The sequence below is a fragment of the Roseibium sp. genome, from assembly GCF_965233565.1.
Lineage (GTDB): Bacteria > Pseudomonadota > Alphaproteobacteria > Rhizobiales > Stappiaceae > Roseibium.
Window position 1 is genome coordinate 5,866,259 of sequence record NZ_OZ247494.1, and the last position, 112,136, is coordinate 5,978,394.

Annotated in this window: 105 protein-coding genes, 1 pseudogene and 1 riboswitch (1 of these 107 cut by a window edge); of the genes and pseudogenes, 49 read left to right on the plus strand and 57 right to left on the minus strand. The window is 59.4% G+C overall.

The window, feature by feature from the left end; all coding sequences use genetic code 11:
* From ACO6TG_RS26745 to ACO6TG_RS26760, 4 genes are all read right to left on the minus strand, one after another.
* On the minus strand, positions 1-227 hold the start of the coding sequence (locus ACO6TG_RS26745) for an AEC family transporter (protein ID WP_422375989.1). It extends 700 nt beyond the left edge of the window; 227 of the gene's 927 nt are visible here — the first part of the coding sequence; it begins with the start codon at positions 225-227; its stop codon lies off the left edge, out of view.
* A gap of 106 nt (positions 228-333) precedes the next feature.
* On the minus strand, positions 334-1,161 hold the full coding sequence (locus ACO6TG_RS26750; protein ID WP_422375990.1) for an NADAR family protein: 828 nt from the start codon (positions 1,159-1,161) through the stop codon (positions 334-336).
* 109 nt (positions 1,162-1,270) lie between these two features.
* Entirely contained in the window at positions 1,271-1,753 is a 483-nt protein-coding gene (gene ruvX, locus ACO6TG_RS26755; RefSeq protein ID WP_422375991.1) for a Holliday junction resolvase RuvX, read from the minus strand.
* Positions 1,754-1,820: 67 nt separating this feature from the next.
* A complete protein-coding gene (locus ACO6TG_RS26760) occupies positions 1,821-4,223 on the minus strand; it encodes a putative bifunctional diguanylate cyclase/phosphodiesterase (RefSeq protein ID WP_422375992.1) in 2,403 nt (800 codons plus the stop codon).
* Positions 4,224-4,458: 235 nt separating this feature from the next.
* Here ACO6TG_RS26760 and ACO6TG_RS26765 point away from each other — a divergent pair, with 235 nt between their 5' ends.
* The 3 genes from ACO6TG_RS26765 (at position 4,459) to ACO6TG_RS26775 (ending at position 6,798) form a co-directional block, all read left to right on the plus strand.
* A complete protein-coding gene (locus ACO6TG_RS26765) occupies positions 4,459-5,163 on the plus strand; it encodes a metal-dependent hydrolase (RefSeq protein ID WP_422375993.1) in 705 nt (234 codons plus the stop codon).
* Positions 5,164-5,206: 43 nt separating this feature from the next.
* Positions 5,207-5,755 carry a cupin domain-containing protein gene (locus ACO6TG_RS26770; RefSeq protein WP_422375994.1) on the plus strand — a complete coding sequence of 183 codons (549 nt, stop codon included), beginning with the start codon at positions 5,207-5,209 and terminating at the stop codon, positions 5,753-5,755.
* A 71-nt stretch (positions 5,756-5,826) separates the two neighbouring features.
* Positions 5,827-6,798, plus strand: coding sequence for a formylglycine-generating enzyme family protein (locus tag ACO6TG_RS26775; protein ID WP_422375995.1), 972 nt, complete (start codon positions 5,827-5,829; stop codon positions 6,796-6,798).
* 17 nt (positions 6,799-6,815) lie between these two features.
* Here the strand turns inward: ACO6TG_RS26775 and ACO6TG_RS26780 are convergent, their stop codons facing one another.
* From ACO6TG_RS26780 to ACO6TG_RS26795, 4 genes are all read right to left on the minus strand, one after another.
* Positions 6,816-7,508, minus strand: a complete 693-nt coding sequence (locus ACO6TG_RS26780; protein ID WP_422375996.1) for a CPBP family intramembrane glutamic endopeptidase — start codon at positions 7,506-7,508, stop codon at positions 6,816-6,818.
* 16 nt (positions 7,509-7,524) lie between these two features.
* The gene (locus tag ACO6TG_RS26785) at positions 7,525-8,661 is read right to left on the minus strand and encodes a lytic murein transglycosylase (RefSeq protein WP_422378958.1); all 1,137 of its coding nucleotides are present in this window, start codon (positions 8,659-8,661) and stop codon (positions 7,525-7,527) included.
* A gap of 230 nt (positions 8,662-8,891) precedes the next feature.
* Complete coding sequence (locus ACO6TG_RS26790; protein WP_422375997.1) at positions 8,892-9,371, minus strand: hypothetical protein; 480 nt, start codon at positions 9,369-9,371, stop codon at positions 8,892-8,894.
* A 138-nt stretch (positions 9,372-9,509) separates the two neighbouring features.
* On the minus strand, positions 9,510-10,670 hold the full coding sequence (locus ACO6TG_RS26795; RefSeq protein ID WP_422375998.1) for an SH3 domain-containing protein: 1,161 nt from the start codon (positions 10,668-10,670) through the stop codon (positions 9,510-9,512).
* 293 nt (positions 10,671-10,963) lie between these two features.
* On the opposite strand from ACO6TG_RS26795, the gene ACO6TG_RS26800 reads away from it, so the two are divergent.
* From ACO6TG_RS26800 to ACO6TG_RS26810, 3 genes are all read left to right on the plus strand, one after another.
* Positions 10,964-12,151 (plus strand): ABC transporter substrate-binding protein, encoded by a 1,188-nt coding sequence (locus ACO6TG_RS26800; protein WP_422375999.1) that lies wholly within the window; start codon positions 10,964-10,966, stop codon positions 12,149-12,151.
* A 103-nt stretch (positions 12,152-12,254) separates the two neighbouring features.
* A complete protein-coding gene (locus tag ACO6TG_RS26805) occupies positions 12,255-12,854 on the plus strand; it encodes a TetR/AcrR family transcriptional regulator (protein WP_422376000.1) in 600 nt (199 codons plus the stop codon).
* Positions 12,855-12,965: 111 nt separating this feature from the next.
* Entirely contained in the window at positions 12,966-14,072 is a 1,107-nt protein-coding gene (locus ACO6TG_RS26810; protein WP_422376001.1) for an alkene reductase, read from the plus strand.
* A gap of 91 nt (positions 14,073-14,163) precedes the next feature.
* Here the strand turns inward: ACO6TG_RS26810 and ACO6TG_RS26815 are convergent, their stop codons facing one another.
* Positions 14,164-14,568, minus strand: a complete 405-nt coding sequence (locus tag ACO6TG_RS26815) for a DUF4345 domain-containing protein (RefSeq protein ID WP_422376002.1) — start codon at positions 14,566-14,568, stop codon at positions 14,164-14,166.
* Between the two features lie 154 nt (positions 14,569-14,722).
* Between ACO6TG_RS26815 and ACO6TG_RS26820 the strand changes: the two genes are divergently transcribed.
* Positions 14,723-15,658 carry an AraC family transcriptional regulator gene (locus tag ACO6TG_RS26820; RefSeq protein WP_422376003.1) on the plus strand — a complete coding sequence of 312 codons (936 nt, stop codon included), beginning with the start codon at positions 14,723-14,725 and terminating at the stop codon, positions 15,656-15,658.
* Between the two features lie 9 nt (positions 15,659-15,667).
* Here the strand turns inward: ACO6TG_RS26820 and ACO6TG_RS26825 are convergent, their stop codons facing one another.
* The 3 genes from ACO6TG_RS26825 to ACO6TG_RS26835 form a co-directional block, all read right to left on the minus strand.
* Positions 15,668-17,017, minus strand: coding sequence for a sugar porter family MFS transporter (locus ACO6TG_RS26825; RefSeq protein WP_422376004.1), 1,350 nt, complete (start codon positions 17,015-17,017; stop codon positions 15,668-15,670).
* A 193-nt stretch (positions 17,018-17,210) separates the two neighbouring features.
* Positions 17,211-18,620: an HlyD family type I secretion periplasmic adaptor subunit gene (locus tag ACO6TG_RS26830; protein WP_422376005.1), complete on the minus strand. Its 1,410-nt coding sequence runs from the start codon at positions 18,618-18,620 to the stop codon at positions 17,211-17,213.
* Positions 18,620-20,314, minus strand: a complete 1,695-nt coding sequence (locus tag ACO6TG_RS26835) for a type I secretion system permease/ATPase (protein ID WP_422376006.1) — start codon at positions 20,312-20,314, stop codon at positions 18,620-18,622. Before ACO6TG_RS26835 ends, ACO6TG_RS26830 begins: the two co-directional genes overlap by 1 nt.
* Positions 20,315-20,523: 209 nt before the next feature.
* On the opposite strand from ACO6TG_RS26835, the gene ACO6TG_RS26840 reads away from it, so the two are divergent.
* From ACO6TG_RS26840 to ACO6TG_RS26850, 3 genes are all read left to right on the plus strand, one after another.
* A complete protein-coding gene (locus ACO6TG_RS26840) occupies positions 20,524-24,405 on the plus strand; it encodes a PA14 domain-containing protein (RefSeq protein WP_422376007.1) in 3,882 nt (1,293 codons plus the stop codon).
* Positions 24,406-24,841: 436 nt separating this feature from the next.
* Positions 24,842-26,686 carry a dihydroxy-acid dehydratase gene (gene ilvD, locus ACO6TG_RS26845; protein ID WP_422376008.1) on the plus strand — a complete coding sequence of 615 codons (1,845 nt, stop codon included), beginning with the start codon at positions 24,842-24,844 and terminating at the stop codon, positions 26,684-26,686.
* Between the two features lie 131 nt (positions 26,687-26,817).
* Complete coding sequence (locus ACO6TG_RS26850; protein WP_422376009.1) at positions 26,818-27,909, plus strand: metal-dependent hydrolase; 1,092 nt, start codon at positions 26,818-26,820, stop codon at positions 27,907-27,909.
* 32 nt (positions 27,910-27,941) lie between these two features.
* On the opposite strand, the gene ACO6TG_RS26855 is transcribed toward ACO6TG_RS26850, so the two are convergent.
* The 4 genes from ACO6TG_RS26855 to ACO6TG_RS26870 form a co-directional block, all read right to left on the minus strand.
* A complete protein-coding gene (locus ACO6TG_RS26855; protein ID WP_422376010.1) occupies positions 27,942-28,880 on the minus strand; it encodes a hypothetical protein in 939 nt (312 codons plus the stop codon).
* A 213-nt stretch (positions 28,881-29,093) separates the two neighbouring features.
* Entirely contained in the window at positions 29,094-29,618 is a 525-nt protein-coding gene (locus tag ACO6TG_RS26860; RefSeq protein ID WP_422376011.1) for a TerB family tellurite resistance protein, read from the minus strand.
* A 66-nt stretch (positions 29,619-29,684) separates the two neighbouring features.
* The gene (locus tag ACO6TG_RS26865) at positions 29,685-31,871 is read right to left on the minus strand and encodes an anthranilate synthase component I (protein WP_422376012.1); all 2,187 of its coding nucleotides are present in this window, start codon (positions 31,869-31,871) and stop codon (positions 29,685-29,687) included.
* 260 nt (positions 31,872-32,131) lie between these two features.
* On the minus strand, positions 32,132-32,923 hold the full coding sequence (locus ACO6TG_RS26870; RefSeq protein ID WP_422376013.1) for a substrate-binding periplasmic protein: 792 nt from the start codon (positions 32,921-32,923) through the stop codon (positions 32,132-32,134).
* 224 nt (positions 32,924-33,147) lie between these two features.
* On the opposite strand from ACO6TG_RS26870, the gene sthA reads away from it, so the two are divergent.
* On the plus strand, positions 33,148-34,548 hold the full coding sequence (sthA, locus tag ACO6TG_RS26875; protein ID WP_422376014.1) for a Si-specific NAD(P)(+) transhydrogenase: 1,401 nt from the start codon (positions 33,148-33,150) through the stop codon (positions 34,546-34,548).
* 18 nt (positions 34,549-34,566) lie between these two features.
* On the opposite strand, the gene ACO6TG_RS26880 is transcribed toward sthA, so the two are convergent.
* From ACO6TG_RS26880 to ACO6TG_RS26890, 3 genes and pseudogenes are all read right to left on the minus strand, one after another.
* Positions 34,567-35,757, minus strand: a complete 1,191-nt coding sequence (locus tag ACO6TG_RS26880; protein WP_422376015.1) for a cytochrome P450 — start codon at positions 35,755-35,757, stop codon at positions 34,567-34,569.
* 111 nt (positions 35,758-35,868) lie between these two features.
* Positions 35,869-36,186 (minus strand): rhodanese-like domain-containing protein, encoded by a 318-nt coding sequence (locus tag ACO6TG_RS26885; protein ID WP_422378959.1) that lies wholly within the window; start codon positions 36,184-36,186, stop codon positions 35,869-35,871.
* Between the two features lie 63 nt (positions 36,187-36,249).
* A pseudogene (locus ACO6TG_RS26890) lies at positions 36,250-36,597 on the minus strand (FKBP-type peptidyl-prolyl cis-trans isomerase); the annotation flags it as partial.
* A gap of 153 nt (positions 36,598-36,750) precedes the next feature.
* Here ACO6TG_RS26890 and ACO6TG_RS26895 point away from each other — a divergent pair.
* The gene (locus tag ACO6TG_RS26895) at positions 36,751-37,770 is read left to right on the plus strand and encodes a M23 family metallopeptidase (protein ID WP_422376016.1); all 1,020 of its coding nucleotides are present in this window, start codon (positions 36,751-36,753) and stop codon (positions 37,768-37,770) included.
* Positions 37,771-37,852: 82 nt separating this feature from the next.
* Here the strand turns inward: ACO6TG_RS26895 and tmpB are convergent, their stop codons facing one another.
* Both tmpB and tmpA read right to left on the minus strand, forming a co-directional pair.
* Positions 37,853-38,443 (minus strand): (R)-1-hydroxy-2-trimethylaminoethylphosphonate oxygenase, encoded by a 591-nt coding sequence (gene tmpB, locus ACO6TG_RS26900; protein ID WP_422376017.1) that lies wholly within the window; start codon positions 38,441-38,443, stop codon positions 37,853-37,855.
* Positions 38,440-39,582 carry a 2-trimethylaminoethylphosphonate dioxygenase gene (tmpA, locus tag ACO6TG_RS26905; protein WP_422376018.1) on the minus strand — a complete coding sequence of 381 codons (1,143 nt, stop codon included), beginning with the start codon at positions 39,580-39,582 and terminating at the stop codon, positions 38,440-38,442. The genes tmpB and tmpA overlap by 4 nt, the downstream gene beginning before the upstream one ends.
* Before the next feature lie 95 nt (positions 39,583-39,677).
* Here tmpA and ACO6TG_RS26910 point away from each other — a divergent pair, with 95 nt between their 5' ends.
* Entirely contained in the window at positions 39,678-40,544 is an 867-nt protein-coding gene (locus ACO6TG_RS26910; RefSeq protein ID WP_422376019.1) for a LysR family transcriptional regulator, read from the plus strand.
* A gap of 50 nt (positions 40,545-40,594) precedes the next feature.
* Here ACO6TG_RS26910 and ACO6TG_RS26915 read toward each other — a convergent pair whose 3' ends face one another.
* Positions 40,595-41,170, minus strand: coding sequence for a MarR family winged helix-turn-helix transcriptional regulator (locus ACO6TG_RS26915; RefSeq protein WP_422376020.1), 576 nt, complete (start codon positions 41,168-41,170; stop codon positions 40,595-40,597).
* Between the two features lie 229 nt (positions 41,171-41,399).
* On the opposite strand from ACO6TG_RS26915, the gene ACO6TG_RS26920 reads away from it, so the two are divergent.
* Complete coding sequence (locus ACO6TG_RS26920; protein WP_422376021.1) at positions 41,400-42,389, plus strand: DMT family transporter; 990 nt, start codon at positions 41,400-41,402, stop codon at positions 42,387-42,389.
* 139 nt (positions 42,390-42,528) lie between these two features.
* Positions 42,529-43,473: a class I SAM-dependent methyltransferase gene (locus ACO6TG_RS26925; protein WP_422376022.1), complete on the plus strand. Its 945-nt coding sequence runs from the start codon at positions 42,529-42,531 to the stop codon at positions 43,471-43,473.
* Here the strand turns inward: ACO6TG_RS26925 and ACO6TG_RS26930 are convergent.
* Complete coding sequence (locus ACO6TG_RS26930) at positions 43,425-44,318, minus strand: ROK family protein (protein ID WP_422376023.1); 894 nt, start codon at positions 44,316-44,318, stop codon at positions 43,425-43,427. The two genes, ACO6TG_RS26925 and ACO6TG_RS26930, sit on opposite strands and share 49 nt — an antisense overlap.
* 1 nt (position 44,319) lies before the next feature.
* Positions 44,320-45,027: a class II aldolase/adducin family protein gene (locus ACO6TG_RS26935; RefSeq protein WP_422376024.1), complete on the minus strand. Its 708-nt coding sequence runs from the start codon at positions 45,025-45,027 to the stop codon at positions 44,320-44,322.
* Positions 45,028-45,279: 252 nt separating this feature from the next.
* Here ACO6TG_RS26935 and ACO6TG_RS26940 point away from each other — a divergent pair, with 252 nt between their 5' ends.
* Complete coding sequence (locus tag ACO6TG_RS26940; protein ID WP_422376025.1) at positions 45,280-46,182, plus strand: DUF6030 family protein; 903 nt, start codon at positions 45,280-45,282, stop codon at positions 46,180-46,182.
* Here the strand turns inward: ACO6TG_RS26940 and ACO6TG_RS26945 are convergent.
* Positions 46,151-47,086 carry a pirin family protein gene (locus ACO6TG_RS26945; RefSeq protein ID WP_422376026.1) on the minus strand — a complete coding sequence of 312 codons (936 nt, stop codon included), beginning with the start codon at positions 47,084-47,086 and terminating at the stop codon, positions 46,151-46,153. The two genes, ACO6TG_RS26940 and ACO6TG_RS26945, sit on opposite strands and share 32 nt — an antisense overlap.
* A 161-nt stretch (positions 47,087-47,247) precedes the next feature.
* On the opposite strand from ACO6TG_RS26945, the gene ACO6TG_RS26950 reads away from it, so the two are divergent.
* The 5 genes from ACO6TG_RS26950 (at position 47,248) to ACO6TG_RS26970 (ending at position 50,628) form a co-directional block, all read left to right on the plus strand.
* Positions 47,248-47,775 (plus strand): AAA family ATPase, encoded by a 528-nt coding sequence (locus ACO6TG_RS26950; RefSeq protein ID WP_422376027.1) that lies wholly within the window; start codon positions 47,248-47,250, stop codon positions 47,773-47,775.
* A gap of 41 nt (positions 47,776-47,816) precedes the next feature.
* Positions 47,817-47,936: riboswitch (TPP riboswitch) on the plus strand.
* A gap of 152 nt (positions 47,937-48,088) precedes the next feature.
* Positions 48,089-49,066, plus strand: a complete 978-nt coding sequence (gene thiO / locus ACO6TG_RS26955) for a glycine oxidase ThiO (RefSeq protein ID WP_422376028.1) — start codon at positions 48,089-48,091, stop codon at positions 49,064-49,066.
* The gene (thiS, locus tag ACO6TG_RS26960; RefSeq protein ID WP_422376029.1) at positions 49,050-49,247 is read left to right on the plus strand and encodes a sulfur carrier protein ThiS; all 198 of its coding nucleotides are present in this window, start codon (positions 49,050-49,052) and stop codon (positions 49,245-49,247) included. The genes thiO and thiS overlap by 17 nt, the downstream gene beginning before the upstream one ends.
* Positions 49,248-49,252: 5 nt before the next feature.
* Positions 49,253-50,026 (plus strand): thiazole synthase, encoded by a 774-nt coding sequence (locus ACO6TG_RS26965; RefSeq protein WP_422376030.1) that lies wholly within the window; start codon positions 49,253-49,255, stop codon positions 50,024-50,026.
* Positions 50,023-50,628, plus strand: a complete 606-nt coding sequence (locus ACO6TG_RS26970) for a thiamine phosphate synthase (protein ID WP_422376031.1) — start codon at positions 50,023-50,025, stop codon at positions 50,626-50,628. The genes ACO6TG_RS26965 and ACO6TG_RS26970 overlap by 4 nt, the downstream gene beginning before the upstream one ends.
* A gap of 162 nt (positions 50,629-50,790) precedes the next feature.
* Here ACO6TG_RS26970 and ACO6TG_RS26975 read toward each other — a convergent pair whose 3' ends face one another.
* Positions 50,791-51,672, minus strand: a complete 882-nt coding sequence (locus ACO6TG_RS26975) for a LysR family transcriptional regulator (RefSeq protein ID WP_422376032.1) — start codon at positions 51,670-51,672, stop codon at positions 50,791-50,793.
* Between the two features lie 329 nt (positions 51,673-52,001).
* Between ACO6TG_RS26975 and ACO6TG_RS26980 the strand changes: the two genes are divergently transcribed.
* From ACO6TG_RS26980 to ACO6TG_RS26990, 3 genes are read left to right on the plus strand one after another with little or no spacing between them, the layout of a single operon-like run.
* Positions 52,002-53,501 (plus strand): CoA-acylating methylmalonate-semialdehyde dehydrogenase, encoded by a 1,500-nt coding sequence (locus ACO6TG_RS26980; RefSeq protein WP_094074501.1) that lies wholly within the window; start codon positions 52,002-52,004, stop codon positions 53,499-53,501.
* Between the two features lie 35 nt (positions 53,502-53,536).
* On the plus strand, positions 53,537-54,061 hold the full coding sequence (locus tag ACO6TG_RS26985; RefSeq protein ID WP_422376033.1) for a methyltransferase family protein: 525 nt from the start codon (positions 53,537-53,539) through the stop codon (positions 54,059-54,061).
* Between the two features lie 2 nt (positions 54,062-54,063).
* The gene (locus ACO6TG_RS26990; protein WP_422376034.1) at positions 54,064-54,654 is read left to right on the plus strand and encodes a TetR family transcriptional regulator; all 591 of its coding nucleotides are present in this window, start codon (positions 54,064-54,066) and stop codon (positions 54,652-54,654) included.
* Between the two features lie 17 nt (positions 54,655-54,671).
* On the opposite strand, the gene ACO6TG_RS26995 is transcribed toward ACO6TG_RS26990, so the two are convergent.
* Together ACO6TG_RS26995 and ACO6TG_RS27000 are read right to left on the minus strand one after the other, a co-directional pair.
* Positions 54,672-55,007: a hypothetical protein gene (locus ACO6TG_RS26995; RefSeq protein WP_422376035.1), complete on the minus strand. Its 336-nt coding sequence runs from the start codon at positions 55,005-55,007 to the stop codon at positions 54,672-54,674.
* 170 nt (positions 55,008-55,177) lie between these two features.
* The gene (locus tag ACO6TG_RS27000; RefSeq protein ID WP_422376036.1) at positions 55,178-55,495 is read right to left on the minus strand and encodes a hypothetical protein; all 318 of its coding nucleotides are present in this window, start codon (positions 55,493-55,495) and stop codon (positions 55,178-55,180) included.
* 129 nt (positions 55,496-55,624) lie between these two features.
* Between ACO6TG_RS27000 and cydD the strand changes: the two genes are divergently transcribed.
* From cydD to cydX, 5 genes are all read left to right on the plus strand, one after another.
* The gene (gene cydD, locus ACO6TG_RS27005; RefSeq protein ID WP_422376037.1) at positions 55,625-57,460 is read left to right on the plus strand and encodes a thiol reductant ABC exporter subunit CydD; all 1,836 of its coding nucleotides are present in this window, start codon (positions 55,625-55,627) and stop codon (positions 57,458-57,460) included.
* Positions 57,457-59,115 (plus strand): thiol reductant ABC exporter subunit CydC, encoded by a 1,659-nt coding sequence (gene cydC, locus ACO6TG_RS27010; protein WP_422376038.1) that lies wholly within the window; start codon positions 57,457-57,459, stop codon positions 59,113-59,115. The genes cydD and cydC overlap by 4 nt, the downstream gene beginning before the upstream one ends.
* Before the next feature lie 283 nt (positions 59,116-59,398).
* A complete protein-coding gene (locus ACO6TG_RS27015; RefSeq protein WP_422376039.1) occupies positions 59,399-61,006 on the plus strand; it encodes a cytochrome ubiquinol oxidase subunit I in 1,608 nt (535 codons plus the stop codon).
* Between the two features lie 6 nt (positions 61,007-61,012).
* Positions 61,013-62,170, plus strand: coding sequence for a cytochrome d ubiquinol oxidase subunit II (cydB, locus tag ACO6TG_RS27020; protein WP_422376040.1), 1,158 nt, complete (start codon positions 61,013-61,015; stop codon positions 62,168-62,170).
* 12 nt (positions 62,171-62,182) lie between these two features.
* Positions 62,183-62,299 carry a cytochrome bd-I oxidase subunit CydX gene (cydX, locus tag ACO6TG_RS27025; RefSeq protein WP_094070399.1) on the plus strand — a complete coding sequence of 39 codons (117 nt, stop codon included), beginning with the start codon at positions 62,183-62,185 and terminating at the stop codon, positions 62,297-62,299.
* Between the two features lie 119 nt (positions 62,300-62,418).
* Here the strand turns inward: cydX and ACO6TG_RS27030 are convergent, their stop codons facing one another.
* Both ACO6TG_RS27030 and guaD read right to left on the minus strand, forming a co-directional pair.
* Positions 62,419-63,363 carry an antibiotic biosynthesis monooxygenase gene (locus tag ACO6TG_RS27030; RefSeq protein WP_422376041.1) on the minus strand — a complete coding sequence of 315 codons (945 nt, stop codon included), beginning with the start codon at positions 63,361-63,363 and terminating at the stop codon, positions 62,419-62,421.
* A gap of 12 nt (positions 63,364-63,375) precedes the next feature.
* Positions 63,376-64,734 (minus strand): guanine deaminase, encoded by a 1,359-nt coding sequence (gene guaD / locus ACO6TG_RS27035; RefSeq protein ID WP_422376042.1) that lies wholly within the window; start codon positions 64,732-64,734, stop codon positions 63,376-63,378.
* A gap of 338 nt (positions 64,735-65,072) precedes the next feature.
* Here guaD and ACO6TG_RS27040 point away from each other — a divergent pair, with 338 nt between their 5' ends.
* A complete protein-coding gene (locus tag ACO6TG_RS27040; RefSeq protein WP_422376043.1) occupies positions 65,073-66,047 on the plus strand; it encodes a BMP family lipoprotein in 975 nt (324 codons plus the stop codon).
* A gap of 60 nt (positions 66,048-66,107) precedes the next feature.
* Here the strand turns inward: ACO6TG_RS27040 and ACO6TG_RS27045 are convergent, their stop codons facing one another.
* On the minus strand, positions 66,108-66,650 hold the full coding sequence (locus ACO6TG_RS27045) for a peroxiredoxin (protein ID WP_422376044.1): 543 nt from the start codon (positions 66,648-66,650) through the stop codon (positions 66,108-66,110).
* 381 nt (positions 66,651-67,031) lie between these two features.
* On the opposite strand from ACO6TG_RS27045, the gene ACO6TG_RS27050 reads away from it, so the two are divergent.
* The 3 genes from ACO6TG_RS27050 to ACO6TG_RS27060 are packed head-to-tail and all read left to right on the plus strand — an operon-like array spanning position 67,032 to position 70,142.
* Complete coding sequence (locus ACO6TG_RS27050; protein ID WP_422376045.1) at positions 67,032-67,505, plus strand: TRAP transporter small permease subunit; 474 nt, start codon at positions 67,032-67,034, stop codon at positions 67,503-67,505.
* Complete coding sequence (locus ACO6TG_RS27055) at positions 67,502-69,058, plus strand: TRAP transporter large permease (protein ID WP_422376046.1); 1,557 nt, start codon at positions 67,502-67,504, stop codon at positions 69,056-69,058. Before ACO6TG_RS27050 ends, ACO6TG_RS27055 begins: the two co-directional genes overlap by 4 nt.
* 19 nt (positions 69,059-69,077) lie before the next feature.
* On the plus strand, positions 69,078-70,142 hold the full coding sequence (locus ACO6TG_RS27060) for a TRAP transporter substrate-binding protein (protein WP_422376047.1): 1,065 nt from the start codon (positions 69,078-69,080) through the stop codon (positions 70,140-70,142).
* Between the two features lie 114 nt (positions 70,143-70,256).
* On the opposite strand, the gene ACO6TG_RS27065 is transcribed toward ACO6TG_RS27060, so the two are convergent.
* Complete coding sequence (locus ACO6TG_RS27065; RefSeq protein ID WP_422376048.1) at positions 70,257-70,910, minus strand: LuxR C-terminal-related transcriptional regulator; 654 nt, start codon at positions 70,908-70,910, stop codon at positions 70,257-70,259.
* 33 nt (positions 70,911-70,943) lie between these two features.
* On the opposite strand from ACO6TG_RS27065, the gene ACO6TG_RS27070 reads away from it, so the two are divergent.
* The 4 genes from ACO6TG_RS27070 (at position 70,944) to ACO6TG_RS27085 (ending at position 77,983) form a co-directional block, all read left to right on the plus strand.
* Entirely contained in the window at positions 70,944-72,950 is a 2,007-nt protein-coding gene (locus tag ACO6TG_RS27070) for an ATP-binding protein (RefSeq protein WP_422376049.1), read from the plus strand.
* A 147-nt stretch (positions 72,951-73,097) separates the two neighbouring features.
* Positions 73,098-73,568, plus strand: coding sequence for a toxin-activating lysine-acyltransferase (locus ACO6TG_RS27075; protein WP_422376050.1), 471 nt, complete (start codon positions 73,098-73,100; stop codon positions 73,566-73,568).
* 35 nt (positions 73,569-73,603) lie between these two features.
* Positions 73,604-76,903 carry a calcium-binding protein gene (locus ACO6TG_RS27080; RefSeq protein ID WP_422376051.1) on the plus strand — a complete coding sequence of 1,100 codons (3,300 nt, stop codon included), beginning with the start codon at positions 73,604-73,606 and terminating at the stop codon, positions 76,901-76,903.
* Positions 76,904-76,915: 12 nt separating this feature from the next.
* The gene (locus ACO6TG_RS27085) at positions 76,916-77,983 is read left to right on the plus strand and encodes a hypothetical protein (RefSeq protein ID WP_422376052.1); all 1,068 of its coding nucleotides are present in this window, start codon (positions 76,916-76,918) and stop codon (positions 77,981-77,983) included.
* 47 nt (positions 77,984-78,030) lie between these two features.
* Here ACO6TG_RS27085 and ACO6TG_RS27090 read toward each other — a convergent pair whose 3' ends face one another.
* Positions 78,031-78,912: a DMT family transporter gene (locus tag ACO6TG_RS27090; protein ID WP_422376053.1), complete on the minus strand. Its 882-nt coding sequence runs from the start codon at positions 78,910-78,912 to the stop codon at positions 78,031-78,033.
* Between the two features lie 138 nt (positions 78,913-79,050).
* On the opposite strand from ACO6TG_RS27090, the gene ACO6TG_RS27095 reads away from it, so the two are divergent.
* Positions 79,051-79,827 (plus strand): substrate-binding periplasmic protein, encoded by a 777-nt coding sequence (locus ACO6TG_RS27095; RefSeq protein ID WP_422376054.1) that lies wholly within the window; start codon positions 79,051-79,053, stop codon positions 79,825-79,827.
* Between the two features lie 75 nt (positions 79,828-79,902).
* A complete protein-coding gene (gene dusA / locus ACO6TG_RS27100; protein WP_422376055.1) occupies positions 79,903-80,922 on the plus strand; it encodes a tRNA dihydrouridine(20/20a) synthase DusA in 1,020 nt (339 codons plus the stop codon).
* 57 nt (positions 80,923-80,979) lie between these two features.
* Here the strand turns inward: dusA and ACO6TG_RS27105 are convergent, their stop codons facing one another.
* The 4 genes from ACO6TG_RS27105 to cobS form a co-directional block, all read right to left on the minus strand.
* Entirely contained in the window at positions 80,980-81,693 is a 714-nt protein-coding gene (locus ACO6TG_RS27105) for a retropepsin-like aspartic protease family protein (protein WP_422376056.1), read from the minus strand.
* The gene (locus ACO6TG_RS27110; RefSeq protein ID WP_422376057.1) at positions 81,690-81,872 is read right to left on the minus strand and encodes a DUF1289 domain-containing protein; all 183 of its coding nucleotides are present in this window, start codon (positions 81,870-81,872) and stop codon (positions 81,690-81,692) included. Before ACO6TG_RS27110 ends, ACO6TG_RS27105 begins: the two co-directional genes overlap by 4 nt.
* Positions 81,873-81,947: 75 nt before the next feature.
* Positions 81,948-83,087 carry an alpha/beta hydrolase gene (locus tag ACO6TG_RS27115; protein ID WP_422376058.1) on the minus strand — a complete coding sequence of 380 codons (1,140 nt, stop codon included), beginning with the start codon at positions 83,085-83,087 and terminating at the stop codon, positions 81,948-81,950.
* Positions 83,088-83,183: 96 nt separating this feature from the next.
* Positions 83,184-84,059, minus strand: coding sequence for an adenosylcobinamide-GDP ribazoletransferase (cobS, locus tag ACO6TG_RS27120; protein ID WP_422376059.1), 876 nt, complete (start codon positions 84,057-84,059; stop codon positions 83,184-83,186).
* Between the two features lie 104 nt (positions 84,060-84,163).
* Here cobS and cobT point away from each other — a divergent pair, with 104 nt between their 5' ends.
* Positions 84,164-85,189, plus strand: coding sequence for a nicotinate-nucleotide--dimethylbenzimidazole phosphoribosyltransferase (gene cobT / locus ACO6TG_RS27125; RefSeq protein ID WP_422376060.1), 1,026 nt, complete (start codon positions 84,164-84,166; stop codon positions 85,187-85,189).
* Between the two features lie 17 nt (positions 85,190-85,206).
* Here the strand turns inward: cobT and ACO6TG_RS27130 are convergent, their stop codons facing one another.
* Entirely contained in the window at positions 85,207-86,751 is a 1,545-nt protein-coding gene (locus ACO6TG_RS27130; protein WP_422376061.1) for a sensor histidine kinase, read from the minus strand.
* Between the two features lie 143 nt (positions 86,752-86,894).
* Here ACO6TG_RS27130 and ACO6TG_RS27135 point away from each other — a divergent pair, with 143 nt between their 5' ends.
* Together ACO6TG_RS27135 and ACO6TG_RS27140 are read left to right on the plus strand one after the other, a co-directional pair.
* Positions 86,895-87,569: a uracil-DNA glycosylase family protein gene (locus tag ACO6TG_RS27135; RefSeq protein WP_422376062.1), complete on the plus strand. Its 675-nt coding sequence runs from the start codon at positions 86,895-86,897 to the stop codon at positions 87,567-87,569.
* Between the two features lie 116 nt (positions 87,570-87,685).
* Positions 87,686-88,174, plus strand: coding sequence for an Lrp/AsnC family transcriptional regulator (locus ACO6TG_RS27140; protein ID WP_208988887.1), 489 nt, complete (start codon positions 87,686-87,688; stop codon positions 88,172-88,174).
* A 21-nt stretch (positions 88,175-88,195) separates the two neighbouring features.
* On the opposite strand, the gene ACO6TG_RS27145 is transcribed toward ACO6TG_RS27140, so the two are convergent.
* The 3 genes from ACO6TG_RS27145 to ACO6TG_RS27155 all read right to left on the minus strand — a co-directional run bounded on the left by ACO6TG_RS27145 (position 88,196) and on the right by ACO6TG_RS27155 (position 90,246).
* Positions 88,196-88,603, minus strand: a complete 408-nt coding sequence (locus ACO6TG_RS27145; RefSeq protein WP_422376063.1) for a VOC family protein — start codon at positions 88,601-88,603, stop codon at positions 88,196-88,198.
* Positions 88,604-88,671: 68 nt separating this feature from the next.
* The gene (locus ACO6TG_RS27150) at positions 88,672-89,535 is read right to left on the minus strand and encodes a helix-turn-helix domain-containing protein (protein ID WP_422376064.1); all 864 of its coding nucleotides are present in this window, start codon (positions 89,533-89,535) and stop codon (positions 88,672-88,674) included.
* Between the two features lie 63 nt (positions 89,536-89,598).
* Positions 89,599-90,246: a TetR/AcrR family transcriptional regulator gene (locus ACO6TG_RS27155; protein WP_422376065.1), complete on the minus strand. Its 648-nt coding sequence runs from the start codon at positions 90,244-90,246 to the stop codon at positions 89,599-89,601.
* A gap of 168 nt (positions 90,247-90,414) precedes the next feature.
* Between ACO6TG_RS27155 and ACO6TG_RS27160 the strand changes: the two genes are divergently transcribed.
* The 4 genes from ACO6TG_RS27160 to ACO6TG_RS27175 all read left to right on the plus strand — a co-directional run bounded on the left by ACO6TG_RS27160 (position 90,415) and on the right by ACO6TG_RS27175 (position 95,504).
* Complete coding sequence (locus tag ACO6TG_RS27160) at positions 90,415-92,451, plus strand: FAD-dependent oxidoreductase (protein ID WP_422376066.1); 2,037 nt, start codon at positions 90,415-90,417, stop codon at positions 92,449-92,451.
* Positions 92,452-92,599: 148 nt separating this feature from the next.
* Positions 92,600-93,835 (plus strand): aromatic ring-hydroxylating oxygenase subunit alpha, encoded by a 1,236-nt coding sequence (locus tag ACO6TG_RS27165; protein WP_094070419.1) that lies wholly within the window; start codon positions 92,600-92,602, stop codon positions 93,833-93,835.
* A 4-nt stretch (positions 93,836-93,839) separates the two neighbouring features.
* Positions 93,840-94,913: a hybrid-cluster NAD(P)-dependent oxidoreductase gene (locus ACO6TG_RS27170; protein ID WP_094070420.1), complete on the plus strand. Its 1,074-nt coding sequence runs from the start codon at positions 93,840-93,842 to the stop codon at positions 94,911-94,913.
* A gap of 99 nt (positions 94,914-95,012) precedes the next feature.
* Positions 95,013-95,504: a DUF302 domain-containing protein gene (locus ACO6TG_RS27175; protein ID WP_422376067.1), complete on the plus strand. Its 492-nt coding sequence runs from the start codon at positions 95,013-95,015 to the stop codon at positions 95,502-95,504.
* A 9-nt stretch (positions 95,505-95,513) separates the two neighbouring features.
* On the opposite strand, the gene ACO6TG_RS27180 is transcribed toward ACO6TG_RS27175, so the two are convergent.
* From ACO6TG_RS27180 to ACO6TG_RS27190, 3 genes are all read right to left on the minus strand, one after another.
* Positions 95,514-96,218, minus strand: a complete 705-nt coding sequence (locus tag ACO6TG_RS27180; protein ID WP_422376068.1) for a DNA alkylation repair protein — start codon at positions 96,216-96,218, stop codon at positions 95,514-95,516.
* Between the two features lie 15 nt (positions 96,219-96,233).
* Positions 96,234-97,112 (minus strand): NAD(P)-dependent oxidoreductase, encoded by an 879-nt coding sequence (locus tag ACO6TG_RS27185; RefSeq protein ID WP_422376069.1) that lies wholly within the window; start codon positions 97,110-97,112, stop codon positions 96,234-96,236.
* A 123-nt stretch (positions 97,113-97,235) separates the two neighbouring features.
* Positions 97,236-97,388, minus strand: a complete 153-nt coding sequence (locus ACO6TG_RS27190) for a hypothetical protein (RefSeq protein ID WP_422376070.1) — start codon at positions 97,386-97,388, stop codon at positions 97,236-97,238.
* Positions 97,389-97,488: 100 nt separating this feature from the next.
* Here ACO6TG_RS27190 and ACO6TG_RS27195 point away from each other — a divergent pair, with 100 nt between their 5' ends.
* On the plus strand, positions 97,489-98,376 hold the full coding sequence (locus tag ACO6TG_RS27195; RefSeq protein WP_422376071.1) for a LysR family transcriptional regulator: 888 nt from the start codon (positions 97,489-97,491) through the stop codon (positions 98,374-98,376).
* 35 nt (positions 98,377-98,411) lie between these two features.
* Here ACO6TG_RS27195 and ACO6TG_RS27200 read toward each other — a convergent pair whose 3' ends face one another.
* From ACO6TG_RS27200 to ACO6TG_RS27220, 5 genes are all read right to left on the minus strand, one after another.
* Positions 98,412-99,578 (minus strand): trans-sulfuration enzyme family protein, encoded by a 1,167-nt coding sequence (locus ACO6TG_RS27200; protein WP_422376072.1) that lies wholly within the window; start codon positions 99,576-99,578, stop codon positions 98,412-98,414.
* A 55-nt stretch (positions 99,579-99,633) separates the two neighbouring features.
* Positions 99,634-100,461, minus strand: coding sequence for an ABC transporter permease (locus ACO6TG_RS27205; protein WP_422376073.1), 828 nt, complete (start codon positions 100,459-100,461; stop codon positions 99,634-99,636).
* Complete coding sequence (locus ACO6TG_RS27210) at positions 100,458-101,171, minus strand: ABC transporter permease (RefSeq protein ID WP_422376074.1); 714 nt, start codon at positions 101,169-101,171, stop codon at positions 100,458-100,460. The genes ACO6TG_RS27205 and ACO6TG_RS27210 overlap by 4 nt, the downstream gene beginning before the upstream one ends.
* 128 nt (positions 101,172-101,299) lie before the next feature.
* Positions 101,300-102,076 carry an ABC transporter substrate-binding protein gene (locus tag ACO6TG_RS27215; protein ID WP_422376075.1) on the minus strand — a complete coding sequence of 259 codons (777 nt, stop codon included), beginning with the start codon at positions 102,074-102,076 and terminating at the stop codon, positions 101,300-101,302.
* Positions 102,077-102,304: 228 nt separating this feature from the next.
* Positions 102,305-102,712, minus strand: coding sequence for a hypothetical protein (locus ACO6TG_RS27220; protein ID WP_422376076.1), 408 nt, complete (start codon positions 102,710-102,712; stop codon positions 102,305-102,307).
* A 188-nt stretch (positions 102,713-102,900) separates the two neighbouring features.
* Here ACO6TG_RS27220 and ACO6TG_RS27225 point away from each other — a divergent pair, with 188 nt between their 5' ends.
* Positions 102,901-103,548 (plus strand): glutathione S-transferase family protein, encoded by a 648-nt coding sequence (locus ACO6TG_RS27225; protein WP_422376077.1) that lies wholly within the window; start codon positions 102,901-102,903, stop codon positions 103,546-103,548.
* A gap of 63 nt (positions 103,549-103,611) precedes the next feature.
* Here the strand turns inward: ACO6TG_RS27225 and ACO6TG_RS27230 are convergent, their stop codons facing one another.
* On the minus strand, positions 103,612-104,517 hold the full coding sequence (locus tag ACO6TG_RS27230) for a LysR family transcriptional regulator (protein WP_422376078.1): 906 nt from the start codon (positions 104,515-104,517) through the stop codon (positions 103,612-103,614).
* Between the two features lie 183 nt (positions 104,518-104,700).
* On the opposite strand from ACO6TG_RS27230, the gene ACO6TG_RS27235 reads away from it, so the two are divergent.
* Positions 104,701-105,696, plus strand: a complete 996-nt coding sequence (locus ACO6TG_RS27235; RefSeq protein WP_422376079.1) for an MBL fold metallo-hydrolase — start codon at positions 104,701-104,703, stop codon at positions 105,694-105,696.
* A gap of 37 nt (positions 105,697-105,733) precedes the next feature.
* On the opposite strand, the gene glp is transcribed toward ACO6TG_RS27235, so the two are convergent.
* The 7 genes from glp to ACO6TG_RS27270 all read right to left on the minus strand — a co-directional run bounded on the left by glp (position 105,734) and on the right by ACO6TG_RS27270 (position 111,845).
* Positions 105,734-107,011 (minus strand): gephyrin-like molybdotransferase Glp, encoded by a 1,278-nt coding sequence (glp, locus tag ACO6TG_RS27240; protein ID WP_422376080.1) that lies wholly within the window; start codon positions 107,009-107,011, stop codon positions 105,734-105,736.
* Positions 107,008-107,529, minus strand: a complete 522-nt coding sequence (gene mobB / locus ACO6TG_RS27245; RefSeq protein WP_422376081.1) for a molybdopterin-guanine dinucleotide biosynthesis protein B — start codon at positions 107,527-107,529, stop codon at positions 107,008-107,010. Before mobB ends, glp begins: the two co-directional genes overlap by 4 nt.
* Complete coding sequence (gene mobA, locus ACO6TG_RS27250; protein WP_422376082.1) at positions 107,526-108,179, minus strand: molybdenum cofactor guanylyltransferase MobA; 654 nt, start codon at positions 108,177-108,179, stop codon at positions 107,526-107,528. The genes mobB and mobA overlap by 4 nt, the downstream gene beginning before the upstream one ends.
* Positions 108,176-109,054: a formate dehydrogenase accessory sulfurtransferase FdhD gene (fdhD, locus tag ACO6TG_RS27255; protein WP_422376083.1), complete on the minus strand. Its 879-nt coding sequence runs from the start codon at positions 109,052-109,054 to the stop codon at positions 108,176-108,178. The genes mobA and fdhD overlap by 4 nt, the downstream gene beginning before the upstream one ends.
* Before the next feature lie 67 nt (positions 109,055-109,121).
* Positions 109,122-110,291: a benzoate/H(+) symporter BenE family transporter gene (locus ACO6TG_RS27260; RefSeq protein WP_422376084.1), complete on the minus strand. Its 1,170-nt coding sequence runs from the start codon at positions 110,289-110,291 to the stop codon at positions 109,122-109,124.
* A 130-nt stretch (positions 110,292-110,421) separates the two neighbouring features.
* Positions 110,422-110,880 carry a BLUF domain-containing protein gene (locus ACO6TG_RS27265; RefSeq protein ID WP_422376085.1) on the minus strand — a complete coding sequence of 153 codons (459 nt, stop codon included), beginning with the start codon at positions 110,878-110,880 and terminating at the stop codon, positions 110,422-110,424.
* 284 nt (positions 110,881-111,164) lie between these two features.
* A complete protein-coding gene (locus ACO6TG_RS27270) occupies positions 111,165-111,845 on the minus strand; it encodes an SDR family oxidoreductase (protein WP_422376086.1) in 681 nt (226 codons plus the stop codon).
* Between the last annotated feature and the right edge of the window lie 291 nt (positions 111,846-112,136).

The following is a 112,136-nucleotide window of genomic DNA, read 5'->3' on the forward strand; positions in this document are numbered from 1 at the left end:
ATCACCGAAATGGAAGCCAGCAGACCGCCGCCCATGTTGAGGGTCGGAAAACTGGAGAAATCCGCCAGTGCGATCGTGCGAAACAGAACGGCGGGGAACAATGCGTAAAAGGCCAGTTGCTCCACGCCCCGCCATTGTTCGCCGGTGATCAGGCCGGTGCGGGCAATCAGGTAACCGGAGGCGATGACAAGGATCACCGGTACGAGGGCGGACAGGGTCGTCAGCATGAACGGACTTTCGCGTTTGATGGAAACCAAACGTCTGGAAGCAGATCAGGCGTCCGGGAAGGGATGCTGCCTTTTACGACGGAAACCGGTGGACGGAAAGGGGGGATCACCCCCCAAAAGCACCGATATCCGGCGCTGACAGGTCCCCCCGCAATATGGCACGCGTGCGCATCAGCGCAAAGCCGAGGAGGTTCGCGCCTCGCCACTTGGTCGGGTCGTTCACATCAGGATTCGAGGCGCCCATGCCAATTCCCCAGACCCTGTCCCTCGGCGCGGCTTCAACAAGCACGGCATCCCCTGTTGCTTCGAGGATTGCGCGCAGCTCCTTGGACTGACCGAATTTTGCGACGTTGCCGCAGGTGACAAGGTCAAATCTAAGTTTGGCCCATTCTTCTTCTGAAAACGGACTGACCTTGCGCCCCAGGGCCTTGCAGTCCTTCGGCGTTTCGGCTTTCAGGATTTGCTCAAGAATGTCCGTGTCATCAAAGAGCCGCGCCTTTCCGGCCATCATGAACTGCTCGGCCCAGCGGTATGTCGTGCCGTTGACGGTGAACTCTGTTTCGTAGAACTGGCTGAACACCTGCTTGCCGGGTTTCTTTCCGGCGGTCACCGTGTGACCGAAAAAGGGTTGAAAGGAGAATGTTTCACCAGCGCGGCATCTTTCCTGCAGGGACGCCAGATCAAGCGGCAGATCCGCAGTGGCAGCTACATCTTGCTTGCTCTCAATGTTTGCTTCGCCGTCCGTCAGACCCATCTTTCGGGCAATCTCGCTGGCGCTCTCCAGAACCGAATAGCTGACGGTCTCGTCTTCCAGATCAAGCAGGATCTCGGCGCCCCGGGCTGTTCCCTTGATGACCGCGATGGTCTCGGTCTTCAGGAAAAGCGGAAAGGTCTGGTTCTTCTTGTCGTAATGCAGCTGGATGAAATCAGGCATGTCTCGTCTCTGTAGAATTGGGCCTCGCACTTCAATATCTCGTGCGATGGAAACCCTGACCTATAGCGTTTGCAATTGACGTTGTTAAGACGGCCTGGGGATTGCTGTCTCAGTCGCGGCCCATGAAGCCGAGCCTGTCCAGAAAACCTTGTAAAATGAAGGCGGCCGCCATCTTGTCGACAGCTTCGGCGCGCTTGGCGCGGCTGGAATCGGCTTCCAGCAGGGTGCGCGTCACAGCGGCGGTCGACAGACGTTCGTCCCAATAGGTGATTGGCAGGTCGGTTTTCTGGGAAAGATTGCGGGCAAAGGCGCGGGTTGCCTGCGCGCGTGGCCCCTCGCTGCCGTCCATGTTGAGTGGCAGACCGAGAACGAATCCGCCCACGCCCTGTTCGGCGCAGATTTGCAGAAGCCGCTCCGCATCCAGCGTGAATTTCTTGCGCCGGATGGTCTCCATGGGCGAAGCAATGCCGCGTCCGAGATCAGACAGGGCCAGACCGATGGTCTTTGTACCCAGGTCTAGACCGATCAGACGGGTGTTTTGCGGCACGGTGGCCATGAAATCTTCGATGGGGAGTCCGGGATCGTTTGCCATGCGCTGCCTTTATCAGGCTCGATACGGATGATCCAGCGCGAACCGTCTTCGGCTGTTCGCCGGTCGTCTAGACCGCTCGTGATTCCGGTCGCAAATAGAGATGCCCCGCCGGACCCTTTTGCACGTCCAGCCAGTCGATCAGCTCATTGACAGGCAGGCTTTTGGTGAAGAACTCGCCTTGAAGACAATCGGCCCCCAGATGAGTTGCAAAATCTGCCTGGTTCTGGGTTTCGATGCCTTCAGCAACCGTGAAACAGTCGAGTTTCCCGGCCATGTCGATCGTGGAGGCCAGGATCGTGCGGATCCTTGGATCCTTGCTGGCACCTGCGATCAGGGAATGGTCTATCTTGAGGAAATCCACCGGCAGGCGCGCGAGCCGGGTGATGTTGGAATAGCCGGACCCAAAGTCGTCAATGGAGACCTTGTAGCCAAGGTCCTTCAGGCTCGCGAAGGTCGAGAAGGCACGGTGCTCGGAGGTGAACAGCGCATCCTCGGTGACTTCGATTTCCAGATGGCGGCTGTGGAACCCCAAGTCAGCGCGGATGGCCTCGAGTGTTTCGACAAAACCGGAGGCGATGAAGTGGTTCGAACCGATATTGACCGCGACCCAGAGATCGTTTCCATGCGCGGACAGGGTGGCATGATCCGTCATCGCCTGTTGAATGACCCACTCTCCGAGCCGGGTCATCGCGTGCGAACCGTTCAAGAGCGGTAACCAGTGATCCGGTAACAGGCAGCCGAACTCGGGGTGGTTCCAGCGCACCAGTGCCTCTACGCTGATGACCACGCGCCGCCTGGTGCAGATCTTCGGCTGATACTCCAGATAGAGCTGATTTTTCTTGATGGCTTCGATGAGATCGCGACGGGTTTCGGCAGCCGATTGCGTGCCGATGTCTGGCGTATAGAGCTGTACCCGGTTCTTGCCCGCACGTTTGGCATGGTACATGGCAATGTCGGCGCGTTTTGTCAGGTCTTCCAGATCGGTACCGTCAAGCGGAAAGCGGGCGCAGCCGATGCTGGCGCTTGGCGTGACGCTGAGTTCGGGACTTGGTTCGGAGACAGCCAGCTGAACGTCGTTCAAGAAGGCCTGAATGTCCGGTTCAGAGGTGAGCCCTTGAACCAGCATGATGAATTCGTCACCGCCGATCCGCGCCACCAGAGGCGCGGCGTTCGCACCCAAATGACTGAGATCAGCGCTTTTATGCAGCTTGTCTGCGACTTCACTCAAAACGCGGGCGCAGGCCATCAAATGCAGGTCTCCGGCATGATGGCCATGCAGATCATTGATTTCCTTGAAATTGTCCAGATCGATCAACACGACGATGCCGCCATTTTCCTTTGACGTGGCATTTGTCAGGATCGGTTCGGCGACGGTTTGCAGATGATCACGGTTGGGCAGGCCCGTGACATGGTCGCTGTAGGCGAGTTTTTGGATCTGTTCACCGGCCTTGGTCATGCGCGTGACCATCCGGTTGTAACTGTTGCAGAAATCGACGATTTCCTTGAAGCGGATAGGGCCGTTTTCTGGATCTACCTTTGACAGTCTGCGGTTTCTGGCGCTGGCGCGCATGGACCGGGCCAGTTCCTCAAGCGGAAAGGACAGTGACCGCGCCAGGATCAGCCCAAGCAATACGGTAGCAAGCAGGGCCGATGTGACGATCAGAAACAGGGACGACTGGTTCTGCGCGACCTTGTCGTAAATTTCTGCGACCGGCTGTGGAACCATGACGCCCCAACCGGGGCCTGCGACCGTGGTAAAGCCGGCGATCATGTCCTCATCCGCAGCGGGCGAGTAAAAGGTCTCTATGCCGGTTTCCCCCTTCATCATGCGCGCAACCGGCGTGACTTTCGCAATGACCTTGCGCTCTGAGATCCAGTCGGCGCGGGGGTGGGCAATGACGGCTCCCGTCCGGTCGACGATGGCAGCGTGGCCTTTTTCCCCGAAGACGATGCTCCTGCCCAGGTCGATGAAAAACTCCGACGAGACAAGGCCGAACGCGTAGTGTCGATCCAGCTCACGCACGACGAGAAACCCGTTTTTTCCGTCGGGAAGCGCCGTGATGCCTGAAAACACCGCAGCGTCTGTTCGAGCGATCGACTGCAGCCGGGCAAGGGTTTCAGGAGGAATGCGTTTGCCAATGTCCGACGGGTCGAGACTGTGGTCAACGCGTCCTGCGATCTTGTCCGTCAGTTGCACGCAGCACATGTTGAGACGGTAAAGAAGCCCGGCAAGATCTTCGGGGTTTTCTCCCTGGGCCAGCTGCGTGTGCACTGTTTCAAAGGAGGTCACGAGGTCCTGGTGATATCGCTCAAGCGTGGCGGCAGCCTTGCGGGCCAGCAGCAGGTGCCTGTCTTCGACTTCCTCGATTTCCCGCGAGACGGCATCGCGATACGACCAGACGCTGAAAATCAACGTTGGCAGAAGGGCCGCCACGAGAAAACAGAAGACCAGATAACTGCGGATCTTCATATCGGTATCCTATGCCCAGCCAACTCGGATACAGAAGCCTCGACCTGCCCAACGATCGTTTCATCTTCTGTTCGTTGTCTCAAAAAAACTTGATCGATTATCTTTTTGGTTCAGTATTTTCTGAATGCAACCGTAGCAAAAACGGCTGTAACTTAACATCGGTAAAGCTGGCAATGGCGTGCGCCGAGAGTCGATTGGTAGGGTCTGCAAATACCGACAGGGGTGAGACAGTCACATGAAACTGACATGGTACGGCCACTCGGCCTTCAAGATCGAGATCGATGGTGCATTGATCCTGGTCGATCCGTTCCTGACGGGAAATCCGTCTTTTCCGGAAGAGCTGTCTGCAGAAGAAGTTGCCGAAGGAGTGACCCATGTGGTGTTGACCCATGGTCACGACGATCACATTGGCGATTCCGTTGAAATCTTGCAAAAGACCGGTGCACAGCTGATCTCGAATTTCGAGATCTGCATGTGGGCGACGCGGCAGGGCATCGAAAACATCAATCCCATGAACACCGGCGGCATGGTCGATACCGGTCCCTTCAAACTCGCGCTCACCAACGCAGTGCATTCGTCGTCCAAACAGGGTGAGGGAGAAGCGATCTATCTTGGCAATCCGCACGGTGTGATCATCGAGGTGCCGGGACAGAAAGTGCTTTATCACATGGGTGATACCGACATTTTTTCCGACATGGCCCTGATCAACGAGATCTATCGTCCGATGATCGGGATCGTGCCGATCGGAGATCGTTTCACGATGGGCGGCAAGGTTGCGGCGATGGCCTGCCGGAAATTCTTTAACTTCGACACAATCGTGCCGTGCCACTATGGCTCTTTCCCGATCATAGACCAGACGGCTGATTCCTTCATCAGCGCTCTGGGAGAAGACGCCGGCAAGGTCGAGCAGCTTGCCCCAGGTGGCAGCTTTCAGGTCTGAGCCGGGAAACCTATAAACCGAGTTGGAACGACGGAACCAAAGCATGTCTCTGACCAGATTGACCGCAGTTTTCTGCCTGGCCGCCCTGATCGCGGGCGCTCCGGCACTGGCGGCCGACAAGTACATCACGCCGGATGGCAAACCGGCGCCTTCGCAGCCCAATGCCAAGCCGGGATCAAAAGCGGCAGAGCAGGCGGAAGCCGCGGCGAAGACCGCTTACCAAAAGACCCGCGAGGTGTTTGCCGGCAATACAACGATTGCGGGCGAGAAAGTCGCCTTTCCGCAGGATAATCCTTCCGTCCGAGCCATCGAGATCACCATGGAACCAGGCGAGGTCACGGCGTGGCACCAGCACCATGCGCCGCTGTTTGCCTATGTTCTGGAAGGTGAAATCACCGTGACCTACGAGGAAATCGGCAAGAAGGTCTATCGCAAGGGCGACGGCATCCTGGAAGCCATGAATGTCACCCACCGTGGGGCAAACACCGGTGACGGGCCGGCAAAGATCCTGGCCGTGTTTCTCCTGGGGGACGGGGAAGAGGCCGTGGTAGAAGAAGAAGCTCCCGGCGCGGACAAAGCCAAGGTGGAGTGATCTGGTGGCGCCGTGGTTTCCAGGCGCGGCGGTTAATACCTCTATTGGAGCGGTCTAGGGAGTTTGGTGGCTTGAACTGGCTCAAGTGTGTTTTGGTAACAGCCGCAATTCTTCCGGGCGTCTCTGTTGCAAACGCCAACGGGGATTTTACCCGTGTGGAAGGCGGCACCTTCACCATGGGTTCGGAGAACCACTACAAGGAGGAACGGTACCGGCACAAGGTCACGGTCAGCTCGTTCCTGATCAAGACAACCGAGGTCACAAACGCCGAGTTCGCCGCTTTTGTCGAGGCAACCGGGTATGTCACCACTGCGGAGAAGGACCTGGACCCGAAGAAGTATCCAGGCTTCCCCGATGACCTTCTGAAAGCCGGCTCCATGGTCTTCGCGCAACCGAAGGAGCAGGTGGATCTGAACGACTTCCGGCATTGGTGGCGTTATGTTCCAGGGGCTGACTGGCGACATCCGGAAGGGCCCGGCAGTTCGATCAATGGTCTGGGAAATCATCCGGTAGTGCAGGTATCTCCGGAAGACGCCGCTGCCTATGCAAAATGGGCCGGTGGTCGCTTGCCGACCGAAGCCGAGTGGGAATATGCGGCCCTCGGCGGCCTGGAAAAGGCGAATTACACGTGGGGAGACATCGACCACGATCCTGCCGAAGGCTGGAAGGCCAATACCTGGCAAGGCGTGTTTCCTGCCGTCGACACCGCCGAGGACGGCCACCAGGGCACCGCGCCGGTCGGGTCCTTCGCCGCCAATGGGTATGGCCTTTATGACATGGCAGGCAATGTCTGGGAGCATGTATCCGACTGGTGGGTTCCGGGTCATCCCGGCAAGGCTCTGACAGATCCAAAAGGCCCGCCGGTCGAGCTCGCGGCGCAGTTTGCACATGACGCCGTTGGCCCGATGAATGTCGTCAAGGGCGGGTCCTGGCTTTGTGCGCCGTCCTATTGCCTGCGTTACCGGCCGTCCGCGCGGCAGCGGGCCGAACGCAGCATCGGTTCCAACCATATCGGCTTCCGGATCGTAAGGGATATCGACTAGGTCGAGGCCGCGTGTTGTCAGCCCGGTGCGCCGCAGATTGCCGCGATGGCGGGCGTTGTCGGGCCGAGATAAAACAGTTGGTCGAGCCCGAGGGCAAATATCGAAATGCCAAGCAGGCTGTGCTCCAGCCAGACCGCAGCAAGCGAGTCGTATTTTCTGTAGGTCCTGTAAAAGGACAGGCCGGCGACGGCGGTCAGGACCACCGACAACCAGGCGCCAAACAGAATGTGAACCCAGCCGAAGACCAGCGACGAAACCAGCAGGGCAGGCATGAAACCTGCGCCATAGGTGTCGAATCTCCAGGCTGCATAGCCACGAAAGGCAACTTCTTGAGGCAGCACGGAAACAAGTCCGTAAAAGGCGACGATTGTGGCCATGAGAAGCGGATCAGCGCGGGGAATGCAAAAAAGCCGCTCCGGGTTAAGCACCAGAACAATCGCGGCAATCACAGCTGATCCAACAAGCCAGCGCAGCATGATGCCGGGAAGGGCCGCCCGGCATCCCGGCCAGTTGAAACGGAGATACTGCGCGCGAACACCGTTGGTGCTGAGGCGCCAGAAACAATAGCCCGCGACCAGAAAGACGGTCGAAAAGCGCAGCAACTGGATCGACAGGCCCATCAAAAGGACGGGTCCGACGATCAGAACGGCAAGTTCGGCTGCAAGCAGCCAACGGTCGGCCGTGCTGCGCGGTGAAAACCGGAGCGCCACGCGTCCGGTTCCACCATCAGAGCCGGTTCAGCAAAGCCGGGGTCGGCCAGGCATCCGCCGGCATGCCAAGGCGCTGCTGCACGTCCTGAACGGCCGCACGCGTTCCAGCGCCCAGAATGCCGTCGATCTTGCCGACGTCATAGCCCATATCGCGCAGTTTGGTCTGAAGCTGCTTCATCTGGGCGTCGTTCAGGCCAGGATCCGGGTTGCCGGCATTGTAGCGCGGAGCCCCCGCCAGACGGGTCGCAAAATAGGCGGCCGTCGTCGTGTAGATGAAGGACTGGTTCCATTCCAGGTAGATGTTGTAGTTCGGATAGGCGAGAAAGGCCGGGCCCTTGCGGCCCTGCGGTAGCAGCAGCGACGCCGGCAGGTTGGAGGAGATCTGCCCCCAGCGCGGCTGCACGCCGAGCGCTGCCCACTGGCTGCCGCTCTTGGTCTTGCCTAGTCCCGTTTCGGCCCAGTTGAGGTTCTGCGGCACGGTGACTTCCTGCAGCCAGGGTTGGCCGCGCTGCCACCCGAGATGCTGGATGAAGGCGCCCGCCGTCATGATCGCATCTTCCGCGCTTTCCTTGAGCTTCACATGACCGTCGCCATTGCCATCCTTGCCGAACTTGATGATGTCCTCTGGCAGCATCTGGACCATGCCGATTTCACCTGCCCAGGCACCCGTGGTGTGCTGCGGATCGAGATCGCCGTGCTGTACCATCTCGATGGCGGCAATCAGCTGCGGCCGGAACAGTTCCGGACGGCGGCAGTCATGGGCAAGCGTGGCAAGGGCGTTGACCGTGTTGAAATCGCCCTGGACAGCACCAAAATCGGTCTCCAGGGCCCAGAAGGCGGTGATGACCGGAGCCGGAACGCCGTATTCAGCTTCCTCGCGCTGAAAGACGCTGGCGTATTTCTTCATGTTGGCCGCGCCGTTTTTCATGCGGTAGCCGGAGATCACCCGTTTGGAAAAATCCAGGAAGGTCATCTTGAAGACGCCTTGCGCCCGGTCACGCGAAAGCACCTTGCGGTCGATCTGCGCGCCGGCCAGCGTCCGGTCTGCCGCCTGCGCCGACAGGCCCTTGGAAATCGCTTCCTGCTTCACCCCCGCCAGAAACTGACGAAAATCCCCACCGCATTGCTGGGCCAGCACAGGAGCGGTGGTCATCAGGATGCCGGCAATGGCGGAGGCGATGGAGCGGGTGAAGCGAGCACGGCGGATCATGAAATAGTCCTGCGGTTAAGGAGCCACGGCCTGAGGACAAGCCTGAGCCTTCGAAAAATCGGCCATAGTTGACTGTGCTTCGCCAGCAAGGTCAACCGCTGACATGCATGAAAGACGGCTCGTCCACGGCGGTTAAGCAGGCTGCGAACACTGCCTGACAATGGCTTGAGAGGTTACTGGCAGCTGCCCATGCCGGAGCCGGCCATGATGCCGCCATCGGGTGAACGTTTGAACGGTGCATTGACGCTGGCCGAGGATCTGCAATTGGTGCCGGGAGCCGACAGGCCGGGGGAGCCATAATAAGGGGCTGCATTAACGCCGGAGGTCTGCTGCTGACACATCTGGTAGGCCATGTCATAGAGCGCCTGCCAGCCGCCGGGCATGGAGCCGAGATTGTCCAGCACGCCGAGCGCCCCTCCGGCCCGGGCGCCGCGAACCGCACCTGAAGGCCCGCGCCACGCACCGCCGGCAACGGCCCCCGCCATGCCGCCGGATACAGCATCCCCGACCGGGTCTCCACTGCCCATATGGGCGTTGGCATAGTCGGTGGCGTAAATGACGCAATCCGTTCCGTCCGCCCAGGCGGTCGAGCCTGCGGGCCACAGCGTTGCAAGGGCGACGGCGAGAATACGGGTGGTGCGACGGCCAATCATGAGTGCTCTCCTGCCGGAAGTCTGAACAGCAAGACTGAGGAACGGGCTGCGGCAACTACCGGCAGCCACGTTTTCTTTCAACAGGATAGCGGGGCGCGCTTAACAAGGCGCTACCCCGCTGCACCAAATTGTTCCGAGCTATTGTGCTCTTTGCAGAAACTTCTGCCCGACAAATCCCGTCTGGCCTTCATAGGACACACCGCACCACCAGGTGCCGCAACTGTCATATCTGACCTCCGTGCCGGCCGGGATCGTGGTCAGGATGACACCGTCCTTGTCGTCGCTCTGACGCAGATTGACGGAGGCCTGGATCGTGCCGGTGTTGGGATAACCCTCGATCTGGGTGTCAGTCTGCGGCGAAGTCACGGGCTCCGTCAGCGTCTCGGCAGCTGGAAGCGTGCCGGTTTCAAACTTGGGCGGTTCGGCGATTGCCGGGACATCGTTTTGTGCAGCCACAGCATATGCCGGAAGAGCGATGGTGCTTGCATCGGTACTGGCGAGACGGGGAAGGGAAGATGGCACGTGAGGCGAGACTGTGCCCTGCTGGTCGGGCCCGGACGTCCTGAGCCGCGACTGTTCCTTGCCAATGTCCGCGACCTGATTGCGCTGTTGCGAGCTGGCAAGTGTTGCCGTCGTATCGGAGACCGTGCCGCTTGCAGCAAAGGCATCCCGGATCCGGTTCTTGGCGCGCGTAATCTCGGCCTGGCTCGGCGCATCCGATTGGGTTGGCTTGTCAACAGCAATTGCGGAGCGGTCGGCATCAATGAGACTTTCAATGGTCGGTTCGGTGGCAATCACTTGCGTCTCGACGTTGCGGCTGTCCGCAACAGGGGCAGGCGAGGTGGGTATCAGAAGGAAAACCGCCGATCCAACGGCTGAAACCGCCAGAACAGTGCTGGCAAGCAAGGCCTTGAAGCTCGGTCCGGAACGGGCCGAAACGCTCACTTCAAAGGTATCGGGCTGCGGTACTGGGGACGGTGCAAGCTTGACGTTTTCCGAAGACGTGTCGTCTCGCTTGAGGACACCAGGGATGTCGAAGGCCGTCTCTTCACTGTCGCCAACAAGTTTCGGTGGTCGGCGGTTCCTTCTTTCAAACGTCTCGGACGTGGCGTGCAATTGCAGAATGCGGGCCGCCAGCGCGCTCGGGTCGGTTTCGGTGGTTGCTAAAGGACCGGCGGCGAACGGGGCTGGCGTTTCGACAAGTCGGAGATCGGTTTTGGACGTGTTTTTGGATGCATTGTCCGGGGGACTGCCTGGCTGGTCGTCGCAAGCGGCGGCTGGCACGGATACAAAATACATTTGGCCCTCCTGAGTTTTGCGGGGTCAGGCACGCGGGGTGCGTTTGCCTTTGGGGACAGCGTGGCATTAACCTTTGTTAATGCGTCGCCACACGGGCCGGATTGCGGCGTCTCTGAGGTATTTTTCGTCAATTGTGACAGGGGTGTGTTTTTGAGGGCAAAAGCGCGCTCTGTTTGCAAAAGCCTAACCAGTCTTGGCCACACTGGTGAAAAGCTGCACCTCCTTATTGAGGGGCGCGGGGCAGGGGGACTGGCCTTAGCGCGCCCAACTCAAAAGCAAACAGGCAACGGATCATGAAACGCTGGCTTTCGCATTTCGTCACTCAAGCGGCCGCACTGGCGATAGGGCTTTCAGTGACAGTTCAAGCTGCCGTGGGGCAGGAGGTGCAGGAGCTGAAGATCGGGCTGATGGGAACGTTCTCCGGTCCGGCGGCCATTTATGGCAAACACATGCGCGATGGTTTCATGCTGGCGGTGCAACAGTCCAACGGAGCGCTGGGAGGGTTGCCGACCAATGTTCTTGAAGTCGATGACAAGCTGGACCCCAACCTCGCATTGGAACAGGCGACAAAGCTGATCGAGCAAAATGGCGTCGATATCATCGTTGGCGTGAATTTCTCCAAAGTCATGCTTGCCGTCCATGATCCGATCGTGCGGTCCAGGACGCTCTTCATCGGCACCCACTCCGGACCGGCCCCGATCGCCGGCAGGAACTGCAGCCGGTATTTCTTTTCAACCGCGTTTCAGGACGACCAGGTGCATGAAACCATGGGCCGCTATGCCAGCCTGAAAGGCTATCAGCAGGTCGTGACGATCGCACCCGACTACGAGGCGGCACGTGATGCGGTCGCCGCGTTCCGTCGGCATTTCAAGGGGCAGATTGCGCGCGAATTGTTTCCGAAACTCGGCCAGACAGACTTTACCGAAGAATTCACCCAGGTCGATGAGATCGAGCCGGATGCGGTTTATGTCTTCATGCCGGGCGGCATGGGGGTCGAACTGGTCAAACAGTTCCACACGTCCGGCCTTAAGGGCATCGTTCCCTTCCTGTCGGCCAACACGGTCAATGCACTGACGCTGCCCCATACCTCGGAGATGGCCGAAGGGCTGTTCTCGGCAGCTCACTGGGCGCCCAATCTCGACAATCCGGCCAACAAGCGTTTCGTGCGCGAATTTGGCCGGACCTTCAAATATGCACCGTCTGTCTATGCCGCCCAGGGCTACGACGCTGCCAAGCTGATCCACTTTGCTCTTGAGCTGACCGGTGGCATCAAGGAACAGGAAGCAATGCTGTCGGCCATCAGTGCAGCGCCGTTTGAAAGTGTACGCGGTGATTTCCGCTTCAATTCGAACCAGTTTCCGATCCAGGACTTCTATCTCGTCGAAGGCGTGCGCCGCACCAGCCGCCTCTATGAAATGGAGGCAATTGCGCGCGTTTTCGATGATGTCGGCGATGCCTATTCCGGGTCCTGCCGGATGTAATACTGCTTGCGGGTACACCGGCTTTCCAGCTTTTTGAAACGGTCAGTCCAAAAACCGTGTCACGGCTCTTGTATTCTGGACCACAGAGTCCATATCAGGAAACATGAGCGAGACAGACAGCCAAATTGCCAGCGCCGAAAAGCGCCATGCCGGACCGGGTCGACCGCGCAACTTCGATGAAGCCGCCGCGCTGGACGCCGCGATGCAGGTCTTCTGGCAGAAGGGCTTTGAAGCGACCTCCCTTGATGACCTGACCAAGGCCATGGGGCTCAGCCGGTCCAGTTTCTACGCCGCCTTCGGCAGCAAGCAGACGCTGTTTCTGCGCGCCGTCGATCACTATTCCAGACGCGGGCTCCGGTCCCTGAAAGAGGTCGCAGAGACCGCTGAGGGCGATATCGTCGACGCCATGTTACAGGCCCTGGCTAACCCGGAAGGCGGGTCCAGGGGGTGTTTGCTGATCAACTGCATCACCGAACTTGCCCCCCATGATGATCAGGTCGCGGACATCGGTCGCCGTCACCTGGAAGCCATAGAAGACATGTTTGCAGCCGCCCTGAACCCAGAAAATCCGGAAGCTGCCAGGGACAGGGCAAGTGCCTTTTCCTCGCTGGCCATCGGAACACTTGCGCTTCGCAAGGCCGGCATTCCGGCAGAGCGGATTGAAAGAACCCTCCAGCAAGCCAGATCTGTTCTCCCGGACTAGGGAGAACAACAGCCATGACCTCTACCCCTCCATAGTCCGGCGCATGCCTAATTATGGACTGATCATTCCAAAAAGTGCTGCGTGCACACCCCAACAAGAAGGAAGACGACCATGTCGGATCTCAAACTCTTCTCCCCCGCCAAGGCCGGTGCTCTTGAGCTCAAGAACCGGATCGTCATGGCGCCCCTGACCCGGAACCGGGCGCGGGCCGAGGACGATGCTCCGGTGGATCTCACCGCGACCTATTACGAGCAGCGCGCGGATGCCGGGCTCATCATCACCGAGGCCTCCCAGGTTTCCCCGCAGGGCAAGGGCTATGCCTGGACGCCGGGGATCCATTCGGACGCTCAGGTCGAAGGCTGGAAGAAGGTCACCGATGCCGTTCACGCCAAGGGGGGCAAGATCGTCATCCAGCTGTGGCATGTCGGCCGCATTTCGCACCCGGTGCTGCAGCCCGGCAATGCCGATCCGGTCGCGCCGTCTGCAATCGCGGCCCAGTCGAAAACCTTTGACGGAGAGCAATTTGTCGACACGCCGGCACCGAGGGCACTCGACATCGACGAAATTCCCGGCATCGTCGAGGATTATCGAAAGGCAGCTGAAAATGCCAGGCGCGCAGGATTTGACGGTGTCGAAATCCACGCTGCAAACGGCTACCTGATCGACCAGTTTCTCAGGGACGGCTCCAACAAGCGGGATGACGCCTATGGCGGCCCGGTGGAAAATCGTGCGCGTTTCCTGAAAGAGGTTCTGGACGCTGTTGTCGGAGTGTGGGGCGGTGACCGGGTCGGTATTCGCCTCAGCCCGTTCTCCAACGCCAACGACATTGCCGACGGCAATCCGCAGGCAACTTTCTCGCACGCCATCAAACTGATCAACGGCTATGGCCTGGCCTATCTCCATCTGGTGGAAGGTCAGACGGGCGGACCGCGCGACATCCCACAAGGCGGTGACCTGGCGGCGCTGTATGCGCTCTTTGACGGCGCACGCATGGGCAACAATGGCTACGATCGGGCATCCGCCATCGAGGCGGTCGAGAGCGGTGCCATCGATCTGGTGGCGTTCGGACGTCCGTTCATTTCCAATCCGGACCTGGTCACACGCCTTGTTCAGGACGCACCGCTCAATGCGCTGGATCCCGAGACGCTCTATGGCGGCGGCGAGAAAGGCTACACGGACTATCCGACCTTGTCGGAAGCCTCGGTGGCAGCCGAGTGATTCTGTTTCAGGCTGCCTGACATCCACCCCCTCCTGGGCAGCTTGAAGGACAGCCGGTGCGTGGCGAAAGCCCGCACCGGCTTTCTTTTTGTCAGGTGGCGCGAAGAGAGGCCGGCCTTGCAGGGGCGGCCAGCAACGCGCACCAGCTGCCAAGGCCAAATTCCACCGCCATGGCAATGACCAGGGAAACCGGCGGCAAGCCATCAAGCGGCAGGCTGATCAGGCGGCCCACCCCGTAGGCGAGAAGCAGGCCGGCCGAGACAAGCAGGGCGGGACGTTCCATCGTTTCGCGAAGGAGACCGGCAATGGCAATCCCGGCTGCCAGCAGAATAAGCGCGCCTGGCGCGCGGATCTCGCTCATCAGGGCTGCGGACGGGTCGAGCTGAACCTGGTTCAGGCCGAAGAGGAAGGCCGGGGCAAAAACGATCAGCCCGCCGATCGAAACAAAGGTAAGCGCGGACAGGGCAAGGGCGACTTTCGGGGCAACGCGGGACATCTGGTTTCTCCGTGAAGTTTGGGATGTCCGGAATATTGCCCAGGGTGTCAGGATGATCCATGATGCGAAGTGCAGAAATACTTGCAGATCGTCCAAGAAACAACGGTGGGAACTATCTGTGTCACGCTCGAGCCAACACACAGCAATGCCCGACATGGAGCCGTCATTGGAGCCGGACCCGCTGGCAGACGTTCTGCATCTCCTTCGCCTGACAGGAACCTTTTATTGCGTGCCGGAGCTCACCGCGCCCTGGGGTATTGCAGTGCCGGATCTGGGTGACCAGCTTGTGCTCGTGGCTGTCACGGAAGGGTCCTGCCTCCTGCAGCTGAAAAGCGGAACACAATTCTGCCTGCGTCCCGGACAGATGGTGCTGCTGACACATGGACAACCGGTCGACCTGAAGAGCTCCGAAGAGAGTGCTCTGACGCCCTTGTTCGATATCCCTGCGACACGCCACACGCCGCAATTCGAGACCATGGTGTTCGGCGGAGGCGGTGACGTCACGCGCATGACCTGCGGTGTGCTGCGCGTGGATCATGCCGCGGCAAGTCATCTGACCGGGCTTCTGCCGGAAGCGATTTTCCTTGATGGGTTCGAAGCGGCCTCCGGATCCTGGGTCCAGAGCACGCTGAATTATCTTGCCGAGGAAGCGCGCCACCCGAAACCGGGCGGGGAGACCGTTCTGACCCGCTTGACCGACATTCTTGTCGTTCAGGCAATTCGCTCCTGGCTGGAAAATGGCGACGTTCCCGAAACAGGCTGGCTGGCCGCCTTGCGGGACAGGAAGATCGGACGGGCCTTGCAGGCCTTTCATCGAGCGCCGCAAGAAGCCTGGACGATCGAGACGCTGGCGCAGCAGGCCGGCATGTCGCGCTCCGCCTTTGCGGCGCGTTTCAGGCAGATGACCGGAGAAGCCGTTCTTCAATACGCAACACGCTGGCGCATGCAACTTGCGCATCGGGCGCTGAAGGAGAGTGATCGCAGTCTGGCCGAAATCGCGGCGGACATGGGGTATGACTCGGACGCCGCCTTCTCAAGAGCCTTCAAGAGAGTTCTGGGCCGCACACCGGGCGCTGCAAGAAAAGCCTGACGGAGAACGTCAGGCCGGTGTCCGGGCCGGAGCTTCATCGGCAATGGTCTGATCGATTTCTTCAAGCGCAATGCCGCGTGTCTCGGGCGCGAACGACCAGGAAAACCAGAGGCCAAAGGCGCAGCAAAGGGCAAAGAGGCCAAAGGTCATGCCTTCTCCCAGTCCGGCGGCAAGCGCCGGAAACAGAAAAACGACCAGAAAATTGCAGACCCAGTTGGACAGGGACGCAACCGCCATGCCCTTGCCGCGCAGGGCGAGCGGAAAGAGTTCGGCCATATAGAGCCAGGGCAGCGGGCCAAGGCTGATGGCAAAGAAAAAGACAAAGGCGAAAAGTCCGGCCAGGGTGACGAAGGCAAGGCTCGGATCGTTCACCTCGAACAGGATGGCGATGAGCGCCAGGCTGACAAAGGCGCCCGCGAAGCCGAAGATGAACAGGGGGCGGCGGCCGAGCCGGTCGACAACGATCATGGACAGAACGGTGACGGCCACGTTCAGCGCGCCAATACCGGCTGTCGCGATCAGTTCGTTGGCCAGGCCGCTGAGCCCCGCACGTTCCAGGATCTGCGGGGCATAGGACAGGATCACGTTGATGCCGCTGAACTGCTGCAGGAAAAAGGCAGCGACCGAGAAGATCAGAAGACCGCGCAGACGCGGGTCCTTGAAGTTGCTCCAGCTTTCGCTTTTCGGATCCGAGGGCCGGCTGTCCTCGATCTCCTGAACGATCTTGCCGATGTCCTCCTGCGCCAGCTCCGGCTGGACGGATGTCAGCACCTTGCCTGCTTCGTCTTTTCGACCGGCCAGAACCAGCCAGCGTGGGCTTTCCGGCGCTTTCAGGATGCCCGCAAGACACAGGCAGGCGGGCACGAGGCTGAAGCCCAGCATCATGCGCCAGGCACCGGAAAACGAAAACGCCCAGTCGATAAGAAAGGCCGCGAGAATACCGACCGTGATCATCAGCTGAAACGCCGAGACAACGGCGCCACGTACCCGCGCCGGAGCGATTTCAGCCAGATACATCGGCGCCACCAGCGACGAGACGCCAATGGCCATGCCGATGATCAGCCTGGCGGCAGTCAATGACCAGACGCTGAAGGCAAGGGCCGCGGCCAGAGAACCGGCCGCGAACAAGAGCGAACTGAAGATCAGCATCGGGCGCCGGCCGAAACGGTCGACATAGAGCAGCGCGGCGATGGCGCCGAAGATTGCCCCGAACGGCACCGCCCCGGTCATGAAGCCTTCGCTTTGAACGGAAAATACGAAATCCTTCTTCAGGAAGGGCAGGGCGCCGGAAATGACCCCTTGATCCGTACCAAACAGAAATCCGAACATTGCCGCCAAAACGGCCAAAAGAATAAGCAAGGCAATCCTCCCAGATACGCCTGAACCCTGTCTTGCATACCGGTCCTGTTGAAGCGGGCGGTTGCAAGACCATCGCGCCTGCAGCACCCCAATGCAAGGGCTGATTGACCAGAGACACAGGTGCAGGCGGCGTTCGGCAACAATCGCCGGTGACCGGAATGGCAGCTGCCAAGATAGCGACAGAAAAGAGGGCCTATCTTTCCCGGAAGGCCGATGAAAAGCTTTCGGTCAGTGGCTGCACGAGATAGGCAAACAGACTGCGGCTGCCGGTGTTGACATAGACTTCCGACAACATGCCCGGCCGAATTGGAATGGGTGTGTCCTCGACGGTATCGAGTTCGACATGTACTTCAACATAAGGTTGACCGGTCAGCTCGTCCGTCCGTGAATCCGCCGCGACATAGGTCACCACTCCCGCGAGAGGATCGGGGTGAACATGTTGCAGCGCAGAGATGACGATTTTCGTCGTCTGCCCCGGTTTGACATCGCCGATATTCGTCGGGTTTACCCGGGCCTCGACGATGATCCCGCCTTCGGAAGGAACGACTTCGCCGATCGGCTCGCCGGGTTCGATGACGCCTCCGACGGTGTTTGTCGCAAGATCCACCAGGGTGCCGTCGACGGGAGAACGAATGGTTGTCTGGTTCAGCGCCGCCTCCGCGACATTGATCTGTTCGTTGACAGCCGCAAGTTCGGCCAGGACAGAGGACAGTTCTTCGGCGTTTTCGGCACGCCGTTCGGATATGAGCGTGCTCAGTCGATCCCTGGTTTCTGCGATTTGGGCTTTCAGCGTGGACACGCGCGCTTCCACTTCCAGAACTCGGCTTTTTTCCTCAAAGAGGGAAGCTTTCCTGTCGTTGTGCCGCGTGCGTGAAATGTATCCCTGCTTGACAAGAGGGGCAGTCCGCTCGATTTCCTCCTCGAGCAGGCTGACTTTCTGCGACTTGACCGATTTCTGGTTCTCCAGACTGAGAACTTCGTCCCTCAACCCAGCTTCGCGGTTTTTCAGCGCCGAGATCTCACTTTCGAGCTGGCGGAACTCAGCATCGAACGCCGCCATCTGTTCTGTCAGAATCTCCGGGCCATTGTCGACAAGAACCTGGGGCCCGTCTTCTTGCAATGGCGTGCTGACGCCGCGCAGCGCAAAACTCCCAATGTTGTTCGCACTGGTCTCGACGTCGCGCATCTTGGTGTAGCGCAGCTTTTGAGCGACCAGCAGGGCCCGCCGGGATTCATGTTTTGCGAGTTCGGACTTTGCTGGCGTGGTGTCGATGCGCAAGATGACATCGCCCTTCTTGAGGAACGAGCCGTTGGATGCGGTGATTTCCTCAACAACCCCGCCGGCAGGGTGCTGTAGGACCTGGTTGCGGCCATTGGAAATAAGTGTCCCGGGGGCAACAACCGCCGAGCTGATCGGGAAAACGACACTCCAGACAAGAAAAACGCAGAGCGTACCGCCGACCAGGCGATATCCATACCTTACGATATCTGTCTCGTCGGTCCTGACGCGCTTTTGCCAGGTGCCGCCGTCTGCCGTGTCGCGATGGCCGGGGTTTCTGTCTTTGAAAAGCGGGGTCTCAAGCAACGGAAATGTGAGCTGCATTACGTACCTGCGGCCTTGGCAAGCGATTGTGCCGGCAGGGTGGCAGCTTTTGCGTCCCGCCTAAGTCCTCGTGATGCCTGCGACTGAAGGTCAGTCGGGCGATTGAGGTGCATGGCGGTGCAACGTCCCTCCTTCAGGGAGATGACCTTGTCGGCGAGCTGGTTCAGATGTCCCCGCTGGCTGATCGAGACAATCGTGACACCCTGGGTCTTGAGGGTCTGTAGAATTGAAACCAGGCGCTCCTCTCCGGCCAGGTCGAGATGGGCGTTGGCTTCATCCAGGATAAGCAGGGCAGGTTTCGTGTAGATTGCACGTGCGAGGGCGATCCGCTGAACCTGTCCGCCGGACAGCCGAATGCCGGAGCCGGAAATCTGGCTCATGTAGCCGTCCGGAAAACTGTTGATGAGCTCATGAACACCGGTCGCCTGAGCGGCTTCGACGACGCGGGTTTCATCGGGTTCGATTGCCATCCTGGCGATATTTTCAGCTATGGTGACCGGAAACAGCTGCAGATCCTGACCCACATACCCCACATATTGCCCCCACTGGTTCTCCGGCCAGTTGCGCCTGTCGCATCCATCCAGCATGACACGGCCTGCGGTCGGATGGATGGCCCCGGCCAGAACACGCGCAAGGGTCGATTTGCCGGCGCCGGATGGGCCCACCACACCAAGAAACTCACCAGGTTGCAGGGTGAAGGACAGGTCATCGAGAAGCTTGGCTTCCCCAACACTTACCGAGACGTTTTCAACGCTCAGCCGCCCGGTTGGCTCCGGTTGCTGAATGGGCAGAACGGGCTGGCCGTGGTGTTCGAGAAAGTCTTCCACTTCCAGTGAGGCCTTGCCGGCGCGAACAATGCTTTCCCATCCGCCAATCACCTGTTCGATGGGCTGCAAGGCGCGGCCGGAAATCATCGAGGCGGCAAAGATCAGGCCACCGGACAAGTCGCCTCCCAGCACGAGGAAAGCGCCCCAGGCCATGATGAGGATCTGCAGGATCTGGCGGGTCGCTCGGCTGACGCCGTGAATGCGCGCGGTCGTCCGTGTCGCGTTCTCCTGCGCGTTCAGTGCCTTTTGGGTCATGCCGCCCCAGCGCTCGACAAGCGTGGGCATCAGCCCCATGGCCTTGATGTCTTCGCCTCTGGACAAGATCGTTGAGGCAAAGCTGATCGCGTTCGAGTTTGCTTCGGAGGACCTGCTCTGCTCCTCCTCGCTGAGCGACTTGTTGGTGAGGGCCAGTGCCACGAGAATTCCGGCGCCGACCAGGGTGAGCAACCCGATCTGATAATGAACGGCGAACAGCAGCAGCAGAAACAAAGGCGCAAACGGCAGGTCGTAAAGTCCGATATGGGACTTGCTCGCCAAAAACTGTTTGGTCGTATTGAAGTGCCTGAGTATTTCGTTGGTTCTGGTCTTGTCTGGCGTGTCGGAACACGCAGAAAAAAGCGCCTCGGCCCGTTCCACGACATATCTGGCGGACTGGCGTTGCGCAATTCGGGAGCGGATCGTTTCACACGCCCCGAACAACGCAAATGCAGCGATTGCAATCAGGGTGATGTAAAACAGCGTGCTTTGGCTGCCGGAGACCAGGACACGGTTGTAGACCTGCATCATGTGCAGCGGAGCTGCAAGCATCAGGAAATTGGACAGTACGGAAAAAATGATCAGCGACCTGTTGAGGTGGGTGAGCTGCATGAAATCATCCCTCATTCATTGGGGATTATCCGGATGATTTCATAAAAAACCGTATAGCACCGAGCTTCCCTAAGGTTGTCGGAAGGCAGAACTGGCACGCCAGTTGCTAACGCTGCTCAGCAAAAGCAACTCGAAATACATGCATCCCAAAACGACACAGAACCTTGAGAGAGGTGTTTCGATTTGGGACCGTCGTGGGAGAACGTTTTATGGATGCCAATATCAATGGTGCTTGGACCGACCTGCAGCAATGGCCGCTCATCGGTTTGCATGCGATCGTGATGGACGACGGTCGTGTGCTCACCTTCGGGACAGACGATCGAGGCATGCAGGGCGGGCAATTCATCTACGATATTTACGATCCCAGGACCGGGCAGCATCAGACACTTGAAAACACCACTCCGACGGACATCTTCTGCTCAGCGGCGATGATCATTCCCGGCACGAACAAGATCCTGATTGCCGGCGGTGACGCCAGACCCTTGGGTTCGGTCAATACGGGTGTCGCCGACGTGAACATCCTGGACATGGACACCGGAGAACTCTACCCGGCTCCTGACGGGGACATGGCCTTTCAACGCTGGTATCCGACCATGGTCAGCCTTCCGGACGGCAGAATGGTCATGTTGGGGGGCTCGGACATAAACGGCAGAGGCGTTTCCACTCCGGAAATCTATACCTATGGAGAAGGATGGACGACGCTGACGGGCGCCGTTGACGGCGAGATCGGAAGAAGCTCCTCGTATCCGCGAGCGTTCGTCAATGACGAAGGCGACATCGTTTACATGGCCACGGGGCGCGGGACCGATTCCGAAGTTGAGGTCATGAAGCTCAACGTGGACGGAAACGGGTCCCTGACCCAAATCGGTTCCGTGCCGTTCAGCATTGCCTGGGATGCACCAGCGGTGATGTACGAAGCTGGCAAGGTACTTGTCCAGGATGCCCAGACCGGCCTCTGGTCGATGGACATCAACGGGGATCAGCCGAATTTCACCCGCGTCGGGACACTGTCCCAGGAACGAAACTGGTCCAACATGACCACCCTTGCGGACGGGACCGTGCTGATCAATGGCGGGACCAGCAATGGCAACAGGGAAGCGGGCGCAGATCATACGGCTGTGATCTGGAACCCGGACGACAACTCACTGACCTATACGGTTGATGAGGACAATCCTCGCCTCTACCATTCCGCATCGGTCCTTCTGAATGACGGCACCCTTTTGTCGCTCGGCGGGGGCTCGGCTGGAATGGCTGAGAACAATTATCTCGACGGCCAAGTGTACCGTCCTCCCTACCTTTATGACGACAACGGTAATCTGGCTGACAGGCCGCTGGTCACCGATGCCCCGGAAGACGTGGACCCGGGGGAAACATTCACCATCACGGTCGATACCGCTTCGGATATTCAGCGTCTTACCCTGGTGCAGAACGGTGCGGCCACTCATGCGCTCAACATGGGGACCCGTATGGTCGAACTCGAGTTCACCATGGGGGAAGGCAATACGCTTCAGGTCACCATGCCTGAGCTGGCCGATGGTGTGTTAGCTGGTGCCTGGATGTTGTTTGCCTGGAACAGCGAAGGCGTTCCTTCGGTCGCGCCGATGATCAATGTCAATCCGGTGTTCGATACCGGTGGCAATCTCAATCCGGACAATCTGCTCGACAATGGCAGCTTCGAGGTCGCCGGAGTTGTCGAGACCTGGGAAACGCGAACCTATGTCCATGGCTGGGAATTCACCAAGCAAGGGATCGAACTCTGGCGCGATGGATACAATGGCGTCGCCGCTACGGACGGAAACACCTTCATCGAAGTCGATGACGCGCTCGGCGTGATCTCACAGTCCGTGACCCTCGAAGCTGGCAAATCCTACCAGCTGTCGTTCGACTACAGCGGTCGCCCCGGACATGTTGCATCTTCCGAACTGGAAGTGTTGTGGAACGGCGAAGTGATCGCGACCATCACGCCGCAGGATGATGTTTCAAGGCAGTACGATTTTACCGTCGTGGGTCTTGCAGGGGAAAACACCGTTGGCTTCCGGGCGAGACAAGCCGACACCGACACCGTTGGAGGGCTGCTCGACAACGTTGCGCTTGTCGTTGACCCGGACGGCGGTGAGATCAAGGAACAGATTACGGCGGAATACTTCAATGTTGACGCCAACAGGCTGTCAGACATCGATTTTGCAGGGGCGTCGCCGGTTCATACCGAAACAATGACAAGCATCGAGGAAACGACCGATGGAGCCTTCTACGAGGGCGGCAGAAGCGACTATTTTGCTGCTCGGTATACCGGCAGCTTCAAGGTTGTCGAGGCAGGGGTCTACACCTTTTATCTCAACTCCGACGACGGCTCCAACCTCTCGATCGACGGTCTGACCGTTATCGACAATGACGGCCTGCATGCGGCCAGGGAGGTCTCCGTGGACCTCTATCTGGACGCCGGCACACACGATTTCCAGGCGCTCTATTTCGAAAAGGCAGGCCTTGCGACGATGGAGCTCGACTGGTCCGGACCCGGGTTTTCCCGTCAAATCTTCGATGTCACGGGACCGACTTCGGTCACGCCGAACCCGAATCCACCGGCTACTGGACAGATCACGGCCGAATACTTCAATGCGGACGCCAACAGGCTTTTCGACATCGATTTCTCGGCGTCGGCTGCCGTCCATACGGAAACGATGACAAGCATCGATGAATCCACCGACGGCGCCTTCTATGAAGGCGGCAGGTCCGACTATTTTGCCGCACGGTATTCCGGTGGTTTCGAGGTTGCCGAGGCGGGCGTTTATACCTTCTATCTGAACTCCGACGACGGCTCCAATCTGTCGATCGATGGCATGGTCGTCATAAAGAACGACGGTTTGCATGCGGCGAGAGAAGTCTCTGTTGACCTCTATCTGGAGGCCGGGACACATGAGCTTCAGGCGCTCTATTTCGAGAAGGCCGGCCATGCAACCATGGAGCTGGATTGGTCCGGGCCGGGCTTTTCCCGTCAAACCTTCGATGCCACGGGGCCGGCAATGGTGACGCCGCTGCCGCCCGTCCTGGGGCAGATCACGGCAGAATACTTCGACGCTGATGCCAACCGGCTCTCCGACATCGATTTCTCAGGGACCTCACCGGTTCACACGGAAACGATGAAAAGCATCGAGGAATCCACGGACGGCGCTTTTTATGAAGGCGGCAGGTCCGACTATTTCGCTGCACGCTACACCGGCGACTTCGTGGTTGCCGAGGCAGGTGTCTATACCTTCTATCTCAACTCCGATGACGGCTCGAACCTGTCGATCGACGGTCTGACCGTTATCGACAATGACGGGCTGCATGCGGCCAGAGAGATCTCCGTGGACCTTTACCTGGACGCCGGGACGCATGATTTCCAGGCGCTTTACTTCGAGAAAGGTGGCCTAGCGACGATGGAATTGGACTGGTCCGGACCGGGCTTTGCCCGTCAGACCTTCGAGGTCACCGGCACCGGGGTCGAAACCGACCTGATCGTCAACGGTGATCTCGAAGCGCTTCCGATGACGTCCGGCACCTACTGGCAAGGTTACGCCAATGGCGAAGTGCCTGGATGGCAGAATGCGAGCGAAAACTACCTTGAACAGGTCACCTATGATGGAACCCAGGCGCTGGACCTGGATGCCCGTGGGGTTGCCGACATGATCTATCAGGATGTCCGGACTTCGGAAGGCCGTGTTTATGATCTGAATTTCGATGTCGTCAGGGCCGTTGACGGGACGTCCGATTTCGAGGTGCTTTGGAACGATGAGGTCGTCGCGCTCGTTTCTCCCTCGAGCGGCGAGAGTTTCAATTTCGAAGTTGTGGGCACCGGCGGCGACGACAGGCTGGCGTTCCGCGAGATTGCGTCCCAGAACAACTTCGATGGCGCTTACCTGGACAACATAGCCTTGTTACCAACCGACAGGGTTGTGCCGGCCACCGATCAGGCCCAGGAAGCCGGCTTTGCAGCGGCTAGGCTGGGCGATGATGTCGTTGTTGACTGGAGCGCCGACAATTTCGACGTCACCTACGACAATGACGAGATTGTCTTCAACGGCCAGCCTGCGGACGCCGACCTGGTCGCTTAAGGACCCTCTCGTTCGCGCAACAGATGGGACGCTGCAAATCCGCGCTGGTTTGCAGCGTCCATTGTTCTTTTGAGCGAATGAAATCACTCCTGCCGCCATGTGGAAAGCGCGTCAGCACTTCAGTTGCAGGAGTGGGCGATTTCCTTGTTCTCGACCCGAACCCTCGAAATGCTCCGGCTTCCGGAAACCGCGCCTTCTGGTCCATAAAGACCGGTTTGCGGGCGCCCGGTTCAGTACCGTGAAGGGCGCTTCGGATCTGCGTCGGCTGCCCTTGGGGGTAACCGTACCGCAGCGTACTCTTTTTTCACGATCCGGCCTTTCGCTCTCCGGAAAAAACTGCCAAACCCGCATCAAGGTAACCAGGGCGCTGATACCTGTCCGCCCGGTCGCGTGCGAACCACGGGGAAGGGCAGGGGCGCAGCCAGAGAGAGAAACAATGCCTCCGTATCGTTCCAGAACCTCCACCCATGGCCGCAACATGGCCGGTGCCCGTGGCCTGTGGCGCGCAACCGGCATGAAGGATGACGACTTCGGCAAGCCGATCATCGCAATTGCCAACTCCTTCACGCAGTTTGTGCCGGGACACGTCCATCTGAAGGATCTTGGCCAACTGGTTGCCCGCGAAGTCGAGAAAGCCGGTGGTGTCGCCAAGGAATTCAACACCATCGCCGTCGATGACGGCATCGCCATGGGTCATGACGGCATGCTCTATTCGCTGCCGTCGCGCGAAGTCATTTCCGACGCGGTCGAATACATGGTCAACGGCCACTGCGCTGACGCGATTGTCTGCATTTCCAATTGCGACAAGATCACGCCGGGCATGCTCAACGCAGCCATGCGGCTGAACATTCCGGTCGTGTTTGTCTCCGGTGGCCCGATGGAAGCCGGCAAGGTTGTGCTGGAAAACGGCGTTGAAAAAGCGATCGATCTGGTGGATGCCATGGTCGCTGCCGCCGATGACAGCATGTCCGATGCCGACGTGCTGGCGATGGAACAGAATGCCTGCCCGACCTGCGGCTCCTGTTCCGGCATGTTCACGGCCAATTCCATGAACTGTCTGACTGAAGCCCTTGGTCTGTCCTTGCCGGGCAACGGTTCGACGCTTGCGACCCATGCCGACCGCCGCCGGCTCTTTGTCGAGGCAGGTCACCTGATTGTCGACCTGGCCCGGCGCTATTACGAGCAGGATGACGAGAGCGTATTGCCGCGCAACATTGCCAGCTTCAAGGCCTTTGAAAATGCCATGAGCCTGGATATTTCCATGGGCGGCTCCACCAACACCATCCTGCATCTGCTGGCGGCATCCTACGAGGGTGAAATCGGCTTCACCATGGACGATATCGACCGCCTGTCCCGGAAAGTCCCGGTCCTGTGCAAGGTCGCGCCCGCGGTAGAAAACATCCACATGGAGGATGTGCACCGGGCAGGGGGCATCATGGGTATTCTGGGTGAACTTGACCGGGCCGGTCTGCTTCATTCCGACGTGCCGACCGTTCATGCCGCGACCATGAAGGACGCCTTGGCGCGCTGGGACGTCACCCAGACGAATTCGGAAAGTGTGCATGACTTTTTCCGGGCGGCGCCCGGTGGTGTTCCCACCCAGGTGGCTTTCAGCCAGGACCGTCGTTGGGACGAGCTCGACGTCGACCGCAAGTCCGGCGTCATTCGTGATCTCGACCATGCCTACAGCAAGGACGGCGGTCTTGCCGTTCTTTACGGCAACATCGCGGAAGACGGCTGCGTGGTGAAGACCGCCGGTGTCGATGACAGCATCCTGAAGTTTTCCGGACCGGCGCGGATCTTTGAAAGCCAGGACAGTGCCGTTTCGGCGATCCTGACCAACAAGGTGAAAGCCGGCGATGTCGTGCTGATCCGCTATGAAGGACCGCGCGGCGGACCGGGCATGCAGGAAATGCTCTATCCGACCAGCTATCTGAAATCCAAAGGTCTCGGCAAGGATTGCGCCTTGATCACCGACGGACGTTTCTCTGGTGGCACATCTGGCCTTTCCATCGGGCACATGTCCCCGGAAGCTGCCGAAGGTGGCGCCATCGGTCTGGTCGAGGAAGGCGATACGATCATTATCGACATTCCGAACCGCGTGCTCAAAGTCGACCTGACCGACGAGGAGCTGGCAACACGCCGTGCGGCGATGGAGGCCAAAGGCGAGGCGGCCTGGAAGCCGCTTGAGCAACGCAAGCGCAAGGTCTCCAAGGCGCTGCGTGCCTATGCCAAGCTGACCACCAGTGCAGCCAAAGGGGCGGTGCGCGAAGTCGATTAAGGCCTGAAAGCTCGTTTCTGTCAGAAAGGCGGGTGTCCAACCCGCCTTTTTTTGTCGCAGGCATTGTCAGACCGGGGAAGCTACCGCACATATCCGGCTAATCTTTCTCTTGGCCTTTGACCGGACCCTTCATGGACTCTCTTACGCAATTTGTTCTTGGCGCCGCTGTTTCCACTGCACTTCTTGGCAAGAAAATCGGCCCGCGCAAGGCTGCTCTTGTCGGCGGCGCGCTCGGTACCTTGCCGGATCTGGATGTTTTCCTGCCGTTTGACGATCCGATCGACAGCTTCGTCTATCACCGGGGCTGGAGCCATTCGATCTTTGTGCATGCCCTGGCCGCACCGGTGATCGGTGAGGGACTTGTCCGTCTTTTCAAGGGATTGCGGGACCAGCGCGTCCAGACCTACCTGGCCGTCTATCTTGTTTTTGTCACCCACGCCATGATCGACGCGATGACGGTCTATGGCACACGCATCTTCTGGCCAATCTATCCCGATCCCGTCGGGGTGGGGTCCGTATTCATCATCGATCCCATCTACACGCTGCCACTTCTTGGGGTGGTCATCTGGGCACTTTGCCGGGGCACATGGTCGGAACGGCTGGGGCGCTGGACAAAGGGCGCCTTGATCGTCACGAGCAGCTACATGCTCCTGTCCGCCGCCATTCAGCAATATGTGGAATGGAAAGCGCGGGACATGTTTGCAGGCAATGGCGGACAGCCGGAGCAGGTCTATGCGATTGCCGCGCCATTCAATATCACCCTCTGGAAGGTGATCGGTCTCGACCAGGACCGGTACCGGAACCTCTATGTGTCGCTGTTCGACGGGGATCAGCCGGCGGAGATCTATGAGCATCCCCGGAACCCGGATCTTTCCGCGTGTCTGGAGCGGAGCGAAGCCTATCAGAAACTGGACTGGTTCAGCCGAGGCTATTTCCGCTCGGACCTGATCGATGGCAAGCTTGTCCTGTCCGATCTGCGCATGGGCCTGACGCCCGGCTACGCGTTCCGTTTTGTGATCGGCGAGTTGGGCGAAAACGGCATTGAGCCCGTCGATCCCGAGCGTTTCGTGGATTCAGTGCGCGTGGAGGAGGGAGATTTCGACTGGTTGTTGACCCGCCTTCAGGGGCTTCCGGCGGAACGTGTGGCGGAAAGCCGTTCGGAGAGCGACGTTAAACTCGCCTCGCTGGACGGATGCCGGGCCAGCGCGGCTGTCTCTGACTGATTGTGCCTCCCGGACACTGCGGCGTGCAGGCCTCAGTTCTGAAGATCTGACTCAGACAGCGGCAGCAGCATTGTTCGGCTCATGAGCGCGTCGGGATCGTGGATCTCGGGGACCTGAGCGCAGTCCGGCGCCTGCGTTTCCTCCTGGGCAAGCGTACCCATCAGGTCGGCGCAAATCGGAATGGCGGACTGCCGTGTACCACCGGCGGCGACCGTCACGACGTCCAGAAGCGATCCGTCCGTCTCCTCAAGCGCATGCGAAAGATGTTTGGCAAAGAGTGAAATGGTCCGGTCCGCCGAATAGTTGGCAGCCTGTCCGGGTCCGGAAGAAATCACCAGGGCTTCCGGACGATCCTTGTGGTCGACATTATGCGTCGCCAGAAGCCCGATATCGACCGCATGCGGGTTGTTGGTGTCCAGGATCAGGATGACCTCACCAGCCGGGATCGTATGCAGCAGGGCCGCAAAGGCAGAGGCAGACATCCAGGTGCCGTCGCTGACGGCTTTCAGTGTCCCCTCAGGCGCCGCAGCAGCCCAGAGTTCCAGAACATAGCCTTTTGCGTCGTCGGCGCTTGCCGTCTCGGCGAGGCCCAGCGGCACGTTTGCGTAGATGATCAACCGGTCATTTTCGTTGAGCTGGTTGGACAGCTCGGTCGCCTTGAGCTTCAGGGCGGAGGCGCTTGCGCCCTCGTTGACAAGCAGATGCTGGTGCTCGGGACCGGCATCAAGACGTGGTGACAGGGCGGACAGCACCTTCTTCAGACTGTTCATGCAAACTTCAACCGACGGCACGTGCCAGGGCGGACACGTTCCGATGGCCAGCACATGGTTCTGCATGGAGCCGCTTTCCTGAGAAGCGGCCGAAACCGGCATGAGCACAAGTGCTGTGGCTGCCAGCTTGACGGCAACACCAATGGCAGTCGCCCACGAACGAAGCGCTCGTGACAGCTTCCAGAAGGCGCATTCGGCCATCGTGTCTCCCCAGATTCGATCAGCAGGATTCAACAACAATACTGGTTGCCGGTGAAAACCGGCTAAATCCGGCTGCGTATTTCCATAGAACTCTGTTGCAGTCTGTTAATCAACTTTCTTTTGAAAGAATTGAAATCACAAGCACATCTGCGGCAGAAACCCGTCGGCTCTACCGAGCCAGTTCAATATACTTGCCGCTACGTCAAATCAGGGTCAGGCGTTCAACTGTTTCAACCGTTCGATAATCTGCTGGGTGTCGTCCGTCAGGGTGCCCGTATCGGCTTTGCCGACAGCAGTGACCATGCCGATCATGTCGGGCAGCGTGTCGCGACCGCCAAGAGCCACCGTGCGTTTGATCAGCCTGCGGATCATGTCGTCCGGGTTGGAGCTCTGGTTGGCGAGCCACTTTGCGAAGAGAAACAGTTCTTCCGCCTCTCGGAAGGACATTCCGAAGACAGTCGTCAGCTGATCCAGGATGGCATCCTGTTCGGCCTTGGAAATCCCGCCATCGGTCTCAGCGACAAGCACGAGAAGCGCAGCACCTGTCACGCGCGGGTCGTCTACACCTTCACTCGGGTGCTGGTTGGCACGGGTTCGAAAACCGAAACGGCGAGCGGCGGCCTTCACGTCCTGTGCGGCTTCCAGCACGACACGTGTGCTGTCGGCAGCGACGCGAATGCGATAGATCCAGAAAGCGGCGGCGCCAGCAATGGCAACGACGGCAAGTAAAATATGCAAGGGAAAGCTCCTTCAGAAAACTGAGAAGAGCTTTACCCTATTTCTCAGATTTAACCGTGACAAAAATCACAATGCTTCGGCAGGTTGGCGTTCCTTGGCGGAGACCAGCCGGCTAACAACGTTCTCGATGATCTTGTGACCGGCGTCCTGATCCAGCGACATGATCGATTCGGGGTGGAACTGAACCGCAGCGATCGGCTCCTTCTGGTGTTCAAAGCCCATCACGACCCCGTCTTCCGTTTCCGCGGTCACGCGGAGATCGGCTGGCAGGCTGTCCCGCTTGGCGTAGAGCGAGTGGTAGCGGCCGACGATAACCGGAGCGTTCAGACCTTCAAACAACACCGAATTGCCGGAAACAGAAACCGGAGACGGCTTGCCATGCATCGGCACATCCAGCTGTCCGAGTTCCGCGCCGAAATACTCCCCAAGCGCCTGCAATCCGAGGCAGACACCAAAGATAGGCAGCGCCCTGGAGCGGGCTCTGCCAATGGTGGCCGCACAATCGAAATCCTTCGGATTGCCCGGTCCGGGCGACAGGACGACAAGGTCCGGATTGACGTCATGGAAGACATGATCCGCAACGGGCGTGCGGTAGGTGACGACGTCGGCCCCGGTCTGACGGAAATAGTTCGCCAAGGTGTGCACGAAACTGTCTTCGTGATCGACCAGCAGGATTTTCAGGCCTTCACCGGGCTTTCTGACCTCAGCCTGTTCCGTTGTCTTCGTCGCAAGGCCGGCTTCGCGGACGGCCGCACGCATCGCTTCCGCCTTCAGCTCCGTTTCTGCCTCCTCGTCTTCCGGAACACTGTCGTAGAGCAGGGTCGCTCCGGCCCGGATCTGCGCCAGGCCGTCCTTGATGCGGACTGTCCGGAGCGTCAGGCCGGTGTTCATGTCGCCGTTGAACAACACAGCACCAATGGCGCCGCCATACCAGGCCCGCGGCGACTTTTCATGGTCCTCAATGAATTGCATCGCCCAGCGTTTCGGAGCGCCGGTGACGGTCACGGCCCAGGTGTGCGACAGGAACGCGTCGAGCGCATCCATGTCTTCGCGCAGGATGCCCTCGATATGGTCCACGGTGTGGATCAGCCGCGAATACATCTCGATCTGGCGACGGCCGATCACCTTGACCGATCCGGGCACACAGACGCGGCTCTTGTCGTTGCGGTCGACATCGGAACACATGGTCAGTTCCGCCTCGTCCTTGGCGGAATTCAGAAGCTTGCGGATCTGGGCTTCGTCTTCAATGGCGTTCTTGCCGCGCCGGATCGTTCCGGAGATCGGGCAGGTCTCGACCCGGCGGCCGCCGGTCACCCGGACATACATTTCCGGCGAGGCACCGACGAGATATTCGGCATTGCCAAGATTGAAGAAGAACGAATAGGGGGAGGGGTTGATCTGGGCAAGGCGCCGGGAGACGGCAGACGGCGGATTGGCACAAGGCTCGTAGAACGTCTGGCCCGGAACGGTTTCAAAAAGATCGCCACGGCGGAAATAATCCTTGGCCTTGTGCACCAACTTGGCATATTCGCCGGGTTCATGATCGCCACGCCCGGGGTCGCGGTTTGCCGGCGTATACTGGTGTTTCTCGCCGGTCCGCTCCAGTCCTTTTGTGGTGCGGCCGCCGACGACAAAATCGTATTCCAGCACGTAGGCGCGCTTGCCGTGGTGATCGACGATCAGTATTTCGTCGGGAAGAAACAGCACCACGTCGCGCTGGTCGCCGGGACGGTCGAGCTTCAGGTCAATCGGTTCGAACTGGAAGGCAACGTCATAGCCGAAGGCACCATAGAGGCCGAGCTGATCGTCGTCGCAGGCAAACATCTCCTTCATCGCGCGGACGATGGAGAAGGTCGACGGCTGGCGCGAGCGCTCCTCTTCGTTGAACAGCCTGTCAGGCACTTTCACCGTCAGGTCAATGCGGCTGTCATCGGCCTCGAAGCTGGCCACATCTGGATGAGATTTCAGCGTCTGGGCCACTGCCGGCAGGATGACCTTGCCGCGGTCGTTGAGCGCACGGATCTCCACCCGGCGGTCAGCGGCTTCCAGCACCAGCGGCGGGTTTACGAGCGCCATGTCCCAACGGGTATAGCGGCCCGGATATTCATAGGAAGACGACAGCACCGCGCCGAGCTCGGCGTCGAGACGGTCGATCCATTCGGACGTGCCCGCTTCGTAATTGGAGGGGCGTGAGGTCCGCAGGATCGTGATCCCGCTCGGTGTTTCAAAGGTCTGGTCTGCCAGGGCCGGCATGGTGTTGTGTCCCGTTCTGGTGGCTGCCTTGGAGCTTCTGGCGGCCTTATAATGCACCAAGGCCGCCAGCGGTATCCCGCGGCGGCCTTTGGTAAAATCTTTGATCCGTTCAGAGCATGACTGATCGCTGGCCGCCTATTTTGCGCCGCGCCACCACCATGCTGCTTTCAAGACCATCTTCATGGACAAGAGCCTTAACGGAAGGGGATGTGGTTGGCAATGGGTTTGTTTTTTGGCAGCTGCGATACCGACGGTGAGCGTCAGTCAATCACGGTCTCTTCGCTCGCATGGACCTGTACCCAATCCTGTAGGCCGTATTTCTCCATGATTGACTGAAGTTCTCCGGACTTGCGAAGTCGTTTCATACCGTTACTAAGCGCCCTGGCGATGTCGTGTGAAGGGGCCTTTGCAGGCGACAGGGCGAGATAGAGATTATCTTCGGTGAAAGTCTTTTCGAGCCGGAACTGATCGCCAATCCCCAATTCCGTTGCCTTGTAAGCGAAGGAGTTCACGTCTTCGACAATCATGTCCAGATGGCCGGCAAGAAGCGTCCTGATGTTCTGCTCAAGAGCCTTTGCACCGCCCGCGTAGCGCCGTTCGGCAAACCGCTCCATCTGCAATTCGATGTCGTCGCCATAGGCATAGTCGATGATCAGGCCGACTTCCTTGCCCTTGAGGGAACTCGCCTCATCGTAGCGCCACGGATCGTCCTTGCGCACAAAAAGACCGATCGTATAGCGCCCTTGGGGTTCGCTCGGGAAAACAAAGCCAGTCGCTTCCTCAGGCGTGCCGGCATAAACACCGTCATATTGGCCCTTCCGGGTCATCAGCAGCGCGCGGGCCCAGGTGATCTGCTGATAGTCGACCTGATAGCCGAGCGGTTCCAGGATCGCTTCGGCGATTTCGACCATGTAGCCGGGTTTTTCCGATCCTGGTGCGCAATTGACCGGGCACCATTCGTCGGCGGCAAAGGTCAGCGTCTGGGCGGTTGCAGCTCCGACCGTCATCAGGCTCATGCCGAGCGCGAACAATGCTCCAAGGCGTTGGTTCACGAGCACACTTTCTGTTTGTTGTTTCTTTGCGCGCTAGTCTAGCGCGTCATTTGCGGAAAACCATGCGCCTTTGGGCGGTCCATCCACGTCTTTTGTCGTGAAATGCTTGACCCATTGAGCAAGATGCCGTCTTTGCGCAGCAGCAACACCAAAGGACGCATTTCAGAGCTTGAAGCGCGTTTCATTGGGGCATGGTCTTGCGGACAGGCGGCAGTGAGGGGCGGATGGAACATTACGAACTGATCGTGATCGGCAGCGGGCCGGCAGGCCGGCGAGCGGCGATCCAGGCGGCAAAATTCGACCGCAAGGTGTTGGTTGTTGAGCGTGGCCGCCGTGTCGGTGGCGTATCCGTCCACACTGGCACAATCCCGTCCAAGACCTTGCGGGAAACGGTATTGAACCTGACGGGCTGGCGCGAACGCGGCTTTTACGGCCGCTCCTACCGTGTAAAGGAAGACATCACGGCCGCGGATCTCAGAGCACGTCTGCACATCACGCTCGACCACGAAGTCGAGGTGCTGGAGCATCAGTTTGCCCGCAACAAGGTCGATACCATTCGCGGCGAGGCCAAGTTCATCGATCCGCATCGCATCGAGGTGGAAGGCGAGGCGGGCGAGATCCACACGTTCTCGTCGGACAATTTCGTGATTGCAGTCGGCACCAAACCTTTCCGGCCCGACTATGTGCCCTTCGACGGGGAATATGTGCTCGACAGCGACGAAATCCTGGAGCTGAACGAGTTGCCACGTTCCATCGCGGTCATCGGAGCCGGTGTGATCGGTGTCGAATATGCCTCGATATTTTCCGCGCTCGATGTCCACGTCACCCTGGTGGAACCGCGCCAAACCATGCTGGATTTTCTCGACACGGAGCTGGTCGCGGATTTCACCCATCAGCTGCGCGACCGCGGTATCGCATTGCGCTTCGGCGCCAAGGTGGAGAAAATCGAAAAACACGGCCCGGGAGAATGTGAAATCACGCTGGAAGGCGGGCGCTGTGTCCGCTCCAACGTGGTTCTGTTTGCGGCCGGACGCATGGGCGCAACGCCAGCGCTCGCACTTGATGCCTGCGGCCTGGAAACCGATCATCGCGGCCGGCTCAAGGTCGATCCGATGACGTTCGCCACAAGCGTCCCGCACATCTATGCCGCCGGTGACGTCATCGGTTTCCCGAGCCTGGCTTCGACCTCCATGGAACAGGGCCGGATTGCAGCGTGCCATGCACTTGGTGAAAAGGCCTATGACCCGCCGGAATATTTCCCGTATGGCATTTATGCCGTCCCGGAAATCTCGACTGTCGGCATGACCGAAGAAGAGATCCGCGAGCGGGGGATCCCTTATGAATGCGGCGTGGCCCGTTTCCGCGAGACGTCCCGTGGACATATCATGGGGCTCGACACCGGAATGTTGAAGATGATCTTCTCGCTGAAGACCAGACGCCTGCTTGGCTGCCATATTGTCGGCGAAGGGGCAACCGAACTGATCCATATCGGTCAGGCGGTGCTCAACCTGCGCGGCACCTTGGAATACTTCGTCGAGAACACCTTCAACTATCCAACGCTTGCAGAAGCCTACAAGATCGCTGCACTCGATGCCTGGAACCGAATGCCGCCGCTGGAGTGCTAGCAGATTTGCCTTGACTGCCTAGGCTGCCAGCCGGCACGGCATTTCGCTGACGAAGCGCGTTGCACCAAGTCCGCGCAGTTGCGGCGGCGGTCCGGTGAGCACGGTCTTCGGAGCAAGGTGACAGAGTGCTGTCAGTGCCTCTTCCAGTTCGGCGCGGGCCAGAGCCTCGCCAAGACACCTGTGTTCCCCGGCACCAAAGACGGGATGCCAGCGCGGGTGGTCCGTCCGGGAGATGTCGAACCTGTCCGGGTCCTCATAAACAGCCGGATCCCTCAGGGCCGCGACCACCAGCGGGCCGATCAGGCTGCCTTCCGGAATGGCGACGCCCTCAAACACCAGGTCCTTGGCTGCGACCCGGATGAGCGCACCGATCACGGGGTCATAACGTAGTCCTTCGGAAATGGCGCCCTGGATGTGTCTGTCGGTATCGGCGCAGAGCAGCTCCCACTGGTCCCGGTTCTGCATCAGCTGCGACAGGGTCGAGGTAAGGGCGCCGCGTGTTGTATCGGACCCGGCCAGGACCAGTGTTACGATCTGCATGCGCGTTTCGATGCCGTCGAGCCCGGTGAGGCCGGCACGCTGCAGGTAGTCGCCCAAAAAGTCATGGGCACCGGCAGACTTGTGATCTTCGAGCAGGTCGGCAACATAGCTGTTCAGCGCAGTCAGGTCGTCCGCCGCTTCGGCGAGCACCTGGGGGGATCTGACGGACAACGCCCGGATGGCGGAGTAAACCAGTCGGGTGACCATGGGCAGGTCGGCGCGAGGGACACCCAGCACCATGGCGACCGTGCGCGCCGCAAGTTGCCCTCCAATCCGGTCGCGGAAATCGATCTTTCCGTTGTTCACATGGTCTTCGATCAGGGCTCTTGCCAGCTGTTGCAACTTCGGCCGGAGCTGCCGGACAAGCGGCACGGCGAAACTTCTGGCAAGCGGTCCCCGGCGCCTGCCATGGGCCGGAGCATTGGAAAACAGCATGGAGTTCTGGAAGAGTTCGAAGACCGGGCCATTCGTGATGCCCTGGATCGCCATGGTTTCCGTTTCCATCTGGCGCGTCAGGGCCGGGGCAACCAGCTGCTGCATGTGTTTCAGGGAAAAGGTTATGAAAATGCCGTGCCGGTCCCGGACCACGGCGCCCTGCGCAGAGGCGTGCCGGACATAGTCGTGATCGGTCCAGCTCTCTTCCCGGGGCAGGATCTGCGGGGCGTTCATCAGGCTCTCCCTTTCGGCGCAGTCGCCGTTCGCTTCGGCGAGCGTTACGTTAAGGGAAGCTTGCGGGAGTTGGAGCGATTTGACAACAGGTGAGTTGGATGGGCTGGTGGCTCAGCAGAGCCAGCACCCGTCGGGTATCTCGGCCGTGGCGATCTGATAACCCTCACGGATCCAGTTTGCGATCCCACCTTGAACATTGGCGACATTGGTGAAACCGGCCTGCCCGGAGAGATATTCAGACAGGAGTTTGCTCCGTTGCCCGGTCTGGCAGATGAAGACAACTTCGTCGTTGGGCCCGGAGATCAACTTCTGCAATTCGGCCCCAAACTGCGGATTTGGATTGCCGCTCCGATCAAAGAAGGTCAGCAAGTGACTGCCGGCAATAACGCCCGTCTGTTTCCACTCCTCCGGACGGCGGATGTCGATCAAAGTCGTTCCGGCCGAGAGTTTGGCTTTCAGCGCATCATTGCCGATATCGGAAAACTTCTTTGCCTTGACGTCGAGGAGTTCGATCTCGAATTTGAGTGTCGCGTCGGGCGGAATGACATCTCCGGCACCTCTGGCGCCATAGGCCATGTCGGGCGGAATGATCAGCTCGCGCTTGCCGCCGACCTGCATGCCTTCAACACCTTTTTCCCAACCCGGGATTACCCGGCGTTCGCCGAGCGTGAAGGAAAACGGCGTGCCGCGATCGAGACTGGAATCGAACTTGGTTCCGTCCATCAGCCAGCCGGTGTAGTGGACCACGACGGTTTCGCCGACATTCGCTTCCTCGCCGGTGCCTTTTTCAATGTCGCGTATTTGCAGGGTTTCCTGTGCCACTGCGGGCAATGCCAGCATTGCGGTGACCGCCAGTCCCGCCAGCCATGACTTCAACATATTTCTCCACCTGAGTGTGTTTCGATCAAACTGCGCCTAGGTTGATGATTGCTGCACAGATTGCAACTCAATGCTACTTGATGGCTTCAGACTTTGAGGAAAAGGCTTCCTGTGATGCGTGTGCCCAATAGGATCTTTGCGGTTGCAACTTTGCTGCTGTGGTCGGAACAAGTGATCGCGCAGGATCTGCAATTGTCAGTGCCCCTGCAGTGCAGCCTTGGCGTCGATTGTTTCGTTCAGAACTATGTCGATATCGATCCCGGTCAAGCGGTCCTTGCCGCAGATTGCGGCCAGGCGAGTTACAATGGTCACAAAGGTACCGATTTCAGGGTCCTGAATACCCGGGTTGCCGCAGACGTGCTGGCGGCGGCACCAGGCACGGTGCGCGCCCTGCGCAATGACATGGCCGACCGGCTGGTGCGCACGAAGGAAGATCGACAGGCTGTTCAGAACAGGGAATGCGGCAACGGAATTGTCGTCTCACACGGCGATGGCTGGGAGACGCAATATTGCCACCTCCGCAAGGGTACAGTGACTGTCTCGGTAGGCGACCGGATCGAGCGTGGACAGCCGATCGGACAAGTCGGTTATTCCGGGTTGGCGGCCTTTCCCCATGTGCATCTGACGCTTCGGCACAATGGTGAAACGGTCGATCCGTATCTGGGCACCGTGTCTGAAACCCGCCGGCGCGCGCAGGCCTGCAAGGCTGGAGCGGAAACCGGTGTGCCTATGTCGACAAGCCTGTGGCTGGATCCGGCGCAGGAGCTTCTGGACCATGCAAACGGAGCTCTCCTCGAGACAGGTTTGGCTGGCGGCCCGGTCGGACCACTTGAGTTGGAAACGGCCTCGGCGACCCCGGCTTCAACTAAGGCGCCCGCCCTGGTTTTTTTCGCCAGGCTGATCAACCTGAAAAAGGGGGACCGCGTTGTCTTGAAGCTGACAGGTCCCAATGGCCTCATTGCACAATCGGATGGGCAGCCGCTGGAAAAGAACAAGGCCCAGTGGGTTGCTTATGCTGGTCGCAAAACCAAACCGTCTGGCTGGGTCGCGGGTACTTATGTTGGCGAAGTTGCTTTGGTGCGGGATGGCAAGGAAGTGCTGAGCGAGACGTCCGAATTTGATCTGACCGATTAAACCAGCAACCGCCCGGGCGCGGGGACCTGATAACATGTCAGGCATCAGGTCCGGGGCCCACTCAAATTAATGGGTTCTGACCCTAGACCCCGAGATGCCGGTCAACGATCCGTTGCACCATGGGAGCGAAGTGCCAGAAGTCCGGGGTTTCCATGTCTGGCTGCTTGCCGGCCTCGTCGAGATAACGCACCTGAATGATCTGTTTCAGGTTCGGGTTTTTCTCGAATTCCCGGACTTCCTCGTCATTCATCGGCCCGCCCTGAAGATTGAGCGAATGGATGGAAGCGTCCGAGAGGCGCTTGAAGTAGTCCGGTTTGGTCGCGCAAAGATAGCGCTTGGCGGCGACGTGGTAGCGTACGCAGTCGGTAATGACATCAGGGAAAAACCGGCTCAGCACGTCGGCCCCGGCCTCTTCGTGGTGCCTGTCTTCCGTGTCGTTCATCGAAAAAGTGCCGAACTCGGACGTGAAATGGCCGATATCATGGAGGAGGGCGCCGACGATGATGTCTTCCTCAAGCCCGTTCCGCTCGGCAAGTGTCGCGCCCTGAAGCATATGCTGCGCCATGGTAACGGGCTCGCCGAGATATTCTTCATCGCCGCACCGCTCGAAAATGTCTCCGAGGAAGGCAACGATTGTCTCGCGGGTCAGTTCATTTCCGTTCTGCTGGCTCATTCCGCTGCCTCCTGAACGCAGGTTTGCAGCGCCGCCAGGGTCGACAGCAGGCCGTCCTTGTCGGCATAACAGCCCTGTAGCCAGCGTGTGCCCGTGCCGGAATAGGCCTTGCGCGCGTGCAGGACGCGGGTGTTGTCAACAAGGAAGCACTCGCCGGGTTCCAGGCGGAAGCTGACCTCCATGGCAGGGTCGTCGATGATCTCGCCCAGTCGCCGGTACGCCTGGTAGTAGGTTTCCATTTTCTCGAACGGAACATCGGTGATCGCCGCGGAGGAGCGGTTGTTGAACCGCACAGCGATCAGCTCGCCGTCCGGCGCCAGTTCGATCATCGGCTTGCGGGATCGCAGCCTGACACCGGCTTCTCCGGCATATTCGAACCTGGCGCAATGGCTGCTGAGCACGTCGAACCAGTCCGGGTTTTCCTGTTTGAGGCGCAGCGCGGCCGCAAAACCGTCCACGATCATGTTCTCGCCCCCGGCCGCCGAACTCTCAAGGCAATAGAGCACCTGAATGGTCGGGACGGGATCACGGTAGGGATTGTCGGTGTGGGCCTGAAGCCCAAGTCCGGTATAGGCAAGATTGGTCGGATTGACCTCGGTGCGGACTTCAAAGTGCCGACCGTAATTGGTCTCACGCACAAAACCGAACAATTCCACGACCTGCATCAGGGCCTGATCCACGACCGGACCACCCGTCAGTTTGCCGAAGCCGGAGCGGGCGACATCTTCAAGCCAGTCACGTTTCGCAGCCTCATTGGACTTTACAGCAGTGAAGTCTGCTGACGGGACCCGGTCGTTCAGCTGACTGTCCCAGGTCTCGATATCAGGCGCCGTCCAGCCAAGGGTTTCTGTTGCCGGTCTGTCGTAGGAATGATCGTACAGCCATGAAAGGTCATAGGCGATGGTCTTGTTTTCCGGGACAAAGGTAACCTCAAGTGACCCCGCCTGGACCTTCGCCGTGCTGATGCGAATGTCAGGGGCAATGTCGCGCAAGGCAATCAGGCGCTGGCCGTTGCCCGGGGAGCGTGTTTCCGGGTCCGCCGCATTGTCGCGCAGCCAGATGGCATGAAAACGGTGGCTGCCACTTGCGGTGCTGAGGACAAGATATTTGCCATCCTCGTGAATTGAAACGTCTGACATGGTCCGGTCCTGTGATCCTTGGTTGAAGGCTAGGATCAAAGCATCTATCCATAAAATCAAATTAGGAATTACCGGTCTGAGGGTACGATTTGCTAATGGTTCGATCCAGGTTTGACAATATCCCGCTGGAATGGATCCGGGCCTTCGAGGCTGCGGCGCGATGCGGCAGTTTCACTGCAGCAGCGGACGAAACAGGGGTGACCCAGTCTGCTGTCAGCCAACGGATCGACAAACTGGAAAAACATCTCGGCACGCAATTGTTCCTGCGCCAGGCACGCAGCATCGCGTTGACGGTTGAAGGGGAGGCCTGGCTGCCTCATGTCCGCTCCGCCTTCGACAGTTTGCGGGAAAGCTCCGAAGGGCTCTTCGGAGGAGCGCGCAAGCGATTGACGATCTCGGCCAGTTCGACCGTCATTGACCGCTGGATCGTGCCGCGGCTGGTGCAACTGACTTCCGGGATCGAAACCCAGTTCTCCCTCCAGACCATGGTCCTGGCGACCGATGCCGCTCAGGAAGACGATCTGGTCAGGATCCGCTATGGCGCGGGCAACTGGCCGCAGGCCTACAAGATGGCCCTATTTGAAGAGCGCATTGCGCCCGTGGCTTCGCCCGCACTCCTCAAGTCGACGATGCCCTGGACGGAGTTGCCGCGCATTGCCTTGTCCGGACCGCGCCCAGGGTGGACTGACTGGAGCGCGCGCTTTGGTGTGCCGACAACCCCATTGCCGTCGCTACGCTTCGATACGCTGGTGTCTGCATTGGCCGCGGCGCGCGCCGGGCACGGCGTGTTGCTGGCGTCCCTGCCGCTTTGCCGGGACGAGCTGACTTCGGGAACGCTGAAACAGGTGACGACCGAAACGTTGCCGCATCACGAAACCTACTGGTTGCTGGCCTCCAGAGACGCAGTCACGCGCCGCCAATGGAGCCAGCTTGAAGCTGTGTTGCGCGATCGTCCGGCCTAGTTGGCCACCGTGCTGCGGACAGGTGGCGGTCGGATCGTGTTTTGGTGTTTCTAAGGTGTCTTCTTTTCGTTGGCCGAGCGGATCAGTTTCTCCAGAAGACCCGACAATTGCTGCTGTTCCTCGCCGCTTAGCCCGTCAATGGCGGCATGCTGTGTCGCAATATAGTCCGGGATCTTTGTCTTGATCAGCTTCAGACCTTTTTCCGTCAGGCACACGGTGAGCGCACGGCGGTCCTCAGGGTGCGGGCAGCGTTCCACAAGTCCGGCCTTCTCCAGCTTGTCGACCCGTGCCGTCATGCCGCCCGAACTCATCATGGTGGTCCTGTAGAGCTCGGTTGGCGTCAGCTTGTAAGGTGGACCGGAGCGGACGAGCGTGGCCAGAACGTCGAACTCGCCGGTCTTCAAACCAATGTCTGCGTAGGAGGGGGCAAGGTAATCCCTGCTCATGACCTGCGACGCCTCGTTCAGCCGTCCCAGCAGCACCATCGGCGACAGCTGGTCCTTGTAGTCAGGCATTTCCTTTTGCCATTGCCGCCGTGCGCGCTCTGCCCGGTCGATGAGCAGATCCTCCGGGTCTCCAAACAGATTGTCTTTTGGCGGTGTCTGTCTGGAAGAAGGTTTGCTCATGGTCTCTGGTCCGGAATTCTATTTGTTTCAAGGCGCGCCTGACAAGAGGTGACTCTCTAACGCGCTGAAAAATATCTTCTTTTCAACTCAGATCATTTCAAAAGGGGGGCGACGTGTCAATCAAAATCAAGAATCTTGAAATAAAGTATCTTGAAATCAAGATAAATAATGCTATCTCTCTGACAGCGGCGGGCGAGGTGCCTTTGCCGGATTTTGAAAGGATGTTCCGATGTCGGACACAATCAGCCGGGAGGAGAGGCGGGAAGCGGCTTTCTTGCATGGTCAAGAGCCGGCCTCAGTGAAGCAAAGGGAAAAACTGCTGGATCAGCCGCTGGTCCTTTTGCTGGTGGTCGGCAGTTTTCTCGCCGTTTCCACGGTGATCGCCAAGGCGGCCCCCCAGGTTGGCTGGCATCCGCTTGCTCTTTTGCAATGGTCCATTCTCGGAGGCGCCACTGGCCTTTACCTGATCACCAGGATGGCCGGTCTCGGCAAGGGCGTGCGGCAAGGCGGAGCCGTGATCGGCCTGGACAGGCGGCTCGTCATATACCTCACCCTGAGCGGATTGTTGTTCATTGCACCCAACATGATTGCGGTGGTTGCCGCTCCCAAGGTCGGGGCCGGGTTCGTCTCTCTCAGTTTTGCCTTTCCACTGGTCCTGACTTACGCCCTGGCCGTCTTGCTCCGGCTTGAGCGGCTGCAGGTCCTGCGCGGAGCAGGGGTGCTGTTCGGACTGGCAGGCGGGGTGCTTCTGGCCGTGTCGGGCGCAGAGCTTTCCGTTGAAGCCTCCTGGTGGTCGACGGTTGCGCTTTCCATCCCGGTGTTCCTGGCCGTCGGCAATATCTATCGCACGCTGAAATGGCCGGATGGGGCAAAACCGGTCAACCTTGCGCTGGGCATGATGGCCACCGGTTTTCTGGCGCTGGGCGCCTTCAATCTCGCCACCGGCGTTCCCGTTGTGCCGCAGGACTGGTCCACGGCAGCTGTCGGCCTGCTGGTGGCTCAGATTGCAATTTTTGCGGTTCAGTATGGCCTTTACTTTCGGCTGCAGCAGACGGCTGGCCCCGTTTATCTCAGCCAGATCGGATCCGTTGCTGCCGTTGTTGGCCTCGGCCTGGGTTATCTGGTCTTTGGCGAGATCCCGAACGCGGCGAAACTGGCAGCGGTGGCCTCCGTCGGCGCAGGCATCGTTCTGGTCACGCTCGGCCGCCGTTTCGGCTGAACGGCTTTCCAGACCCCGGCGGTGAAGCCGCGTCAAAAAGACGGTGCGCCGGGGTCCTGCATTTGCCGGAACGTGTTGACGGGGCTCCGGCTGTCGGATACCAGCGAAGCACTCTCAACCGCGTCAGAGCCATTTCCGCATGCTTTTCGATATCAACAAGACGAACTACAAATACCGGGAAGAGTTCGACGAATTTCCGGACATCGAGAAGCACACGTTCGAATTCACGAAATGCACCTGCGGCGGCACGGAGGCCACAGTGGTTTCGACCGTGTCACGGCACCGCAATTTCCTGCCGATCGTGGCTTGCGAGACCTGCGGCACGCTGCGCGCCAATCCGTATTTCACCGACGAGACAGCGGCCTATTACTACCGCAATGTCTATGGCAACGTGAAACGGACCGACCGGTCGCCGCAGCAGCTGTTTCGCGAGCAGCGTGCCTTGTCCATCGTGCCGTTTTTCAGCGACGTGATGGACCAGTTTCAGACCGTGCTCGATTATGGCGGCGGTGCCGGTGGCAAGACGGCTGACTTTATCGAGGCCGGCAAGGAGCTGTCACTGCACGAGGTGGAAAACAACTACAGCCAGTATGCCTATGAAAACGGCATCAAGCCGCATGCACCGTCCAAACGGTATGACCTGGTCGTTGTTTCACATGTGATCGAGCACATGATTGATCCCGTCAAGGAGATGGGGGAGATCATCGACAGCTGCTGCGCTCCGGATGGGCTTTTGCTGGTGGCAACGCCGATCATCGACCGTCAACGGGCGCGCCAGTGGCTGCAGCATTTTCACATTTCGCACAAATACTATTTCACCGAGGACGCCTTGATCGGAATGATGGCGGGCCTCGGCTGCACCCTGGTGAAACAGAACAATGCCGACTCGTTCCTGTTCCGTGTCGGTGGCGCGGTCGATCAGGAAAAAGTGGCCAGGCACTATCAGGCCGGCGCGGCAAAGACACGCGCGGCCATCATGAGAGAGCTCAAGCCTGGGCTGAAAAAGGTCCTGAGCTCATTGAAGTTCTGGCGGCCTCAGCCCCACAACCAGGCCGCACCGCGCACACCCGAACTGTCCCCGTGAACCGCCTTGCGGATCGGCGTGTCGAACGTGTCTGAAAAGATGTAGGGCGCCATCGCAGGCGGTAGGTCTTCATAGAGTTCATCGATGTTCGACATACCGCCGCCCAGCACGAAGACATCCGGGTCAAGCAGGTTGGCGGACATGGCAAGCGACCGCGCGAGCCGGCTGACATAAGCTTTATAGACGGCTGTCGCGGTGGCATCGCCCGACCGTTTCAGCTCCATGATTTCATGGCCTTTCAGCAGCGTTCCTGTCTTGTCCTGATAGTCGAGCTGGAACCCGGTGCCGGAACACCAGCGGTCGATAACGCCCTTGTGGCCGATCCAGCTGTCCGGACCCGGAAATTCCTCTGGCTTGAGCCAGGGAACCGTAATGCCGCCCCATTCTCCGCCGATGCCGTTGGCTCCAAGATGGGCCTTCGCGTCGATGGCAATGCCCGAACCACTGCCGGTGCCAATGATGATCGCGTGCACGATGTGGGCTCCCGCGCCGGCCCCGTCGGTGGCCTCCGAGACGGCCAGGCAGTTGGCGTCGTTCTGGATGCGAACCGGCCGGCCGAGAACGGCCTGCAGGTCCTTGTCCAGCGGCTTGCCGTTCATCCAGGTCGAGTTTGCGTTTTTCACCAGACCGGTCTTTGGCGACAGGGAGCCCGGGATACCGAGACCAAGGGTTCCACTTTCACCGGTAGCTTGCTCGGCGGCGTCGACCAGATGTTTGACGGCCTGCAGGCAGCCGTCATAGTCGTCGCGCGGCGTGTCCACGCGCTTGCGAAAGATTTCGTCACCTGTTCCGGACAGAGCGATGATCTCGATCTTCGTTCCACCCCAGTCAATTCCAAGTCGCATGTCAGTCCACCCGTTTCGGCAGTTCGAACGCGGCGGCCTGGCCGTCCGCCAGTTCCGCTGTCTGCTTGCCGTAGCTTTTGAATTTGTTCAGAATTTCGGTCATTTCCGCGTCATCAAGTATGACCGGGTCACCCAATGTGAGCGCGGACAGATATTGATCTGCCAGGTCTTCGACGCCCTCGGCCACAGAGAGCGCCTTTGAAAGGGTCGGGCCGCCGGCAATCTGGCCGTGATTGGCGAGCAGGCAGGCGTTGCGCTCGCCCAGTGCGCGGATCATTGCCTCGGACAAGGCTCTTGTGCCGAAACTCGCATAGTCGGCGCAGTCGATCCGGTCCCCCCCGGCAAGAGCCACCATGTAGTGGAAGGCCGGAATGCCGCGCCGGTGGCAGGACAGGGCCGTCGCGCGCGGGCTGTGACAATGCACCACCGCGCCGCAATCCGGCTTGGCGAGGTAGAAATCCAGGTGCATGCGCCATTCGGAGGAGGGCAGCACGTCACCGCGGTAACAGCCGTCAAGATCGAGCGCGACTATCTTGTCTTCCGTCAAAGTTTCATAGGGTGTTCCGGAAGGCGTCACCAAAAAACCGGAATCAGTGCGTGCACTGACATTCCCCGACGTGCCTTTGGTCAGTCCCAGCCGTGGCAGCGATCGGGCTGTCTCGATAATGTCTTGGCGCAGCGTGGCTGAATCGCCTGGAAAGGAGGACATCCTGAACCTCTTCAGTGCCTTGGGACGGTCAGATGAGACGGAATTGCGGGCAGGCCGCAGCGGCGGCCATAGATGACAGGTATCCGGTTGCGTTTTCAAGAGTTTGTATTGATAAATCCCGAACCCTTGACCATCCGGTCAGAAAGGATGCCGGTTTAGGTGACGATGGCAGGACTAGCGGACAGGATCAGGCAGTTATTGACGGCGGCGCGCACAGCACGGCCTGAGCGTTCGCCAAAGGAACCTGGTGCGATGCGCTCCGGCAAACGCAATGCCGGCCCTCGCTGGGCGGATCAGGAAGACGATCCGTTCCAGCAACCTGAAGACAGGCTGCAGGATCGGGGTGCAGCGGTTCACCGGTCGACAGGTGAGGGCAACGTCAGGCGACCGTTTGTAACGCCTTACTATTTCTGGGGAACACTGGCCTTGCTGACGGCCGGATTTGCCGTCGGTGGAGTGACCCTGAATGTCCTGAAGGATTGGACCAGCCAGCCCGTCTCGACAGGCCCGGGGTTGCCCGATCCATTGCTGCCCTTGCAGGAGACCGCACGCGAAGCGCTGCTGCGGCCGGCGCCGGAACTCGCCGCGGAACTGAAACGCAGTTTTCTGGGCAAGCCGGACGCGCTGTGTGCCGAGCTTCAGGAGCTCGGTCTGACCAATCGGGGCTGGCGCAAGGCGCCCTTTCACAAGGACCGCTGGCAATGCGCCTCCGATCTGGTGCCGCTGACCACACCGAGTGTTGATTATGGCGCGACAACGCTGTTTCTCTTGTTGCGCGGTCCGGGCGAAGACAAGATTGACTATCTCCGGCTGAAACTGGTTGTGGAAGATCCGCGTCAAAAGGAGATCGGCCTGGAAGCGGTCTGGCTGGTGATTGACGCACTGGCCGGGCGCTACGGCTGGACCGTGCCCGACACTTTCAGAAAGGCCGTCTCAGGGTTTTCGAAGCTGGAAACAAACCATCGCGGCGTGCAGCTTTCGGTCGCTCCGGAAGACCCGAAACTGACCGGCGATCCGCGCGCGAGCCGACGCATGAATATCATTATGGATTTCGGCGAGCCGGACCTGATCCGGCCCGCCGACAGATTTGAACAGGCACCGCCACTGGAAAGCGGCTGGAGCGTCAGGGGCCCGGACGATCGGGCAGGGGAATGAATTCCTCTGCATCGCCGGGGACTGTGTCGAAGCGGCCCTGTCTCCAGTCTTCCTTGGCCTGTTCGATCCGCTCCTTGGAGGAGGAAACGAAGTTCCACCAGATGTAGCGTTTGCCGTCCATCGGCTCGCCGCCAAGCACAACAAACCGCGCGGGGGCCGGGGAGTTGTTTTCGATCACCAGGTGGTCGCCAGGCTTGAACACGAGCAATTGGGCCGGGTCGAAGCTCTGGCCGGCAATCGTGATCTGCCCTGAGACGGTATAAAGGCCACGTTCTTCCCATCCGGCATCCAGCGGGATTCTCGCGCCCGGTTCCAGACTGATATCGGCATAGAACATGTCGGAGGCGGTTTTCACCGGGGCCTTGTGACCGTAAAGCTCGCCGGCAATCAATTTGACCGACGCGCCCTTGTCGGCGAATTCCGGCTGGTCCTCGACCCCGTGATGCTGAAAGCTCGGGTCGCCCTCTTCCAGATGTTTGGGCAGAGCCACCCAGCTTTGCAGCCCAAAGAGCGGTCGTGTCTGTTGCAGCCGTTCCGGTCGTTCACGCTCGGAATGCACGATGCCCTTGCCGGCACTCATCCAGTTAAGGGCGCCCGGGGCGATGGCAATTTCAGTGCCGAGACTGTCCCGGTGATACATCTCGCCTTCGAAGAGATAGGTCACCGTGGCAAGACCGATATGCGGGTGCGGGCGCACGTCGATACCGCCGCCGACCAGCAGTTCAGCCGGACCCATCTGATCGAAAAAGATGAACGGACCAACCATGCGCCGTTTGGCGGAGGGCAGGGCGCGGCGCACGGAAAAACCGCCGAGATCGGAGGTGCGCGGAACAATGATCGTGTCGATCGGATCGCAGCTTGCTGCATCGCCAGGGGTGGGGTCAGGGCAGTTCAGCCAGCTCATGGGCCTCTCCTTCATTCGCTGTCATGTCATTGCCACCTAGATAGGGTGACGATTGCAAAAGTGTCCATTGAACAGTCTGTTTCCCGGTTTCAATGTCTTGCAATGCGTGTATAAACGCCGGCCCTCCAGAGCATTTGGGTCCCGACCCTAGAAGGTACAAAATGAAACGTGTCATGATTGTCGGCGGTCCCGGCTCGGGCAAGAGCATGCTTGCGTCCGCGCTTGGCGAGAAAACCGGTTTGCCGGTCTTTCACATGGACAAGATCCACTACCGGCCGGGCTGGGTTGCGCGTTCCCGGGAAGAGAAGGACCGGTTGACGCATGAAGTGCACCAAAAAGAGCGCTGGATCTTCGAAGGTGGTCATTCGAGCACTTATGCCGAACGGATCGCGCGGGCGGACACCTTCATCTGGCTGGATGTACCGGTCGGTCTTAGACTGTTTCGTGTCCTGAAGCGGTCGGTGAAATACTACGGGCGCAGTCGACCGGATCTACCGGAGGGCTGCCCGGAGCGCTTCAACCTCCAGACCATAGAATTCCTGCAGTTCATCTGGCGCACGCGTCACTCCGCCCGCGACAAGCTGGTGCGGATCCAGGACAATCCTCCCGCCCATCTGCGCGTTCACCGGCTGACCGATCTGAGGGAGGTCAGAGACTTTCTTTCCCGCGTGGAGCCGACTGCTGTTTGAAGGCTGGCTTCTTGACAGTTCGAATACCGGGCTGCACAAGGAAACCACACCCGGGGTGCCCCGCAAGGGGCTGAGATGCTGCAGGGCGCAATGCGCAGCGCAGGGACCCGATGAACCTGATCCAGGTCATGCTGGCGAAGGGAAGGTGCCTGCGATCCGTTCGGGTCACAATTCCGCAGGATGCTGGCTCCTCCTTCTTCAAGTTGACCATCTATCTGCCCGAGACCGCTTGTGGGTCTTTGCCGGAAGGAAAACACTTGGCAGTCGTTGGAAACCGTAGAGATGCATACTCCTGCACAAAGGGGACTTGGTGATGGAAGTCCTGGTCCGCGGTGCCGGTGTCGCTGGTCTTGCGCTGGCGCGGGAGCTGCTTCGGCGCAAGGTGAAGGTCAGTTTGGTGGACAGGCGTTCGGACTGGAGCGGCAGCGCCTCCTGGCTTGCGGGCGGCATGCTGGCGCCCTGGTGCGAACGGGAGAACGCAGAAGAGCCGGTGCTGCGCTTTGGCAAGGGTGCCATCGACTGGTGGGATCGCGCCGTACCCGGCTTGTTGCGGAGAAGGGGAACACTGGTGGTGGCACCTGCCAGGGATACCCGAGAACTCGACCGGTTTGCGCTAAGAACATCCGGCTATCGGCTGCTTGACCGCAGTGAGGTAACAGCTCTTGAACCGGAGCTGGAGGGGCGTTTCGCAAAAGGTCTCTTTTTCGAAGGCGAAGCCCATCTCGATCCGCGTGCGGCGCTCCAAATGCTCCTTGATGACCTGATCGCCGATGGTGTCGATTTTCACGTCAGGAGCGATTGCTCCGAGAACGCATCGGGTTTGACCGCAGATTGCACCGGCATGGCTGCCCGCGATCCGGACCTGCGCCCGGTGCGCGGCGAGATGCTGATCCTGCACGCACCGGATGTTCACCTGGCACGGCCGGTGCGCCTGCTGCATCCGCGTTTTCCGGTCTATGTCGTTCCGCGCGAGGACCAACACTTCATGATCGGCGCGACCATGATTGAAAGCGGCGACAATGGACCGGTCACCGTGCGGTCCACCATGGAATTGCTCAATGCCGCCTACAGCCTGCATCCGGGCTTCGCCGAAGCCAGGATTGTTGAGACCGGTGCCGGGCTTCGGCCGGCCTATGCCGACAATCTGCCGCGTGTCAGGCGGGCGGGAGACACCATCTTTGTCAATGGGTTTTACCGCCACGGCTTCCTGCTGGCACCGCATTTTGCGGACCTGGCGGCAGACATGATCACCACGCAACATCAGGAGACTCGCCTTGAAGCTCATTATTAACGGCGAAGCGCGGGACGTTAAAAGCGCCACCCTGGACCTGCTCCTTGAGGAGCTGGACTATGAGCACGCTTTCCTGGCAACAGCGCGGAACGGCGAACTCGTCAGTTCGGAAGTCCGCAATGCCTGCGCACTGCGGGAGGGCGACCGGATCGAGATCCTGTCGCCGATGCAGGGGGGCTGAGAGCGATGCTGAACTTTTACGGGGAAAGCATTTCATCGCGGCTGCTGCTGGGCACGGCACAATATCCATCGCCCAGGATCCTGGCGGACGCGATCAAATCCTCCGGTACGGAAATCCTGACCGTATCGCTGCGGCGGGAAAGCGCGGGCAACGGCGCAGGCGGCAAGTTCTGGGACCTGATCCGTGACCTGAAGGTGCGCGTTCTGCCCAACACCGCAGGCTGCCATACGGTTCGCGAAGCGGTGACCACGGCGCAGATGGCACGCGAACTCTTCGGAACGGACTGGATCAAGCTGGAAGTGATCGGTCATCACGACAGCCTGCAGCCCGATGTCTTTGGCCTTGTTGAAGCCGCTCGGATCCTGAGCGAGGACGGCTTCAAGGTGTTTCCCTACACGACCGAGGACGTAATTGTCGGCGAGCGGCTGCTGGAGGCAGGCTGCCAGGTCCTGATGCCCTGGTGCGCGCCGATCGGCTCTGCCAGGGGGGCGGTCAATCCGGACGCGCTGAAAAGCTACCGTGCGCATTTCAGGGATATCCCGCTTGTGGTCGATGCCGGCCTGGGCCGGCCTTCGCATGCGGCTGAGGTTCTCGAACTGGGCTTCGATGCCGTCCTGTTGAACACGGCCGTTGCCAAGGCCGGCGATCCGGTGGCCATGGCCCGGGCTTTTGCCGGAGCGGTCGAGGCCGGGCGATTGGCCTATGAAGCAGTACCTCTGGAACCGCGCGACATGGCGGTTCCCTCAACCCCGGTTATCGGAATGGCGGTGTTTGAATGAAACTCGATCCCTTCTACCTGATTGTCGACAGCTCAGACTGGATCAGGCGCCTGGTGCCGCTTGGCGTGAAGCTTGTACAGCTGCGCATCAAGGACCAGCCGGAGCGCATTTTGCGCGAAGAAATCGCGGCCTCGAAAGAGATCTGCGCCGAGCACGGCTGCCAGCTCATCGTCAATGACTATTGGCAGCTGGCCATCGATGAGGGCTGTGATTTCATTCATCTGGGTCAGGAAGACCTGGCTGACGCTGATGTCGATGCCATCAGGAGAGCGGGCCTCAAACTCGGCGTTTCCACCCATGACGGCGCGGAACTGGAAACAGCTCTCGCCGTTGCGCCTCAATATGTTGCATTGGGCCCGGTCTATCCGACCATCCTGAAGAAGATGAAATGGGCACCACAGGGCCTTGAGAAAATCGGAAGGTGGAAAGAACAGATCGGCGGTTTGCCACTGGTCGCGATTGGTGGTCTCAATCCGGAACGCTTGCCCGGCGTCTTTGAAAACGGGGCCGACAGCGCGGCGGTGGTCACCGACATCACCCGCAATTCGGACCCGGAAGCCCGGACGCGGGAATGGATCTCGGCAACGGCGCAGTGGCGTTAGGTGCCCTGGGACGGGGCCCAATCGCCGTCTTGTCGGGGCCAGGCCAAGACATCCAGATCGTCCGCCGGCCTCTTGTCACGATCTTGTCCGATGGACGGTTTTGGCATGGGAGCGGATCAAGTCCGGCAATAGCGATAGCACTCTACGCGGCGTAATGGAGTGCTATCCGAAAATCGCTTTATCGCGCGCGACCTGATCGCGCAAGAACTCCTGTACGGCGGCCACGTGGCGCAGCGGTCGGGAGCTTTCATGTGTCACCATCCAGTAGGCGCGTTTCAACTTGAGTTCGGGCAGAACGGCCACAAGTGCGCTGTCATCGCGCGCGATAAAATCGTGGAGGATGCCGATGCCGGCGCCGCCGCGCACAGCCTCCGTCTGTCCCAGGGCAGATGCAATCTCGAACCTTGCTGTCCAGTCCCGCGAGATTTCCGCACCATAATTGAGGGACGGCGAATAGAGCAGATCTTCCACATAGCCGATCAGATCGTGTGCGCCGAGGTCGCCTGATGAGGTAGGTGTGCCGTGTTCTTTCAGATAGGTCTTCGACGCGTAGAGACCGAGCGAATAATCGACCAGTTTGCCGGCAACCAGCCGTCCTGTATCCGGCCGGTCGATCGTGACCGCGATATCCGCTTCGCGCCGCGAGAGGGAAAAGGAGCGGGGAACGGGCACGAGCTGCACCGTCAGGCCCGGATGGCGTGCCGTCAGCTGGCCAAGGCGCGGGGCGAGGTAGGCGACCCCGAAACCGTCCGGAGCGCCGATACGCACGGTGCCGGTAATGCCTGGCGTGTCGCCACCGAGATCCGCTTCCGCTGCGAGCGCTTCCGCCTCGATCCTTTCAGCCCGTTCAAAAAATCTTGTGCCGGCATCCGTCAGGACACAGCCCGAAGTCGAGCGGTCGAACAGTCTTGTGCCGACACTGTCCTCTAGCGCTGTCAGCCGCCGGGCGACCGTTGCGTGGTTCAGCCCCAGCCGCCGCGCCGCTGCCAGGATCTGGCCGGTGCGGGCAATCGACAGGAAAATTCGAATGTCGTCCCAGTTCATGGCGTGGCACTCACCTGTTTTCTGTCAGTTGTCATCCCCGCGAAGGTGGGGGCCGTAATGTGAGGCATCAGTTGGCGCGAGCAGCCGCTGCGGCGTACTGGATCCCGGCTCTCTGCTTCGCTTCGGCCGGGATGACAATGAACAGGGATTGGATTTATCGTCACAACAACGAAGCGTCATCGCATCGTTCTTGCCATAACTATAAAAATTGCACAACAGATCCGGAATGATGGGTCTTGTTTGTGGCAAAAAATAAAGTCAAAACAATGCCAGATCCGGCGGGTGCCCTAACGGCGCTGGACCGTCCGGCAGTTTGGGAGAAACGCGACATGGAAAAGATCGGTCATTTCATCGGCGGCAAGCGTGTGGAAGGCACGTCCGGCCGTTATGCAGATGTCTACAATCCGGCCACGGGTGAAGTGCAGGCGCAGGTCGCGCTTGCCAGCCAGGCGGAAATGGACGCTGCCATTGCCAATGCTGCAGCCGCGCAGCCGGCCTGGGCGGCCACCAACCCGCAGCGCCGTGCACGCGTGATGATGAAGTTCGTCGACCTTCTGAACCGCGACATGGACAAGCTGGCCGAGGCCCTGTCCCGCGAACACGGCAAGACCTTGCCGGATGCCAAGGGCGACGTCATTCGCGGTCTGGAAGTGGCCGAGTTCTGCATCGGTGCACCGCATATGCTCAAGGGTGAATTCACCGAAGGCGCTGGACCGGGCATCGACATGTATTCCATGCGTCAGCCGCTCGGCGTTGTTGCCGGCATCACGCCGTTCAACTTCCCGGCCATGATCCCGATGTGGAAATTCTGCCCGGCAATTGCCTGCGGCAACAGCTTCATCCTGAAGCCGTCCGAGCGCGATCCGTCCGTGCCGATCATGCTGGCCGAGCTGATGATCGAAGCCGGTCTGCCGGAAGGTGTTCTGAACGTAGTCAACGGCGACAAGAGCGCGGTCGATGCGATCCTGGACGATGAAACCATCCAGGCGGTCGGTTTTGTCGGCTCCACCCCGATCGCACAATATGTCTATGCCCGCGCAACGGCTTCCGGCAAACGCGCCCAGTGTTTCGGTGGGGCCAAGAACCACATGATCATCATGCCGGACGCTGATCTCGATCAGGCAGCCGACGCTCTGGTCGGTGCCGGTTACGGTGCAGCGGGCGAGCGCTGCATGGCTGTTTCCGTTGCTGTTCCGGTTGGCGAGAGCACCGCAAACGCGCTGATCGAAAAGCTGGCGCCGAAGGTCGAGGCGCTGAAGATCGGGCCGTACACCGCCGGCAACGATGTCGACTTCGGTCCGCTTGTCACAAAGGAAGCTCTGACCCGCGTCAAGGGCCTTGTTGATCAGGGTGTCAAGGAAGGCGCCAATCTGGTGGTCGACGGCCGCGGTTTCTCCATGCAGGGCTATGAAGACGGCTTCTTCATGGGCGGCTGCCTGTTCGACAACGTCACCAAGGACATGGAAATCTACAAGACCGAGATCTTCGGCCCGGTGCTGTCGGTTGTTCGCGCCGAAAGCTACGAAGAGGCCCTCGATCTGCCGCTGAGCCACGAATACGGCAACGGCACGGCCATCTTTACCCGTGACGGCGACACGGCACGCGATTTTGCGTCCCGCATTAATATCGGCATGGTCGGCATCAACGTGCCGATCCCGGTGCCGCTCGCCTATCACACGTTCGGAGGCTGGAAAAAGTCCGGCTTCGGTGATCTCAACCAGCACGGTCCGGACGGGTTCAAGTTCTACACCCGCACCAAGACCGTCACGTCCCGCTGGCCGTCCGGCCTCAAGGATGGTGCGGAATTCGTGATCCCGACCATGAAATAAGCCTTACAAGGCTGAACGAGCAGGGCGCCCCGCCAATGGTCGGGCGCCCTTCTTTTGGCTTGAAAAATGAAAAAATATGTTTTTTATTATTTATCATTAAAGAAGGGAGTTTGGCTATGCCTCACATCATTCCACCGGTCCTTGTCGGTGTTTTTCTGCTGTCGATGATCCCGGTCACGGTTTTCTGTCCGGGTGCACCGATGTTGACGTCGCCCTATCAATGGAGCGGGCTCATTGTCGCCAGTGCCGGCTTTGCCATTCTCAGGAGCGGTCATAGCCGCTTTCTGGCGGAAAAAACCGAGATACACACCTTTCGCGAGCCGACAAAACTTGTGAGCGACGGCATCTACGGGGTTACACGAAATCCGATGTATCTGGGCTTTCTGTTGATCCTGCTGGGGGCGGCCATCTGCACCAACGAAGCTTTGAACGTGCTGTTCGCACTTGCCTTTTTTCTGACGGCCCAGTTCTGGTACATCCCGTTGGAAGAACGTAATGCGGCAGATGCCTTTGGGGCGGCTTACAACGATTACAAAACCCGCGTGAGGCGATGGTTCTAGAGATGCCCAGACCAAAGGTTGATGCTGAGCAAATTCGGGAGACACTTCTGACGGCGGCGGAGCGGCGCCTGAAGCGCATGGGGTCGGCGCGGTTCTCCGTCACGGATCTTGCTGCCGATTGCCGGATGTCGCAGTCCAATGTCTATCGCTTCTTCCCGAACAAGGCTTCCCTGATGGCAGCTCTGGCCGAAAGATGGTTTCGGGAAATCGAGGCAGAGCTGACAGCAAGGACTGACACAGCTGCGCGTTGGCAAGACAAACTGACTGCATTTGTTCATGTTCAGCGCGAGCTGAAGTCTGCACGATATGATCAGGACCCGGAGCTGTTTTGGGCCTATCTCAGGCTGGCGGAAGAGCATCCGGAGCCCGTGATGGCCCATGTTGACCGCCTGCAGCAGATATTGGCCAGCATCCTGGAACCGGAGTTTCGTGGCCCTGATCTGGCAGCAGGCTGCACTCTGGTTGCAGACGCGACCCAGTTGTTTCGGGATCCGTTCCTGATTGCGAGGTTCCGGGACCGGTGTACGGCTGAGCGGGCCGATGCAGTTCTGATGGCGGTTCTTCAAGAACTGGAACGTCGCCGGATGGCCTAACGCAGTTCCGCAAAGTCTTAATAAACGAGCAGATACCAGATGATGCCGACAACCAGTGCTGTAATTGTCAGAGCACAAAGCAGGAAAAGCGGCCAGAACACACCCGGTTGCTGCGACCGGTTGGCCATTCCGAGCAAGTTGGAGGGTCTGACCGGATCAAGCGTCAGGATCAGTTGCTGGGCGGCGAAGGCAAGAATGAGAAGGGACAGCAGGCCGCCGGCGGCCTGGAGGTAGTAGCCAGCCAGAACAAGCACAAACGCAATGCTCACGGCAAGGGCGGCGATCAGGGACGCGAAGAGCCGGCCGGCGATGATATAGCCAAAGTCGCCGAGCCCGGGTTTTCTGTCCTTCATGCCGCTCTCCGTTTCCGCTGGTCCAGGGTCAGGACTCATTCATTTGGATGAATAAGTCCTGCCCCCAAAGCCACAAGCCTCTTAAGCGATACTGACACGGAAACCGGCCCGCAAGGCCCGCTTTTTGAAGTCGGCTCCGCAAACCCGCGTTCAAGGAGCCGCTGGAAGGGTCAGGCTGCGGCGGCGTCAGCGGTGACCGTCCGGTCGGCCTGATAGTGCGACATGGTCACCAGACCGTCGATTTCCGCCATGATGGCTTTGAAGCCGGGATCCTTCATGACCTTGTCCGCAGCGGCCTTGGCACAGCTCAGATCACGCCACATGACCACATCGGCGAACAGGCCCTGATCTTCGCAGGCTTCATAGGCGGTCCAGGAAAGAAAACCGTCATAGGTACTCACGGTGTCCTGCGCGGCGCGCCGGGCACTACGTGCCTTGTCGGCGTCCTTGACTTTGAAAACGACGAGTTCGAGGCAGGGCTCTGTCATTGGTATCTCCATGAATTTGAAAGGGGAAATTCCCTTGCCCCTTCATGACACAGCCGTCCTGACAGCCTCCTGTCAGGAGAGTTTGGCTTTTTTTGTCCGGGGCAATTCAGGAGCGTGGCAAGTCGCCCCTTGAAATTCACTGTCGAGCGCGACATCAACTACTCGATGGGAAAACACGGGCGCGAACCAGATCATTGTGCGAACCATGCTTCGGCGCGGGGTAAAGAGACTGCTGAGATCGGTCAACCTGTACCGGCAGACCGGAAGCGCCTGAAAAGGGCAGGCCTGCTTGTCGCGGCTTCCGATCTTTTCTGGATTCCGCAGGCGGGTTTGATCGCCCTTGCGCTTGGAACCGTTTTTGCCGCATTGCCGAATGAGCCGACGTCAGCCGGTTCTTCTGCCAATCTGATACGTCAGACAATTGTCTTTGCAGCATGTTTTGCCGGCCTTGCGCTGGTGCGGGCCGGTCTCCAGTATCTGGGAGCACGGCTTGCAAGACAGGCCGCGCGGGAGGTGCAAAGCAGGACGCGGGCGGAGTTGCTTGCTGCAGCTTCCAAAACGTCACCGGCCGAACCATTTCCGTCTTCCGGGGCGTTTGCCGCCCATATCAGCGAGCAGGTGGATCTGCTCGGGCCCTACTACCGCAACTATGTGCCGCAGCTTCCAAGACTGAAGATCGTGCCCTTGGCAATTGTTCTCGTAACGCTCTGGCACAGCTGGCTGGCCGCCCTGATTCTGCTTGTGTGCGGCCCGGTCATTCCGCTCTTCATGGCCTTGATCGGCATGCGCGCTCAGGCGGCAAGCGCCGGTCAGCAGGAGGAATTGACTCGGCTGAGCGGTGTCCTGCTCGACCGTATCAAGGGGCTGGAAACACTGGAACTGTTCGGGGCCCTGGAACGGACCCGGAAGGATGTGGCCGAGGCAGGGGAGCGTTTCCGGAAGGGCACCATGAGCGTTCTCAAGATCGCCTTTTTGTCCTCCACTGTTCTGGAACTCTTCTCCGCACTCGGGATCGCCTTTTCAGCCGTGTTTATTGGTTTCACGCTGCTGGGCGATCTCTCCGTCGGCACCTGGGGACAGCCGCTCGGCTATTCTGCCGGGCTGTTCGTCCTCCTGCTGGCGCCGGAATTCTTCGCTCCGATCAGAGCATATGCTGCGGCTTATCACGATCGGGCGACGGGTCTTGCCGCACAGGAAAAACTGGCAAGCCTGCTGCAGAGGCCTAGCGCCAAGGGGCCTTCCAGGTGCGGCGAGGCTTTTCAAGATCCAGCGGAGGCACAAGCTGCACCTGCCATCCATGTGAAAGACTTGAAGCTGGAGTTGGCCGGAACGCTCGTTTTTGAAAACTTCGATCTCGACATCGCGCCCGGGGAGACAGTGTTTCTGACCGGCCGGAGCGGAAGCGGCAAAACGAGCCTGCTCGATTGCCTGTTGGGCTTTCATCTGCCCCAGTCAGGTATTGTCCAGATTGATGGGTCTACACCACGCCAACTGGGCAATGGCCTGTTGCAGAGTGTGGCTTGGCTGGACCAGACCCCACGACTGTTTCATGGCAGTCTGAAATCGAACCTGCTGAGGGGGACCGGAGACACCCAATCTGTCACGGATGCGGATCTTTGGGGCGCGTTACAACTGGCCGGGGCAAAGGAGCTTGTCGAGCGCTTGCCAAACGGTTTTGCAACGCAACTGGGGGAAGACGGCTTTGGTCTTTCCGTCGGAGAAATCAGGCGGATCGCCCTTGCCCGTGCCGCCATGCGCAAAGATGCCGGACTGTTACTTGCAGACGAACCGACCGCCGCTCTGGACAGGGAAACAGCGGGTCTTGTGATCAAGGGTCTTGAGAAACTTGCAGTCGGGCGCACGACCATCATCGCGACACATGATCCTGCGGTGCTAGCCTTGCCGGGCCGTGTGGTCGAATTGGAGAAACAGGACATGCGGGCCGTTGGAGAAGGCGTCTCATGACATCGGTTTGGCGGATCATCCGGTCTCAGTACCAACACGACCGGCTTTCTTTCACGCTCGGCATTCTTGTTTCGCTCGTGCCCGCTGCTGCCGGGCTGCTCCTGCTCGGCGTGTCCGGCTGGTTTATAACCGCTGCCGCCCTTGCGGGCCTGAGCGGGGCGTTCTTGAACATTTTTGCGCCGAGCGCCATCATTCGTGCCCTGGCCATCATGCGCACCGGCGGCCGCTACGGTGAACGGTTGCTGACCCATGAGGCAACGTTCCGGTTTCTTCTCCAGCTCCGCAACCAGGTGTTCGCCGGATACATCCAGACCCGAAGGCGAGGCGCACGCTCGGCTGTCTCGCTCAACAGGCTGACTGTCGACATTGCCGCTCTGGATCTTGTCTATCTGCGCCTGGTCGTTCCGGGCACGGTTGCCATTGTCGCGGCGGTTGCGCTTGTTGCCTGGTGGGCGTCGGTTTCGATCCCTGTGCTCACAACCGGTTTCCTGCTGTTTTGTCTCTGGTCTGCCGTTTTTCTGGTGCCGGTTTTCCGGCCGAACCTCAACACGGCCAGGCGGGCGGATGCCGCATTGGAGGCCATGAGGCTGAGATCGGCGGATCTTGTGGCCGGACGGCGGGATCTGAGCATCTATGGGGGGCTGGGCCGTGCCGCCAACAGCGTGCTTGCTGCCGAAGACCGCCTGCACAAGACGGAAGATGCAGAAGAAGAGCGCGCTCTGAGGTTGACGGTCCTGTCCGGGTTGATCGGGCAGCTGTTTCTGGCTGCGTTTTTGACCGTCGCGATCCTTGGCGTGGCAGAAGGGGAATTTGGCGTTGCCTTTGCCGCGGGGCTCGTGCTGGTGGTGATGGCCTTGCCCGAGATCGTCAACCTGGTGCTGCCGGGCCTCATTCGGATGCCACGGGTGAATTTGGCCGCAAGGCGGGTCGGCGGTCTTCTTGCCGTTGGGGAAAGTCCTGGCGAAATCGGTGCTGAGGGCAACGGGCAGCCGTTGCCTGGACCGGACACGGATGTGCTTTGCTTTGAAGCTGTTTCGTTCTGCTATCCCGGCGCGCATCGGGAGGCGGTTGAGGGGCTCAGCTTTCAAGTCAGGCCTGGCGAAGTCATGGCGGTCGCAGGTAGAAGCGGCTGCGGCAAGAGCACCCTAGTGGCGCTTGCCGCCCGGCTTCTCGACCCCGAGCGTGGAAATATCTTCCTTGATGGAGAGCCCTTGCAGCAGATCGCGGAACAGCGGTTGCGGTCCCGGATCACGGTCCTGGGGCAAAAGCCCTTCTTCTTCAACGATACGGTGGCTGCCAATTTGCGCATCGCCGGCGCGGGCGCGAGCGATGGTGAACTCTGGGCAGCGCTTGAAAAGGCGGCTTTGGCGGACCGGATTGCGACCGGTCCGGCCGGACTGGAGACCGTCCTGGGGGAGGGCGGGATCGGTTTGTCCGGCGGGGAACTTCGCCGGCTGGCGCTGGCACGCGCGTTTTTGACGCGCCCGGGCCTCTTCATTCTTGATGAGATGACAGAAGGGCTCGACGAGGAGACCGCCTCAGATGTGCTTGATCGGTTCTTTGCCGCCCGCGGGGACGCTGCGGTGCTGATGATTGCCCACAAACAGCGTGAACTGGACAGGGCCGGCCGCGTGTTGCATCTGGGCGCCCGGTAGACGTGGCGCCGGACCTGCTTTCGGCAAACCCCTCGTTTTTCAAACAGTTCCGGTTCAGTTTTTCTCGCCTTAAAGTTGTTGCGCCGCAAGTGTCGCATTGACCTTGCCAAGGGGCTGGGTCACCATCGACACATTCGAAGACTCGGTTTAGGTGCCGCCCGGGAAGAAGGGGCGGCGCAAGGCCTGGCAACCGAAAGGGACGGTCTTTCGGTTGCCGGTGAAGCAGAGCAGGGTCTTCACCAAAGCTTTTGCTCAGGCTCTCGGCCTGAAAAGGGGGAATGCGATGGAACTCAACGTCGTTGACCTGTCCCGGCTGCAATTTGCCATGACAGCGCTCTACCACTTCCTGTTTGTGCCCTTGACCATCGGCCTGTCGATCCTGCTCGCCACCATGGAAACGGTCTATGTGATGACGGGTCGCGAGATCTGGAAGCGCATGGTGAAATTCTGGGGCACGCTGTTCGGGATCAACTTTGTGCTCGGGGTGGCAACAGGCCTGACGATGGAGTTCCAGTTCGGCATGAACTGGGCCTATTTCAGCCAGTATGTAGGCGACGTCTTCGGTGCGCCGCTGGCGATTGAGGGCCTGATGGCCTTCTTCCTCGAAGCAACCTTTGTCGGCTTGTTCTTCTTCGGCTGGGACAGGTTGTCCAAGCGCCAGCACCTGGCCGCCACCTGGGCGGTTGCGCTTGGCACCAATTTCTCGGCGCTCTGGATCCTGATAGCCAACGGCTGGATGCAGCATCCGGTCGGAGCGGCCTTCAATCCGGATACCATGCGCATGGAAGTGACCAGCTTCTTTGACGTCCTGTTCAATCCGGTCGCCCAGGCCAAATTCGTGCATACCGTATCGGCTGGCTATGTGACCGCCGCCATGTTCATGCTCGGCATATCGGCCTGGTACATGCTGCGCGGCCGCCATATCGCGATTGCCAAACGCTCCATGGCGATAGCATCCGCCTTCGGCTTTGCCTCCGCACTGTCGGTCGTCGTGCTCGGCGACGAAAGCGGCTACGAGGCAAATCTGAACCAGAAGATGAAACTCGCGACCATCGAGGCCATGTGGCACACGGAACCGGCACCGGCCGCCTTCAACGTTGTCGCCTGGCCGGACATGGCAAAGCGCGAGAACGTCTTTGCCATTGAAGTGCCCTATGTCATGGGCCTGATCGCGACGCGCTCTCTCGACACCGAGATCCCGGGCATTCATGAATTGGTGGACCGTACCAAGGACCGGATCCGCCAGGGTGCGATCGCCTGGGACGCGTTGCAGCAGATCCGCGAGGATCCGTCCAAGGCAAGCCAGGAACTGCGCGAGACTTTCATGCAGAACGAGAGTTCACTTGGCTACGCGTACCTGTTGCTGCCCTTTACCGACGACCCGCTGAACGCGACGACGGAACAGGTGGAGGCGGCGGCCTGGTCGACGGTGCCGGAAGTCTGGCCCATGTTCTATGCATTCCGCATCATGGTCGCCTGCGGCTTCTTCTTCATTCTGATGACGGCGATCTTCTTCTACTATTCCTCGTCCGGGCAGCTTGATGTTTTGCGCGAGAAACGCCGCTGGCTGCTTCATGTCGCTGTCTGGGCCATCCCGTTGCCGTGGATTGCCTGCGAAATGGGCTGGTTTGTTGCCGAATATGGCCGGCAACCCTGGATCATCGAGAGCATGCTGCCGACCGCTGCCGCCGTCTCCAGTCTGAGCGTCACGGAAGTGCTCCTGACCCTGGCCGGCTTCATCGCGCTTTACAGCACGCTTCTGGTGATCGAGATCACCTTGATGATCAAATACATCAAGATCGGACCGGACGATGGCGAGGCCGCGGAAACGCTGCCGCCGCCGACCATGCGGCCCGTCGTTCCCAATTCAGCCTCGGTTCCTGCGGAGTAAGACGTCATGGTTCTTTATGAAATGATCGACTACTCGGTGCTGAAGATGATCTGGTGGCTGCTTTTGGGTGTGCTTCTGATCGGCTTTGCCGTGATGGACGGGTTCGACATGGGTGTCGGTGCGCTGCTGCCTTTCGTCGCCGACACAGACATCGAACGCCGCGTGGTCATCAACACGATCGGCCCGACTTGGGAAGGCAATCAGGTCTGGTTCATCCTGGGCGGCGGCGCGATCTTCGCTGCGTGGCCACCGCTTTACGCGATCAGCTTCTCCGGCTTCTATCTGGCAATGTTCGTGGTGCTGGCCGCCATGATCCTGCGGCCGGTCGCCTTCAAGTATCGCTCCAAGCGGCCGGATCCAGCCTGGCGCAACGCCTGGGACTGGGCGCTTTTCACGGGGTCCTTCGTGCCTGCACTCGTTTTCGGTGTCGCCGTCGGCAACGTCATGCTTGGCGTTCCCTTCACCCTTGATAACGACTTGCGCATGACCTACGAAGGCTCGTTCTTCGGTCTGTTTTCACCCTATTCGGTGCTTTGCGGACTGCTCTCGGTGTCCATGCTGGTCATGCACGGTTCCGTCTGGCTGGTGATGCGGGCGAGTGGCGATATCGCCATGCGCGCGCGCCGTTTTGGCACCTTTGCCGCCATGTTCGGACTGATACTCTTTGCGCTCGGTGGCTACCTCGTTGCCTCCGGCTATGTCGAGGGCTACCGGATCACCTCCGAGATCGATCCCAACATGCAGGCCAATCCGCTTGCCAAGGAGGCGATTTCCGAAGGGGGCGCCTGGCTCTACAACTACACGGTCCATCCGATCCTCTGGCTGGCTCCGGCGTTCGGTTTTCTGGGCCTGTTCGGAACGTTGGTTCTGTTGCAGACAAGCCTTGAACTGCTGATCTTTCCGGTCTCGAAAATGGCGCTGTTCGGCATCATCTCGACAGTCGGCGTCTCCATGTTCCCGTTCATTCTGCCATCCTCCGTTCAGCCGGAGGCGAGCCTGACAGTCTGGGATGCATCATCCTCCCACAGGACCTTGTTCAACATGCTGGTGGCAACGGTAATCTTCCTGCCGATCGTGCTCGCTTACACCGCCTGGGTCTACAAGGTGCTTTGGGGCAAGGTGGACGAGGAAACGATCGAACGCGACAACCATACGGCTTACTGAGGAGACAGAAGAATGTGGTATTTTGCCTGGGTCCTCGGAATGCCGCTGGCATGCTGCCTGGCCATCCTGAACGCCATGTGGCTGGAATTGCGCTCGGAGGATGAGCGCCGCCGGCGCGAAGGACGCTGAAGGGCCTGAACCTTGTCGAACGCCTGGGGACAAGAGCGCATAGGCAACGACCTGCTTGCCGAAGCGCTCTGATTTTCTGCCGGAGATATTCGCTTTCGCCCGAGAGGGCGGGGCAGGTGCTAGGCGGTTAGCCGACTGAAGACCAGGATGCTGATTGCATACAGACCGAGCACGAGCATGGTCCCCAGAACCGTCCGTTTTGTCGAAGCGCCGGTTTCCGGGTCCAGCCAGAAACTCAGAGCACGTGTCGTTGCCGGCATGACGGCCCAGGTCAACAGGATCACGCTCAGGATGTTTGAAACAAAGATGGAAAGCGGTAATCCCAGGGACGACATGAGCGGCGAAACGTAGAGCGTCAGCAGCATCACCGTCGGGTAAAGGGCCAGCAACACCACCATCGCCATCCTGATCTGCGATGGTCCGCCGTCGCGATTGCCGGACGCATTTGCGAACCAGTCTTCAAAACCGCGGCCAATCCGTCTGACCTGCACGTTTTCAAAAAACGGTTCGGCCTGTTTCATGAGCCGTTGATGTGTTTCGGACGCGAACCAGTCATCCAGATTCTGGCTTGAATCGAAACGAAAGATGACCACCCACTCGTTTTGCACACCCGGCAGCGGACTGATGAGTTCGGTGGCCTGAAAGCCGGGAAACTTTCTGGCGGCGCTATCGATTTCCTGCTGCCATTTCTGATAGGCCGCTTCACAGCCCGGTTTCACCTGTTGGGAAATCACCACAGTCACGGGCAGGGAGGAGGGCTTGCTATTGGCGACCACCTGTCTTGTAACCGGTTTGCCGAAGGTTTTGTCGGATGTGGTCAGGGCGATCTTGAACCTCTCATCATCGAGCAACGATTTCAGGCCGTCGATCGTTTCAAAAGTGATCACTTGCACCCATTCGTCCTGAACGCCGTCAATGGGTGTCTGGAGGTCGACGTCGAGCAACCCCTCGTGCTGCCGAGCCAGTATGACAAGCTCCCGGTGCCAGTTCTTGTAGGCCGGCTCATCAAACGCGCCCTGGGCCCGTGACAGGATGAGAACGCCGGTTTTGGTTGTGTCCTGCATGCTCTGTGGACCTCAATGAACAGGAGTTCCGGTTTTCCGGTGGAGCAACTGTCCGCTCACATAGGTTGCCTCGACCGAGCGTTCGTCTCCCAGCATCATCGTGCCGAAGGCATCATGTTCCATCCGTGCACACTGGTGCTCTTCGCTGGTCTGATCTTTCCCGAACGGGTTGTTTTGTGCACGAAAGGCGAGGGCAGGCGTCGGGCTGAGATCCAGCACAACCAGGTCGGCATATTTGCCCGGATCCAGGCTGCCGATTTCATCCTCAAGCATCAGGGACTTGGCACCGCCGAGCGTCGCCAGATAGAGCCCCTTGAAAACCGACAGCTTTTGCGACTGGAGCGCCGCCACCTTGTAGGCGTCGTTGAGCACTCTCAGGATCGAGAAACAGTCACCGGCCCCCATGTCGGTCCCAAGTCCGACGAGGACCGGCGTTTCCAGGGACTTCGCCTTGTGGATCATGAAGAGGCCGCTGCCGAGATAGAGGTTCGAAGACGGACAGAAGGAGATTGAGCACTTGGACGCCGACATGCGCTGAAACGCGTCGTCACTCAGGTGAATGGCGTGTCCGGCGGTGAATTTCGGGCCGACGATGCCGGCTCTTTCATAGACGTTCAGATAGTCACTTGCTTCGGGGAAGGCTTCAGCAACCTGGGCGATCTCCTTGTGGTTCTCCGACATGTGCGTGTTGACCCACGCAGTCGGATATTCCCCCTTCAGCTGACCGCAACGGTCGAGTTGTTCCCTGGTCGAGCCAAGCGCGAAACGCGGTGTGATCGCGTATTTGTTACGCCCCTTCATGTGCCAGCGCTCGATCAGATCCTTGCTGTTTGTGTAAAAACTATCGGCGGTGTCGCGATACTCCGCGGGGGCGAGCCCTTCTCGGTCGATCCCGGTCAATCCCGCGATCATGCAAATGTTGCGCTCGCTGCAGGCTTCGAAAAACGCGTCGACGGATTGCGGAAACGTCGTCGTGAACACTTGCGCCGTGGTCGTGCCGTTCATCAGAAGCATGTTCAGGAAACGGTCCGCCACGGAGCGCGCATATGTTTTGTCCTGGAACTTGAGCTCCGTTGGAAACGTGTATTTCTCAAGCCATTCCAGCAACTGTTCCCCATAGGCCGCGATCATCTCGGTCTGCGGATAGTGAACATGTGTGTCGACGAAACCCGGCATGATCAGCCTGTTTGCATAGTGATCCATGGCGATGTCAGCGTATTTGTCTGCCAATTGATCGTAGCGTCCGAAATCGGCAATCTTATCACCGTCGATGACGAGTAGACCGTCGGGCAAGTAGCGGATTGCGTCTTGTTCGTCCCTGTAGAAAGGGTCGTGCAAAAAATCCAGAAAAGCGCCTCTGATTGCTTTCATTTCCGCCTCCATCGTCCGCAGAGGCTTCAAGTTTGAACCAGAATTATTGGAAAAGTGTAGAAATTTTCAGGCATTGACGCAGAGGTTCGAACAAAGGCAATAAATTAACGGTCCTTTGCTGAAATTGAGGGACAGGGCGTCATCCTGCCTGTAGTGACAATTGTGAGGTGCTGCAGGTCGCACTAGGCTGACGGAACGATGCTGCCGGGAAATACGGCTTGAATACATGGAAAATGCAAATGTGTGTTTCCAATTTGCTTTCCAGTTTTTTGCGGCGACTACCCTGCAATTCGTCGGTCGACCGTTTGCGGCGTGTCTGGCCAACCCCGGTTATTTGCTTGATTGCGCTCCTGATTGGCCTGGCTGAGCCGGTCAGCGCGCAAACCACGGGAGCGATTGTCTTCAGCGGCCTCAAGAATGACGGTTCCTTCAATGAACTGGCGCATGAAGGCACTAAGCGTGCGATAGAGCAGTTGGATCTTGATATCCAGGAATGGGTTGCGACAGACGAACAAGAGGTCTTTGGTGTGTTGCGCTCGCTGGCAAAGCACGGAGCGGATCACCTTGTGACACTCGGTTTTACAAACACCGAGGCCGTTCGCACGGTCGCCGCGGAATATCCCGATGTCATGTTCACACATATTGATGGATTGATCGCTGACATGCCCAATGTCAGGTCCATCTTGTTTTCCGAGCAAGAGAGCGGCTTTGTCGCCGGTTATGTCGCCGGACTGAAATCAAAGTCCGCCAAGGTCGGCACGATTGGCGGGACGGACATTCCTCCTGTACGCAGGTTCATGTGTGGTTTTGCAGCGGGGGCAAAGCACGCTGATGACTCCGTGGAAATTCTGGCAAGCTACGTAGGTCCCAACAGTGGCGCGTTTCGGGACATCCGTGGCGGCAAGCTGGCAGCCGAGCAGATGCTGACAAGTGGCGTTGATGTCATTTTTGCGCCAGCAGGCCTTGCCGCGGAAGGGGTTGCGAAGGCGGCGCAAGGCGCCGGTGCTCACGTCATTATGGTCGACGCAAACAGGAATGCGTTTCTCCCGGGTACGGTATTGACGAGTGCGTTGAAACGGGTCGACGAGGCAGCGTTCGCAACGTGGCAATCGGTCTCAAACGGAACCTGGACGGCAGGGGTCGAGATCATGACGGTGCGGGAAAATGGCGTGGACTGGGCAGTCGATGAGCACAACAGGGCTCTTGTTGCTGATATCGAGCCAGCGGTGTCGGAGATCAAGAGTGCACTTGCCGACGGCACACTTGTCATTGAGCCCGTGGACAACGTGGCTGACTGCTCCGACATCCTGTGATCTGCAAAAAGCCCCGGCCAAAGGACCGGGGCAATTTGTCTTGGGCAGTTATGCGCCGTATCAGGCGGCCTGCGTCTTGGCGGCCTGCAGTTTTTCCAGAATGTTCTGCGGCGAGGAAACGCCGTAAGGGTCGCTGTCGCAGTTGTCGGAGATGCCTTCTTCCTCGAACCACTGGTCGACAACACCATCGTTTACCACCGCGCCATAGCGCCAGGAACGCATGCCGAAGCCGAGATTGTCCTTGGCGACCAGCATGCCCATCTTGCGGGTGAATTCACCGGAACCGTCCGGAATGACCTTGACCTTGTCGATGCCCTGCGCCTTGGCCCAGGCATTCATGACAAAAGCATCGTTGACGGAGATGCAGTAGATCTCGTCGACGCCTTCAGCCTTGAAGTCGTCGAACAGTTTCTCGAAATCCGGCAGCTGGTAGGTGGAACAGGTCGGCGTGAATGCGCCCGGCAGCGAGAACAGAACGACCTTCTTGCCCTTGAAGTAGTCGTCGCTGGTCTTGTCTTCCCAACGGAACGGGTTCGGACCGTCGATGGATTCATCGCGAACGCGGGTGCGGAAGGTGACGGAAGGCACGTGTTTGCCGAGCATGATTGACTCCGAAAATTCTGAAATTGTCTGGTCAGTCCATGGGGTGTTCGATCACAAGAAGAGACCGCACACGGCTGGAAACCAACCGAAGAAGAGACACATCGCCTAACGCATTTGCTGCGTTGCCGCAATCCGTTTTGCTTCGCAAAATCACCTGAAAGGTCAGCTTGAACACTGAAACTGTGGATCTGTCAGAAATGACAATCATCTGTATCCATTCGTCAGCGTGCCGTATGTCCGGAATGCTTCACAGGTTTCCCGACAAGATTTCTGGCAAATACTTGTAAGACCGGATAATTTCGCATCTTGAGAGTCATCGTTTTTCCTGATCACCGTCTGCAGGGACGGTTGAGTGCAGGGAAATCGTGAAATGGGCGTCGGATGCAAAAACTGTTTCAGTGGGTGCGCTGGTTCTGCATGGGATTGGCTGCCATCGTTTTTCTAGGCCAATTGGCAATGGTGCTGATGCGCTACCTTCTGGGTATTGGCTTCCTGGAAGTTCAGGACGCGGTGAACTATGCCTTCGCGTCGCTCGTGGCCCTGTCTGTCATCGTGGCCTTTGACGCGGAAAAGCATGTGCGTGTTGATGTCTTTCGCCAGAACTGGTCTGACCTTCTCAACTGCCGGATCGATATGCTGGGCTATCTCCTCCTGGCGATCCCCGTGTTTGCGCTGATGGCCTGGACCGCCTTTCCTCTGGTGCGCAGCTCCTGGGCAATCCTGGAAGGGTCGCCCGAGACCGGCGGTTTGCCGGGGCTCTTTGTGGTCAAGACCTGCCTTCTGATCTTGCCGGTCCTGGTCCTGCTCTTCGTGGTCCGGCGGCTTGTCATGCTTTGGCGGCGACCTGTCTCATGAGCGCGGATATTCTCTGGCTTCTGGTGATGGCGCTTGCCGTCTTCGGTTTCATCCTGAGCGGCGTTCCGGTGTTGATGGCGATTGCCGGTGCCCCGACGCTGGTTGCGCTGCTGGCCGCTCTGTCAGGCCAGTTTGATCTGCTTTACTTCCAGGCAGTGCCGCAGCGCGTTTTCGGGATCATGACCAACCCGCTGCTGTTGGCGGTGCCGCTCTTCGTGTTCATGGGGCTGATCCTGGAGAAATCCAATCAGGCGGAGCGCATGCTCAAGAGCCTGACGGCGGCCCTTGGTGGTCATCAGGCATCTCTTGCGCTGGCCGTGGTGCTCGTCAGCGCCCTGATCGCCGCGTCGACCGGTATCATCGGCGCCACTATCGTGATGCTCGGGACGATCACCTTGCCGGCGCTGCTCCAGGCAGGGGTCAACAAGCACATGAGCAGCGGTCTCATCTGTGCGAGCGGGACCCTTGGTCAGATCATCCCGCCCTCCATCGTGCTGATCCTGCTAGGAGACCAGGTCTCGAATGCCTATTTCGAAGCCCAGCAGGAAGCCGGGAACTTCGCCCCGGATCCCGTCACCGTTGGCGATCTCTTCGCCGGCGCATTGTTGCCTGGGCTTCTGCTGGTCACGCTTTACGGTGCTTACGTTCTGTTCCGACTGCGCGGCAGGGGCGAACGGTCCGAAAAACCCGTAGATCAACCGAAAGCCTCTGTCTCCGAGCTCGTTGGCAGCATTGCACCCACGCTTGGGCTGATCGTGGCTGTTCTGGGCAGTATCCTGATCGGCATTGCAACGCCGACAGAAGCCGCCAGCGTCGGCGTTGCAGGTGCCATCCTGATTGCGGCCGCCAGCCGGACGGGAACGAGCGCGCGCCTGGCGATGCTCTGCGCCGGATTGGCCGTTCTGCTGTTGTTGCTGCGCCGCGCTGGTATGTTCGGTCTTGATTTCCACGAGGGGCAAATCAGCTGGTCTGCTTTGACGGTCTTTTCCCTTTCCTTGACCACGCTGGCCTTCGGGCTTCTGCTGACCGCATCAACGGCCCTGCTGCGCGGCGGGGTCTTGCTGCCGGCCCTGAAGGAGACGGTGACCATCACCGGCATGATCTTCGGTATCGTGATTGCCGCCAGTATCCTGTCGCTGGTGTTCCGGGGATTTAATGGTGATGAACACGTCGCGGAGCTCCTGAATGCGCTGCCAGGCGGTGCCTGGGGCATGCTTTTGCTGACGATGCTGGTGATCTTCCTGCTCGGTTTCATCCTGGAGTTCGTGGAAATCATCTTCATCGTCGTGCCGATCGTTGGCCCGATTATACTGCAGTCGGATATCAGCCCGGTCTGGTTCGCGGTTCTGATCGCGCTCAATCTGCAGACATCGTTCTTGACGCCGCCCTTCGGATTTGCGCTCTTCTATTTCCGGTCCGTTGCACCGGCGGACATCCGCACCACCGACATTTATGTATCGGTGATCCCGTTTGTCGCCATCCAGCTCCTGGCACTTGGCCTGGTTGCCGCCTTTCCCGCACTGGCAACCTTTCTGCCAGACGTTCTGTTTTGATGTTTGAAGGAGGTATCAGATGAAAAGACGCGATTTTCTGAAAGCCGGAGCGGTTGCTGCTCCCGCCAGCCTGTTGGCAGCCCCGGCTATTGCCCAGGGCAAGATTGAATGGAAACTGCCGACATCTTTTCCAGCCAAGGCACCTGGTGTCGGAACCAACGTGACCACCTTCGCCAATCGCGTTGCGGCCATGTCCGACGGCCAGCTGACCTTCAAGGTCTTTTCCGGCGGTGAACTTGTGCCGCCTTTCGGGGTTGAAGACGCGGTCGAGCAGGGCACGGCCGAAATCGGCCACTCAACGCCTTACTATGCGGCGTCCAAGAACTCCGCGTTGCATTTCTTTTCCGCCGTACCGTTTGGCATGACCGCTGTCGAGACGACGGCGTGGCTGCGCTATGGCGGTGGCCAAGAGCTCTGGGACGGCATTTATGCCGAGCGCGGGCTGAAGCCGTTTTATTCCGGCAGTTCCGGCGTCCAGGCCGCGGGCTGGTTCAAGAAGCCGGTTGAAAGCCTCAATGACCTAGCCGGTCTCAACATGCGCATCGCCGGCCTCGGCGGTGAGGCTATGCGCAAGCTCGGCGTCAATGCCGTTCTGCTGCCGCCTCCGGAAATCTTCCCGTCCTTCCAGTCCGGTGCCATTGACGCCGCTGAATGGGTCGGGCCGATGCTGGACCAGGCATTCGGTCTGCAGAAGGTCGCCAAATATTGTTATGTGCCGGCCTTCCACGAGCCTTCAGCTGCGCTGGAGATCGTGGTCAACAAGGAGGCCTATGAAGGTCTACCGGCACACCTGCAGGCGATCATTGCCAATGCCGCCGAAGCTGCCTCGGTCGAAACGACGGCCCAGTTCGACTATTACAACGCTGTCGCCATGAAGAAGCTCAAGGACAATGGCGTCACTTTCGGTGCGTTCCCGGACGACGTGATTGCCGCGCTGAAGCCTGCTGTCGCCGAGGTGCTGGCCGAAAACGCATCTGCCAATCCGAAATTCGCTGAAGTCCAGAAAAGCTACGATACGTTTCTGGAGCTGGCAAAGGATTATGCAACCGAAGTCAAGGCTGCGACCTTTACTCAAAGGGTCTGAGGTGACCTGACAAGGTCTGCGGGAAGAGCGCAGGACCCGTAGAGCTCATGAGACCGGCGAGCCAGGTTGCTTGCCGGTTTTTCTTTTCATGACCGGATGTTCGGTGCGCGCAGATCAGAGTTCCGGTGACGGGTCGATCAGCCCTTCGCGCAGCGCGTAGGCGATCAACTGCGCGACCGAGTGCACATCCAGTTTTTTCATCAGGTTGGTGCGATGCCGGTCGACAGTTTTGGCGCTGATGCCGAGCGTCTCGGCGATCTCCTTGTTGGACCGGCCTGAAACAATCAGGTTGAGGGTCTGGCGTTCTCGATCCGAAAGCAGCGGTGTTGCCGGTGTGTCTTCGAGCAGCTGCCGAAAACTTGCGGCAATGTGCCGTTGACCGCGCAGGATCGTCGGTAGCCGCGCAATCAGTTCGTCGTGATCTTCGCTTTTGGAGAAGAGACCGTCGACACCGCTGGCGACAAGCTCGCCGATTTTACCGGCCGCCGTCACTCCCGTCAGGATGACGACCTTGGTGTCGGGGGACCAGCGCCGCGCCTCGACCAGCACTTCCAGACCGCCCGCATGGGGCATCTGCACGTCGAGGATCAGAAGCGAAGGCCTGTGCTGGCGCAACGCGGCAATGGCCTGCAAGCCGTCTCTGGCTTCCGCGGTGACTTCGATGCCATCCGGCTCCACTGTACCGGGCGTTTCAAGCGCCGCCCGCAGCCCGGCGCGGACAATGGCGTGATCATCTGCAATTACGGCATGAAATCGGGGCTTTTGCACGATATGCTCGGCCAAATGGTTGAAGGATCAGGCGTGAAAGCAGTCATAACATATCTCCTTGTCTGCTTGAGCCTTGTTTTCCAGACCATGGCAGCCGATGCGCAGCCTGAGGCCTCTCTGCGGCTGAACAGCGATCCGGCGGGCCTATCGCTTGACGAGGTCATGAGCTTTGCGCCGGATCAGGGAGAGAGTCCGCAGCAGATCGTCGAAGCCTATCTGTCGGGTGGACTGAGCAACGACTTTGAAACAGTCGGTGCAGAGGTGGTTCCCTATCAGGCAATCTGGGGGGTGGTTTTGCTGGAAAATTCCGCCGACAGTGCGGAAGAGCCAATGTCCTGGCACCTTGCCTCCGACATTTATGGACTGATCTCGCTGGATGTCTTTCTGGTCCGGCGGAACGGCGGCGTGGAGCAATTGCTTGCGCACGACAGTCGCACTTTATTTGATCCCAATGATTTCATCTTCACAAGGTTGGCCAGCGCACCGCTCTCCTTGATGCCTGGGGAACAGGCCCATCTGGCGGTGAAGATGGTCCATGGCGCCATGGAAGAAGTCAGGTTGAATTTGGAGCAACCGGAAACCCTTCAGGGAAGGGGAGCCGCCGCAACGATGCGCCTGACAGCGTTCTACGCTTTTCTCGGATCTTGTCTGCTGTTCTTCTTTGCCTTCAGCATCGCGCTTCGCAGTGATGTCGAATTTGCCTATGCCGTGCTGTTGCTGCTTGGACTGGGGTTCGTTGCCTATCTCGACAATTTCCCGTTCCGCTGGCTCTATCCGAACAGACCGGAGCTGCACCTGCCGCTCGGGCTCATCACATTGTTGAGCGTGATCGCGCAGGGCTTTCTTGCTGCTGGTTTGTCCCTTCGGCGCTATTCCAGCAGGGAGAACATCGGAAAATGGCTCTACGGCGCAGCCCTTTGCTCGATGCTTTTGACGCCCTTCGTATTCGTGCTGACACCGGAGATCATGGCGCCGCTGACCTATGGCCTCTTCGCGCTCATGTTGGCGACCCAGATCTACAGCGTTTTTCAGTGGGAGGCTTATGACGGGGCGCGGCGGCGCGTCGTGCGCTGGGTTACACTGGTCACCGTGATCGGGCTGTCGGCGATTGTCGCACTTGCACTGGCGCGGACAGGGATCGACGGCATGTCCATCCCGTGGCTCATCAAGGGCGTCTACGCGACGCTTGCCTTCGGAGTTATGGCCGGGCTCTCTACCGGGGTCATCGAGATGCGCCGGGAACACGCTGAAGCACAGGCCCGGGAACTGGAGGCGGTCCGCAAGGAGGCGACGGCGACCCGCGATCTGCTGAAAGCGGAACAGGACTACGCCCGCGTCAGGGAAGTTGCCGACAGTCGGCAACTTCAATTGGCATCCCTGTCTCATGACATCAAACAGCCCCTGACAGCGCTTCGCATGACGGTGGAGAGCATGACGCGCGACGACCCGGCAGCGACCAAAGAGCGGCTCCAGGAGGCTTTCGATTATATAGAGGACCTCACGCTGGGCCATCTGGAGGATGTGCGGTCCGACGTCCAGGGGCAGGAGGCTCACAACGACGACGAAGACCAAACTGCGCCTTATACACTTTCCCTGATACTCGACACCGTCGGTCAGATGTTCGGTGAAGAAGCCAAGGTGAAGGGACTGGAGCTCAGGCTTGTGACATCCAGCGCTTCAGTCGCCGTTCAGCCGCTCGCGCTGATGCGGATCGTGTCCAATCTGGTTTCCAATGCCGTGAAATACACGCCCCACGGCAAGGTTCTCGTCGGTGTCCGGCGAAAAGGCGGCAATGCAATGCTGCAGGTCCTGGACACCGGGCCAGGGATGAGCGAAGGGGACTTGGCACGGTTTCGGCAGGCCTGGCAATCAGGCGAGGACAGCGAAGGACACGGCTTGGGTCTGGCGATCTGCGCGGCGCTGGCGGATCAAAACGGACTGTCTCTAGACGTCGAGTGCAAAGCCGGACAGGGGTCTGTCTTTTCGCTGACCATTCCCGTTGCCGGTGTCGCGGCACAGCAGCTTGCCGCCAAGGCCTGACACCCGGGTGCAGGTTCCACTGCCTGTTTGAGTTTCTCAGTCATGCCGTTCTGCAAGCGGCGTTTCGATTGGGGGATCCACCCCATACCGGCTGCAAGGGGCCGAACTTAGCTTTCTGACACGGAAACCGAAGTCAGGAGCAAGTTCATGGCCGATATCAATTCCAACCCGCACGTGACGTTCGCCATGCTGGGCGAGGCGGCGGCCCTGATGGCCGAAAGCCCATTGCACCAGGAGCGCAGCGTTGCCGAGATCGGCGGATTGATCCTGCCGCCGTTGATGCTCGGGCAGCTGCGCGTCTGGCGCCGCGGCGGCCTGCCTGTTGCGCTGGCCACCTGGGCCTGGCTCGACGATGAGATCGAACAAGCCGTTCTCCACCGCGATCATGTTCCTGCGCCTGAGGAATGGAACACCGGTCCCAACCCGGTCGTCGTCGATTTCATAGCGCCCTTTGGCGACGGCTTTCACGTCGCCCGCGACCTGAAACGCACTGTCTTTCCGAAACGGGCCTTGCGGTCTGTCCGCCGCGATGCGGAGGGCCGTGTCCTGCGCATCGTGCAGCATCCCGGTCTCGATCCTGCCGGCAACCCGGTCAAGGCAAGCGCCTACGCGGCGTGATTTTCCCGAAATCCCGAACTTAAGGAGTTTTCAAAATGGGTTCTTCTTCCAAAAGCATTCACCAGACCTACAAGCTCTATGGCCTTTACGGCAACAAGGATGGCGGGTCGGGCAATGACAAGCTCTACGGCTATTCCGCGATCAAGAACGATCTGCGCGGCGGTTCCGGCAACGATTTTGTCGGCGGTTGGGCGCCGCTCAACTACCTCCGCGGCGGCTCAGGGAACGACACGGTCAAGGCCTATGGGGCAACCAATTACCTGTGGGGCGATAGCGGGACGGACAAACTGTATGGCTATGGTGCCTACAACAAACTGAGCGGCGGCACCGGCAACGACTATCTTTATGGCTACGGCGCAAAGAATGTCCTGCGCGGCGACAGCGGCTACGACAAGCTTTATGGCTACGGCGCTTATAACGACATGGATGGCGGCAGCTACAATGACAGCCTCTATGGCTATGGCGCTTCCAACCTGATGAAAGGTGGCTCCGGCCACGACGCTCTTTACGGCTATGGCGCGTCGAACTCCATGTATGGCGGCACCGGCAATGACACCTTGAAAGGCTACGGCGCCTCCAATGTCATGCGCGGCGAAGACGGCAACGACCGCATGGAAGGCCGTGGTGCGTCAAACGTGATGTATGGCGGTAATCATGATGACAAGCTTTATGGCTACGGCGCGTCCAATGTGATGCATGGCGACAGCGGACATGACCGTCTGGAAGGGCACGGTCTGTCGAATGTCATGCATGGCGGGACCGGCAATGACGACCTGTTCGGCTATGGCGCTTCCAACGTGATGAATGGCAATGATGGCGAGGATCATCTGGAAGGGCGTGGTGCGTCCAATGTCATGCGCGGCGGCAATCATGACGACGCCTTGTATGGCCATGGTGCCTCCAACGTGATGTATGGCGACAGCGGCAATGACCACCTGGAAGGGCGAGGCCTGTCGAATGTCATGCATGGCGGTACCGGCAATGACGACATGTTCGGCCATGGCGCTTCCAACGTGATGAACGGCAATGATGGTGAAGATCATATGGAAGGCCGCGGTGCGTCCAATGTCATGCGCGGAGGAGACGATGACGATGCCATGTATGGCTCTGGCATCAATAACGTCATTCACGGCGATGCGGGCAACGACCATATCGAAGCTGTTGCCGGCGCGACCTGGGCTTATGGCGGCGCAGGCAACGATACGATCAAGGCAGCCGGAGGCGTCAATGTCCTGTCCGGTGGCGATGGCGATGACGTTATCGAGGCGGTTGGCGGTGCCAATCTGGTCCATGGTGATGCGGGCAATGACGACATGTTTGCCCTTGGCGGCGTCAACACCATGTGGGGCGGGGCCGGTGATGACCGGATGAAGGCGCTGGGCGTTGCCAATATCCAATTCGGTGGAACCGGGGACGACCTTCTGGCCGCAGCCGGAAACGGCAACCTTCAGTTCGGTGAGACCGGCAATGACAAGCTGTTCGGTCTCGGCATGAATGTCGGTCAGTTCGGCGGCGACGGTGAGGACATTCTTGTCGGCGTCGCGGGTGTCAATCTGCAGCACGGCGGTGCCGGCAAGGATGCGCTCTTTGCCGTCGGCGGTGCCAATATCCAGATTGGCGGGTCCGACGATGACTTTCTGATGGCCGGCGGCGCGAACAACATTCAGTTCGGCGACCATTTGTGGAGCGCGATCCCGTCAGATATCGGCTTCGACGACGGTGTTTTCGCGGACGTCATGGACAGTTTCGACGCGTATTTCGAAACGACCGGCGAAGGGTCCAATGTACTGATTGGCGGCGGAACCAATAATTTGCAATTTGGCGGCTCCGGTAAGGACTTTGCCTTTGGTGCCGGTGCCACCACGACCCAGGTCATGGGCCAGGGCAATGACGTGATGATCGGCGGTGGTCTGGGCGTCCTGCAATATGCCGATGCCGGAAACGACATCGTTATCGGGGGCGGCCAGGGTGTCGCCCAGTTCGGTGGCGACGGCTCGGACCTGATGATTGCTGCCGCCAAGGTGATCGCGCCGCAATATAAGGCCGCTGCCTCATTCCAGTATGGTGGCGCGGGCACAGATATCATGCTCGGCCTCACATTTGGCGACGAAGTTGCGGCAACCCTGTCTCCCAACCTGGACAAGGACGCTGACGGCAATCGCAAGGGAGCTGTCGTCAAGGGAGCGCTTCCCGAGGAACTGGTCGTGACGGCGCAGCTGGGCGGAGAGGGCGCCGATCTGCTGGTTGCCGGTGGTCCGGGCACGATCGTGCATGGCGGGGCCGACAATGACGTGCTCCTGGGTGTCGCTGACACCAATTCGCTGGTCATGGGCGGCGATGGCAACGACCTGATCCTCAGCAGCAACGGACTGGATGCGCTCGTCGACGCCGTGGAAATGAAACGGGAGATCGACCAGGGCGAGGCACCTGAAGCCTTTGCGCTCAGCTTCGGCAATTTTTATGCAGGTGGCGCCGGTTCGGACGTGATCATGGATGCAGTCGACTTCGGCAAGATCATGATCCATGACGTCCTGACGGATATTCCCGAGATCCGGTATGCCCGCACCGCACTGACCAGCGCCGTCAGCGCCATCAAGGACATCATGGAACCGGTCGCCGATGTGATCGAGGCGGCCGCCAGTTTCGGCCCGGACTTTGAAACGCCTTCTCTCGGGGCCTATGAAGTCAAGGCCAATGTCGCCATGGGTGGCAGCGGTGACGACGTTCTGGGTGGCTCGGGCTTTCTGTCCGGAGAGGCCGGTAATGATACCTACACGATCTGGGCGGATGGCGACGCCAGCATTGCCGAACGGGCAACGGATGGTGTCCAGTCTTTCCTCGACAGCGTTAATCTCGATCTGCCGGAACTGGACGACCTGACCCAGACACCCGGCGGCGAAGATGTTATCGAGCTGCGCAGCTTTTCGCTGATGGCCATGGAAGAGGACAGCTTCTCCTTTACCAAGGCGGCTGACACGCTGTTGATCCAGATGGAGGACCGCACCATTGCCACCGTCTATGGCATGGATGACGAGGCCTCCGCTGTCGAATGGCTGGAAGTCGTGCAGGGAGCGGACAGCTTTAAATTCGATCTGAAAGCCATCTATGACCGTCCGGACCTGGCAGATGGTGTCGGCATGTCAGCGGAGAGTGAGGCCATCGGAACCGAATTCTTCGCCTCCAGCGACATGTTCGACCTGCTGGTCGAAGCCACGACGACACTGTCCGCTTTCGGGTCTGAGGAAAGTGCGGCGGTGAGCGGCGATCTTGCAACGACACTCGGTCACAGCAGCAACGCTCTGGATATCACCGTGCCAGGGACAGATTTCATCTGACGAAGTCTGACGTTGCAACCTGTGCAAGGGGGACGGCACCTGCCGTCCTCCTTGCGTTTGTCTTTAGGCAAAGGCGAAGATGCCTTGCTGAACAACGGGACTGGCGGCACGGCGTTGGAAGCCTTCCAGGAGAACTGGCCGAAATTCGATAGGGGATGGGCAGATAGAAACTCTGGTGCAGAAAATTTGGTCAATATCTCAACCAGTGATAGGCTTCGGCCTGGTTGGCAATTAATGGGAGATTGCGTCTGCCGGGGGGACATCATGACGAAATCTGTTTCAATTTTGCTGCTGAGCCTTGTGTTCGGCCTGTTTGCGGGGAGTGCTTCGGCCGGGGAGGAACTTCCCCCGCCAAGATCCGACAGCTGGATTGCACCAACACAGTTTCTGGCCTGTCACGGCAATGCCTATGCACTTTGTTACTATTCCGGCCCTTTGAAACGGACGCCAAGCCATCGCTATTCTGATCCGCCATTTATGCCCTGTGATCTCGACCCGGACAATCCAGGTACCGCCAAGTGCACCTGCTATGCGGTTGAAGGCGAGCCTGTTGTGCCGAAAAGAGAGTTGCTCGGGATACGGTACCGTTTCAACTACGTGCTCATGACCAGCATCCTGAACGAAAGAGTGCTTGAGGAAACGAAGACGGAATGCGGTCCACTCGGGAAGGAGTGCCTCAACCTTGTCAATATGGATTTGTGCTCCGAGTGGCAGTTTCGGCCGGACCAGTGCAAACAGGCCCAGGTCTGTTCCAAACTCGGGAATGCTCGTACCGGCGAGAAACAAACGCTTTATCCCGATATGCCGGAGGTCGATCTGATCTCGACCTTCAGCTTCGCGCATATTTCGGAACACAGTTTCGGGTCGACCAGTTGCGAAAGCGGTCTTTATGCCGGATGTATGACCGCACCTTGCACTGCCGAGAATGAAAGAGGACTGACCACCTGCCAGTGTCCTACCTACACGGGGCCCTTTCAGATAGGGCAGCGTGAGAAGCGGTTGAAGGAATTGGGCCTTGGCTGCGACATCTCGCCGAGAGTCTGGTCAGCCGCCAACCACATCAAGCCGTCGAAACAGTAAGGTTTTTTCCGGCTGAATGGAGGACGTAGCTGGGGCAGGGCGCTCTGTCATGTCTCCAGCTTTCGTTCGCGCCAGACGATATAAATCCCGCTGGCGATGATGATGGCTGCGCCAAGATATGTGGCGGCATCCGGGATCTCGGTCCAGAGCAGATAGCCGAGAAGCGTCGCCCAGAGGAGAGCGGTATAGTCGAACGGGGCCACGACTGCGGCCGGAGCAAAGCGGAAGGCCTGGGTCATCAGCGTGATGCCGGCGGTTCCGAAAAGGGCAAGGCCGAGAAAGAGCAGGGCATCTTCAAGGCGTGGTGTGACCCAGACAAAGGGCATCACCAACGCGCTCAGGACCGCTCCGGCACCAACCAGGTACAGCATCATCGTCCAGACGCTTTCACGTGGATCGACCCACCGGGCGCTGAGCATCAACAGCGCATAGAAGAACGCTGTCGTGACCGGCAGGAGCGAAGCGGCTTGAAACGTGTCACCACCCGGACGCACGATCACCAGAACCCCTGCAAATCCAACAAGAACGGCGGACCATCGGCGCCAGCCGGTCGGTTCGCGCAGGACCAGTGCCGAGATTGCTGTGACAAACACCGGCATCACAAAAATCAGCGCAGTGGCTTCGGCAAGGCCCAGATAGAGGAAACTGGTGAAGAACAGCGTCGCCGCGATCAACCACAACACCCCACGCAGGAGATGGGCTACCGGCCGGTGTGTGACCAGTGCGGAGCGTCCGCCCATCTTGAGCGCGATCAGCATCGCGAAGGGCAGGGCGATGATGTTGCGCAGGAAGAGGATCTGGATCGGCGAATAGCCTTCGGTCAGCGTTTTGGCGATGCCGTCGTTGACACACAGGCTCGCCACCCCGATCGACATCAGCAAGATGCCTGTGGTTGCCTTGGATGCGGTGCCGGCCGTTGCTGACTGCATGTGCTGATCTCCTGCGCGAATTTCAGGTAATCTTGAAACTCGGGCCGCGCAAGGTCATTCCTCGCAGGAAATGGCCTCGGTAAGATCGACAATTCAATTTATGGGTGTGGTTCGGTTGGATGTTTGTTACACTGAAGCATGTCCTTCAAAAGACTATTTCTGCTCACGCTTCTGGTGCTGACGTTTCTCGGCAACGCTGCTGTTGCTGACAATCCGACCAAGATCCGGCTGACCAACGGCGAATGGGCGCCTTATCAGTCTGAGAACCTGCCGGAATATGGTGCAGCCTCTGCGCTGGTCACAGCTGCCTTCAATGCCGTCGGCATTGACGTGGAATATGGTTTTTTCCCCTGGAATCGGGCCATGATCGAAGTCGAGCGGGGGGCCTGGGACGGGACCTTTATGTGGGTGCTGACACCCGAAAGGGAACGTATCTACCTGCCGAGCGATCCGCTTTTCACCCTTGATGAAGTTGTTTTTTACAACAAGAACAATCCGATCGAAGCCAATGAGCCATCCGACCTGAAGGGCAGGGTCATGGGCGCGCTCGATTCCAGCGCTTTCGGAAGGCAATTCGCACCGCTGGTGGAGGATGGTTCGATCTATGTCGCCCGCGTTCGCAACAATCAGCAGTTGTTCGAAATGCTGGCCCGGGAGCGGGTGGACTTTGTGCCCGAGCTGAAAACCAGCGGCTATGACGCCGTGCTGGAACACCTGACGGAAGAGCAGAGAAATCGCATCGGCCATCTGGAAACGATGACCTATTCCTGGTCCTACCACCTGTTGATCTCCCGACACATCGACGACGGTCCGTATTTCGTCGAAGCCTTTAATCGCGGCATGGAGATCATCCGGGAAAATGGCGAATTCGAACGCATCATTGGACCCTATATCCGGCCGAAGGTCCTCAACTGATTTCAAAGAGCGTCATTTCAGCTACGGATGCGGCTGCCTTTGCGTCTTTTGTCCGCAAATGATATTGAGCCGCCCATGACTGCAACAAACCGCCTCTATTCCACCCACCTGCCACGTTTCTCCGTGGCCCCCATGATGGAGTGGACAGACCGACATTGCCGGGCCTTTCACCGGCAGCTGTCGCGGCACGCGCTGCTTTATACCGAGATGGTGACCACCGGCGCGGTCATTCACGGTGACAGGCAGCATCTGCTCGGCTTTTCCGATAGCGAGCACCCGATTGCCTGCCAGTTGGGTGGATCGGACCCGCAGGACATGGCGGAAGCGGCCCGGATCGTTGCCGATTTCGGCTATGACGAGGTCAACATCAATGTCGGCTGCCCGTCTGACAGGGTGCAGTCCGGTCGCTTCGGCGCCTGCCTGATGGAAGAACCGGCGCTGGTGGCGGCCTGTGTCGAGGCGATGAAGGCGGCGGTCGACATCCCGGTTACCGTCAAATGCCGGATTGGTGTCGATGATCAGGATCCGGAAGTGGCTCTGGACGCCATGGCCGATGCGGTCTTTGCGGCTGGCAGTGATGCGCTCTGGGTTCATGCCCGAAAGGCCTGGCTCCAGGGTCTCAGCCCGAAGGAAAACAGGGACATTCCGCCGCTGGATTATGACCGGGTGCTGCGCCTGAAGCAGCGCCTTCCGGAAAAGTTCATCGGTCTGAATGGCGGCCTGCAATCACTCGACCAGGCGGAACCCTATCTTGAAACGCTGGACGGTCTGATGTTCGGCCGGGCCGCGTATCACACGCCCGAAATTCTGGGTGAAGTCGATCGCCGCCTTTACGGGGAAAATGCGGACGATGTTTCTCCCTGGCAGGCCGTGAAGGCGCACAAGGCCTATCTGGCGGAGCAGCTTGAACGCGGTGTGAAATTGGCGCATATGACCCGGCACATGCTCGGGTTGTTTCACGGCCGGCCGGGCGCGCGGTCCTGGCGGCGCATCCTGACTGTGGAAGCGATCAAGTCCGGCGCGGGCCTGGACGTGGTCGACCAGGCACTCGCCGCTGTCAGCCCGGCAGGAGGAGATCTCGCCGCGGCGGAGTAGGTCAGGACTATGATTTTGGCCAATGCGCGGGCACCGGATCAACCGCCAGGGAAACCGTCACGGCGTCATGATCAGGCGGTCGCCTTCGATGCGCCAGCTGCGCAGGCGGTCGAGTGCACTCATGCCCAGAAGGCTGGCTTCCAGGGAACCGTCACGGGCGACAAAGCCGCGCACATTTCGCAAGGTGTGATCGCCGATGGTGATGTCGTCGATCCGCACGGGCGCGACCAGCGTGCGGCCATTGGCCGTTGACACCGGCACGGTGAACGAAAGATCCTCGTCCCGATAACCGGCCCGGCGGGCATCGTCATAGTTCAGGACAACCGCGCTGGCGCCGGTGTCCAGAAGAAACTCCGTTCGCGCACCATTGGCCCGTCCGCTGACAACAAAATGGCCGCCTGCATCGCGCACGATCAGGATCGTGCCGTCCTGTTGGGTAACTGCCATCCCGGGCGCGAGTGCGCCCAGAACCCTGTATCCCGCCTGAACCAGGTCGGTGCGATAGGTGTAGCCGACAACGAGCAGGGCGCAGAGACCGCCCCAGAAGAACGTCCCCTGAATCACCTCGCGCACTTTCGGCTGGCCGAAAATGAAGCTGGCGAGAAAGACAAAGGCCAGCGCGGACAAGGCAACGATACGCGGGCCGCTGTCATCGAAATTGGCATTTGCCGGATCGGTCGGATCTCCGAAAAAGGCATAAAAGGCGCCCGCCGCCATGATGACCACCAGCACGACGACCATCAGGCCACGAAAACGTTTGGGTCCGTTCATCCCTGGCCTCCCGTGGCGCGTGTGGGACGCTGTCTTGCCGGGAGGTCTGCAAGAATGTCAGACCTCTGCCGGTCACTGAACTGTGTCCAGGAGGCGATTTCATCGAGGGTCCGGTAACAGCCAAGGCAAAGGCCGGTTTGCCGGTCGATCTGACAGGTTTTGATACAGGGCGACTTCATGAGTGGGATATGGCGGCGGATTGTGGCTTTGCCAAGACAAAATGTGGCGGAAGTGACAGGTGTCAGGTGCTGTGATCAGGAACCGCCGCCATAAGTGAAGGGGGCGGTGATGACCCGGATCGGCAGAGCGACGGCTGTCCCGGCGGCATTGCCGACGAAACTGCCCAGATCATTGCCGAGATTGGCACCGCGATTTTGGTCGGCTGACGACGAAACAACGGAATTGCTCAGTGTCGTGCGCATTTCCGGCCTCAGTTGGGCAAGCTGCGCGAATTTTGAATGATGTGCTCCGTCGAGCGATTCCAGTTCCGTCACATCGATCACGATTGCGCCGAGTTCGGCCAGTTCCTGGTCGTCCGAATAGGCGCCGACCCGTTCCTTGCCGCCGGCAATCGTTCTGGACAGGCGCAGCGCGCGATCGTCCTTGGAGACGATCACGGTATAGGGTTTGGGCGGTTTGCCGAGTTTGCGCAGCTGCGCCTTGAAGAGGTCGATATCGATATCCGGCGCGGCCAGCACGATATCGTCGATCTTGGCGGCAATACGCCTGCGGTTTTCCGGTTTGGCCTGAACCGCGGTTTCCATCAGCAGCCAGTTCCCCATGGAATGCGCAAGAATGGTGATGTTGGTGGCTCTGGTGCTCGTCAGTTCGACCAGGGTTTCTTCCAGCGCACTGCGGGCAATGGCGGCGCTGTTGAGGTCATAGACATAATCCTGGAGCCTGCCGCGGGACGCCCAGGTAAAGAAGACCGGAACGCCTTCGAACTTGGCGTCATGAACGATCTGGGCAAATCGATAAAGGCCTTCGGGAAAGCGCGTGTTATAGCCGTGAATAAAGACGAAGACCTCGCGCTTGTTGGGCGGAAGGGCCGCAAGACGCTCATTGATCTGCCGTTTGAAGGCTGCCTTGTCAGCTATGTAGCCGGCGCTGCGGGCAACAAAATCTTTCTCCGGGTTGCCCGGCAGGCTTTCCGGCCACTCGATCTGGCCCGGCTCGTGACTGGGCGGAACGGAAATCGAGGCTTCGGCATAGCTGACAGCCGAGGAGCGTTCACCGCCGAAATAGGTGTCAGGGCGACTGTCCCGCTCACGCGTGGTCACGATCATGATGTCGCTAATCTTGGCATCCGGTGCTGGTTCGGTGTTGATCACCAGTGCGCCCGAGTCAGGTCTGCCGCCGCAGGCAGTCAGAACCAGAAGTGCAAATACCAACATGGCTGCGGCCACTAGGGGCTGCGTTCGAGGGTTTGCCCCACCATTCTGCCAAACGCGTGTGATCATTCGGGCGACCGGTCCCAGCTTCAGGTTGTTTCAAGGCACCATAAGCATACCTGCGAGAAAACCAAGCCCGCTTGTTTGCTGAATCGCGCCAAGTACATCGCCGGTGACCCCGCCGATCTTGTCGCGGGCCAGCGCGCCGACCGCGAAGGCTGTGACCGCCGCCAACGAGAGAGCCAGCAAAAACGCGGGCAGGGACAGCAGCAAAAAGGCGGGCAACAGCAACGGCAATGTGACCAGCAATGCCCCTTTCAGGGTCGCAGCATCCGGTTTGCCGAACCGGGCTGCAAGTCCATCCGGGCGGGCTTGCGGAAGAGCTCGCCATTGCCAGACAAGAAGCGCACGGCTGAGGGCTTCGCCCGAAAGGAACAGCAAGGCAGCATCTGCAGGTGAAAATCTTTGCCACAGAGCGGCCAGCAAGGTCACTCTCAAGACCACGCTGACAATCAGGGCAAGAGCGCCAAACGCCCCGATGCGGCTGTCCTTCATGATCTCAAGGCGCCTGTCACGGGTTGCACCGCCAAAAAAGCCGTCAGCCAGGTCGCTGAGACCGTCCTCGTGCAGGGCACCGGTCGTGGCAGCCAGAAGACCGATCATGAGTGTCGCCACCACAAGCACCGGCAGGTGGGTATAGCCGAGAGCCGTTCCGAGAGCCGCCGCCGGCAGGGCAACCACTAGTCCGGCCAGCGGCGCGGCGCGCGCAATGCGCCTGAAGTCGGGAATTGCGGCCGGATCGTCAAATGCATTGAGGGGCTTGGAGAGTGGCAGGCGGGAGAAGAATCGCACGCACGCGGCGGCGTCGGCCGCCAGGCGCTGACAGCGGATCAGAAAGGGGGCCGCGTGATCCCAAGGTTTGTCGGAGCTTGAATCGGCTCCGGAATCAGGAAGTTGGTCGGATTCAGAGCTCATCAGGCCGGTCCCGCGCTTGAGTTTTTCAAGGGCACGGTTATAGATCAGCGCCTTAGCGATACCAAGTGCCGGCTGGGCCGGCTGAACAATCCGGAAGCTTGAAAATGTCCCTGTCCGAGACCGCGCTGCCTTTCGACGATATCCGCAATCTGGTGAAATCCATGCCTGGACCGGATGAGGAAGCACTCGGCAAGGTGAGGGCGCGCGATGCGGAACTGACCAAACCTGCCGGATCGCTCGGCAGACTGGAAGAAATCGCAGAATGGCTCGCTGCCTGGTCTGGCAAGGCGCCGCCGAAAATCACCCGCCCGCTGGTCGCTATCTTCGCGACCGCGCATGGGGTCGCCGATGAAGGTGTCTCCGCCTTCCCGAGCGCGGTCAACCGGCAGATGGTCGAGAATTTCGCTGCCGGTGGTGCGGCCATCAACCAGCTCTGCCGGGCCTACGACATCGGTCTGAAAGTGTTTGATCTGGCGGTGGACATGCCGACCCCGAGCATTACCAGGGAAGATGCCATGGACGAGGCTAACTGCGCCGCCACCATGGCATATGGCATGGAAGCCCTGGCTGGCGGTGTTGATTTGATCTGTCTCGGAGAGATGGGCATCGGCAACACCACCGTTGCTGCCGCCGTGCTGAATGGCCTCTTTGGCGGCAAGGCCGAGGACTGGATCGGCCGCGGCACCGGTGTCGATGACGAGGGGCTGGCGCGCAAGCGCGATGCGGTAACCGCCGCTGTCGAGCGCCTCAAGGGTGAAAAGGATCCTCTGGAGATCCTGCGCAAGATCGGCGGACGGGAAATCTCGGCCATGGCTGGTCTCATCATCGCCGCTCGCCTGCAGCGTGTCCCGGTGATTGTCGACGGCTTTGTCACCACAGCTGCCGCAGCCGTCGTCTATGCCATGGACCCGGAAGGGCTAGATCACTGTCTTTTTGCCCATGTGAGCGCAGAACAGGCCCATGCACGGGCACTGGACCATATGGGCAAGGAAGCCCTGTTCGATTTCGGCATGCGCCTTGGCGAAGGCTCCGGGGCGGCGCTGGCCGCAGGTATTGCGAAAGCGGCGGCTGAAATGCATTCCGGCATGGCCACATTCGCCGATGCGGGCGTTGCTGAAAAGTCCGAATAAGGCCCTGGACTGTCGCCTCAGGCGGTTCGGTTGAAGGCCGGTTCGGAATCTTCCGGGTCGACCCAGACCACGTCCGGTGAGAAATTCATGATCCGCGCCCGGGGCAGGGTCACGGTGACTTCCGTGCCTTCGCCCAGTTTCGACTTCAACGCGAACTTGCCTTCATGCATGTTGACCAGCGCCTGAACAATCGACAGCCCGAGGCCGGTCCCGGGTTCCGCCGTCTTGATGGCGTGTGAACCCTGACCGAAGGCTTCCAGAACGGTTGGAACCTCTTCCTCCGGGATGCCCGGGCCGCTGTCCTTTATTGAGACGTACTGGCCACCATCGGAGGTCGGGCCGACCATGATCCGGACCTCGCCGCCGACAGGTGTGAACTTGACCGCGTTGGAGAGCAGGTTGAGCACGACCTGGCGCAAAGCCCGTTCATCGGCCCAGACCCGGGGCAGGTCGGGTTCATGGGTGTGGTGCAGCGAAATCGACTTGGCCTTGGCCCTGACCTTCATCATGGTGCCGCATTCCTCGACAACGTCGTCAAGATAAAGCGGTTCTTCATGCAATTCGTGGCGGCCGGCCTCGATGCGCGAGAGATCGAGAATCTCGTTGATCAGGTTCAAAAGGTGTTGTCCGGACCCGTGAATGTCTTCGGCGTAGGAGCGGTAATTCTTGTTCTCCATCGGGCCGAGCACCTCGTCCTTCATGATCTCCGAGAAGCCCAGGATGGCATTGAGCGGTGTGCGCAACTCGTGGCTCATGGTGGCCAGGAAACGGGACTTTGCAAGGTTGGCGGCTTCTGCACGCCGCCGGGCTTCGTCCGACATGGCATTGGCAGTCTCAAGCTCTGCGATCAGGTGATCCTTGTCCGCCCGGTACTCCAGCATCGTGTTGGCGTTTTTCAGGAGCTGGTTGCCAAGAATGAAGAAAAAACCCTGGGCGCCGATTGCCATCGCTGCAAGCGTGTAATGGATCGGATCGACTTCCTTCAGGAAACTGACGGTCACGACCAGCGTCATCGGCAGTGTGCTGGCCAGGAGGCATCTCGGCAATGTGGCTGACTGCATCGTGTTCATGGCGACCACGATCAGCAGCGTCGCAAAATGAAAGATGACGAAGCCTTCACCGGCATCGCTGGTTTTCGGCATCAGGAAAAACAGCGCCCAGCTGCAGCCGTAGATGAAGTCGCCGAGCGTGAAACGACGGCGCCAGTAGATCCGTGCCTTCTGGTCGGACGGCGCTTTTTCATAGGTGTGGCTGGTCACAACCATCAGGAAATGGGTGCAAAGCGTGACCGTGAACCAGGCGCCGATGAACAGTGGGTCGATCCACAAGACGGAAATCGCCGCGACGATCAGCGCCAGCAGTGGCACGGCATAGGCCGCGTTGATACGGGTATCGGCAAAAAGGTGCTGGCGTTCCAGGTCAAAGGTGGTGTGACGGCTGTCAGGCGCGCCCAGACGGCTGCGGACATCCTGGGCCGAACGCGCCATCTCGCGCCGGCGCTGAGCCCGCTGCTCGTTGATGGCGTCCTTGTCGGCGCCTGTTTCTGACGCAAGGGTTCCCATTTGCCGCCCAAGAGTTGTGATTTTGTTATTCTGATAGTGTCTGTTTATTCACTCTGACTCACCATTCCTTAAGATCGTCCTCAAGATCGTGGTTAGGGGAGTCTTAACGGAATGTGTCGGGATGCAACTAATTGCCGGATAAGATGAAATCACAAGACCTTCAGCAGCTTGCGAAGGAGATCCGCGCCTGCCGGATCTGCGTCGACCAGCCCGAGGCCGCACCTCTGCCGCATTCGCCGCGACCCGTCCTCCAGGTCTCCTCGACGGCAAGGCTCTGCATTTGCGGCCAGGCGCCTGGGACACGCGTTCACAAGAGCGGCAGACCGTTCACCGATCCGAGCGGTGACCGCTTGCGGGACTGGATGGGAATAGGCGAGGAGACCTTCTACGACCCGGACCAACTCGCGATCGTCCCCATGGGGTTCTGCTTTCCTGGGCTCGACGCCAAGGGAGGGGACCTGCCACCGCGTCGTGAGTGTCGCAAGGCCTGGCATGACCGGCTGTTTGCCGAGATGCCGCAAATCGAGCTGATCCTGATCATCGGCCAATATGCACAGGCCTATCACCTCGGCGACAGACGGCACAAATCCCTGACGGCGACGGTGACCGATTGGCGGAACTATTTCGGTGAGGATGTCATTGAAGGCGGCAGGCGGGTTTTGCCGCTGCCGCATCCATCCTGGCGAAACAATGCCTGGCTGAAGAAAAACCCCTGGTTCGAGACGGATCTTGTGCCTGTGCTGCGCCGGGAGGTGAAACGATTGACGGAGAGCGAGAGCAATTCGCCCGAGATCGAAAAAAATTCTCAAAATGGCTGAATTTGACTTTCCACTTGAAATTCAGTTACGCCTTTTCCCGTTCAGTTAAAATGATTTCCCAAGGCGGTCGGGAAGAGCGCGAGGGCAATCAGCCGACAAAACCGGATCCTTTCATGATCGACCGTATCGACCGCCGTATTCTGTCAATCCTGCAGGAAGATTGCACCGTTCCCGTCGCCGAAATCGGCCGCCGGGTCGGACTGTCAACGACACCCTGCTGGCGGCGCATCCAGAAAATGGAAGAAGACGGCGTGATCACGGGCCGTGTTGCGTTGCTGGATCCCACCAAGGTCAATGCCAAGGTCACGGCCTTTGTCGCGATCACGACAAGTCAGCATTCCGAGGACTGGCTCAAGAAATTTGCGGACGTGATCCGGGAGTTTCCGGAAGTGGTTGAGTTCTACAGGATGGCGGGGCAGGTCGACTACCTGCTCCGGGTCGCCGTGCCGGACATTGAGGCCTACGATGCCTTTTACAAGAAGCTGATCGCCAAGATCGACATCTCCGACGTCTCGACGACCTTTGCCATGGAGCAGATCAAGAACACCACGGCGCTGCCGCTTGGCTATGTGGCTGCGGAAAAGCCGAAGCCGGAAAAGGGCTGAGCCCCGCTCCGGCGTGGCGGCTCAGGCCACTTTTGGCCAATAGGTGCCGAGGCACCACAGGTTGCCCTCGGGGTCCTGGCAGATAAACTCCCGGCTGCCATAGTCCCGATCTTCCGGTTCCTGCAGGATTGTGGCGCCCGCCGCTTCGGCCCTGGCAAAGGCCTGATCGGCGTCGTCGACTGCAAGATAGATGGTTTTGCCGTTGGGGCCCTCGGGTTGGCCCACAATCTTGGCGAATTCATCGTCCCGTGCCTGTCCGAGCATGATCATTGCCGAGCCGAATGCGAGCTCGGCGTGGCTCACGGTTCCTTTTGTATCCCGGTGAACGAGATGTTCTACAAAACCGATGCTGTTGCACAGCCATGTGATCATTGCCTCGGCATTGCCGAACCTGTAGGCGGGGAAAATTCTGCTGGCTTCATAGGTCATGGTTCACCTCCTTTGATGGCAAGGTGATACCCGTCGGTCGGCGAGGTGGCTTGAAGATTTGTTACCTGTCACCAGGTGGGGGCCAGGTTATTTCGGTTGAAACCCTGCCAGGTCGTCGGGGAAAAACCGGTAAACTCGACAAAGTCGCGGATCAGATGGGCCTGATCCGCATAACCGAAGTCGAGGGCGACGCCTGGCCAGTTGATGTCTTGCGACGTATTTGCCAGGTGAAACAGCTGATTGAACCGAATGACCCTAGCTACGGCCTTGGGAGGTCGACCGATGTCGCGGCGAAACTGGCTGACGAGATGTTTCCGGCTCCAGCCGAGTTCCTCCGCCAGCGCAGCGATTGGATGACGGCCGCCGGATTGCAAAAGCCGTCGATAGGCGACCTCACTGCGTGTTGCAGGGGCGAGCCGTTTTCGAAGGCGATTGCAGACAAAGTTCAGGCCGTGCTGCAGGCGGCTGGTCCAGCAATCCATGTCTTCGATCTGGCGAACAAATTCGGCGGTCTCCGGATCCGCGATGTCCTCGGCGGCTTGCATACGCCCGGTCAGTTCGTCCATGGGCAGATCGAAAAAACGGCGGGCGCCAAGCGGCGTGAAGTTGACCTGGAAACAACTGGCCTGGCCGTTGGACCGAATGAAGACCGGCGCGCCGCAAAGGCCGGCGACGAAGCTGGGCACAGCGTCGTCGCGGGTGGGGCGATATCCGATCCCGATCTGGAACGGGGAGCCAAGATTGATCACCAGGGGGATGGTCAGGGAGGCCGCCTCAATCATCTTGTTGGCTTGAGGGCCGCGCTCCTCATAGCCAACGACATTCGTGAAATAGGCGCGCAGATCCACAGGGGCGTCCAGGCGCCAGAAACCGGCGTTGATGCCGGGAGGCGGCGACATGGACGGTGTTGAAGGTGCGAATTCGGCAGACATGGATCTTCCTTCCGCGCGCAGAATAAGGATCGGGGATACTCCCGTCACGCAAAATGCAGGGCGTCAGGTCTGGCTTTCCAAGGGATGCCGGGCAAAAAATCGGGCGGTTTCTGCGTCGGACACGGCCTTGCCGCAAAAGATTTCGACAAAATAGGGCATGCGCTGTAGCCGTGGGCCAAGAGGTTCGCTCGGGCCATCCTTGATCATAGAGATGTAACCGATCTGCGTGAGATAAATCGTGTCGGCGCGCACGCGGGCATAGGCCGCGTCATACCCGAACCGTTCGAACATGGTCTGCAGCGCACCAACGCGTACCCGGTCGGCCTCGTCCAGAAGGACCGCCAGGGATGCGTCGGTATGCGCCCAGTTGCGCACGGCAAACTCCAGTTTTGAATCGAACAGCTCCGGCATGAGCCAGAGATCGAAGAGATTCAGGATCGCTTCGGTGATCGTCTCCGCGTAGTCTTCGGTGCGCCTCACCAGATTGCCGGTGTTCTTGGATTGCCACAGGGTGATCAGGGCGTTCAGAAGATCGTCGCGATCTGAAAAGTGGCCGTAGAAGCTGGTGCGCGACAGGCCGAGCCGCTCCGCAAGCGGCATCACCTTCACACCATCAATACCGTTCTCCAGAAGGGCCTGATAGGCCGCTTCGATCCAGATCTCGCGGGTGCCCCGCCAGCCGGTTGTTTTTTCGATCAAGGGCTCGGTCATTAATCCCCGATAGCAGCGAATTTCCGCCACAGCAATCAAAATTGACACCTGTGTCATCAAAAGCGACATGAATGTCGTTTTTGCGTCTTTTCAAAGCAAATTGTCTGGCTCACTCTGGCCGTAATGAGGAGTTCCGCGCCGCCGGAAGAGGTTCGAAGAGGGAAACTGATGTCCAAGGATCCGCTGTTGCAGCCCTATCAGCTGAAGCACCTGACATTGAAAAACCGGATCATGATCACGTCGCACGAACCGGCCTATCCGGAAGACGGCATGCCCAAGGACCGGTACCGGGCCTATCATGAAGTGCGTGCCAAAGCCGGTGTCGCCATGACCATGACGGCCGGGTCTGCTGCCGTGTCGCGCAATTCGCCGCCCGTCTTCAACAACATCCTTGCCTACAAGGACGAGGTGGTGCCCTGGGTCCGTAAGCTGACGGATGCCTGCCATGAGCATGGCTGCGCCGTCATGATCCAGCTGACGCATCTCGGTCGCCGTACACATTGGAACAAGGGGGACTGGCTGCCGGCAGTGTCGTCGAGCCATGAACGCGAGGCAGCTCACAGGGCCTTTCCGAAGCAGGTTGAAGACTGGGATATTGAACGGATCATTCAGGACTACGCCGATGCCGCAGAGCGCATGAAGGAGGGCGGCATGGACGGCATCGAGCTGCAGGCCTATGGCCACCTGATGGACCAGTTCTGGTCACCGGCCACCAACACGCTTGGCGGACCTTATGGAGGCTCCCTGGAGAACCGCATGCGCTTTTCGCTGGACGTGATCGATGCGGTTCGTGAACGTGTCGGGGATGACTTCATTCTCGGGATCCGGTTCACGGCCGACGAGGACATGGAAGGGGGCATTACGGCGGACGAGGGTCTGGACATCGCCCGGCGCCTCAAGGACACCGGCAAGATCGATTTCCTGAATGTCATCCGTGGTCACATCGATACGGATCCGGGGCTGACCGATGTCATTCCGGTCCAGGGCATGCGCAACGCGCCCCATCTCGACTTCGCTGGCCGGATCAGGAAAGAGATTGGCCTGCCGACCTTCCACGCTGCCAAGATCCCCGATGTGGCGACCGCCCGGCACGCGATCGCCGAAGGGCTGCTCGATATGGTGGGCATGACCCGTGCACACATGGCCGATCCCTTGCTGGTCAGGAAGATCGCAGAAAAGCGGGAAGACGATATTCGGCCCTGCGTCGGCGCCACCTATTGTCTGGACCGCATCTATCAGGCCGGCGACGCCCTGTGCATTCACAACGCGGCCACCGGACGGGAACTCACGATGCCGCATGAGATCCCGCCTGCGGAGAACCGGAAGAAGGTCGTGATTGTCGGTGCCGGGCCGGCAGGCATGGAGGCGGCTCGCGTGGCTGCCGAGCGCGGTCACGACGTGACGGTGTTCGAAGCCGCTCCGGACGCTGGTGGTCAGATCCGTCTGACCGCCCAGTCCGAACGCCGTCGGGAGATGATTTCGATCATTGAATGGCGCATGGACCAATGTGTGGCAAGAGATGTGAAGTTTCGCTTCAATACATTTGCAGAAGCATCTGATGTGACGTCCCAAAACCCGGATTCAGTAATTGTTGCCACTGGCGGTCTGCCCCACACGGACGTCCTGTCGGAAGGCAATGACCTTGTCGTCTCGTCCTGGGATATCATTGCCGGCGATGTCAAACCGGGCAGGCGGGTGCTTGTCTATGACGATGCCGGCGATCATGCCGCTCTCCAGGCGGCCGAGATCATTGCCAGGTCCGGCGCCCATGTCGAGATCATGACCCCGGACCGGTCCTTTGCGCCGGATGTCATGGCCATGAACCTGGTGCCCTATATGCGTTCACTGCAGGACAAGGATGTGCGCTTCACGGTGACTTACCGGCTGAAGGCGGCCAGACGGTCGGGCAACATGATCACCGCGGTGATCGGCACGGATTATTCCAGCCATACGCAGGAACGGGAGTTTGATCAGATCGTGGTCAACCACGGCACCATCCCGATGGATGAGCTTTATTTCGACCTGAAGCCGCTGTCCAAAAACCTGGGCGCCGTCAATCAGGAGGCGCTGATTTTCGGACGGCCGCAGCCCATGGAGGCCAATCCGGAAGGGCGCTTTGCGTTGTTCCGGATTGGCGATGCGGTGTCGGCCCGCAACACCCATGCAGCCATCTATGACGCCTTACGTCTGGTCAAGGATATCTGACGAAACATTCACCACGCCTGCGGAAATTTTCGGCGCGTCTTACATGGATAACCGGATGCCGCTTTTGCGCTACGGCCCGGGCCGGGTGTGCGCCTAATTTCTCGCTCTGGGATCGGCCGGATGACTCGGCCGGAAAGGACGTGTCACCATGCTCAGCGATGCAGAAATTCTCTCTCTCTTGATGGGCCGCCGCGCAGGTTATTCCCTGCCGCAGGCCTTCTACACCGACGCCGACGTCTATCAGGCCGACCTGAGGAACATCTGGCAGAAAGACTGGATCTTTGCGCTGCCGTCAGCAGAGCTGCCGAAGGCGGGCAACTATGTGACGCTGCAGATCGGTGACTATTCGGTCATCGTGGTGCGCGGTTCCGACGGCGTCATTCGGGCCTTCCACAATTCCTGCCGTCATCGTGGCAGCCGGATCTGCGCAGCCTCCAAGGGCTCTGCGCCGAAACTGGTCTGTCCCTATCATCAGTGGACCTACGAGCTGGACGGCAAGCTGCTCTGGGCGCGCGAGATGGGGCCGGATTTCAAGCCCGATGACCATGGGCTGAAGACGGTGCATTGCGTCGACGTTTCCGGCATGGTCTTCATTTGCCTGGCCGCCGTTGCGCCTGACACCACCGAGCTCGTCAGGCAGGCCAAGCGGTATCTTGGACCGCATGATCTTTCCAATCTGAAGGTTGCCCACCAGTCGTCGATCATCGAAGAGGGCAACTGGAAGCTGGTGCTGGAAAACAACCGCGAATGTTATCACTGCTCCGGTTCACACCCCTCCCTGTGCCGCACCTTCCCGGATGACCCCAATCTGGTGGGCGGGGATGATTCCACCAGCTCCAATGCGGGCCTGGCGCATGTCGAACGCTGCGAGAATGCAGGGTTTCCGGCAAAATACGTGATCTCTCCCGACGAGCGCTGGCGCTTCGTGCGCATTCCGTTCCTGGGTGATGCGGTCAGTTACACGATGGACGGCAAGGCGGCCGTTTCCAAGCGCATCGGCTCGGTGCCGTTCGACAATGCCGGCTCCTGCCTGTTCTTCCACTATCCGAACACCTGGAACCATTTCCTGTCCGATTCCGTGCTGACCTTCCGCGTGCTGCCGATCGGACCGATGGAAACGGAAGTCACGACCACCTGGCTGGTGCACAAGGATGCCGAGGAAGGCGTCGATTATGACCTGGAGCGTCTGACCGAAGTCTGGATCCACACCAATGACGAGGACCGGCAGATCGTCGAGGAAAACCAGATTGGCATCAAGTCGCCGGCCTATGAGCCCGGGCCCTATTCGCCGCTGCAGGAAAGCGGTGTCATTCAGTTCATCGACTGGTACGCACAAACCCTGGAAAACGGTCTGATGGGCCGGTTCCGCGTGGCAGCGGAGTAAGCTCATGATCCCGATGCCCGGGCGCGACACGCCCGTCTGGACCGACAGCGAAGTCCTGGAATGCGTGATGGTGGTGCCGGAAGCACCGGATGTGAAAACATTCTCCTTCCGCCCGCCCTCCGGCGCGACCTTTGTCTACAAGGCCGGACAGTTCATCACGCTGGACCTGCCGGTTCCCGGCGGCAACGTGCAGCGGACCTACACGCTGTCGTCTTCACCTGTATCCAACGCCTATGTCTCGGTGACCGTGAAGGCCCATGCCGACAGCATCGGCACGCGCTGGATGCTGGACCACTTGAAGCCGGGCATGCGGATCAAGGCTTATGGGCCGGCCGGCCTGTTTCATCTGCCGCCCAGTCCCGATGGCAAGTACCTGTTCATCTCGGCCGGGTCCGGCGTCACGCCGATGATGTCGATGGCGCAGACCCTGTTTGAGCGCGGCGAAGACCCGGACATCTGCTTCATTCAATGCGCCAATCGGCCGGTTGAGCTGATTTTCCGCCAGAAGCTGGAGTATATGGCCAGCCGCGTGACCGGCCTGCAGCTTCATTTTGTCGTGTCAAAGAGCGATCCTTACGAAGTCTGGACCGGCTACCGGGGTCATTTCAACCAGCTGATGCTGGGCCTGATGTGCAATGACTACCTGGAACGGGATGTCTTTTGCTGTGGCCCGGAAGGCTTCATGGACTCGGTGCGCGAGATCCTGAACGCCCTCGGCTACGACATGGACCGCTATCACCAGGAGAGCTTCCAGGCGCCGGCCGAAACCAAGGAAGAGCTCACCGAATTCGACGATGTCGTGCCGCAGGACGATGTTCAGGCCCAGATCGTTTTTTCCAATTCGCAGGTCTCGGCCTGGTGCTCGGAAACCGACACGGTCCTGGCGGTCGCCAAGGATGCGGGCCTCAACATCCCCTCTGGCTGCACATTCGGTGTCTGCGGCACCTGCAAGGTCAAGAAGGTCTCCGGCGAGGTTCACATGGTCCATTCCGGCGGTATTAGTGAGGAAGATGTCGAGGCCGGATACATCCTGGCGTGCTGTTCCAATCCGATCGGCACCGTCGAAGTCGAGGTCTAGTTCTCTTTTCGGTTGGAAATACATTCAATAATTGCGATGTATCAATGGCGGACACAGGCGAGGGGGCTTACCTTGCCGGTGTCACTGGGAGGACGTCGCATGTTGAAATTTCCTTTGAGCGCCTGTCTTGCGGGAGCAGCACTGATCTTGCCGGCCATTTCGCCAGCAATGGCGCAATCCATTCCGGAGGGCGTGACGGCCTATCAGGTCGAGGCGGAGTTTGAGGATGTGCGCTTCGATCTGGAAAACGCCATAGTCAATCGCGGACTCGTCATCGACTACGTTTCCCATATCGGCGACATGCTGAACCGGACAGCGAAGGATGTCGGCGGCGAAAAGCAGATCTACATGCAGGCACAGTCGATGCTGTTCTGTTCCGCCGACCTGTCGCGCAAGGCGATGGAGGCCGATGCGATCAACATCGCCTATTGTCCCTATGCGGTCTTTGTGTTCGAGCAGCCCGACACGCCCGGAACGGTCACCGTCGGTTACCGGAACCTGGCAGAAACGGGGTCGGAAACCTCAAAAGCCGCAATCGCCAATGTCAACGCGCTGCTTGACGGCCTCGCGCGGGAAGCTGCCGGCCAATAGGGTAAGGTCTCAGCCAACAGCGCGTTCGTTTAGGCGGAGCAGCACCTTCTCGGAGGACAGCTCTTTCGCGGCCGTGCGGCCGACTTTCCGTGCCGTCTTGTCGTCAGAAGCGCCAAGGCGTTCGGCCAGCGCTAGGGCAGGTTGGTGCAGCGACAACGATCGTTTGCCGATCTGGCGCAATGCCCAGTGCACCGCCTTCCAGACGAAATTCCGTTCATCGACCGCATAGCGTTCGATCAGGTCCAGATAGGCCGTGAACTCGGTATCCGGTGCTTTCTTGGCATGAACCGCGCGCCAGGCGATCAGGGCAAAAGCTGCCCGACGGACGAATTCCCGCTCATCGGCCGCCAGCATGATGACCAGTTCGTCCGATCCCTCGCGCCGGGCAAGCACGTTGGTCAACTGGTCGCACAGATCCCAGGACTGGATCTCCTCCAGCCATGACAGCGCCAGGTCCGGTGTCAGGGCTTTGGGCGGCGTCAGGAGAATGGCGAGCAGACGCGCCTCGTGCCAGCCGCTTTGCCAAAGCGATGGCACGAGGTCCGGTGATCGGCCAATCTTGCGGGCGAGGGGACGCAGCACCGATAGCGGCACGCCAAAGGCATGCGAACTGTCGATACCGAACCGGGCCATGCCGGCCCGGTTCTCTTCCGAGCCTGCTGCACGCAGCTCGGCAAGCACGCTGTCAACTGTCCAATCCTGGGTGGAAGTCATCGGTGCGACGGGGCTTTACTTGTCCGCATTCTCTAGCCGGGCGATCAGGCTGGACGTATCCCAGCGATTGCCGCCCATGGCCTGAACTTCGCCGTAGAACTGGTCGACCAGCGCGGTCACCGGCAGCCGGGCGCCTGTGTTGCGTGCGGTCTGCAGGCAGATGTCGAGATCCTTGCGCATCCAGTCGACGGCAAAACCATAGTCGAACTTGCCGGCATTCATGGTCTCCCAACGGTTTTCCATCTGCCAGGACTGGGCGGCGCCACCGCGAATGGCCGAGATGACTTTCTCAACGTCGAGGTCTGCCTTTTTGGCAAAGTGAATGGCTTCCGAAAGGCCCTGAACCAGGCCGGCAATGCAGATCTGGTTGACCATCTTGGTCAGCTGGCCAGCGCCACTTTCGCCCATCAGGCCGACAAACTTGGCGAAACACTCAATGACCGGCTTGGCCTTGTCGAAAACATCCTGGTCGCCGCCGCACATAACGGTCAGAACACCGTTTTCCGCACCGGCCTGGCCACCGGAAACCGGAGCGTCGATGAAGCCGCAGCCCTTGTCCCTGGCGGCCGTATGAAGCTCGCGGGCAACTTCAGCCGAAGCGGTGGTGTTGTCGATGAAGATGGCGCCTTCTTTCAGTCCGTGGAAGGCACCGTCTGTGCCCGTTGTGATGGAGCGCAGGTCGTCATCATTGCCGACGCAGGCAAAAACGAAATCGCAGCCTTCAGCGGCTTCCTTCGGCGTTGTCGCGAAGCTGCCGCCATATTCCTTGGCCCATTTTTCGGCCTTGGCGGTGGTCCGGTTATAGACGGTGACGTCGTGACCGCCCTTGATCTTCAAGTACCCCGCCATCGGGTATCCCATGACACCCAGACCGATGAACGCAACCTTTGCCATGACGAGGCTCCCTTTTTCAGACAAAGGCCCGGTTTTGAACCGGGCCTTTCGTAAAATGTAGTGGTCATGGTTTTAGGGCATTTCCATCAGCCTGTCAGCTCAGGAAAGACCACCGTCAAAGCATCAGGCCCAATAGGGACGCCGTTGCCACAACCAGAAATGCCGCTGCCGTTTCCGGTCAGTCACCTTGAGCCGCTCCTGCGTCTTTGGATCCGGACGCGTGTTCGGCGTAAAGCGGCTTGCTTCAAGAAAACTGCGGGCATAGATATCAAACATTGTCTTACATCCTCTTGCCGGTTGGTGTAGCCTGAAGATGGCTGTTTGATAGGGAAAGTGCCAGTTAATTAGAATTTTGAAATGTAAGGTGAAGTTACATATGGATTGGCGTGCACTTCCCTCTCTGAATGCTTTGAGAGCCTTTGCCGTGGTTGCGGAAACCAGGAGTTTCTCAGCGGCCGGCCGCGAATTGAACGTCACCCATGCTGCCGTCAGCCAGCAGATACGAGGCCTGGAGACCTTTCTCGGGTTTCAGCTGGTTGTGCGCGAGGGCAGAGGTGTTGCCCTTACTCCGGAAGGCGATCGCCTGTTTGACGGGTTAAGCAGCGGCTTCGACATCATTCGCGACACGGTTGACGAACTCCTGCAGGAAGATGTCGCCCGGCCGCTGAACATCACCATGACGCCGTCCTTTGCGATCAGCTGGTTGATGCCGCGGATCAACGATTTCCGCCTCAAGCATCCGGAAATCGAGCTGATGCTCAACCCGACCGCACAGGTGGTCGAGCTCCGGCCCGGCGGCGTGGATCTCGCCATCCGCTTTGGCAACGGTGACTGGCCCGGTTTCGATTCCGAGCTCTTTCTGACAACCAATTTCGCGGTTGTCGGCGCCAGCTGCCTGATCGGGGACCGGAAAATCGAAAAGCCGGAAGACCTGCTTCAATTCCCCTGGCTTTCGGAGTACGGCACCAATGAACTGGCCATCTGGATGGAGCGCCAGGGTGTGGTTCCGAAGGGCAAGCTGAACATCACCCATTTGCCGGGCTATATGGTGCTGGAAGGTGTGCGGCGCGGCGAGGGCATCTCGGCAACCGCCAAGACCTTCATCGAGGCAGATGTCGCTGCCGGCAGCATGCAGGTGCTGTTCGAGGAAGGTGTCAATCCTGGCACGGGCTATCACCTGGTGACCCGGCCGGGCATCAAGCGTCCGCCGCTGAAAGCCTTCTTGAACTGGATGCGGTCCATGCGGCCGGAAGACACCGACTAGGGTCTGAAGTCTGGATTCCTGCGGCGAGGTGACAATCAGATCCCGGCAAGCGCCTGGTCGAGATCGCCGATCAAGTCAGCCGAATGCTCAATGCCGATGGACAGCCGCAACAGGTTTTCCGGGATGCCGGAGCCTTCACCTTCAATGGTATAGCGATGCTCGACAAGGCTCTCGGTGCCGCCAAGCGAGGTTGCCCGCTGAAACAGGTCCAGCGCACCGGCGGCCTTCAGCGCGGCATCTCTTCCACCTTTGATCTGCACGGACATCAAGGATCCAAATCCGCCTTGCATCTGGGATCTGGCAAGGGCGTGTTGCGGATGGCTGGAAACACCTGGATAAAGCACGGCTTCGACCTTCGGATGTGCCTCCAGAAAGTTTGCGATTGCCTGGGCGTTGGCATTCATGCGTTCCACACGAAGGGCCAGTGTTCTCAAACCCCGCAGCAGCAGCCAGGTCTCGAAGGAGCCGAGCACGGCACCGGCGAGTTTGCGCTCCTCGCTGATCGCCTGCCAGGCCTCGCTCGCAGCATCTCCGGTGGAAACGACACCGCCGAGAAGGTCTGAGTGGCCGTTGAGGGTCTTGGTGGCGGAATGCATCACCAGATCGGCGCCGAGTGCAAGCGGCTTGATAATCAGGGGTGTCGCCGCAGTCGCGTCAACGCAAAGGACGGCGCCGGTCTGTTTGCACCGGGCAGAAATCTTCTGGATGTCGGCCACTTGCAAAAACGGATTGCTTGGCACCTCCAACCAGACCAGGGCGGGCTTCGTAACGGAAATCTCGTCGAGAAACGCCTGGAGATCCGTGGCGTCGGCTTCGATCAGGGCAACGTTGTTGCGGGCGCAGAGCTTGCGCAGAAACAGGGTTGTGCCCCAATAGATGCCCGATTGAACCAGGAGTGTCCCGCCTGGCCGTACCAGCCGGGCAACGGCTGCAACGGCCGCCATGCCGGACGCAAAGAGGCGGCTGTCCTCGCCGCCTTCCAGGCAAGCGATCAGGTTCTCGGTCTTCTTGTAGAGCGCGTTGTCGTCGCGGCTGTAGATGTGACCCGGACTGACCGGTTCATAGTCCTCGTCGCGCACAAAAGTTGTCGCTGTCGGGATCGGCGGCACAACGGCGCCGGTTGCCGCATCATGGCCACCGCCACCATGGGCCAGCAGACTGTCGGGATGGAGGCCGGAGGCTTTGGGCAGTTCGCTGGACATGAGGGATCATCCGGTTAAGGGACACATTTCAGGACAGAAATGAAACGGTGAGGGATCACCGTTTCAGATGGCGGGTGAGGCGTGCTTCGATCTTGTCCCAGACGCGGCGCAGGGTTTCAACGATCATGAGATAGGCAACGGCCGCCCAGATATAGGCCTGGAAGTCGTAGGACCGCGAATAGGCGCGGCGCGTTTCGCCCATGAGGTCGTAGATGGTCACGATGGACGCGATGGCCGAGCCCTTGATCATCAGGATGATCTCGTTGCCGTAAGGCCGCAGCGCCACCATCAGGGCCTGGGGCAGAATGATCTTGAAAAAGGCGACCGGTTTGCTGATGCCGAGCGCTGCGGCACCCTCCCATTGCCCCTTCGGCACGTTCAGGATCGCTCCGCGCAGGATCTCCGCCTGATAGGCCGCCGTGTTCAGCGAGAAGGCAAACACGACGCAATACCAGGCTTCCCGGAAGAAGGTCCAAAGGCCGACAGCTTCCAGTTCGGGCCTGAAGGTTCCCGCGCCGTAATAGATCAGGAAGGTCTGTGCGAGCAGCGGGGTGCCCCGGAAGAAATAGACATAGCCATAAGCTGGCGCGGAGAAGATCTTCCAGCTGGACGCGCGTGCGGCGGCAATCGGAACGCTGAGCAGAGCTCCGATCAAAAGGGACACGCCGACGATCTGCAGCGTGACGATGAAACCCTTGACGTAGTTGAACCAGTACTTGTCGACAAACGGACTGGCGATGTTGGAGCCAAGGTAAAAGACCAGCGACACGCCGGAGATGATCCAGAGGGCCATCAGCACGTGGCCGAGGATCCTGGTGTTCGACCAGCGTCGCGGCGGCGCAGGCGGGCGTGCCATGCCCGTGGCGGGGTTGGCGGCGGTCATCTTGCAGCTTCTCCCCGTTTGGACCATTTTTCAATCCGGGAGAGACCGGTCGACGAAATCATTGCCAGGACCAGGTAGATCAGGCAGGCGATGCCGAAGAACAGAAACGGCTCCTTGGTCACGCGGGCCGCGATACCTGCTTCGCGCACGAGGTCCGCAAGACCGATCACGGAGACAAGCGAGGTTTCTTTCAGCAGGATCAGCCACAGGTTGCCGAGCGCGGGCAGGGCGAGCCTGATCAGCTGCGGCAGGATGATCAGGGTCATGGTCTGGTAGCGCGACAGGCCAAGCGCGTGGCCGCCTTCATACTGGCCCTGCGGAATGCCGCGAAACGCGGACAGGAAGGCTTCCGACGCGTAGGACGAAAACACCAGGGCAAGCGCAACCATGCCGGCGACGAAGGAATTCACTTCGATATAGGTGTCAAAACCCAGCAGCTTCAGTCCCTGCTGGATGCCGATCTGGACACCGAAATAGACCAGGAACAGCGTCAGCAGTTCCGGCAAGCCACGAAAGATTGTCGTGTAGATATTGGCGGCGAGCTTGAGACTGGGTTCGCTTGAGTTTTTAGCCAGCGCGATCAGGAACCCGAGAACAAGTCCGAATGGCAAAGTGGCGATCGCCAGTGAAACTGTTACCAGGACCCCAAGTGCGATCGTGTCGCCCCAGCCCTGTTCCCCGAAGGAGAGTAGCGTCAGAGCTTCTTCCATAAGCCGGCGCTTCTTTCTGTTTGTTGTTGTTGGTCCGGCCGCCCCTCCGGCCGTACTGCGGGATTTTTCCCTGCAGGCGAATGCGGCACGCAGAGCATGCCGCATTCCGTGTCATCGTAGGCTGGCGATTAGCCGCCGTAAACGTCGAACGTGAAGTACTTGTCGTTGATTTCCTTGTACTTGCCGTTCGCCAGGATGGCTTCGATGGCCTTGTTGAACTTCTCTTTCAGTTCACCATCGTCCTTGCGGATCGCGATGCCGGCGCCTTCACCGTTGATGACCGGATCCGGGGTCAGCGTGCCGAGCAGCTTGCAGCATGCACCGTCGTCGGTGGCCAGCCAGTCGGACAGAACAACAACGTCGTCGATCACGGCGTCAACACGGCCGCTGGCGACATCAAGCTTGTACTCGTCCGGGGTCGGGTAGAGCTTCAGGTCAGCCGACGGCAGCTTTTCTTCGGCATAGTTGGAGTGGGTCGTGGAAGACTGGGCTCCAAGCGCAACACCTTTCAGATCCGCATCGGACGTACCGGCGATCTTGGAATCCTTCGGCACGGCAATTGCCGGCGGGGTGTTGTAGTACTTGTTGCTGAAGTCGACCTTCTGCAGGCGCTCTTCGGTGATCGACATGGAAGCGATCACGGCATCGAACTTGCCGGCCTGAAGAGCCGGGATCATGCCGTCCCAGTCCTGGGTGACGAATTCGCATTCGACCTTCATCTCTTCGCAAAGAGCATTGGCAATGTCGATGTCGAAGCCGACCAGCTGACCGTCAGCGGTCAGGGAGTTGAACGGAGGGTAAGCGCCTTCGGTGCCGATGCGCACCTTTGACCAGTCTTTCGCCTCAGCGCCACCCACAGCAGCCAGAACTGCAACAGCGGCCGCAGCCATACGCAAAACACGCATATTAAGTTCCCCATATATTATCTTCGCAGCGCAGGCGGGTTCTTCCCGCCTTCTTGCCCGAGGGCCCTATTCCATACACTTCGCTTTAAATTTCAAGCAGGGCCGCGAAAAAAACACAGGGCGAAGGATGCTTATTTTCAGATTTTGAAGGGTGTCGTTGGGGAAGAAACCGTCAGGACCGGATGCACCTGCCTGTTGCGAAGGCTGCTTCCGGAGCCGGGCAACAGGTCAGTCACGTCCGGTCGGGGCCGTCCGCTCGTTTGCAACCTCGGCGTCCGGGTCGGGGGTCTCGAGCACCGACTGCAGCGTCACCACCGCCCGCGTCAGTGCATCACCCGCCCTGGTGCCCGCATAAGGGGACTTTGCGAAAACCGGCACCTTGTTCAGACTGGCGATCTTTTCCTCGTGGGCTGCCCGATCCTGAGCCGACAGATTGTCGAGGTCGATCTCCGAAAGGCCATGCTTTTCAAGATACTGATGCCGAATACGCTCTTCTTCGGGCAGTTCCCGCCAGGCCTGATACTGCTCGGCAAGGATGCTGCGAAATTCCAGGAAGGGCTTTTCTGGCGGCTGGGACCGCGCGATGGTTGCGTGTTGCCCTGTCGGTGGAGGCTTCGGTGTTGAGATGGTCGTCATGCGGTGCTCGAAATGGCTTTGGTGAAAGATCACGTCTTGCAAGCAAAACTTGCGCCAGTTGCCGTTCATTCAAAATCCTGATCATACCCATGAATCTCTTCAATTTGTAGCCGGTCGATCTGGGACGTAGGTAAGAGTTGCCCGGCAATGCGGTTCATGTTTGCCGGTCGACAGCAAAGGGACCCAACATGGCAGATCTTGAACTCTTTATCGGCAACAAGAACTATTCCTCCTGGTCGTTCCGGCCGTGGATCGCGTTGACACATAAAGAGGTTCCGTTTCGTGAAACCCTGGTGCCGTTCGACTTTGACAATGGCAACCCGAATTTCGAAGCCTTTTCACCGAGCCGGAAGGTACCGGTCCTCAAGGATGGCGATCTGACCGTTTGGGATAGTCTTGCTATCCTGGAATATGTAGCCGAGCTTTATCCGGAGGCAGGCTTTTGGCCGAAGGACCGATCTGACCGGGCACGGGCACGCGCGATTTCGGCGGAAATGCATTCCGGGTTTTCCGACCTGCGGGGTGCCTGCCCGATGAACATGCGCCGACCCTCAGAAACGCTTCAAGTCAACGCGGCGGTCAAGGCGGATGTCGCCCGGATCGTCGACATCTGGCAGGAGTGCCTCGACCGTTCCGGCGGCCCCTTCCTGTTTGGTGACTTCGCGATCGCCGACGCCATGTATGCGCCTGTTGTCAGCCGGTTTTCGACATATCAGCTTTCGGACGCGCCGGCCGTTGCAGCTTATGGCGCTGCAATGACAGATACGTCGGCCTGGCAGGCATGGCAGGCCGAAGCGGTCAAGGAACCCTGGACCGTGGCCGTCGACGAGGTCTGAGCGCGTTTCAAAGCTGCATCCGGAGACGATTGTCTTCGGATGCCGCAGAACACCAGGTCCGCATCAGCAGACAAAAGCCCCTTCCGTTTCGAAGAAAGCATGGAGGCTGTCGACGAAACGGCGAACCTTCAGGGGGATGAAACGGTTCGAAGGGTAGACCGCATGAACCGGGTGGTCCGGATATTTCCAGTCCGGCAACACAAGCTCAAGCTCGCCCGACTTCAGATAAGGATCGATCAGCCAGCGGTTCGACAGGCTGATGCCGAGCCCTGCCAGCGCCGCGCGGCGCAGGGTCGCGGAATTGTTGACGATCATTGTCGGGTTGATCCGGATGGAAAGTTTCTCGCCAATCGTGCTCAGGAACGGGACGCGATCCCCGGTGGTGATGTTCTTGTAGAGAAGATAATCGTGATCCGGCAATTCGGCCGGGTGTTGCGGACGGCCCATCCTGTCCAGATAGTCCGGTGACGCCACCAGGCACCTGCTGGCATGACCCAGCCGGCGTACGATCAGCCGGTCGTCCCTGATTTCTCCCATGCGAATGGCAACGTCGAGACGTTCCTGAATGACATCGACAAACTGGTCCGAGAGGGAGATATCCAAAAGAATATGCGGATGGCTCTTCTTGAAGCCGACCAGAAAGTCGGACAGCACGGTTTCCGCAAATCCCAGCGGCAGGCCGACCGACAGGGGCCCCGTCATCTGCGCTTCCTCGCTCTGGACCGAACGGTCGGCTTCCGCAAGCCGCTCCAGCACATCACGCGCATAGGTAAGATACCGTTCACCGGCCTCGGTCAGCTGCAGCTGCCGTGTCGTCCGGTTGAGCAGCCTTGTGCCAAGTTCATCTTCGAGGCTGCGGATCTGCTGGCTGACCGCCGGTTGCGACACGCCCAGATGTTTGGCGGCGGCTGAGAAGCTGCCAAGGTTGACCGACTGAACAAAACTGGAAAGGGCGCTGAGCTTGTCCATGACACACCTGGGTTGCAAGATTTGTGACCTACCGGCTCGATATATAAGTGAACCTAATGAGTTTTATAAGGAAGCTCGCACTTCAAAATTTTTTCGAATGAAACACTTTAGGAACAGCCCACCGGTGCTCTCCGGTCCGGGTCCTTCTTTAGTGTCTATTCTGACTGAGCCGGGAGGCTTTTCATGACCGAACCAAATCTTTCACTCTCCAGACGATCCCTCTTTGGCCTGGCGGCCGGGGCAGGGGCGGTTGCCGCTGCCGGCGGTGTCTCACTGATCGCATCCCCCGCCCAGGCGGCGGCTCCCAAGGCTGGCGCGCCAATGGCCGGCGCTCTGCGGTACAAGGTCGGTGACTTTGAAGTCACGGCATTGCTGGACGGATATCTGGATGTGACACCTGAAGTCGTCGTCGGTTATGACGAGGCTGAAGGCCAGCGTCTGCGTGACAAATCCCTGATCGAAGGCAATGCGCTGCGCATTCCGGTCAATGCCTATCTGGTCAACACAGGCGATCGTCTGGTGCTGGTGGATGCGGGCACCTCAGACGCTCTTGGCCCGACTATGGGGCGTTTGCCGTCCGCTCTTGAAGCGGCGGGCGTTTCCGCCGATCAGGTTGATGCCATCCTGATCACCCACATGCACCCGGATCATCTCTTCGGTGTCGTCGATGGCGAGGGCAAGCGGGTCTTTGCCAATGCGGAATTGATCCTGCCGGAAGTCGACAATGCGTTCTGGTATGACGACGCAGCCATGAACGGCGCGCCGGAACAGTTCAAGCCGTTTTTCCTGGGCGCGCGCAAGGCCGCAGAGGCCTACAAGGGCAACCAGACGCTGATCTCAGGCGACCAGGAGGTCCTGCCGGGAATCCGGTCCATGGCGTTGCCCGGACATACGCCGGGTCACACCGGTTATCTCTTCGACAGCAATGGCGAAACCCTGGCAATTGCCGGCGACATCATTCACATGACCGCCTATCAGTTCGATCGTCCGGACTGGGGTATCGGCTTTGACATCGACAGCGCAAAGGCCGTTGAAACGCGCAAGGCGTTCCTGGACCAGGCCGCCGGTGACAAGCTGTTTTTTGCCGGTGCCCATATTCCGTTCCCGGGCATGGGACGCGTTGTCAAGGAAGGCGATGGCTATCGCTTCGTAGCCGCCAACTGGCCCTACGCCTACTAGGATCTGCGGACTGGCCCGGCGGCTTCTGTTTGCCGGGTCAGCGCAGCCCGAAGCCGGAAAAGGGCAGGTAAGTCACAAGGTCCCCCTTGGTAATCGATGTTACGTCTTCAGGGATTTCAATCAGACCGTCGGCCTCTCTGAGGCCCGTTATCAACCCTGATCCGTCACGCATGAATTTCTGTGCAACGAGGGCACCATCCGGTCCTTCTTCAAGATAGGCGCGATAGAATTCGCGTCGGTCCGGTTTCTTCTTGGGCACTTCAAAGGCAGCCGGAACCTGGAAGCCTCTGGGGGGCAGAAAGGGACCGCCTCCCAGCACGCTCAGAACCGGGCGAACATAAAGCAGAAAACAGACCATGGCTGCCACGGGATTGCCCGGCAGGCCGAGGAACACGCAGTCCCCGATCGAGCCGAACATCATCGGCCGGCCCGGCTTGATCGCCAGTTGCCACATGTGGCGTGATCCGAGCGTATCGAGGGCTGCCAGCAAATGGTCTTCTTCGCCCCGGCTGGCGCCACCTGAAGTCAACAGGATATCAAACCGGCCCGCCGCCTCCTTCAAGGTGGCTTCGACGAGGGCTGCATCGTCTTTCAGAATGCCCAGATCCTCGACGTCTACAGGCAGGGTCGCGCAGAGGCCCTGAAGCAGAAAGTAGTTGGAATCATAGACATCGCCGAGGGTGATCAGGCTACCCGGGCGGCGCAGTTCGTCGCCGGTGGACAGCAAACCAACCTTAAGTTTGCGATAGACGGAAATCTCGCCAAGTCCGGTCGATGCGATCGCTGCCACGTCCTGCGGACGCAAACGCTGTCCCGCTTCCAGGATCGGTGTCCCTTCGGCGACATCCTCACCCGCCAGGCGGCAATTGGCCCCCTTCTTGAGGCCCTGCGGCACGATCACGAAGTCCTGGCCATCCTGTTGATGCGCTTCGCAGTCTTCCTGCATGGCGACCGTGTCCGCACCCGGCGGCATGACCGCGCCTGTGAAGATCCGCGCGGCACCCCAGGGCGCAAGGTCCGTCTGGCTGGCGTGACCGGCGGCGACCCGCTGGTCCATCCGGAAAAAACCGCCGGCTTCATCAAAGTCCGAATGGCGGAAGGCGTAGCCGTCAACGGCGGAATTGTCGGCCAGCGGCACATTTCGTGGCGCCGTCACAGTCTGTGCCAGAACCCGCTCGGATGCCTCTGAGAGCGGTATGGTCTCCACTTCGACAAGTGTGGACACGCGGTCCTTGAGCAGGTCCAGGGCATCTTGATGGCGCAGCCGGTCCTTGTCGTGCAGAAAACAGTCGTCAAGAAGCCGCTTTCCGGTCATGCGCCGTGCCCTCCAAGGTCAAGACGCGCCTGGATGAAATCCGCCATCGCCGGCACGTCGTTGAGATCGAAGACCGGGAGTGTCTCATCCGGCAGCAGGTGATCCGCCGCAACGGCGAGAATATTCGGGTCGGATGGGGCGAGGGGGCCACGGTCCCGGGTTTCCGTGCGCCGCGCTTCGATCTTGGGATGATTTTCCCGTTTGTAGCCTTCGATCAGGATCAGGTCACACGGCGCGAGACGGGCCAGAATCTCTTCCAGCGGCGGCTCCTCTTCTTCTCGCAGCTCATGCATCAGGGCCCATCTGCGTCCGGAGACGAGGGCGACTTCCGATGCGCCTGCCTCCCGGTGCCGGTAGCTGTCGGCCCCTGGTCTGTCGATGTCGAAATTGTGGTGGGCGTGTTTCACGGTGGAAACCTTGAGACCACGTTGAGTGAACTCCGCCACCAGACGGGTCACGAGCTGCGTTTTGCCGGAGTTCTTCCATCCGGTGATGCCGAATACGGGAGTGGGTTTCATCTGTTGGTTAGGCTCAATGCGTCGCGCACGGTTGCGAGGTCGTCAGGTCGGTTTGCGTTGAAGAAGGGGTCGAGACCCGAAACCGGATCGGTGTCAAAGGCGACTTCAACGCTATTGTGCCGGTCTACAAAGGCAAGCACCTTTCCGCTTTGACCGGAATCAAGCCAGTCATGCAGGTCGGATTTGAGGGCCACTGGCCAGAGACCGAAAACGGGTTGCAGCTTGTCGGAAGACGATGCGAGGGCAATCACCGGCCGGTCGGATGGCACGGCCGCGCAGAACCTGCCGACAAGGTCGGTTGGAAAGAACGGCGTGTCACCTGCGACCGAAATCACGTGACTTACGTCGGGACGATGGGCCGAAGCAAATTCAAGACCTGCCAGGATACCGGCCAGTGGCCCGGCATAGTCGCCCAGAGGATCGGGGACCACGGGCAGTTCAAATCGGGCGAACCTGTCCGGATCCCCGTTCGCATTGAGGACAATATCCGCAAGCTGCGGAGACAGCCTGGCAAGAATCATGTCGAGCATGGTTCTGCCACCCAGATCCAGGAGCGGCTTGTCGCCGCCGCCCATGCGGCGCGACTGCCCCCCCGCCAGAACGCAGCCGAGCAGATTGTTTCTCGTCAGGCGCGACGGTGTCGTGTTCATTCTGCAGCCAGGCTCCCTTTGCGGCGGTTCTTCTCCGGCTCGTCTTCCACGGATCCGGGATCCAGATCGAAGTCGATCCGCTCCTGCCCGGACAGTGCGACAAAGCGTTTGCCGCGGGCTCGGCCGATCAACGTCAGTCCAGCCTGGCGCGCCAGTTCCACACCCCAGGCAGTGAACCCGGAGCGCGAGACCAGGATCGGAATGCCCATCATGACCGTCTTGATCACCATTTCGGAGGTCAGCCGTCCCGTCGTGTAGAACATCTTGTCGTGTGCGGGGATATCGTTCAGGACCATCCAGCCTGCGATCTTGTCGACCGCATTGTGCCGGCCGACATCTTCCATATAGACCAGCGGCCGGTCTTCCTGGCACAGCACGCAGCCATGGATTGCGCCCGCCTCCAGGTAAAGCGACGGGGTGGTGTTGATCGCCTTGGTCAGGCTGTAGAGCCAGGATGTCTTCAGCCGGGCATCAGTGGACAGCGAAACGGTTTCAAAGCCTTCCATGACATCGCCGAAGACGGTGCCTTGCGCGCAGCCGGACGTGCGTACCTTTTTCTTGAGTTTTTCCTCGAAATTCGTTTCCCGCTCGGTTCGCACGATGACCACATCGAGGTCGTCGTCATGTTCGATCCCGGTTATGACATCGTCATCGGCCAGCATGTTCTGATTCTTCAGGTAGCCGACCGCAAGAAGGTCCGGATGATCGCCAATCGTCATCATGGTGACGACTTCCTGGGCGTTCAGAAACAACGTCAGCGGCTTTTCGGTCACCACCTTGGTGTCAACGGCATTGCCGTTCTGGTCTATGCCGGTCACCGCGGTCGAAAGTCCCGGATGAAGCGGGTCCGGTTGAAGAAGGTAAGGGCCTGTCACAGCCGCACGACTCCTTGGTTCAAGTGTTTAGAAAGACTATGGGAGGCAAAGGCGGCAGGGCAAGGTGTTACTTTGCGGCTTTGGTACGGGCGAGCGCCATGAAGGCGCCGCCCGCAAGCAGTCCCCAGAAGGCACCGGAAACACCGAGAAAACTGACACCGGAGGCCGTCACCATGAATGTGATGATCGCACTGTCGCGTGTCTCCGCCGCTTTTGTGGCCTCGCCTATGGAAAAGGCGAAGGCCCCGAGCAGCGCCAATCCGGCAACCGCTTCAATCAGAATGGCCGGCGTGGCGGCGACAAAGGCCATGACCAGTCCGGCAAAAAGACCAAACAGGACATAGACCAGACCGGCAGCAGCAGCGGCCCAGTAACGCTCACCGGGATTCTTGTGAGCATCTTCCCCGGCGCACATGGCAGCTGTGATTGCTGCAAGATTAACCGCGTGTCCGCCAAAGGGGGCGGAGAGCAGGCTGAAGATACCGGAGAGGGTAAAGAGCGGGCCACTTTGCGGTGCGTATCCATAGGCTTTCAAAACGGCCACGCCGGGGATGTTTTGCGACGCCATGGTGACGATGAAGAGTGGCAGCGCGATGCTCACAAGGGCTTCGAGAGAAAAGACCGGTGTGATCAACACCGGTTCGCTCACCCAGCTGGCAGACGAAAGATCGATCGGGCCACTGGTCCAGAGCGCGATTGCAATGGTAACGGCCATGGCCAGCGGCACGGCAAAGAGGCGCGCAAACCGCAGTGCAATCGCCCAGACGGCAATGATGATCAAGGCGCTGACGGGCAACTCGGCAACCGCCTTGACCGGAGCAAGACACAGCCCGAACAAGACGCCGGCGAGCATCGCATTGGCCAAAGGGGAAGGAATAGCTGCAACAGCCCGGCCGAAGGGGCGGATCAGCCCGGCCAGAACGATCAGCAGGCCGCAAATGATGAAAGCACCGACGGCCGCCGCGAAACCACCATCGACAGGACCGGCGGTGACAAGCAGCGCGGCGCCTGGCGTCGACCAGGCAATGCTGACGGGAATCTTGGTCCAGAGCGAGCCAACTATGGCGCACAGTCCCATGGAGATGGAAAGGGCCATCAGGCCGCTAGTTGCTTCGCTAGGCGAAGCACCGGATGCGGCAAGGCCCTGAATGACAATGGCAAAGGAACTGGCAAAGCCGACAATAGCGGCCAGAAGGCCAGCGGACAGAGACTGAAGATTTGGACGGCTGACTGACACGATGATGCTCCCCTGCGACGGGGAGCAACCTATCGTTGCTATCGGCAAAATGACTAGGACATGAATGTCACAGCGCTCACGAATAAACGTTACCTTGCAGCGCTTGTCTGCAATGATCCGAGCGAGCGGCTCAGATCATCAGCATATCGTTGGTCAGGCGGCCCTGCTGCAGCTCGTTGGCGAAATGGCTGAACGCAAGATAGGCTTCGTCCCGGGTGACTTCTGCCGGATGATCAAGAAGCGGGCGCAGCACATCGTGGCGCGCGGCGGCAAGACCGTCGGTCAGATCCCGGAAGAACATCAGGGAGTTGGGGAACAGCCGGAAATCGGCCGGTTCATGAATGATGCCTTCGATGTCGTGCAGGCGCGGATCGTTCATCACGCAGTAGACGGTATCGAGCACCTGTCCGGTCTGGCCTTCCAGGATCTGGATAATGTGCTGGTCGACCAGAAGCAGAGCGCCGGTCACGCCTGCCTTGCGATTGATCCGGCGGATTCGCAGGAGGGTCTTGTCGATCTCGTCGGGCAAGGGCAGATGCATCTTGTCCCACTTGATTTTGCTGCGGTAGCAAGCGCGATAAAGTTCCATGGCGTGTCCCATCCTTTTGCCGATAAACCCAGCCTGCGCTTCAATTCCTCACATTTGCTTAAAATTTGATTCAATTTGTAAGAAGACGGTGGATGGTTACCGACTTCTTGCAAGTTTCTCTTGGAACGTGTGCTTGCACCCATGTCTCGGGTTCCAAGAAAACTGTGCAAAACAACCTGCGCTTATCTTTGTGTGGATAAGGCGCGGCTGACCGTAAACGAGACTTGAAATGGAGCCGTCTTTAACTCGGCTCCATCGTCAACTGACTCGTTCGCCGCCGAAGGTCAAAAGGGTCGTTCTTCTCCGGACCATTTGAAGAATTTGCCGGTATCGGAAAGCGCAAGCCGTTCAGCGAGGTTGAGAACGCCTTCAGCCACATCGACCGGGCTGTTGTCTGCCTCCGGGCCGCCCATATCCGTGCGGACCCAGCCGGGGTCAATCAGGGCAACGGGAATATTCTCCGCTTCCAGGTCTGTCGCCAGTCCCTGCATGACCTTGTTTACCGCCGCCTTTGAGGCTCGGTAGGCGAGCGTGTCCGACTTGCGGTAGCCCATCCAGGACATCTGGCTGGAAATGGTCAGGATGCGGCCGTTGTCACTGTTCCTGAGATGCGGAAGAAAGGCCTGGGACACGGCCAGCGGTGCCAGGGTGTTGATCTTGAGCGTCTCGGCAAAACCGACAAAGTCCATATCGAGCGGTGTCTGGCGTTCAAAGCCGATAATGCCGGCGTTGTTGATGAGAATATCCAGGTGACCGTCGAGGCGCGCGGCCGCAGCCCCGACAGCTTCGTGATCCGTCACGTCAAAGACAAGCGGCCGAAAGTCTCCCGTCATCCGGGCAGCGGTTTCCTGTGCGATCTGTTGTGTGCGAACCGAGCCGTAGACGGTCCAGTCCCTGGCAAGGGCTAGTCGGGCAAGTTCAAATCCGATACCGCGGTTCGCAGCGGTGATGAGACATACCGGCATGGTCTGGTCCTGAAAACTGTGTTGAACAAATGAATGCATGTGGTGGGAGAAGAGAACGATAATCGAACCCGAGGGCGACGCAAGTCGGATATTGTCCCTGCCAAAACAGGGGGACAATGCTGGACCGGCGGTCGTCAACGGTCCGTCTTCTCAGGCGAAGCAACTTGTCCAGAACCTGCTTGGCCACTATGACAGCTGTAAGACAGGAACAGAGCAGGTCTGCTTCAGTTTGGCAGATTGCGGCCGGCGTTTTGCGATCTACATACTGACCTAACAAGATCGGTAATTCAG

Excerpts from the sequence above, each read along its gene's own strand:
- ACO6TG_RS26750 (WP_422375990.1), bottom strand. The coding sequence starts at position 1,161 with ATGCCTGATTTCATCCAGCTGCATTACGACAAGAAGAACCAGACCTTT.
- ruvX (WP_422375991.1), bottom strand. The coding sequence starts at position 1,753 with ATGGCAAACGATCCCGGACTCCCCATCGAAGATTTCATGGCCACCGTG.
- ACO6TG_RS26760 (WP_422375992.1), bottom strand. The coding sequence starts at position 4,223 with ATGAAGATCCGCAGTTATCTGGTCTTCTGTTTTCTCGTGGCGGCCCTT.
- ACO6TG_RS26765 (WP_422375993.1), top strand. The coding sequence starts at position 4,459 with ATGAAACTGACATGGTACGGCCACTCGGCCTTCAAGATCGAGATCGAT.
- ACO6TG_RS26770 (WP_422375994.1), top strand. The coding sequence starts at position 5,207 with ATGTCTCTGACCAGATTGACCGCAGTTTTCTGCCTGGCCGCCCTGATC.
- ACO6TG_RS26785 (WP_422378958.1), bottom strand. The coding sequence starts at position 8,661 with ATGACCACCGCTCCTGTGCTGGCCCAGCAATGCGGTGGGGATTTTCGT.
- ACO6TG_RS26790 (WP_422375997.1), bottom strand. The coding sequence starts at position 9,371 with ATGATTGGCCGTCGCACCACCCGTATTCTCGCCGTCGCCCTTGCAACG.
- ACO6TG_RS26795 (WP_422375998.1), bottom strand. The coding sequence starts at position 10,670 with ATGTATTTTGTATCCGTGCCAGCCGCCGCTTGCGACGACCAGCCAGGC.
- ACO6TG_RS26800 (WP_422375999.1), top strand. The coding sequence starts at position 10,964 with ATGAAACGCTGGCTTTCGCATTTCGTCACTCAAGCGGCCGCACTGGCG.
- ACO6TG_RS26805 (WP_422376000.1), top strand. The coding sequence starts at position 12,255 with ATGAGCGAGACAGACAGCCAAATTGCCAGCGCCGAAAAGCGCCATGCC.
- ACO6TG_RS26810 (WP_422376001.1), top strand. The coding sequence starts at position 12,966 with ATGTCGGATCTCAAACTCTTCTCCCCCGCCAAGGCCGGTGCTCTTGAG.
- ACO6TG_RS26815 (WP_422376002.1), bottom strand. The coding sequence starts at position 14,568 with ATGTCCCGCGTTGCCCCGAAAGTCGCCCTTGCCCTGTCCGCGCTTACC.
- ACO6TG_RS26820 (WP_422376003.1), top strand. The coding sequence starts at position 14,723 with ATGGAGCCGTCATTGGAGCCGGACCCGCTGGCAGACGTTCTGCATCTC.
- ACO6TG_RS26830 (WP_422376005.1), bottom strand. The coding sequence starts at position 18,620 with ATGCAGCTCACATTTCCGTTGCTTGAGACCCCGCTTTTCAAAGACAGA.
- ACO6TG_RS26835 (WP_422376006.1), bottom strand. The coding sequence starts at position 20,314 with ATGCAGCTCACCCACCTCAACAGGTCGCTGATCATTTTTTCCGTACTG.
- ACO6TG_RS26840 (WP_422376007.1), top strand. The coding sequence starts at position 20,524 with ATGGATGCCAATATCAATGGTGCTTGGACCGACCTGCAGCAATGGCCG.
- ilvD (WP_422376008.1), top strand. The coding sequence starts at position 24,842 with ATGCCTCCGTATCGTTCCAGAACCTCCACCCATGGCCGCAACATGGCC.
- ACO6TG_RS26850 (WP_422376009.1), top strand. The coding sequence starts at position 26,818 with ATGGACTCTCTTACGCAATTTGTTCTTGGCGCCGCTGTTTCCACTGCA.
- ACO6TG_RS26855 (WP_422376010.1), bottom strand. The coding sequence starts at position 28,880 with ATGGCCGAATGCGCCTTCTGGAAGCTGTCACGAGCGCTTCGTTCGTGG.
- ACO6TG_RS26865 (WP_422376012.1), bottom strand. The coding sequence starts at position 31,871 with ATGCCGGCCCTGGCAGACCAGACCTTTGAAACACCGAGCGGGATCACG.
- sthA (WP_422376014.1), top strand. The coding sequence starts at position 33,148 with ATGGAACATTACGAACTGATCGTGATCGGCAGCGGGCCGGCAGGCCGG.
- ACO6TG_RS26880 (WP_422376015.1), bottom strand. The coding sequence starts at position 35,757 with ATGAACGCCCCGCAGATCCTGCCCCGGGAAGAGAGCTGGACCGATCAC.
- ACO6TG_RS26895 (WP_422376016.1), top strand. The coding sequence starts at position 36,751 with ATGCGTGTGCCCAATAGGATCTTTGCGGTTGCAACTTTGCTGCTGTGG.
- tmpB (WP_422376017.1), bottom strand. The coding sequence starts at position 38,443 with ATGAGCCAGCAGAACGGAAATGAACTGACCCGCGAGACAATCGTTGCC.
- tmpA (WP_422376018.1), bottom strand. The coding sequence starts at position 39,582 with ATGTCAGACGTTTCAATTCACGAGGATGGCAAATATCTTGTCCTCAGC.
- ACO6TG_RS26910 (WP_422376019.1), top strand. The coding sequence starts at position 39,678 with ATGGTTCGATCCAGGTTTGACAATATCCCGCTGGAATGGATCCGGGCC.
- ACO6TG_RS26915 (WP_422376020.1), bottom strand. The coding sequence starts at position 41,170 with ATGAGCAAACCTTCTTCCAGACAGACACCGCCAAAAGACAATCTGTTT.
- ACO6TG_RS26920 (WP_422376021.1), top strand. The coding sequence starts at position 41,400 with ATGTCGGACACAATCAGCCGGGAGGAGAGGCGGGAAGCGGCTTTCTTG.
- ACO6TG_RS26925 (WP_422376022.1), top strand. The coding sequence starts at position 42,529 with ATGCTTTTCGATATCAACAAGACGAACTACAAATACCGGGAAGAGTTC.
- ACO6TG_RS26930 (WP_422376023.1), bottom strand. The coding sequence starts at position 44,318 with ATGCGACTTGGAATTGACTGGGGTGGAACGAAGATCGAGATCATCGCT.
- ACO6TG_RS26935 (WP_422376024.1), bottom strand. The coding sequence starts at position 45,027 with ATGTCCTCCTTTCCAGGCGATTCAGCCACGCTGCGCCAAGACATTATC.
- ACO6TG_RS26940 (WP_422376025.1), top strand. The coding sequence starts at position 45,280 with ATGCGCTCCGGCAAACGCAATGCCGGCCCTCGCTGGGCGGATCAGGAA.
- ACO6TG_RS26945 (WP_422376026.1), bottom strand. The coding sequence starts at position 47,086 with ATGAGCTGGCTGAACTGCCCTGACCCCACCCCTGGCGATGCAGCAAGC.
- ACO6TG_RS26950 (WP_422376027.1), top strand. The coding sequence starts at position 47,248 with ATGAAACGTGTCATGATTGTCGGCGGTCCCGGCTCGGGCAAGAGCATG.
- thiO (WP_422376028.1), top strand. The coding sequence starts at position 48,089 with ATGGAAGTCCTGGTCCGCGGTGCCGGTGTCGCTGGTCTTGCGCTGGCG.
- ACO6TG_RS26965 (WP_422376030.1), top strand. The coding sequence starts at position 49,253 with ATGCTGAACTTTTACGGGGAAAGCATTTCATCGCGGCTGCTGCTGGGC.
- ACO6TG_RS26970 (WP_422376031.1), top strand. The coding sequence starts at position 50,023 with ATGAAACTCGATCCCTTCTACCTGATTGTCGACAGCTCAGACTGGATC.
- ACO6TG_RS26975 (WP_422376032.1), bottom strand. The coding sequence starts at position 51,672 with ATGAACTGGGACGACATTCGAATTTTCCTGTCGATTGCCCGCACCGGC.
- ACO6TG_RS26980 (WP_094074501.1), top strand. The coding sequence starts at position 52,002 with ATGGAAAAGATCGGTCATTTCATCGGCGGCAAGCGTGTGGAAGGCACG.
- ACO6TG_RS26985 (WP_422376033.1), top strand. The coding sequence starts at position 53,537 with ATGGTCGGGCGCCCTTCTTTTGGCTTGAAAAATGAAAAAATATGTTTT.
- ACO6TG_RS26990 (WP_422376034.1), top strand. The coding sequence starts at position 54,064 with ATGCCCAGACCAAAGGTTGATGCTGAGCAAATTCGGGAGACACTTCTG.
- ACO6TG_RS26995 (WP_422376035.1), bottom strand. The coding sequence starts at position 55,007 with ATGAAGGACAGAAAACCCGGGCTCGGCGACTTTGGCTATATCATCGCC.
- ACO6TG_RS27000 (WP_422376036.1), bottom strand. The coding sequence starts at position 55,495 with ATGACAGAGCCCTGCCTCGAACTCGTCGTTTTCAAAGTCAAGGACGCC.
- cydC (WP_422376038.1), top strand. The coding sequence starts at position 57,457 with ATGACATCGGTTTGGCGGATCATCCGGTCTCAGTACCAACACGACCGG.
- ACO6TG_RS27015 (WP_422376039.1), top strand. The coding sequence starts at position 59,399 with ATGGAACTCAACGTCGTTGACCTGTCCCGGCTGCAATTTGCCATGACA.
- cydB (WP_422376040.1), top strand. The coding sequence starts at position 61,013 with ATGGTTCTTTATGAAATGATCGACTACTCGGTGCTGAAGATGATCTGG.
- cydX (WP_094070399.1), top strand. The coding sequence starts at position 62,183 with ATGTGGTATTTTGCCTGGGTCCTCGGAATGCCGCTGGCATGCTGCCTG.
- ACO6TG_RS27030 (WP_422376041.1), bottom strand. The coding sequence starts at position 63,363 with ATGCAGGACACAACCAAAACCGGCGTTCTCATCCTGTCACGGGCCCAG.
- guaD (WP_422376042.1), bottom strand. The coding sequence starts at position 64,734 with ATGAAAGCAATCAGAGGCGCTTTTCTGGATTTTTTGCACGACCCTTTC.
- ACO6TG_RS27045 (WP_422376044.1), bottom strand. The coding sequence starts at position 66,650 with ATGCTCGGCAAACACGTGCCTTCCGTCACCTTCCGCACCCGCGTTCGC.
- ACO6TG_RS27050 (WP_422376045.1), top strand. The coding sequence starts at position 67,032 with ATGCAAAAACTGTTTCAGTGGGTGCGCTGGTTCTGCATGGGATTGGCT.
- ACO6TG_RS27055 (WP_422376046.1), top strand. The coding sequence starts at position 67,502 with ATGAGCGCGGATATTCTCTGGCTTCTGGTGATGGCGCTTGCCGTCTTC.
- ACO6TG_RS27060 (WP_422376047.1), top strand. The coding sequence starts at position 69,078 with ATGAAAAGACGCGATTTTCTGAAAGCCGGAGCGGTTGCTGCTCCCGCC.
- ACO6TG_RS27075 (WP_422376050.1), top strand. The coding sequence starts at position 73,098 with ATGGCCGATATCAATTCCAACCCGCACGTGACGTTCGCCATGCTGGGC.
- ACO6TG_RS27080 (WP_422376051.1), top strand. The coding sequence starts at position 73,604 with ATGGGTTCTTCTTCCAAAAGCATTCACCAGACCTACAAGCTCTATGGC.
- ACO6TG_RS27090 (WP_422376053.1), bottom strand. The coding sequence starts at position 78,912 with ATGCAGTCAGCAACGGCCGGCACCGCATCCAAGGCAACCACAGGCATC.
- ACO6TG_RS27095 (WP_422376054.1), top strand. The coding sequence starts at position 79,051 with ATGTCCTTCAAAAGACTATTTCTGCTCACGCTTCTGGTGCTGACGTTT.
- dusA (WP_422376055.1), top strand. The coding sequence starts at position 79,903 with ATGACTGCAACAAACCGCCTCTATTCCACCCACCTGCCACGTTTCTCC.
- ACO6TG_RS27105 (WP_422376056.1), bottom strand. The coding sequence starts at position 81,693 with ATGAACGGACCCAAACGTTTTCGTGGCCTGATGGTCGTCGTGCTGGTG.
- ACO6TG_RS27110 (WP_422376057.1), bottom strand. The coding sequence starts at position 81,872 with ATGAAGTCGCCCTGTATCAAAACCTGTCAGATCGACCGGCAAACCGGC.
- ACO6TG_RS27115 (WP_422376058.1), bottom strand. The coding sequence starts at position 83,087 with ATGTTGGTATTTGCACTTCTGGTTCTGACTGCCTGCGGCGGCAGACCT.
- cobS (WP_422376059.1), bottom strand. The coding sequence starts at position 84,059 with ATGAGCTCTGAATCCGACCAACTTCCTGATTCCGGAGCCGATTCAAGC.
- cobT (WP_422376060.1), top strand. The coding sequence starts at position 84,164 with ATGTCCCTGTCCGAGACCGCGCTGCCTTTCGACGATATCCGCAATCTG.
- ACO6TG_RS27130 (WP_422376061.1), bottom strand. The coding sequence starts at position 86,751 with ATGGGAACCCTTGCGTCAGAAACAGGCGCCGACAAGGACGCCATCAAC.
- ACO6TG_RS27135 (WP_422376062.1), top strand. The coding sequence starts at position 86,895 with ATGAAATCACAAGACCTTCAGCAGCTTGCGAAGGAGATCCGCGCCTGC.
- ACO6TG_RS27145 (WP_422376063.1), bottom strand. The coding sequence starts at position 88,603 with ATGACCTATGAAGCCAGCAGAATTTTCCCCGCCTACAGGTTCGGCAAT.
- ACO6TG_RS27150 (WP_422376064.1), bottom strand. The coding sequence starts at position 89,535 with ATGTCTGCCGAATTCGCACCTTCAACACCGTCCATGTCGCCGCCTCCC.
- ACO6TG_RS27155 (WP_422376065.1), bottom strand. The coding sequence starts at position 90,246 with ATGACCGAGCCCTTGATCGAAAAAACAACCGGCTGGCGGGGCACCCGC.
- ACO6TG_RS27160 (WP_422376066.1), top strand. The coding sequence starts at position 90,415 with ATGTCCAAGGATCCGCTGTTGCAGCCCTATCAGCTGAAGCACCTGACA.
- ACO6TG_RS27165 (WP_094070419.1), top strand. The coding sequence starts at position 92,600 with ATGCTCAGCGATGCAGAAATTCTCTCTCTCTTGATGGGCCGCCGCGCA.
- ACO6TG_RS27170 (WP_094070420.1), top strand. The coding sequence starts at position 93,840 with ATGATCCCGATGCCCGGGCGCGACACGCCCGTCTGGACCGACAGCGAA.
- ACO6TG_RS27175 (WP_422376067.1), top strand. The coding sequence starts at position 95,013 with ATGTTGAAATTTCCTTTGAGCGCCTGTCTTGCGGGAGCAGCACTGATC.
- ACO6TG_RS27180 (WP_422376068.1), bottom strand. The coding sequence starts at position 96,218 with ATGACTTCCACCCAGGATTGGACAGTTGACAGCGTGCTTGCCGAGCTG.
- ACO6TG_RS27185 (WP_422376069.1), bottom strand. The coding sequence starts at position 97,112 with ATGGCAAAGGTTGCGTTCATCGGTCTGGGTGTCATGGGATACCCGATG.
- ACO6TG_RS27190 (WP_422376070.1), bottom strand. The coding sequence starts at position 97,388 with ATGTTTGATATCTATGCCCGCAGTTTTCTTGAAGCAAGCCGCTTTACG.
- ACO6TG_RS27195 (WP_422376071.1), top strand. The coding sequence starts at position 97,489 with ATGGATTGGCGTGCACTTCCCTCTCTGAATGCTTTGAGAGCCTTTGCC.
- ACO6TG_RS27200 (WP_422376072.1), bottom strand. The coding sequence starts at position 99,578 with ATGTCCAGCGAACTGCCCAAAGCCTCCGGCCTCCATCCCGACAGTCTG.
- ACO6TG_RS27205 (WP_422376073.1), bottom strand. The coding sequence starts at position 100,461 with ATGACCGCCGCCAACCCCGCCACGGGCATGGCACGCCCGCCTGCGCCG.
- ACO6TG_RS27210 (WP_422376074.1), bottom strand. The coding sequence starts at position 101,171 with ATGGAAGAAGCTCTGACGCTACTCTCCTTCGGGGAACAGGGCTGGGGC.
- ACO6TG_RS27215 (WP_422376075.1), bottom strand. The coding sequence starts at position 102,076 with ATGCGTGTTTTGCGTATGGCTGCGGCCGCTGTTGCAGTTCTGGCTGCT.
- ACO6TG_RS27220 (WP_422376076.1), bottom strand. The coding sequence starts at position 102,712 with ATGACGACCATCTCAACACCGAAGCCTCCACCGACAGGGCAACACGCA.
- ACO6TG_RS27225 (WP_422376077.1), top strand. The coding sequence starts at position 102,901 with ATGGCAGATCTTGAACTCTTTATCGGCAACAAGAACTATTCCTCCTGG.
- ACO6TG_RS27230 (WP_422376078.1), bottom strand. The coding sequence starts at position 104,517 with ATGGACAAGCTCAGCGCCCTTTCCAGTTTTGTTCAGTCGGTCAACCTT.
- ACO6TG_RS27235 (WP_422376079.1), top strand. The coding sequence starts at position 104,701 with ATGACCGAACCAAATCTTTCACTCTCCAGACGATCCCTCTTTGGCCTG.
- glp (WP_422376080.1), bottom strand. The coding sequence starts at position 107,011 with ATGACCGGAAAGCGGCTTCTTGACGACTGTTTTCTGCACGACAAGGAC.
- mobB (WP_422376081.1), bottom strand. The coding sequence starts at position 107,529 with ATGAAACCCACTCCCGTATTCGGCATCACCGGATGGAAGAACTCCGGC.
- mobA (WP_422376082.1), bottom strand. The coding sequence starts at position 108,179 with ATGAACACGACACCGTCGCGCCTGACGAGAAACAATCTGCTCGGCTGC.
- ACO6TG_RS27265 (WP_422376085.1), bottom strand. The coding sequence starts at position 110,880 with ATGGAACTTTATCGCGCTTGCTACCGCAGCAAAATCAAGTGGGACAAG.
- ACO6TG_RS27270 (WP_422376086.1), bottom strand. The coding sequence starts at position 111,845 with ATGCCGGTATGTCTCATCACCGCTGCGAACCGCGGTATCGGATTTGAA.